The organism is Prochlorococcus marinus str. MIT 1013, from assembly GCF_027359395.1.
GTDB classification, from domain to species: domain Bacteria; phylum Cyanobacteriota; class Cyanobacteriia; order PCC-6307; family Cyanobiaceae; genus Prochlorococcus_B; species Prochlorococcus_B marinus_E.
Window position 1 is genome coordinate 1,634,016 of the sequence record NZ_CP114778.1, and the last position, 115,343, is coordinate 1,749,358.

A 115,343-nucleotide genomic window follows, 5' to 3' on the forward strand; every position below is an offset into this window, starting at 1 on the left:
CTTGTCTTGGCTGCAGTTGTTATGTGATTCGCCTCAGGAAGCCTTGCGGTCTGCGAGATATGCAGTGAAACTTAACGGTCAAGATCCACAGTCCAGAATAAATTTAAGTCTTGCATTGTTAGAGACTAATTCTAAAGGAGTTAGAGATCATATTGATTATGTGAAAAGGGCTATGTTCGTTCTTCCTGAATTAGAAAAAGAATTAAAAGAATCATTTGAAGATGGTCTTTCACGGAAACCTAATTGGAAAACATTACTTAAAATCAAAAATTGGTTAGATCTTTAATTTCTAATTAGATCTCATCAAATGATTTTAAGCTAATATTGCTTTAAAAGCGTCATTAATTGTGGGGAAACTGAATTTAAATTTGAGTTTTTTCAACCTTTGAGGTTTGACATTTTGTCCCTCTAAAACCACACGAGCGCCATCTCCTAAAATTAACTTCAATATTGGCCCAGGAACTGCGAGAAGACTTGGTCTTCCAAGTGCTTGACCAAGTGAATTAGAGAACTCATTCATTCGTACAGGATTTGGTGCAACCCCATTGACGACGCCAGACCAAGCAGAATTTTTCACACTTTCGTTAATAAGATTACAAAGATCTGTTCTGTGTATCCAGCTCATCCATTGCTTTCCATCTCCTATAGGACCTCCAAGACCTGCTCTAAAAATAGGAAGCATTTTTCCTAGTGCTCCGCCATCTTTAGCTAATACGATGCCAATTCTTACAATTAGAAGGCGAGTCGCTCTTGGTTTATTTTTTGCACTAGATTCCCATTCTTTACAGAGATTTGCTAGGAAATCATCACCCTGAATATTTTCTTCAGTGAATTCAGTTTGAGGATGTGAGCCATAAAAACCAATTGCTGATGCATTAATAAGAACTTTTGGGGGTTTTCTTAGATTCCTTAGATTTTCAATCAAATTCTTTGTTGTCTCTATGCGACTATTTGTAATTTCTTTACAGTGATCTGTAGTCCATCTTTTTTCAGCAATAGGTTCGCCAGCGAGATTGATAATCCCTTCGCAGCTTTTTAAAGACTCTTGAATTTCTTTTTTATTCCAAGACGAAGACTCAGCTGGATTCATTGTTATGACATTGATGTTCTGGTCATTAGCTATGGCTTTTAGTTTTCCTTTGGATTGCCTAGATATGATTGTGAGGCTGTGCCCTTCTTTGATTAGCAAAGGAATTAATTCTCTTCCGATAAAACCAGTGCATCCAGTAAGTAGTAATTTCATAATTTCTTTAATTAGATTTGATCAGCTTAGAGAGATTTTGATTAACTTATGGTGTTGATCGGATATGGATATTGAGTTATGGAATTTGCAATTAATTCATGACATGATTTTTACCATTTTGTTTTAACTGCTATTCTTCATTTGAATATTTTAATTAAGTCTTTAGTTTTTTTTATTAATTATTGGAAATGTCTGAACTAACCAGAAAAGTAGATGATTCTCAATTACCTGCAAAGATACAAAAGAAATTTAGAAAAGGAGATCTTGTCAAAGTTGATCGTGAGACATATTCTAATAGCTTAGAATCTAAAGCAAGCGACACTAATTTACCTGAATATATTTTTCAAGGGCCTGGGGAAGTATTACTTATTAAAGGTGATTATTGTCAAGTTAGGTGGAGAAGGCCAGTCCCTGATGTTTGGATAAAAACTGATCATATAGTCTCATATTAATAAATGAATAAAGATTGAAACTATAAGATAAGCCATTCTTTTTTATTACTTTGTAAAAATTTTCTTTTTTTCTTAGCAAAAGCAATCATTGACTTTCCATCATGTAAATAATTATCTACATAGCCCATTGTGTAGCGTTCTAATTCATTAATACCATCCTCAACGTGAGATAAGCAATGATAAAGATCTAAACTGAAGTCTCTTATGATTGAGGGACTTGCATTAGAGGTATAAATTTTTTTAATCTTAGTGATTTTGTATTTACTTTTCTCGAGATATAGACAGAAAGAATCCATTAATACTTGATCATAGGGATCGGCTGATAAATCTCTAATTTTTGAACCTAAAGGATTAATAATTTGACCTAATAATTTATCAATAGGGAGATATATATTTTGAAACCATTTTTTTATATCTTCAGATTCAGAGTAATTATTAGCTTCTCTCTTGTATTCGTTCTGGTTGTAAGCTTTTGTATTGTTAAATTCATTATAATTAAGATTTTTATGTTTTTTCTTTAATATTTCCCATGCTGAGTTTACTTCAAGCATTATTTTTGAATCTCCTCCTTTATCTGGGTGATGTATTTTTACAAGTTTTATATATGCTTGTTTAATATCTTCTAGTGTTGCGCTGGGATGAATTTTCAATATTTGATATGGGTCTTTGCTCATTGTTGAATGACTATTTTTTTTTAGAGGTACTCATTACCTTTTACTGGTTTTGCTGGGATGCAAGTAAACATGCTTGTTGAGAGATATCGTTCACCAAAACTAGGAAGGATAACAACCAAGCGCTTATTCGTAAACTCAGTTTGATTCCCTACCTTTAAAGCAGCTGCTACTGCAGCACCACTGCTGACACCACTTAGCAATCCTTCTTCTTTGGCAAGTCTTCTTCCTATGTCCATTGCTTCATGATCATTGATCCTTATTACTTCATCAATTTGATTCATATCTAATACATTAGGGATGAAACCAGCACCAATACCTTGTATTGCATGTGACCCGGGATTTCCTCCTGAGAGAACTGGGCTTGATGAAGGTTCTACCGCAAAAACCTTGATTTTTGGATTTTTTTGTTTTAAAAATCTGGCACAACCTGTGATTGTCCCTCCTGTCCCTACTCCAGCAATTAATGCATCAAGTTTGCCTTCGCAATCTTTCCAAATTTCTTCAGCGGTAGTTTTTTCATGAATTTCAGGATTGGATAAATTATCGAATTGCTGAAGTAAATATGCATTAGGTATAGAAGCTACTAATTCCTTTGCCAGATGAATAGCGCCCTGGATTCCCTCTTTGCCTGGAGTTAGTTGAAGCTCTGCCCCAAATGCTCTTAACATTGAGCGTCGCTCAGTACTCATTGTGTCAGGCATTGTAAGTATGAGCCGATAACCTTTTGCTGCAGCAACCATGGCCAATGCAATTCCTGTATTTCCACTAGTTGGCTCAATAAGAACAGTATGTCCAGGTTTGATGGTTCCCTCTTTTTCTGCTGATTTGACCATTGCGCCAGCTATACGGTCTTTTACGGATGCTGTCGGGTTGAAACTTTCTAATTTAGCTACAATTTCAGCTCTACAATTAAAGTCATTAGGTAATCGATTCAGTTTGACCAAAGGTGTTTGGCCAACCAAAGCAGTTATGTCATTAGCAATTGGCATGATCTTATTTTAAAAACTTGAATCAGTTTCGAGGGAAAAGTTATTTAATAATTCAATTCATTTTTAATAATGCTTGAAAATTTGTTATTCAAAAGCTTTATTGGCCTTTTAGAGATATAAATAGATGGAATAAGTTTTTGATATTGACCGAGAGCATTTCCCAAAACTATAGGCCTCCAATTTTATGGGTTTTTCTTTTTTGGACCATAGCTTGTGGAATTGCATTTGTCTCTCTGGGGAATTTGCCTTTAAGAGATTTTGATGAAGCAACTGTCGCAAGAGTTGCACTGGAATTAAACCAAAAAAGTGGACTAGAACGATTGCTTCCTTCTATCTGGGATCAGCCCTATTTGAATAAACCGCCTGGATTGCATTGGATAATATCTTTTGCTATCGGAATTAGTAGAAATTTCCAGAATAGTTTTGATTTATTACCCTCTGAGTTTTGTATAAGATTTTTTCCAGCACTTTTTTCTACTTTTGTTGTTCCATTGGGTGGTTTGATTCAGTGGAATTTGCGCCCTAAAGATCGATTAGCGTGTATTGCTACATCAGCAATTTTATTAACTTTATTGCCAATTATTAGATATGGCAGAATGGCAATGTTGGATGGAACGCAGCTTAGTGCTATTGCACTTTTATGGTTTTGCTTATCATCAATAAAAAATAATAGGGTTACTAAATTTAATTTTTTAGGGGCTGGATTTGCTTGTAGTTTTATGCTTTTACTGAAAGCTCCTGTAATGATTCCTGCACTATTTGCATCTTTATTACCTTTAATCTGGGAAAATAAATCTAAAAAATATTTTAATAATCTTTCATGGTCCTGGTTCTTTTGTGGACTAATTCCAGGTTTTGCTTGGCATCTATGGAATATAATTTCAAATGGTTCAGGAGCTTTCTGGTTGTGGTGGGGTGATGGAGCAGGAAGAGTTTTATTTGAAAAAGGCTCAGGGAGTGAGCTAGGAGTTTTGGTGCCAATAATTGAAATATTTGAAGGTGGGTGGCCTTGGATTCTTGTGTGGCCAATTGGTTTGTTGTGGGCATTTTTTAGTCTTAATACTCGTTGGGGTATTTGGGCTTTTAGTACTCAGGTAATTATTGCAGGAAGTATTTTACCTCTAAAAATGCAACTTCCTTGGTATATCCATCCATTTTGGTTGCCTTTTGCTTTAGTATGTGGCCCTCCATTATCTTGGTTAATTCAAAGGAAAGAGAATGAGTATATTTTCGCTAGAAAAATATTAAGTAAAATACCTTATGTATTATTTTTTATTGGAATATGCTTATTTGTTTTTTCTTTATTAGTTAAATTAAATATTATTAACTTTGAAGAAGCCTACTTTAGTGTAATCTTTCCCATTAGTTTGGCTTGGTTTATTGGGGGAGTATTATTATCTAATTCAAGTAAGAATATTAGAAAAGTTGGTTTTGTTGGAATAATTTTTGGAAGTATAATTGGTTTCTTCTTTTTTGTGAGCTCTAAATTCTGGTTATGGGAAATCAATGAGAATTGGGATGTAAGGCCTGTAGCTGAATTTATATCTGATTTCCCTGGCCAAGAAATTTATATTAAAAATAGTTTTGAGCGACCAAGTTTAAATTGGTATGCAAGAAAAAAAATTAAAACTTTTGATGAAAAAAATCAACCTAAATGCAATGCAATTAAGAAAACTAATGATTGGGATCTTTATACATGTAATGATTAAATAAAATATTATTCTTAACATATTTTTCACTTCTTCTGCTTTTATTTGTAAGAATCATCTAGTTATTAAGGTTTTTTTAAAAGTGTATTGTATTGAGCTTACTATTAAATTAAGTCCCATGCCTTTAGTAGTGCAGAGAAAAGAGCATGGAGATGCTCAAAGGCTTTACTCTGAAGTAATAGAATCTATTCAAAAAGGCAATCAAAGGCTTCTAGAATTGACTTGTGAAAAAGTTGAAGATAAAAGAATAACTGTTCTTGTTAGTGAAATTACAGCTGTACAGATTTATGAGAAGACTAGTAGTAGCACTAGTAAACGGCCTGGATTTTCGCTGCAGGATTAAGAAAAAATAGGAGTGATCTAATTTTGGAACCAACTGGGTCTCGCTTTTTGGAATTCGATCAAGTTTCTTTTTCTTGGCCCAATGGAGTCAACGTTCTTGATCAATGCTCTTTTTCAATTTTAAAACCTGGTTTGTGGATGCTGGTAGGTGAAAATGGAAGTGGTAAAAGCACCTTATTTCGCTTAATCAATGGAGTAATTCCTCCTAAAAGCGGAAAAATTTTCTGCTCTCTAAAACCATCAATGGTTTATCAAAATCCAGACCATCAATTGCTTATGCCAACATGTAAAAGTGAGTTGATGCTTAGCATTCCTAAAACCATTCCTCATAGCAATCAATATGATTTGATTCAATCCGCTCTTGAAAAAGTGGACTTAGGCGAAATGTTAGACAGACCTATTCACACCTTAAGTGGTGGTCAAAAGCAGCGTTTAGCTATTGCTGGAGCAATTGTGAGCAATTCAAATTTACTTTTACTTGATGAGCCCACAGCGCTATTGGATCCTAAAAGTCAAAATTCAGTTTTGAAAGTTATAAAAAAACTGACTAGTTCCTCCGCTGATCCAATTACAGCAATATGGGTTACTCATCGTTTGGAAGAATTAAATTTTTGTGATGGTGCAGCAATTGTTAAAAATGGAGGTATTAGCAGGTGGGATTCTGGTTCAAAAGTGTTCCAACAATTAAAATCACTTGCCCTTAGGTAGCTGGCAAGGGTAAGTTCTTAATGGTGTAATCCTCGGTAGCTCAGCGGTAGAGCGATCGGCTGTTAACCGATTGGTCGCAGGTTCGAATCCCGCCCGGGGAGTTTTAAAAGTAAGTGGAAATTTGTTTATCAATCTGAATAGATTGTGCTAACTATTGAGCAGCAAAAAAATTTTGTTTTTCAAGATAAAACCAAATTTTATGAATTTTTTTATTATCGATTTTTATGAAAGTTTTGAGAATTCCTTAACAGTAGAGCCTTGGAATCTGAAGACTTTCTAAAGACAGTTGAGAGGTTTTTTGTCTTTTTCAGGATAAAAAATTAGTGATAGCAACTAATCTTGTCGATTAGGCCATGGAAAACCTAATTTCCCGAATTCTGCAATAAAAACAAAATTTTGAGAGAATCATATGAATCTTTAGTAATCGCAATTGCGGATACTTTTTTAACTTGGGCAATTATTAATGAAGCCTTGCATTTTACTCATTGAAGACGATCAAGACATGAGAGATCTGGTTGCAGGGCATCTTGAGCACACTGGTTTTGATGTCCAGAAAGCTGAGGATGGGATCAAGGGCCAAGCGCTTGCTCTTCAATACGCCCCTGATTTAATTCTTCTTGATTTAATGCTTCCAAAAGTCGATGGCTTAACTCTTTGCCAACGTTTAAGAAGAGACGAGAGAACATCTGGTATACCTATTCTTATGATCACTGCTTTAGGTGGTATCAAGGATAAAGTTACGGGTTTTAATTCTGGTGCAGATGATTACATAACAAAACCATTTGACCTAGAGGAATTACAAGTCAGAATCAAGGCTTTGTTGAGAAGAACTAATCGTGCTCCACTGGGCAGTAATAATCAGCAAGAAATACTTAATTACGGACCCCTTACACTTGTTCCTGAAAGATTTGAAGCTATATGGTTTGAATCGCCAGTGCGTTTGACACATTTGGAGTTTGAATTGCTTCACTGTTTAATGCAAAGACATGGGCAGACAGTTGCGCCCTCATTAATTCTCAAAGAAGTTTGGGGTTATGAACCTGATGATGATATTGAAACAATACGAGTTCATGTAAGACATTTAAGAACCAAGCTTGAACCTGATCCTCGAAAACCAAGATTCATTAAAACTGTTTATGGAGCTGGATATTGCTTGGAATTACCTACTGGGGAAAAAATAAATGAAATTCAACCATTGATTATTGAAGCCAGAGAAGCGAGTTCTTTGAAAAAAAATACTGATGAAAGAGTTATTGCTTAATTAATAAGATTCATTTCTAATAAAGTTACTTCCCAAGCAAGTCTTGGTTGTACATAAGCTAATAATTGTTTTCTTAGTTCTTCGAGTTTTTTAACGATAGACGAATCTTTTTCTTTTTTCCAAACTCTGTGTTGTTGAAAATTAATAAACCAAAGCTGTTGCTCTAAATTAAGTTCATCAGTTATTTCTTTTGCTAATTTTAGTAACTCTATTGGATTAGTTAATTTGATTTCTAGCTTTTGTCTTAAAGGACTTGATATGGCTAACCAATATTGAAGGTTGAGTTGATACCTTCCTGGTGATCCATATGAAAAATCTATCAATTCTTTAATTTCTTCATTAGGAATGTCATCTGCTTTTTGAGTAACTTCTAATGTATTAATAATTTTATTTACTTGATTATGATTTAAGCGAATAAAAGGGACTGTTTGACATCTTGATCTTATAGTTGCTAATAATTTCTCCGGTCTTTGAGTGATAAGAATAAATAATCCTTTATTTGGTTCTTCAAGAGTTTTTAATAATGCATTTGAAGCAGATTCATTTATTCTCTCAATATCTTCAATTATCACTATATTTCTCTCTGATTCTAATGGCTTTTTGCCTAAGAATTCTATTATTTCTTTAATTTGATTTAGTCTTATTTGCGGGGGTGATTTCATATTTATACTTTCTGATCTTGCATTGCTCTGAGAAATACGTTTACCTTGCACTATGTAAGAAGGTTCTATCCATAATAAGTCAGGATGATTATTAGTTTCTATTCTCCTTTTTGTAGTTTCATTATCAAGGCATTTATCAAGAATTGCTTTGATAAATACTTTTGCAGTTTTTATTCTTCCAACTCCTTCTGGTCCAGAGAATAAATAGGCTGGAGGAATATGTTTTTTAGAAATAGCAGACTCTAAAATTTTAATAGCTAAGTCTTGTCCATATATATTTTTAAAATCATCCATTTTATTTATTTTTTAATAACTTTTTTATCTCAGATTGAATCTCGGAAAGGATTTGATCTTTAGAGTTTTTGGCAGATATTTTTTTCCATTTATTGTCCTCAGACAATTCATTAAAGCCTAAGGATACATTCAATAAAAACTCTCTACCTTCTTTTTCCATGCGATCATCTTTTGTACTTCTTCTTCTTTGTATGCTCTCTTCAACAGGTATGTCTAATAGAAATGTAATATCCGGAGAAATACCCTGAGTAGAAATCGTTTCGAGATTTTTAATTAACTTGATATCTAACTTTCTTCCATAGCCCTGATAAGCAAGTGTGGAGCCACAAAATCTATCGCTTATTACCCAATCTCCTTTTTTTAAAGATGGGCGAATAATTTCATTAACATGTTGTGCTCTATCGGCGGCATAAAGTAAAAGCTCAGTAATTGAATCAGGGCTTTTTTCTTTAGAAGTATCTAGTAGAAGTGATCTTAAGGATTTTCCCAATTTCGTCCCTCCTGGTTCTCTAGTGACAACTAATTGATTATTTTCAGGAATAAGATCAGTGCCGATAAGCCATTTTGATACTTGATTAATTTGAGTGGTTTTTCCAGAGCCATCAATACCCTCAAATACAATAAATTTTCCTTTCATTTTGACTTCAAAGATAAAGCATTAAATACAACACTTATTGAGCTCAAAGCCATAAGAAGAGCGGCCAAGGGAGGGGATAGCAATAAGCCAGTCGATGGTAAAAGTAATCCTGCTGCGATCGGTAAAGCAATTAAGTTGTATCCGAATGCCCATGCAAGGTTTTGTTTTATTTTCAGCATTGCTTGTTTTGAAAGTTGTAAAGCATTTGGAAGTGCTTCCAAGTTTTCCCCGAGCAAAACAAGATCAGCAGAATCTTGAGCGATTTGAGTTCCTGTGCCTATCGCTACACCTAAGTCAGCAGCAGCAAGAGCTGGGGCATCATTAATTCCATCACCTATCATTGCAACTAAACCATTATTTTTTAATAAGTTCAATTTATTTAGCTTGTCTGAAGGTAACATTTGCCATTCAATTTGATTTGAACTGAATCCTAATTTTTCTCCTAAAGATAAAACTGCGGAGTCTCTATCTCCACTGAACAAACTCAATGAAAACCCTCTTGATCGTAATTTATTAATTGAAAGGAAGGCATCTTTTCTCAATTGGTCATCAATCAAGAAAAAACCTAATAATTTGTTCTCTAAAGCTACGGCAACGATTGATTGAGCTTTTCCTTTTGAAAGCTGGAAATTTGTTTCAATCCTTTCATTCCATTCAATTCCTTCACTTTTAATCCATTCGGGAGTTCCGACTCTTATTAATCCTTCCAAATTGCAAATTTTGCCAGCTAAGCCTTTACCTGCATACGTAGTTGATGTTGACACTTTTTCTAGTTTAATTTCCTTTTTGTAGGCTTCTTGAATAATTGCTTGGGCAAGAGGATGCCTACTCTCTTGTTCAATACTTGCTGCCAAACTGAGCATGAAATCTTTAGTTGACTCTTTGTATTCCCAGTAGCCAACAACTAAAGGTCTTCCAATTGTGAGTGTCCCTGTTTTATCAAAACAAATTTGACTTATTTTTGATGCCATTTCTATGACATCCCCACCCTTGAAAAGCCAACCTCGTTTAGCAGCTTCACCTGAAGCAACAGTTATTACCGTTGGGGTGGCAAGCCCTAGAGCACATGGACAGGCAACAACTAAAACAGCTATTGATAATTGAAATGAGAGACCAAGTGGAGTTTGAGGTGTATTTATTAAATGTTCATGCAAATGATGGCTTTGCATCAAACCTGAATTAGAGACTTCTAAAACTTCTGGCCATATTCTTGTACCAATTCTCCACCAAAAAAGAAAAGTCATTAAAGCAAGAGTTGTCACCCCATAGCAGAATATTCCTGCGACTTTGTCTGCTAGTCCCTGAATTGGTGCTTTTCTAGCTTGGGCTTCTTCAACTAAACTTATTATTTTAGCTATTGCAGTTTCAGATCCTATTTTTTGAACTTCTAAAATAATTGTTGACTCTAAATTTAGGCTTCCAGAGGGTAGCTCGACGCCTGGTGATGCTTCTAAAGGCAAAGACTCACCAGTTAAACTTGAGACATCTATGGCAGAATTACCCATAATTACCAAACCATCAACTGGGATTCTGTCTCCAGCTAATAGTTGAATTTTTTCACCTGGTCTAAGTGCGCCAATTCTAATTTCACGAATTTCATTGTTTTCTAAAATTAGATTGGCTGTTTCGGGTTGTAAGTTTGCTAATTCTTTTAATGCAGTTCCTGTGTTGACTCGTGCCCTTTCCTCTAAAAAACGACCCAATAATACAAATCCAAGCAGCATGACTGGCTCATTGAAAAAACATGGCCAACCAACTTTTGGCCAAATCAAAGCAATTATGCTTGCTACGTAAGCACTCAATACACCAAGGCTAACTAAGGTATCCATAGTTGGTGTAAAAATGATTGCCGACTTTAGACCTGCATTTAGGATGGATCTACCTGGGCCGAGTAAAGCAAATGTTGCTAGTGAAGCATGAAAAGGTAAAGAACCTATGAGTGGAAAAGATAATTGTTGACCCTCTACTAAATGTCCCATTCCAGAGAGTATTAGCAATGAAGTGGCGATTATTAGTTGTCGCCATTTATTCCATAAATTTTGATTTTCGTTTGTCTCTAATTCGATATTCTTTGAAATTGTTTGATAATCTCTTTCTCTGGAAGGAAACCCCTTAGATGTAAGAGTTTTTATTACATCAGTTAAGGAATTTTTCGGTTCTTTAATTTCTATAAAAGCAGTTTTTGTAACTAAATTAACGCTTGCATTATTTATGTTTGGGTCATTTTTAAGTATTTTTTCAACTGCCTGTACACAACTTCCGCACTTCATTCCATCTACTTCAAGCAGAATTGAATTCTTGCTTTGGGCAATCTTTTTGTTGCTCAAGGGAATATAAATTCTTGATACTTATTCTAAATTTAATAAATAAAAAGCATATTGCATTCATTTAATAATTTATTAATACATAAAAATTAGTTTTATTATTTCTATCCATTTATTTATTTCCAGACAAGATAGAATTATTTCTATTGAGATTGGTTCAATCGTGCCTCGAAGTCAAAACAAAGACAATTTTCTTGATAAGGCCTTCACGAAGATGGCTGAAGGGATAGTTAAAGTGATGCCAATCGCCTCGAAAGAAAAAGAAGCCTATCTCTATTATAGAAAAGGTTTAGCATCTCAAAATGATGGAGATTATTCTGAAGCTCTTGAATATTATGAAGAGAGCTTGAAGCTTGAGGATAATCAAGTTGATAGAGGAGAGACATTGAAAAATATGGCAATTATTTATATGAGTAATGGAGATGAAGAGAGGGCAATAAATACTTATATAAAAGCTTTGGGGCAAAATCCCAAGCAGCCATCTTGCTTAAAAAATATGGGACTAATTTATGAAAAAAGAGGCAGAATTGCTCAAAGAAATGGGAATCAAGATGAAGGTGATATCTGGTTCGATAAGGCTGCTGAGGTCTGGAGTAAAGCTGTTCGTTTATATCCAGGAGGGTATCTAGATATAGAAAATTGGCTCAAGACGACAGGTAGAGGAAATGTTGATGTTTATTTATAAACAATTAAATCGTGTATTAAATATTCTTTAAAGCATAAATTAATGCTTGATTTATATTCGAAGCTTGTATTATTTTAAATTTTGCAGTTGTTTGGAATTCACTTGTATCTATTCCCTCTGGGATAATTAATTTCTTATATCCAAGTCGAATAACTTCATTAATTCTTTGTTGCATCTGTCTGACCAATCTTAATTGACCAGCCAGACCTATTTCTCCTATGAATACAACTCCTTCTTCTAGCTCAATATCTTTAAAGCTCGATACTATTGCAGCAGCTATTCCAAGATCAGCCCCTGGTTCTTCTACTTCTAACCCTCCTGCAACCGCCAGATAGCAATCATATCTAGATAGCGAGAGATTCATATTTTTTTCTAGAACTGCCAAAATCTGATGAAGCCTGTTGATCTCAACACCAGTGGTGGTTCTTCTTGGACTTGCATAACTAGTCGGATTTATTAGTGCTTGTATATCTATGGCTAATGGTCTAGTACCTTCGCAAGTAACAATCGTTGAAATTCCTGGAGCAGAGGTTTTGCTTAAAAATAATTCGCTTGGATTAGATACCTCGGATAATCCATCTGCATGCATTTCGAAAACACCAAGCTCACTAGTAGCACCAAATCGGTTTTTTATCCCTCTAAGCAGTCTGTGAGAAGCAAATCTATCGCCTTCAAAAGTAAGTACGGCATCAACAAGATGCTCAAGAACTTTTGGCCCGGCTAACATTCCATCCTTAGTAACGTGCCCGATGATCAAAAGAGATATATTTTTTCGTTTTGCAATTTGCTGTAACGCAGCTGAGCATTCTCTGACTTGAGCTACTGAGCCAGGAGAACTTGATAGATTTTGATCATGCAATGCTTGAATGCTATCTATAACAGCAACATCAGGTTTCAAAGAATCTAGTTCTTTTAAAATTAGCTCTAGATCTGTTTCTGCGAGTAAATGAAGATTGGACTCACATTCTTCAATTCTATTCCATCTGAGTTTTACTTGTTGAGCCGACTCTTCAGCAGCTACATAAAGGACCGATCTTTGATGAGCCATTTTTGTAGCACTTTGCAAAATAAGAGTGCTTTTCCCAATACCTGGGTCTCCCCCAATTAATACAAGTGATCCAGGAACTAAACCACCTCCAAGTACTCTGTCTAATTCTTCGTATCCACTTGGTATGCGGTCAATTATTTGTTTTTTTGTCTGGCTTATTAACTCTGAACGATAAGGAGATTTCTCTTTTGCAGAATTAATCTTTGTGTAAATAGATTTATCTGATTTTTTATTAATTTTTTCTTCTATTATCGAATTCCATTCTCCACAATTGTTGCAGCGCCCAAAGAATTGCCTGGTTTGAGCACCACAACTTTGACAGACATAAATAGAGACAGAACGAGACACTTAGTTGTAAAAAGGAAGTTGGCTGTAGTTGAATAAAGATAGTGATCTTTAATTGTTGGTGAAACTGCACTTAAGATCTTGTCGCAGCCGCCAAAGCTAAGAAACAAATGACGGCCACAAGTCCCTCAAAGGAAACCATCCTCGTAGCTGATGATGAGGCAAGTATTAGGAGGATCCTAGAAACTCGCCTATCTATGATTGGCTATCAGGTAGTTACTGCTTGTGATGGAAATGAGGCACTGGATCTTTTCAGAAATTGTGAGCCTGATCTTGTTGTACTTGATGTCATGATGCCTAAATTAGATGGATATGGCGTATGCCAGGAACTTAGAAAGGAATCAGATGTTCCAATAGTCATGCTGACAGCATTGGGAGATGTTGCTGACAGAATCACTGGTTTAGAGCTGGGCGCTGATGATTATGTTGTCAAACCATTTAGTCCAAAAGAATTAGAAGCCAGGATCAGATGTGTTTTAAGAAGAGTTGAAAAAGAACAAATCGCTGGACTACCTAATTCAGGTGTGATTGCGGTTATGAACTTAAAGATTGATACAAACAAACGTCAGGTTTATAGAAATGATGAACGAATTAGATTAACAGGTATGGAATTTAGTCTTTTAGAACTGTTGGTAAGTCGTTCAGGAGAACCTTTTAGTCGAGGTGAGATTCTTAAAGAAGTATGGGGATATACACCTGAAAGGCATGTTGATACAAGGGTAGTGGATGTTCATATTTCTAGATTGAGGTCAAAACTTGAGGATGATCCAGCAAATCCAGAACTAATTCTTACTGCCAGAGGAACAGGTTATCTTTTTCAAAGAATTGTTGATTCTATGATTCCTGAAGGATCATAAATTAGTGGAAAAAAATTACCAAAATAATAAAACTAATCGTTCTAAGGCAATTAGACGATTGGTTATTTGGTATCGTCGAAACTCAGCTGTTACAAGCCTTGTTGATACAGCAACCAGCTCAGCTACTGCAGCAAGTAATGTTGCTGGAACAGTAGTTTCTAATGCTGGTTCTGTTGTTACTAGTGCAGGATCAATAGCTAGAAGTACATTAGAACCATTTGTATTTGATCCTCTTAGAAGGCTACAAGGTGGCGAAAGTACAGTGGATAAGCATGAGATTCAAGATTCCGAAAGAATTTGGGTTGCTGTAGATGGAATGGGAGGAGATTTTGCACCTGGAGCTATTCTTGATGGATGTTTAAAATCTTTGTCATTGCTTCCATTGAAAATTAAATTTGTAGGTGAAATTGAGAAAGTAGAAAAAGCAGCCATTGAGTTTGGCTTAGAAGAATCTTTAGAAAAGGCTATAGAAAATGGAAATTTCGAATTAATTCCTAGTGGCCTTTCAGTTGGTATGGATGAAGAAGCGACTTCAGTGCGTAAAAAAAAGGATGCGAGCATAAATATTGCAATGAAATTGGTTAAAGACGGAAAAGCTATGGGTGTTTATTCAGCTGGAAACTCTGGAGCAATGATGGCCTCAGCGATTTTCAAGTTAGGACGTTTAAAAGGGATTGATCGTCCAGCAATTGGAGCCTTATTCCCAACTAAAGACCCTGGACAACCAGTATTGGTTTTAGATGTTGGAGCAAATATGGATTGTAAACCAACCTATTTGCATCAATTTGCTCTTCTAGGCAATATCTATTCTCGTGATGTCTTGCAGGTAGAAAAGCCAAGAATAGGATTATTGAATATCGGAGAAGAATCCTGCAAGGGTAATGATCTTTCTCTAGCAACTTATAAACTTTTAAATGAAGAGGAACGTTTTTGCTTTTCAGGAAACTGTGAAGGAAGAGATGTGTTGTCAGGTGATTTTGATGTTGTGGTTTGTGATGGATTTACAGGAAACGTTTTGCTGAAATTTTTAGAGTCAGTAGGAAGTGTTCTTTTAGGAGTTTTGAGAGCGGAGTTACCAAGAGGAAGAAGAGGCAAAGTTGGTTCTGCTTTTTTGAGAAATAATTTGAAACGAATAAAAAAACGTTTAGATCATGCCGAACATGGTGGAGCCTTACTTCTTGGAATTAATGGGATTTGTGTTATTGGTCACGGAGGAAGTAAAGCTTTATCTGTTTTAAGTGCTTTAAGAGTTGTTCACTCAGCTGCAAGCCATGGAGTGATGGATGATTTAGCTGATTTAAATAAACCAGATGTTTTAAAGGTCTGATTGGAACGGTCCTAACATGTGATTTACTTATGAAATGAGGTCTTTTTTTAGATTTGATTAGTAATTCTCAATGGGACTCAGGAATATCTTTTGTGGGGTGCGGAAGCGCTACTCCTCAACAGATAATCAATAATGATCAACTTGGTCAGAGAGTAGATACTAGTGATGATTGGATTCAAAGTAGAACGGGAATTGGTGAAAGAAGGGTTATTGGAGAAAATGAATCTTTGATTGATTTGGCTACAGATGCTGCTTTGAATGCTTTGAAAATGGCTAATTGGGATGTAAAAACTATCGATTTAATAATTCTTGCAACATCTACCCCAGAAGATTTATTTGGCTCGGCGCCTAAAATTCAAGCAAATATAGGGGCTTCGAATGCAGTTGCTTTTGATTTGACTGCTGCTTGTAGTGGTTTTTTATTTGCCTTGGTAACTGCATCACAATATTTAGCTTCTGGTTCCATGAAAAGAGCTGTTGTGATTGGAGCAGACCAATTATCAAAATGGGTTGACTGGGATGATAGAAAGACCTGTGTTTTGTTTGGAGATGGTGCAGGAGCACTAGCCTTTGAGGCCACTGGTGATAAGAGTGGTTTAATTGGATATGATTTGAAATCTGATGGAAGAAGAGGAGGTTGCTTAAATCTCTCTCAATCAAATGATTTTTTAGATTTAGTTGAAGGAGCTACCCATCAAAAAGGGGAATATTTTCCAATCAAAATGGAGGGAAAGGAGGTTTATAAGTTTGCAGTTAAAGAAGTTCCAATCATTCTTGGAGAACTTTTAGACAAATATCAAATTGAGTCTAAGAGTATAGATTGGTTACTATTACATCAGGCTAATCAAAGAATTCTTGATGCTGTAGCTTCAAGATTTTCAATACCATCAGAAAAGGTGCTTTCAAACTTGAAACACTATGGAAATACCTCTGCAGCAACGATTCCATTGATGCTTGATGAGGCAATTAGAGATCAAAGAATTAAATCAGGGGATTTAATAGCTTGTAGTGGATTTGGTGCTGGCTTGAGTTGGGGAGCTGCTTTGTTTTATTGGCATGGTCCCTATTAGGCTGTTAAAAAATTAATCAAGAAAATCATGACTATTGCCTGGGTCTTTCCTGGACAAGGTTCTCAAAAATTGGGTATGGCAAATTCGTTACTTGATTTGCCTGGCTCTATGGATAGATTTGAATTAGCGTCACAAATTCTTGGAAGAGATCTTTGGAAAATCTGTAACGGTGAAGATATTCCTAATGAACAAATATTTGATTTAAATGATACGAGAAACACTCAACCCGCTCTTTTTGTTGTTGAGTCACTATTAGTTGATGATTTAAAAAGACAAGAAAGGAAGACTAAAATAATTGCAGGTCACAGTCTTGGAGAAATAGTTGGTCTTTATGCAGCAGATGTTCTTGATGCGGAGAAAGCATTGTTGCTATTAAAGAAAAGATCTGAATTGATGGCAGAAGCAGGAGGAGGCTCAATGATTGCAGTATTGGGTTTTGATCGAGGTGAATTAGATGATTTGATTAGGGAAACTGATGACGCTTCAATTGCTAATGACAATAGTGAATCTCAGGTTGTTTTATCTGGTTCCCCTGAAGGAGTTAGGAAAGTAGCTGATAATTTAAAATGTAAAAGAGCAATTCCACTAAAAGTTTCAGGGGCTTTTCACTCAATATTTATGACTGAAGCATCGAAAAGTTTTTCTAAAGAATTGGATAAATTAACTTTTAAAGATGCTCAAGTTCCTGTTCTTAGTAATGTTGATCCAACTCCAACTTTAAAAGGTGACATCTTGAAAGAGCGCCTAAAAAAACAAATGACTACTGGAGTTAGATGGAGAGAGACTATGGATGTGATGAAAAATGAAGGAATAACTACAATGGTTGAAATTGGACCTGGCAACGTACTTAGTGGTCTTGCTAAACGATCAATGAAAGGTGTTCTGACAAGTCAAGTTTCAAATGCAAGTGATTTGGGTTATTGATTTTGGAACCATCCAGGGCAGTTAAGGGAGTTAAAAAAATCAACAAAATTAGGCCTCGACAGAGTTTTGTCTATTTTTGTGTAAGTTATCTATTGGTTTTTCCTGTTTTTCGTTTGTTGTTTAGAGGTAAAACTATAGGAATTACTAAGTTACCAAAGGTTGGTGGAATTGTAGTTGTATCTAATCATGGATCTCATTTGGATCCTCCTATTTTGGGCCATGCTTTAGGAAGACCCGTGGCTTTTATGGCAAAATCTGAACTTTTTAGAATACCTATTTTATCAAAAATAATTTCAGCTTGTGGTGCCTATCCAGTTAAAAGAGGAGCGGGAGACCGAGAGGCATTAAGAACAGCCTCTAATCGATTAATCGACGGTTGGGCTACGGGTGTATTTCTGGATGGTACCAGACAAGAAAATGGAAGAGTTAATGATCCCAAAGCAGGGGCTGCTCTTCTAGCTGCAAGGACAGGTTGCCCTATCCTTCCTGTGGCAATTGTTAATAGTCATAGGGCTTTCCCAAAAGGATCTCTTCTTCCCAGATTTGTATCTATTCACTTAAAAGTTGGTGAATTAATTCAACCACCTCCTACAAGGAAAAGAGAAGATTTAACATCAACAACTAAAGAAATTCAATTGGCCATAAATTCAATGTTGGACAAAGGTCTAATCCAGCAGATCAGAAATTAACCTACTACAATTAGATTAGAAAAATTTGAATTTATAGATTATTATTTTTATTATCTACTGGTGAAGTTGGATAGATGGGTAATGTGGCTCTCCAATGAGAATTGACTTTTAAGTTGTGACAATGTTGAGAAAAATTCATTAGTGAAATAATATCTTTTTCCATATTTTTAGAGACATTGATTGAAGGATATATTTCTTTTTCATTAATTATTAAATGAGGAGAAATAAGTTCACTAAATTCATGAAAATTTGACTCTTGGTGAACTTTAATTAATTTATATTTTCCTGCTACAAATCCTCTACGAGGTAAAATATCTTTTATCCAAAATGGATTATTGATTGAATTTTTATCAAGGTTTTTGTAAAGTCTTGGCGCCATCAAATGAAAGGAACTCATCGAATCTAATGGACAATCAATTTGTTGTGCAATTGTCCTAGCCATTGAAATGGTTAATCTTGTACTTGTAAAACTTCCAGGACCTTTTGCGACTGCAATACGATTTATTTGCTTCCATGATTTTCTCGGTAAAATTTTTTCTATACAATTAAATAATTTGTTGGACAATGAGCGACCGATATTAAATACTTCCCATTTTGCAAGCGATTCTGGATTTTCAATATCCTTAAGGCCAATGCTAAAGGATTCTGAGCAACTGTGTAAGGCTAATAAATATTTTGAATTTAGTGTATAGAAATTTTGCAATGGTTTTACTATAATTATTACTTTGGAATTTCTTCTCCAGGACGCAGTCTGCTCCATTTCCCTTGATCTAGACTAAAACTATCACACCCCCTGACATCCCATTCTATTCCTATTTTGCTATCAGGCGTATCCAAAATATTGATATGTATTTTTGGATTACTGCCTTGAAAATCGGGGTTTTGGGTCAGGTGTTTGACTCCATGATTTTCTTCAACTGTGTAGTAGGTCTTGCATCTATCTACCCAGGCACAATCAACACAGATGCACATAGCTATTAAATTAAAATCTAGGTGTCATTTTGATAATTAATGACAGATTACTATTAAATGATCTTTTTAGAGATTTAAATCCAAAAGATTGGCCAATAGACATAGCTGATCTGCCTGCTGGAAGTGCTTTAGTGGGCGGTTCGATAAGAGATGGACTATTGAACAAATTGAGACATAAACCTGATTTGGATTTTGTTATACAAACAAATGCTATTAAGTTCAGCGAAAATTTATCTAAAAAGATTAATGCAACTTTTATAAAGCTTGATGAAAAAAGAGATATTGCTCGATTAGTTGTGAATGGATGGACTCTAGATTTTGCTCGACAAGCTGGAGAGAATCTCAAAGATGATTTATTAAGACGTGACTTTAGAATTAATGCAATTGCTTTAAGGCTTGAAGAAAGGCCAAAAATTTATGATCCAACTGGAGGAATGGATGATTTAAAACGTAAGAAAATTGTTGCAATAAGTGAGAAGAACTTAATTGATGACCCATTGAGAATTCTTAGAGGTTTTCGATTAATGTGTGAATTGAATTTTGATTTAGAGAAAAAAACCAAAAAATTCCTAAAAAATAATATTGATAAATTAAGTAATGTTGCGCCTGAAAGGATAAAAATGGAAATTTTTAAAATAGTTAATTCAAAATGGAGTTCTTCAGCTTGGCAAACTTATTTAGAGCTTCAATTATTGAAAAATTGGAAAGAAGATAAGCTTCCTTATCACGAATTAAAAAGAAAAGAAATTTTATTAGGAGAACCAATGCATGGAAGCTTTTTAGCAAAACTTATATTTTTACTTAGTGATGATGGTTTGTCGTATTTGACGTTTAGTAAAAATGAAATAAAAAGATGCAAGAACCTGAGGTTTTGGGTTCATAAAATTACCAACTTAGGTTTAGATAATCTTTCAGAGGATGAAAGGTTCCAACTTCATATTGATTTGGAAGAGGATTTGCCATCTTTAATTCTTTTTTTGAAAGAAAAATATATGAATGTTTGGCTAAAGCGCTGGAAAGACGCCTCTGACCCCCTCTTCCACCCTTCTTCTCCTTTGAATGGCTATTTACTTCAAAAAGTCTTAAAAATACCCCCTGGCCCCTTTTTGGGAGAACTTATGAGGCATCTTTCAAAGGAAAAAGCTTATGGACGATTTTTTACAAATGAACAGGCTTTGGAGGTCGCTCGTAAATGGACCCTAGAGAATTCACCCTTTTTGTGATTAACTACACACAAATCAAATTAATCTCGGCCGTATGCCGTCGTCTTTTTATCCCCTTTTTTTTAAATGAGTGTTCGCCTTTACATCGGTAATTTGCCGCAGAATGTCAATGTTAAAGAACTTGAAGCCCTTCTTACTTCAATAGGAGATGGCATCAAATTTAAAGCTGTTTTTGATAGAGAAACCAAGGCTTGTAGGGGATTTGGTTTCGCAAATATAAAAGATGAGAAAGTTGCAAATGAACTAATTGAAAAATTAAACGGCCATGAATTTAGTGGTAATAAATTGAGGGTTGAACGTTCTGAGCGTAAAGATTCAAATTCTGGTAACTCAAGAAGAGGAGCAAGTTCTAACAATGGAAATAAAGGCTCTAATCGTAAAGATGTTAAGAAAGTTGTACATAGTGATGCACCAATGAAAGAAGCTCCAGATCCAAGATGGGCTGGAGAGCTATCAAAACTCAAGGATCTTTTAGCGAATCAAAAAACACCTGTATAAATATAAATACTCAATTAATTAGTGTTCTTAGTTTGTATTTTTCATCATTAATAGTCATTAAATAAGAGATGGGTAGGTTTATAGCTTTAACCCATCCCTTTACATATGCACGATTGTTAAAGACGTCATAATCTAATTTTTCAATTGAATTAAGTATTCCGCTATATAGCCTTAGAGAGGTCCATATAGGCCACCTTGCGTCTATTGAGAGCCATTTGATGCCCTCCTCAGATTTAATAAACCAATCTCTTGCTCTGGCTAATTGAAATGACATAAGTGCTTTCCAGTTTTCATTGATGTTCCCATTCATTAAATCTTCTTCTGAATAATTAAATTTATCTAGATCCTCTAGTGGTAAATATATCCTTCCTCTTCCTCTATCTTCTCCAACATCTCTAAGAATATTGGTTAATTGATTCGCAATGCCTAGGGCAATCGCAGCTTTTGAAGTATCTGGTGAAGGCTTGTTTGGATTCGATGTATATGCAGCATCAATTCCTATTACACCTTGGGTCATTAATCCAACTGTTCCAGCGACTCGATAACAGTAGAGTTCAAGTTCTTCAAATGTTTTGTATCTTGTTTTATCTAGGTCCATTCTCTGTCCTTCAATCATGTCGATATAAGGCTGAATGGATTGAGGGAATTTTTGAAGAGTATCAGCTAAGACTGCATCAAGATCATCTTCAGCATTTCCAGCAAACACTTTTTTTGTTTTGTCTTCCCATTTGTTTAGTCGATCTGATAATTCATTCCTAGATTTTTTTTGTGCTTCATTGCTATCCATTAATTCATCAGTTCTCCTGCACCAAACATAGATAGCCCAGATTGCTTTGCGTTTAGCTGTGGGCAACAACATTGTGCCAAGGTAGAAGGTTTTAGCCCATAGAGCAGTTTCCTTTCTACAAGCCTCGTAGGCATCCTCTAGATTCAAAGAAGGCTTAGCCAAAATTAATAGTTTGTAAGTTTTTGGTTTTCAATTGTCTATTGAATTGAAGTATTTAAAAAAGATTGTTGCTGATACATTAAGACTTGGCAGAAATTATGTCAGTCGAGTTTTGTATCTTTTCTGCGCATAGCTTTCCACTTAACACGGCACCTTCCATGGAAGCTAGATAGCGCTGCATTGTGTAATCACCGGTTAAGAAAAAGTTTCTTATGGGAGTTTTTTGATCAGGTCTTAAATCTTGGCAGCCAGGAACGGCTTTATATACTGATTGAGGAGTTTTAATGACCTTATATTTGCGTAACTTAGCTTGATTTGCCCCTGAAAAATGCATGGGGAAAAGTTTGATCAATTCTTTCATTGTCGCATCAATTATCTCTTCATCTTTGCGACTGATCCAGTCTTTTGCAGGGGCAAAGACTAATTCGAGCATTGATCGATTTGGATCTTCATATTCTTTACAGGTAATACTCATGTCAGCATAAACACTCAAGAGAGGAGATCTACTAAATAATAGGTGGTCAATATTTGTAAGCTTTCGATCGAACCAAAGATGAATGTTGATAACTGGAACTCCTTTAAGTCCCTCAAGTTTCCTGAAAATTTCTTTAGAAGCCCATTCATTAGGCAGTAATGTTTTGAAAATATCTACTGGCATTGCACTGACATATGCATCGGCTTCAATTTCTTTCCCATTGGATTCTTTAGCACTGCCTATCAAGAAATTATCAACACATCCATCTTCTTTTAAATTAATTTTTCTGAGCGGACTATTTAAAAAGACGTCGCCTCCTGAGGCTTTTATATGATCAACAATTGGTTGACAAAGTCTTTCTGGTGGAGCCCCATCAAGGAATGCCATCTTTGATCCATTTTTTTCTTGTAAGAAGCGGTTTAATGCGGTCAACAAGACTGTTGATGATATTTCATCAGGACCTATGAAATTCAGTGCCTTACTCATTGCAATAAAAACTTCATCATTTACTCTTTCAGGAATATTTTGTTTTTTTAGCCACTCAGTCCAAGAGTATTTATCACATTCCTCTACATAATTTTGACCTCGCAGCATAGCTGGTATTAGTCCTAGGCCAAACGAAATCTTTTCTGGCCAGCTAAGCATGTCGTTGTTGCTTAAAATTGCTGCTACTCCATTAACTGGTGCAGGCAGATCAGGGAAATCGAAGCGACTATATGTGCCAGGATCTTGAGGTTGGTTGAAAATCATTGAATGACTTTTCCATTGAAGACGATCTTCAATATTTAATTCTTTAAAAAGCTGAAGCATGTTTGGATATGCTCCAAAAAATATATGTAGTCCAGTCTCATACCAATCTCCATCTTCATCTTTCCAAGCAGCAACTTTTCCGCCTAGTACGTTTCTTGCCTCATAAACTAATGGTGTATGACCTGCATCGGCTAAGTATTTTGCACATGAGAGTCCAGCCAATCCAGCTCCAGCGATTGCTACGCGCATACTTAAATAAAAGAGTATTTAACAACTTTAGTGATTAAGACCGCCCAACAAGGGATAAGGTCGTTAAATTTGCAGTATATATTTTGGTTTGTTGTTTTAAATTCATGAGCGACACTATTCTTAAATGCACCACCCGTCACGTAAGAATATTTACTGCTGTAGTAAAAAATAATGATTTGATTCTGGATAATGGACATTTGACTTTAGATATTGATCCAGATAATGAATTCCGTTGGGCCGATCAATCAATAAAAAAGGTGCAAGATTATTTTCGTGAATTAGTTGACTCTCAAGCTGATAGTGAATTGAGCGATTATAGCTTGAGGAAAATTGGATCTCTGCTAGAAGATTTTATTCGAAAGTTGCTTAAAGATGGAGAGCTTAGTTATAACCCAAATAGTAAGGTGATGAATTATTCCATGGGATTACCTAGAACTAAAAAATTATTATGAATCAAGGCCCTTATAATCGGCGTCCCACATCTCGTAGAAGATCAGATCTGGCGAGAAGACAAGAAGGAAATAAATTTAATTCAAGAAGAGATTCAAATGTAAGAGATCAATATGAACAAAAAGGAAGTCGATTTAATTCTTCAGGTCCATCAGGTGGTGGCGGTGGAATTAAAATAAACTCAAATTCAATTGCTATTTTAGCTGGGGTTTTGGTGATTGGTGTTGGAATTGGTAGCCTAATTACAAGCACAACTTCAGGGGGGCAGGGAAATATTGCAAGTCAGCAACAGTTAGATATGGCGGTTCCAGATCCAGACTTTTGTAGGCAATACGGTGCAAGCGCTTTTGTGATTGATATTGAAATGTATACGACCTTAAATCCCTCTACAAGCTTTGTTACACAACCTGCTCTTCAACCAGGTTGTGTTATTAGAAGAGAAAATTGGACTGTTTTGCAAAAGCAAGGAGCTATAAACAATGAAGATGTTAGAGAGTGTAAACAGAGAATGAATACATTCGCTTATATCGGTTCAATTCGGGACCAGCCAATTGTTCGTTGCGTTTATCAAGCAGATGTTAATGAAAATAAATTTATTATAAAAGGGGCTGAAGAAGATGCTGTTGGTATCAATAAAGAAGCTATTCAGTTCTAAATTTTAGAACTAGATAGAGGTGAGAATGAACTGGCAAATAAAGGTAATATGTCTTTTGTAAATGCTTCAGCAGCTCTTGATGAATATCTGTAAGGATTTGTGATTACTTTTAGTTCTCTTGTAACTTCTAGATCTGCAACAGCGGCTCTGTGTATGCTTCCTCCTGAAAGTTCTCTTTCAATTGACACAACTGGCAGAAAAGCAGCTCCGAGATCAGATTGCACAGCATTCTTAATAGCTTCAAGAGAGTTTAATTCCATTTCAATATGTAATCTCTGCACATCTAATCCGGAAGAAGATAGTAATTGATCTACTACTTTTCTTGTTGTTGATTGGTTATCTAAGGTAATAAATCTAAGACTATATAAGTCTTCTTTTGTGAGTCCTTTTGACTTTGCTAATGGATGATTAGTAGGCAAAACTAGCGCTAACTCATCAGTTGCAAAGGGAATTACTTGTAATGATTCGTTTAATTCTGATGGAAGTTGACCCCCGATGATAGCTATATCTATTTGGCCATTTTCAATACTCCACCCTGTTCTTCTAGTGCTATGAATTTGAAGTTGAACTGAAACTTCTGGAAACTTTTGTCTAAAAAGCCCAATCATTCTTGGCATCAAGTAAGTTCCAGTTGTTTGGCTTGCTCCGATAATTAGAGAGCCACCTTTGAGGTTATTTAAATCTTCAATAGCTTTGCAAGTTTCTTGGCACTCTCCCAAAATTTTTTCACAATAGTTAAGAAGAAGTTTTCCAGCTTTAGTTAATTGAGCTTTTCTACCCCCTCTATCAAATATGGCAATTTCTAGTTGTTTTTCCAGATTTTGCACCTGCAAGCTTACAGCTGGTTGAGTAACAAAAAGACTGTCAGCCGCTTTCTTAAAGCTCCCCTCATCAACAATTGCTTTGAGGATTCTTAGTTGATCAAGAGTGAATGGAATCTCGGCCATAGTGGCAGGCCTTCATGGCACTTATTAAATTAAAATGTAGGAAAAAACTACTCCAACTGTTGATCCGGTATGGATCTAATAATTTTTTAAGAGGATTTTAATGGTAATAATGGCATTCTCAAATACCCATAGTTCCAGTTTTGTGATGATATTACTTTTATTTTGTTTCGCAGTTATTCATAGTGGAGGAGCGGCTTTAAGGGTGAAGGCAGAGAGTCTAATTGGAGCAAGGGCATGGAGATTGATTTTTGCTTTTGCGAGTATCCCTTCCGCAGTTATTTTGATTGGTTATTTTATTTCTCATCGTTACGATGGGATTAGATTTTGGAATTACCAAGGGGTTGGTGAATTAATTCCTGTCATTTGGATTTTGAGTGCAATTAGCTTTCTTTTTTTGTACCCAGCCACTTATAACCTTTTAGAAATTCCTGCTGTCCAAAAGCCCAAAGTTAGAATTTATGCTTCTGGGATAATCAGAGTTACTCGTCATCCTCAGGCAATAGGTCAAATTATTTGGTGCTTTGCACATTTACTTTGGATAGGCACAAGTTTCACTCTTGTTACTTGTATTGGATTAGTAGCACATCATTTATTTGCTATTTGGCATGGTGATAGAAGACTTAGCCTCAAATTCGGAGAAGAATTTGAGGCTTTGAAGAAAAGAACATCAGTCGTTCCATTCTTAGCTGTGTTGGATGGACGACAAAAATTACAAATAAAGGAATTTCTTAGACCCTCTCAAATGGGCATTCTCATTGCAGTGTTTTTTTTCTGGTGGGCCCATAGATTTATTTCTATCGGAGCTGATAAATTTATCTCTTTTGATTTAACTGAATTACTAGCAAGAATTGCCTAAACTTATTTCAATATGATTTATCTGGATGCAATCAGCTGCAGATTTTGCTTGGTTAATTCCACTCCTGCCTCTTTGTGGGGCTGTTTTGATTGGTTTGGGATTAATTAGTTTTAACGATCTTTTTAATCGTTCAAGAAAACCCGTTGCAATAACCCTTTTAACTTCAGTAGGTGCCTCAGCATTTATTAGTTATGCAGTTTTGGCTGAGCAACTCTCAGGCAATCCTCCAGTTGAACACTTGTTTATATGGGCAAGCGCAGGATCTTTTGAGTTGCCAATGGGATATGTGATTGATCCTTTAGCGGCAGTCATGCTTGCTCTTGTTACTACAATTGCTTTCTTGGTGATGATTTATTCCCATGGTTATATGGCACATGATCCTGGGTATGTTCGTTTTTTTACTTATTTAGCTTTATTCAGCAGTTCAATGCTTGGGCTGATTGTTAGTCCAAATTTGCTTGAAATATATGTTTTTTGGGAATTGGTTGGGATGTGCTCATACTTACTCGTTGGCTTTTGGTATGACAGAGATGGTGCTGCACATGCAGCTCAGAAGGCTTTTATCGTAAATAGAGTGGGAGACTTTGGCTTACTGCTTGGTATTTTGGGTCTTTTTTGGGCAACAGGTAGTTTTGATTTTCATGGAATCGCTGAAGGTTTATCTGAGGCAGTTAGCTCTGGGACAGTTCCCATTTGGGCAGCTTTGATTCTTTGCATTCTTGTTTTTATGGGCCCAATGGCAAAGTCTGCACAATTTCCTTTACATGTTTGGTTGCCTGATGCAATGGAAGGTCCAACTCCTATATCTGCCCTTATTCATGCAGCAACAATGGTTGCAGCGGGAGTTTTTTTAGTAGCAAGGCTTGATCCTCTATTTAGCCAGTTCCCTTTTGTTGAATTATTTATTGCAATTATTGGCACAGTAACTTGTTTTCTAGGTGCATCAATCGCTTTGACACAAATGGATTTAAAAAAAGGATTGGCTTACAGCACAGTTTCTCAACTTGGATACATGATGCTTGCAATGGGATGTGGCGCACCAGTTGCAGGAATGTTCCATCTTGTTACACATGCTTGTTTTAAGGCTATGTTGTTCCTTGGCTCAGGTTCAGTTATTCATGCCATGGAGGAGGTGGTTGGTCATGAACCAATTCTTGCTCAAGACATGCGATTAATGGGAGGTCTGCGTAAAAAGATGCCTATCACAGCAATAACTTTTTTTATTGGTTGTATTGCTATCAGTGGGATCCCCCCTCTAGCAGGTTTTTGGAGTAAAGATGAAATTCTTGGTCAAGCCTTTAATAGTTTTCCAATACTTTGGTTTATTGGTTTTTTAACAGCAGGAATGACAGCTTTCTACATGTTTAGACTTTATTTTCTCACTTTTGAGGGAGTTTTCCGAGGTGAAAATAAAGAGATGCAGCTTTCTTTGCTTGCTTTAGCAGGTAAAGAAAAAGATGAAGAACATGAAGAACATGAAGCTGGCAAGATTCATGAATCTGCATGGCCCATGACATTCCCATTGGCAGTTTTGGCAATTCCTTCTGTCTTAATTGGGTTTATAGGAGTTCCTTGGAACAGTATTTTTGCAAACTTGTTAGACCCCCGTGAAGCTATTGAAGCAGCAGAAATGTTTAGTTGGAGAGAATTTCTTCCTCTTGCAACTGCTTCAGTAGCTATCTCATCCGCAGGGATACTATTGGCTGTTTTAACTTATTATTTGAAACGATTTGATCTTGGAGTTTCTCTATCTAAGAAATACCCTCAAATCAATTCATTTCTTCAGAACAAATGGTACTTAGATGATATAAATGAGAAAATTTTTGTAAAGGGTAGTAGAAAGCTCGCAAGAGAAGTACTAGAAGTAGATGCAAAAGTAGTTGATGGAGTAGTTAATCTGACTGGATTATTGACTCTTGGTAGTGGTGAAGGACTCAAATATTTTGAGACAGGAAGAGCTCAGTTTTACGCATTGATTGTGTTTGGAGGAGTGATTGCTCTGGTGGCACTTTTTGGTGTCGTAGGAGCGTAATTTACATAATTTTTTTAGATGTGTGTTTCATCCCCTATCTAGAGGGTGCCAATAACCTCATAATTTCTAAACTCAAAAAGTGGTGATTAATTTCGAGTCTTGGAATTCGCTCTCAATACAAGTATGAACCTAGGAACAATGCTAATTCCTGAGCCAATTCAAGCCGATTTCCCTTGGTTAAGTTTATCCATATTTTTTCCCATTCTTGGTGCATTAATTGTTCCTTTTATTCCAGATAAAGGGGAAGGAAAAGAAGTTCGATGGTATGCCTTAATAATTGCTTTAATTACTTTTTTAATTACTGTCGCTGCTTACTTCAAAGGTTTTGATCCAAGTAAAGAAGGCTTGCAATTATATGAAAAAGTTAGTTGGCTCCCAGATCTAGGATTGACTTGGTCTGTTGGCGCAGATGGCTTATCAATGCCATTGATATTGCTTACAAGTTTTATAACTTCTCTTGCGGTTTTGGCAGCGTGGCCAGTTAGTTATAAACCAAAATTATTTTTCTTTTTAATTCTCGCTATGGATGGCGGCCAGATAGCTGTATTTGCTGTTCAAGATATGTTGCTTTTCTTTCTTGCTTGGGAATTGGAGTTGTTCCCGGTGTATTTATTCCTTGCAATCTGGGGCGGAAAGAAAAGGCAATATGCAGCGACGAAATTTATTATCTATACAGCAGGCAGCTCGTTATTTATTCTCCTTGCTGGTCTTGCAATGGGTTTCTTTCAAGCGGGAGGAATACCAGATTTTGGTTATACCCATTTAGCTCAGCAAGATTTTGGTAAGGGGTTTCAACTGCTTTGTTATGCAGGTTTGCTAATAGCTTTTGGTGTCAAACTTCCTATTGTTCCTCTTCATACTTGGTTGCCAGATGCGCATGGAGAGGCCACTGCCCCCGTTCATATGCTTTTGGCAGGAATATTGTTGAAGATGGGTGGATATGCTCTTCTTAGATTTAATGCTCAATTACTTCCTGATGCTCATGCGCAATTTGCTCCATTGTTAATTGTTCTTGGAGTAGTAAATATTATTTATGCGGCTTTAACTTCCTTTGCTCAAAGAAATTTAAAAAGGAAAATTGCTTATAGCTCAATAAGTCATATGGGTTTTGTTTTGATAGGTATTGGAAGTTTTAGTTCCCTAGGCACTAGTGGAGCAATGTTGCAAATGGTTAGCCACGGTTTAATAGGTGCAAGTTTGTTTTTCCTTGTTGGTGCTACTTATGACAGAACGCACACGCTTCAATTGGATGAGATGGGTGGTATTGGTCAAAATATGAGGATTATGTTTGCTTTGTGGACAGCATGCGCTTTCGCTTCTCTTGCTTTACCTGGAATGAGTGGATTCATATCAGAATTAATGGTTTTTGTTGGGTTTGTAACTGATGAAGTTTATACGCTTCCTTTTAGGATTGTTATTGCATCATTAGCAGCCATTGGAGTAATTTTGACGCCTATATATTTATTGTCTATGCTCCGAGAAATCTTTTTTGGCAAAGAAAATGCGAAGTTAATATCAAAAGCAAAGTTGGTAGATGCAGAACCTAGAGAAATTTATATTATTGCTTGTTTATTAGTTCCAATTATTGGAATTGGACTGTATCCAAAAATCATGACAGATACATATATTTCATCAATTGATGGGTTGGTTAAAAGAGATTTGTTAGCTGTTGAAAGAGTTAGAGCTAAACAATCAACATTGATTAGTAATCCTCATTTGTCAATTGGTACTCTTGAAGCGCCACTTTTAGACTGAAGATCTTTCCCTGGCACTTCATTCATTTAAGAGATAACTTGCTTTTAGATTCCTAGTTATCATTGTCAGTTGATCTTTTAACTCAAACTGCGGATTCTGGGGCAAGGCTTGCAATTCGTTTATTGCAGGATGCTGCTCAAAGAGGTGATATTGATCCATGGGATGTAGATGTTATTCCTGTCGTAGACGGCTTTTTGGACCAACTTAAACAGCGTATTGATATCCCAAAAAAGATTTCAAAACATTTCAGCCAAAATGGAGGAAGTTATGAGGTTGATCTTGCTCAGAGTAGTGAGGCTTTCTTAGCAGCTTCTGTCTTGGTTGGTTTAAAGGCTGAGGTCCTTGAGGCTGAAATGTTTTCTGTTGATATGGATGTTGAAGATGAGTCAGGCTTTGATTTTGAAGAACAGGGCTGGCTTGATGAAAGTTTTCAATTACCTCTTCGCCCCGAGAGACATCTATTGAGAAGGCCTGTTGCTCCACCTCCATTTAGAAGACCAGTTACTCTTGGAGAATTAATAAATCAGCTTGAGACAATTGCAGAATCTTTGAAAAATGATGAGTTGCAAAATCGTAGAAGGTTACGACAAAAAAAATTAAGTGATAGGGAAGTTATTGCTCAAGTTTCATCTCTTGCTCACCGAGAGAAATTACCTGAAACCACTGCTGCATTAGCAATTTTTATCAACGATTGGGAGCAAGCTTTATACTGGGTTGATTTCGAGTTATTAGTTCAGAGATGGAGGGAAAATTCTGCCTCGGAGGATTTGGATACCGATAGAGTAGGAGTCTTTTGGGCTTTATTGTTTTTATGTTCTCAGGGCAAGGTGGAGATTGAGCAAAAAGGTTCTTTGTTCTCTCCTATAAGTCTAAAGAGGCTTTTGGAACCTGGAATGGTTGCTCAACTCCCTATCTCATCTTTAGACGTGACAGATGGCTCGCCGGCTGCTGCTTAGCCCTTTGTGGAGGTAGCATTCTATGTTGTTCATGTATAACTTCGGTTAAACCGCCTATGAAGGCGATGATACTGGCAGCTGGGAAGGGAACCCGAGTTCAGCCAATCACGCATGTGATTCCAAAGCCAATGATTCCTATCCTTCAGAAACCCGTGATGGAGTTTCTGTTGGAACTTCTAAAGGAGCATGGTTTTACGGAGGTTATGGTCAATGTTTCCCACTTGGCAGAAGAAATAGAAAATTATTTTCGAGATGGACAAAGATTTGGAGTTGAAATCGCATATAGCTTTGAAGGCCGAATTGAAGACGGAGAATTAATTGGTGACGCACTTGGTTCGGCTGGAGGACTAAAAAAGATTCAAGATTTTCAAAAGTTTTTTGATGATACTTTTGTTGTCTTGTGTGGAGATGCCCTAATTGATTTAGATTTATCTGAGGCTGTGAAACGACACAAAGAAAAAGGTGCTTTAGCTAGTTTGATTACTAAACGTGTTTCAAAAGATCAAGTAAGTAGTTATGGGGTTGTTGTATCTGACGAAGAAGATCGTGTTCAAGCTTTCCAAGAAAAACCTTCTATAGATAATGCACTAGGAGATACGATTAATACCGGTATTTATCTATTTGAACCCGAAATTTTTGATTATATTCCCTCTGGCCAACCCTTTGATATTGGCTCAGACTTATTTCCAAAACTAGTAGAACAAGGTGCACCTTTTTTTGCTTTGCCGATGGATTTTGAGTGGGTTGATATTGGCAAGGTACCTGATTATTGGAGAGCTATTAGAAATGTATTAAAAGGAGATGTTCGACAGGTTGAAATTCCAGGAAAGCAAGTTAGGCCAGGAATTTATACTGGTTTAAATGTTGCAGCTAATTGGGATAAAATACATGTAAAAGGACCTATATATGTCGGTGGAATGACTAGGATTGAGGACGGTGTTACTATCAACGGTCCTTCTATGATTGGTCCTAGTTGTTGTATTTGTGAAGGAGCAACAATCGATAATTCAATAATTTTTGATTACTCACTAATTGGACCAGGAGTTCAACTTGTTGAGAAGTTAGTTTTCGGTAGATATTGCGTAGGTAAAGAAGGTGATCATTTTGATCTACAGGAAGCTGCTTTAGATTGGTTAATAACTGATGCTCGAAGACAAGATTTAGGTGTACCTTCACCTCAACAAAAAGCAATGGCTGAGTTGCTTGGAACAGATCTTATTGGTTCAACTAATTGATATTTGCTCTATCTAAAATCATTGGTATTTGTTGCTCTGCCTTGACGGCCATCAGGTGAACACCTTGAGCAATGCCTAGAAAATTTTTCACTTGCTCTGCAGCTATGGAGATCCCTTCATCAATAGGGTTTGTTGAGCTTTCAAGTCTAGAAATGATTGATTGAGGAATGCATGCTCCTGGGACTACTCGATTAATAAATTGAGCATTTTTGGCCGACTTTAGGAGAAAAACACCCGCTAAAACTGGAATTTTTATTGGCTCAGTTATTTCCTTGCAAAATCTTTCAAGTACTTTAGGCTCCATAACCATTTGTGTTTGAAGGAAATGAGCACCAGCCTTTTTTTTAAGTTCTATTCTCCTTCTCAGGCCATCAAATCCTCTGCAGTTTGGGTCTGCCGCAGCTCCAGTAAACAAATTAGTTGGGCCGTCAGGCAAAAAACCAGAGACTGGATCAACCCCTTTGTTAAGTGATGTAACTTGACTAATAAGTTCTATTGAATTGAAGTCTTGAACAGATTTGGCTTCGGATTGATCTCCTACGCGAACAGGATCGCCAGTTAAACAAAGGATATTTTTGATTCCTAAAGCATGCGCTCCTAATAACTCAGCTTGTAATGCAATTCGATTTCTATCCCTGCATGATAATTGAAGTACTGGTTCAAGATTTGCCTCTAAAAGCAGCTTGCACAAGGCTAGGCTGCTCATTCTCATGATTGCCCGACTCCCGTCTGTAACATTAAAACCATGCACAAGGTTATTTAATGTGAGGGCTTTTGAGAGAGCTAAAGCTGTATTACCTCCCCTAGGAGGCATTATTTCAGCAGTGATAGCTGATAAGCCAGATTCCAAACGATTTTGAAGTTTAGATTTCACATGTATTTTTTACTAGATAATTACTATCGGTGATTAAAGGCCCTAATCTAAGTAGTATTAATTAAAGAGTTGTGAGTGAGGGGAATGTTTACAGGAGAGATCGCTAATTCGTCCCATATGGGACTGTCTGCTAGGGAAATGGAGATTATAGGATTGGTCGCAGATGGCCTCACTAATCAAGAGATTGCTGAAAAACTGACAATTAGCAAAAGGACTGTAGACAACCATGTGAGCAATATGTTTACAAAAACAGGTTCAAAAAACAGAGTGGCTTTATTAAATTGGGCAATGGATCATGGAAAGATATGCCGAGATGGGTTCAATTGTTGTTCATTGCCAGATGAAACAAATTCGTAAAAGATCTAATTATTGTCATCCTCATTGATATCTGATAGAGGCATTAGAGAAAATTCAATTGACGAAATTTCAAATAACTTTGCATATGCTATACAAGCTTCCTTGTCAGTACAAGTGAAGCGAAGGATACCCTCTGTGTCATAAAGACCATACAAGTTATACCTCTAGCGAAGGATACATAGTTAGATGGTAATTGCTAACGATGATTATAAAGACAATCTAAAGGACGAGTCGCCTTTTTGCTTAGGATTCTTTGGGTCTTATCCGATCTTTTATTGATAACTCAGATATAGGTGTTTTTGCAAGAGAAGCATTACTTAATGATTTGATCCCAGTTATCTCTTGACCACACCATGATGGGACTTGAATTTCTTCGGATTCAGAACTTAATTCAATTTCAGCAATTTTCAAAGAAGAATTTGAACCATCAAAAAGATCAACTACCCAATCTTTTTTATTTATTTTTAGATGATAACGAGTTTTAGTGATTTTATAATTTGATAATTTTATTAATTCAATAGCATCTTTATTAGGGATTGAATATTCAAACTCATAGTTTACCAATCTATTTAGAGAGGACTTTAATGTGATGTATGATTTTGCATTGTCTATTATCCTTACTCGAATGGTCCATTCATCTAAACTTGAGTTTAAATAGGCTTGACTAAAATCTTCACTTAGTATTACCTGAGATTTCCAATCTTCGTTTTTAACTAAGAATCTTCTTTCGATTTCTATTCCCATAATTTAGTATTTATTACTCTCATTAAGGCTGCTAGCCCAATGAAGTTTTTGAGTGATTGTTTTGTAATAAGAAAGATTTTCATCTAAAATTATTATTGAGGTTGAATGATTAGATTTTTTAATTAAGCATGTATCATTAGCTTCAATTAGACAACCACTAGATCCATCTAACCATAACTTTATTTTTTGCTTCTTTTCTCGTATGGGTTTTATAACTAATTGGGATTTAGGAGGGACCACAATAGGTCTACTAGCCAGACTCATTGGACATATGGCGCTTACAATTATCGCATCCATAGATGGGTGTATTATTGGCCCCCCTGCGGCCATAGAGTAAGCAGTTGATCCTGTTGGAGTAGAAAAGATAAGTCCATCCCCTTTGTATTTGTCAACAGCCTCGCCATCTATTGCCAGCTCAAGGCTACAAGTAGGTGCTATTTCGTCTGTACAAGATCGTAAATAAAAATCATTTAGAGCAAAAAATGATCTTTTCACATTACTTAAATTATTATCCTTTTTGCTAAATACTGTTGCTTCAAGCATCATTCTTTTTTGTATAATAAATCTATTATTTGAAATTGTTTCCCAAAAATTTTCTTGCTTTAATATGTGGCGATCATGGGTCAGGAATCCTAAATTTCCTCCAACATTAAAACTTAATATGGGTATATTTTTGGGGGATAAATATCTGGCGGCCTTTAAAACTGTTCCATCCCCTCCTAAAACAATAGCTATCTCTGGTGAAATATCAGAAATAGAAAATAAATCATTAAGATTATTTGTTTCTATACTTATTTTGGAGATTAAAACTTTTTTACCATAACCTTCAATTATTTTCTTACAATTTAAGGTTTCTTTATAAGCAGAATCGCTATCTGATCTATATAAGATCCAGATCAGATTTGAGGTCATTAATAATATCTACCATTTGAGTAGATTGAAGCTTTCCATGTCAATAGTAACCCTATTTCTATATAACGAAAGTAGTATGGCCAGCCCAACAGCTGCCTCTGCTGCTGCGACAGTGATAACAAAAATTGAAAATACTTGTCCTCTAATTATTGATCCATCTATATAGGATGAAAAACTCATGAGATTTATATTTACTGCATTAAGCATTAATTCAATACTCATTAATACACGAACAGCATTTCGACTATTTATTAATCCCCATACACCAGTGCAGAAAAGAAATGCTGCAACTATGAGATAAGCTTGGAGTGGTACTGGACCAATAGTATTTTCTAACATCTCAAAAAAGAAAATTATAAACTAAGTTTGAATTCATTTTAAACTATTTTCAGAAAGAAGAGGAATTTTCTTATCAACTATGGACTTTTTATTATTGAAATCATTTATTACACCTGTTGAAATAGTGACATCTCTTCTTGCTAATACAATTGCTCCAATCATAGCCATTAATAACAAAATAGAAGCGAGTTCAAAAGGTAATAAATAATCTGTGAATAAATGTTCTCCAATTCTCTCAGTTGCTTCTTCACCAATGGAGCTTGGTCCAGGTAAGTTCCATTTCGTGGTAATACTAACCCGCAATAACAAAATTAATAGTCCACCACATACTCCACCTGATATTAATTTTCTAGTTTTCAGTCCTTCAATTGGTTTTAACGTCTCTTTCTTGTTAACCAACATAATTGCAAATAATATCAAAACATTTACAGCTCCAACATAAACAAGAATTTGTGCGGCAGCTACAAAACTAGCATTTAATAAAAGATATAAGCCTGCTACAGCCATAAATACGCCGCCTAATAAAAATGCTGAGTAAACAATATTTTCTAGTAAAACCACTGCTAAACTTCCAGAAACTATGACAGCACTGAGAACTAAAAAACAAATTAATTCTGTTGAGTAAGCGATATTCATTAATTATTAGTTAAGTTTTTTTGGAAGAATATCTTTAGAATTATTATTTCCTTCTTCTTGTAATTTATCTGTTTGGAGTTCTTTAATAATCTGAATTGGAAGTTTACCTGCTCTTTGTTGGTTCGAAGGTAATTCATGGGGGTCCATTACTCCCTCGGGTAAATAAGCTAATTCCCTTAAAGGACGAACCGATGGATCTGAAGTCACACTTGTTGGTAATCTTCCAAGAGCAACATTATCGTAGTTAAGGCTATGTCTATCAAATGCAGCCAGTTCATATTCTTCTGTCATTGATAAACAATTTGTAGGGCAATATTCAACACAATTTCCACAAAAAATACATGCACCAAAGTCAATTGAATAATTTCTCAATTCTTTTTTCTTGGTTTCTTTATTCATTACCCAATCAACAACTGGAAGATTAATTGGGCATACCCTTACGCAAACTTCGCAAGCAATACACTTATCAAATTCATAATGAATCCTTCCTCTATAACGCTCAGAGGGGATTAGCTTCTCATATGGATATTGAACTGTTACAGGTCTTCGACGCATGTGATCAAACGTAACGCCTAATCCATCAACTAAATATTTTCCTGCACTAATTGCTTCTTTAGTGTAGTCGGCAACTTTTTCAAGGAAACCAAGCATATTAAATTTCCTGCTGCTGGCCTGTATTTACATTAGTCATTATACAGTTTTTTTCAAGTAAATGTAGGTAGTTTTACTTAAAAAAATAGCGATTGTGTTGCTTTTCTTTTATCCGCCAAATGCCATAGGAAATGCCAGTTTAAGTGAAGCAGTTACAAGTAAATTGACCAGTGAAATAGGTAAAAGAAATTTCCAACCTAAATCAAGTAGTTGATCAATCCGAACTCTTGGAGTAGTCCATCTTAATAAGATTGCTAAAAAAACAAGTAAATAAGCCTTGAGGATTGTCATAACAATTCCAACAGAAGCAGCAATGATTTGAACCAATGGATTATCAATTGAAAGACCTATCAAAGATGCAAACCAATCAATTGAGATCGGAAAACCCCATCCTCCTAAGTACAGAACGGAAACAAGTAAAGCAGATAAAACAAGATTTATGTATCCAGCTAAATAAAACAGAGCAAATTTCATACCTGCATATTCAGTTTGATAACCAGCTACAAGTTCTTCTTCTGCCTCGGGCAAATCAAAAGGGAGTCTCTCACATTCAGCTAACGCACAGATCCAAAAAATAATAAAACCTATAGGTTGTCGCCATATATTCCAGCTAAGAAAACCAGCAGTATTTTGTTGCTCAACTATATCAACAGTACTTAATGAATTACTCATCATAACTATTGCCAAAACCGAAAGCGCTAGTGGAATTTCATAACTAATTGATTGAGCGGCTGCTCTAAGTCCACCTAGCAAAGAATATTTATTATTGGAGGAATAGCCACTCATTAGTAGACCAATGGGCTGAATACTACTTAGGGCAATCCATAAAAAGATTCCTATTCCTACATTGCTAATTAAAAGATTTTGACCAAAAGGAACAATTAACCAAGATAGAATTACCGGAACTAAAACTAATATCGGACCAACTGTAAATAGAACACTGTCTGCCCTTGCTGGAATAATGTCTTCTTTAACTAAAAGTTTCAAACCGTCTGCCATTGGTTGAAGAATACCAAGTGCACCTGCATATTCAGGCCCAATTCTCTGTTGAGCTGCTGCAGAAATTTTTCGTTCAAGCCATACTGTTACTAATACTCCAATTACAGCTGACACCAATACTAAAAGCATTGGAAGAGGGATCCATAAAAGATGTGCTAATTCATGCGATAAACCAAGGTTTTGAACACCTTGGGTAAAACTCATTTCAAGGTCTATACCTGAATTCACTTCTAATATTTAATCTATTAACTAAGGTTAGTGTAATTTTGAATTAATTTTAAATTAGAAAAAAATAAATTTCAAATTATCTACTCTCAAGAGGCTGCCAATTTCTGATTTTTGCTCCTTCGTAAATTTGTGATGGTCTAAAAATTCTATTTGCTCCAAGTTGCTCTCTCCAGTGAGCCAACCAACCAGCAACTCTGGAAATCGCAAAAACCGGTGTAAACAAATCTCGAGGAATACCAAGTTTTCGATAAACAAGTCCGGAGTAAAAGTCAACATTTGGGAATATACCTTTTGGCCCCAGTTTGGAAATGGCCTCTTCTTCAAGTGCTTTGGCTACTTCATACATTTCATCTTTACCAAATTCCGAGAAAAGTTCCTCTGCGAAGGCTTGTAAAATTGTTGCTCTAGGATCTTTGACACGATACTCCCTGTGCCCAAAGCCCATGACTTTCCTTTTTTTTGCAATTGCATCATTGAGAAATGAAGAGGCCTTCTCAGGTCTTCCAATCTCTTCTAGCATTGCTATCACATCTTCATTGGCCCCTCCATGAAGAGGACCAGCCAATGTCCCAACGGCAGAAGCTACTACAGCATATGGATCAGTTAATGTGCTGGCAGTTACTCTTGCGCTAAACGTACTCGCATTGAGACTGTGCTCGGCATGAAGAATTAAACATCTGTCGAAAACTCTTGCTGCGAGAGGATTTGGCTCCCTCTCGGTGAGCATATACAGGAAATTGGAAGAATATGGTAAATCATCCTGGGGTTGAATTGGATCGTCTCCTTTTCTTATTTGCTCGAAAGCAGCAACCATAGTTGGAATTTTTGCAATCAACCTAACTACTGCGTCGTAAATATATTTTGGATCATCAATTGCTCTTCGAGAATAAAAGAGGCCCAGAGATGCAGCACTTGCTTGCAGAGCATCCATAGGATGCCCAGATTCTGGGAAACACTTAAGCATATCTCTAATTCGAAAGCTCACTCGTCTATGCATTTGAACGTCCTCTTCAAATTTATGAAGCTCATTTTTAGTGGGAAGTTCCCCCCATATCAAGAGAAATGCAGTTTCTAAAAAACTACTTTTTTGGGCTAGCTCTGATATTGGATAACCCCTGTAGTTCAGCTTTCCTTCTGTTCCATTGATTTCGCATATCCCTGAATTGGTTACTGGAACCCCTTCCAAGCCTGGCTTTAGAACCAAATTAGTTGTCTTTTGTTTGTTATCTATGGCTTTAGCTCCTGCAAAATAATTTTTCTGTTCAATTGGAAAAAATAATTTTCAACTTGAACTTTATTGTATAGAATTAAACTATATGTTGAATATAGCACTTTAAACTTTTTATTAACTTGTTTTTAAGTTGATTTTAACTTTAATGAAGTCTGGGTAATTAATTGTAGGGACTGCAATAGTTATATCAATATTTTGAGGGGGATATAGTTTGTTTCCTAGCATTGTATTAAATAAGATATATGGATAGAAATTATTGAAGACTGTCTTAGTTTTTTCTTCTCCTAAATGTATTCTAAGGACATCATCAAAATCATCAAATTTATCTGTATTCTTTTCAGTATCTGAATAATTTATATTATCAAAATTTGAAATAGAAGATAAGTTTTGACTCCATATGTAAGTCTCTTCATCTTCTTCGATAATTGCCTCGATTTTTTCTTTTAGCTCATATTTATCATTTTCATCAGTACTAATTTTTGACCAAATCTCTAGCTTTCTGTTTTTAAAATCCAGATTAGAAATTAAAAAGTTCTCTTTTTTTAGAATATCACTTATCTCTGTTTTACTCGTATCAGATTTTCGAGTCAAAACGAACCAGTCTTTATCTTTTACCCAAATCAAATTTCCTTTAGAACTTTCTAGAATTATTTTGAAAAGGTTAGAATAGTCGGAAGTCGTAGATTCTTTTATTAGATTCGCTATAAGCTTTTGATATGGATGGACAGAATCTTTCCCGAAATACTGTTTGGGATTATCAACTAATATGTAATCTTCAAGTAATTCAGATTCATTTTTTATATCAATTAAATTATATTTAATATCTTTAACCTGCATTTTAGTTTTAATATCGTAAGATATGATTCCTTCTAAATTTAATTTATTTTTATCTAAATTTATAGAAGATATTAACTTATCTATCTTATTGATCTCAAATAATTTTTCTTCTTGACCTAGAAGATTTAGAATTTTCTTTGGAGATATTTCTAATAATAAGAAACCGTCTTTTAGATTATCCTTTAATTGAATATTCTTATAATTTTTTTTGGTATTTAATTGATTACTATATAATTTTTCTATTGACATTTTTATAATTTTCGGATTGGATGCTATTAAAAGATTATCTTTGTCATTTGAAAAGTAAATTGAGTTATTTGAATTAATTTTTTTTGAAATTATTTTTATTTTTGAAGTGCTTAATTCATTGATTTTTCTATTCGCATTATCAATGATTTCTGAGCCTGAAATAGATTCTAATTCTTTTTCAATATTTACATCTTCTTTTATTGCTAAGACCATAATCCAATCATTTAGTGGTTTGTTGCTTGAAGCAAATATAGCAAAACTCCCATAATCTCCTACCCATTTTGAGATGTCTTTTGCAAAATCAAGACTAATCAACTTAAAAGAAGAATCTCTAATAAAACTTATTTGTTTATTTATAGTGTGTTGACTAACTTTATCCTGAAAATTTTCGATATATTTTGGAATTATGGCTGGATTGAGTTTCCAGTGAAAAATGAGATCAGTATTTGTTGGTATATATTTCGAGGAAACTGGAGCATTAAATGATTGTTCATAGATAGGGGTTTGCTTGAGTTGCTTATTGCGCCAGATAAATATCCCTGTGAAAATTGATGAAATTATTGTTACTGATATTAAAAAATAAGATAGACGTGATTTCATTTTTATTATTTGAGCGTTTGTATACTTTTAGAACTTAGATAACAGAAAGTTTGATTTTTACTTAGAATCTAAAATATGAACCAGAAGATTCCTTTAAATATATCTCCAAAAGAGTTAAATAAAATCTTAGAAGATGATTCTTCTGAAAAACCATTTATTGTAGATGTGAGGGAGGACAATGAAATTGCTATTGCTTCATTTTCATTTTCAGTATTACATCTTCCTTTGAGTCAGGCCGCAAACTGGTCAAATAAAATAGGTGAACTGTTACCGCTGAATCAGCCCATTGTCGTTGTCTGCCATGCGGGTGTAAGAAGTATGAATTTTGGTATTTGGCTTTTAGAACAAGGAATAACTAAAAGTGTTTGGAATCTAGTCGGAGGGATAGATGCTTGGAGTACTGATGTTGATCAATCTGTTCCAAGGTACTAATAGACTTTTTACTCTATATTTTTGAACCTATTTTTTCAGCAACTGTATTCACATCTTTATCTCCTCTGCCAGAACAGTTGATGACAATTTCTGAACCATGATTGAGATTTGGGCAAAGTTTTTCCAGATAGGCAAATGCATGAGCGGTCTCTAGCGCAGGAATAATACCTTCTAATTTACTAACTAATTGCAGAGCTTCTATGGCTTCAGTGTCAGTAACAGCTGCATATTCAGCACGTCCAATTTCTTTTAAGTAACTATGCTCCGGTCCAACTCCTGGATAATCAAGACCTGCGCTAATGGAATGCGCCTCCTCAACTTGCCCATCTTTGTCTTGTAGTAAGAGACTCATGGCTCCATGAAGAACTCCTATCCTTCCTTCAGTAATTGTCGCTGCATGTCGACCAGTTTCGACTCCATCTCCAGCAGCTTCAACTCCAATCATTCGCACACTTTTGTCTTCAACGAAAGAATGGAAAAGACCCATCGCATTCGATCCGCCACCAACACAAGCTAAAAGCACATCGGGAGACCTCCCAAAAGCTTGCTTACATTGTTGCTTTGTTTCTTCTCCAATAACTGCGTGAAAATCTCTTACCAACATTGGATATGGATGTGGGCCCGCAACTGAACCGAGAATATAGTGAGTAGTTTCAACATTAGTAACCCAATCTCGAATCGCTTCGCTTGTTGCATCTTTGAGTGTTGCAGTTCCACTTGTTACTGGCCTCACTGAGGCTCCAAGCAACCGCATTCGGAACACGTTTAAGGCTTGTCTTCTCATATCTTCTTTGCCCATATAGATAATGCATTCCAATCCAAAACGAGCGCAGACTGTCGCAGTTGCAACTCCATGCTGTCCAGCTCCAGTTTCAGCAATAATTCTTTTTTTTCTCATCCGTATCGCAAGAAGAGCTTGCCCAAGTGCATTATTAATTTTGTGAGCACCTGTGTGATTTAAATCTTCTCTTTTAAGCCAAATCCGTGGTCCTTTTAATGTATTTTTTCTGTAATGTTGAGTTAATCTTGTGGCTTCATATAGAGGAGTCGATCTGCCTACGTAAGTTTTTAGTAAATGATTCAGTTCTGAATTGAATGAAGAATCTTTCCATGCTTCTTTAGCAGCTTGCTCTAATTCAATAAGGGCAGGTATTAAAGTTTCAGGAACATATTGCCCCCCGTATTTACCAAATCGACCAAGAGCATTTGGCCTTATTAATGGAGATAAATCAGAATCTTTAAATTGTGTTGAGAGTGTATCTGTCACCTTAGATTAAGAAAATAGTTGCCAGCCAAAACACAAGAAAATGTCCAAAGGTGGCTGGAGTGAATTTAATGACCCTCTTAAGACAATAGAGAATGACACTCAAAATAGTGTTACTCCTAAAGGAAAGCGACAAGTTCGTATTGAAAGGACTCGATCTGGAAAGAAAGGAAAACTTGTTACTGTTATTAAAGGACTTGAATTAAAGCAAGTAGAGGCAAAAAAAATTCTTAAGAATTTAAAAATAGCCTGCGGAACAGGTGGAGCTTTGAAAGGCGATTTTTTAGAGTTACAAGGAGATCAAATATCAAAAGCTCAAGAATTTCTTTTTAAGGAAGGTTTTAGGCCAAAACAGAGTGGAGGTTAGGACTAAACTGTGTCGATCAACATGGAGAATAGTAAACAATTAGTCTGAATTCATGGAACAAAAATCCCAAAGTCCTCTATCAAAAGCCACCAATATAGTTTGGCATCAATCTTCAGTTAATAGAGAAGCTAGATCTCAGCAAAGAGGACATAGCAGTGCCATACTTTGGTTTACAGGTCTATCTGGTTCAGGGAAAAGCACGCTAGCTAATGCAGTAAATGTAGCTCTACACAAAAATGGTTATTCAACTTATGTTTTAGATGGTGACAACATCAGACATGGTTTATGCAAAGACTTAGGTTTTTCTGATCTTGATAGAGAAGAAAATATTAGAAGAATTGGCGAAGTCTCTAAATTGTTTCTTGACGCTGGAATAATTGTTTTGACTGCATTCGTATCACCATTTAGAGCCGATCGCGATAATGCAAGATCATTAGTTGGAGAAAATGATTTTATAGAAATATATTGTTCAGCTGATTTAGGGGTTTGTGAAACAAGAGATACCAAAGGACTTTATGCCAAGGCAAGAAATGGAGATATCAAAGATTTCACTGGAATCTCAAGTCCTTATGAAGATCCTCAGTCTCCAGAATTGAAAATTGATACTGGAAATCTAGAGATTGATAAATGTGTAGACATAGTTACTAACTTGCTTGTGAAAAAAAATATTATTTCAAAAATTTCTTAGTAAATTTAGTAATGAATTTCACGTTCATGACATTTTTTCTAGATAAGTTTTAGCTCCAATCTCCTTAAGTCTTTGATCTTTTTTTACGACAAGGTCGTGAAGCTCAGATCTGTAGGTTTTTAATTTATTTGTTAATTCAGTATTGTTAACTGCCAAAATTTGAGTAGCTAAAAGGCCAGCATTTAGGCCTCCTTCAATGGCAACCGTTGCTACTGGTATGCCTGAGGGCATTTGCAATATTGAATACATAGAATCTATTCCTGAAAGCGCCTTGCTTTTGACGGGAACTCCTATCACTGGAAGGGTCGTAAGCGATGCGATCATTCCAGGTAAATGAGCAGCCCCTCCAGCCCCAGCAATTATGACTCCAAAACCATTTGATTCTGCCATTTGAGCAAAATCCATCATTTCTTTTGGAGTTCTATGAGCAGATAAGATCCTTACTTCATTAGATATGCCAAATTGATCTAGAATTGCAACCGCAGGCTGAAGAGTTTTAAGGTCTGAATCACTACCCATTACTACTGCCACTTCCTTAAATGTATTAGCTTCGGTTAAAGACAATTCTCGATTTTATAAATCTCCTTCTTAATAATGCCAATTATTTATGAATCCTGCATTAATTATTTTTAGTTTTTAAGAAATGAGAAAAATTAAAAACATTAAATTACCTCAACCAGATAAAAGCGAAGATGAAAATAGTTTATTCTCACTGGTTTTAGATGAATATGGAATTATTCTCTCGATTGATAAAAGTTCCAATAGAAATTCAATTTATGGCGAAGATTGGTGTGGTGATTGGCTAAGTCCAAGAGCGATTGATCTTCAAATAAATGGAGGTTTAGGAATCTCATTTACAGATTTAACTTTTAATAAAATACCTAAATTATTAACATTGCTTGATCGACTTTGGCTTGATGGAGTGGAAGGAATTTGTCCAACTTTTGTTAGTTGTTCTATAGATCAATTCCAATTAGGAATGAAGGTCTTAAAGGAAGCTAAAAAACATACTTCGAAAAATAGATGTCGACTTCTTGGTGCTCATATGGAAGGACCTTTTTTATGCGAATCATATTCTGGAGCACATGATATAGAAAGTATTTGTAAGCCAAGTATTTCTGCTTTAAATCAGAGAATAAAGGGATTTGAAGACGACATAGCATTAATGACATTGGCTCCAGAATTAATAGGTTCTTTTGATGTCATTTCTCGTCTAAGAGAATTAAATATCTTGGTTTCGCTGGGACATTCTTCAGCTGATTTTGATTCGGCGATGAATGCTTTTAATAATGGAGTGACCATGGTTACACATACTTTTAATGCAATGAAAGGTTTACATCATCGAGCTATTGGACCTATCGGAGCGGCTGCAAGAAGAGACGATGTCTTCCTAGGATTGATTGCTGATGGTGTTCATGTTCATGCAGATATGATTAGGCTTTTAAAGATACTTGCACCAAAGCAAATTGTTTTAGTCAGTGATGCAATATCAGCTTATGGTTTAGGAGATGGATCGTTTGATTGGGACAAACGTTTGATTACAGTAGAAAATGGTTTATGCAGACTTCCAAATGACACAATTGCAGGATCTACTCTGCCTTTACTAGATGCATGCAAAAAAATAGCTAAATGGATTAATGATCCTTCTGCTGCTATTTGGATGGGAACACTTGCTCCACGTATGGTATTAAGTCAGAAGAAAATGACTTTAAAATCTTTTTTTATTGGAAAAAATATTCAGTCTTTACTTCGATGGAAAATCAATTCTTGTAATCAAGAGTTGTCTTGGCATATGGCTGCGTAAGATTGGTAAGAGGTAATTATCTGATTAAATGACAACGCAAATTGAGAACAACGAAAAGGCCGAAGTCACAGAATATTTTAATGGGACTGGGTTTGATAGATGGAATCGAATATATAGCGAAAGTGATGATGTAAATAAAGTGCAAAAAAATATAAGGATAGGTCACCAAAAGACAGTTGATGATGTCATTAGTTGGTTGAAAGCTTATGACAATATCAAGGACAAAAGTTTCTGTGATGCTGGCTGCGGTGTTGGTAGTTTAAGTATTCCATTGGCAAAATTGGGTGCTAAATCGATTCATTTAAGTGATATTTCTGAAGCGATGATAAATGAGACAAAAAACAGGGCAAAGGAAGCAGGTTTGGACTTAAATAAGCTGAATTTTCGAACATCTGATTTAGAAAATTTAAAAGGTTCATTTAATACAGTTATTTGCTTAGATGTTTTCATTCACTACCCTCAAAAGGAGGCTGAGGCAATGGTGAAACATCTCTGTCAATTATCTGATGAGAGATTAATTGTTAGCTTTGCTCCTTATACTCCTTTACTAGCCCTTTTGAAAGGTATTGGTCAACTATTCCCTGGACCAAGTAAAACTACTCGGGCCTATACATTAAGGGAGGCTGGAATTATAGAAGCTGCAAAGCAATCTGGCTTTAAAGTAATCAAAAGCAAGTTGAATCAAGCTCCTTTCTATTTCTCGAAACTAATAGAATTTGTGAAATACTAAAGAACTAAAATTTTTATTTTTCAAAAACACATTTAGGTAACCAAATGATTCTCAAGTGCATATCTAACTAATTCTGTTCTACTAGAAGTGCCGGTTTTAATAAATAATCGACTCACATATTTCTCTACATTGCGGATAGAAGTCTCAAGTTGTCTTGCAATTTCTTTGTTCATTAAACCTTCCGCTACTAGTTGCAAAACGCTTGCCTCTCTTGGGGTGAAATTAGGAATCGAATCATCTTTCCGTGAGTTGTTTTTATCCCCATGGCTAAGCATTGATTTGATTTCTGTAATCTGTTTTGCCATTTGGCCAACATCAGCATTCGCAAATCTGGCTGCTTCAGTTAATAATCGCTCTTGCCTCTGAACTACATTCTTAACTCTTGCAACTAGCTCATCGGGATCAAATGGTTTTGGCATGTAGTCGTCTACACCTGCTTGATACCCTTGAGTTCTATCAGCAGTCATACCCTTAGCAGTAAGGAAAATGACAGGTGTACCTCCAAGTCTTTCATCTTCTCTAATTTTTTTTAAAAGTCCATAACCATCACATCTAGGCATCATGACGTCACTGATAATTACATCAGGAATCATTTTTTGAGCTTTTTCCCATCCCTCTTCTCCATCTATAGCGGTTGTAACTTGAAATCCCTCATCTTCAAGATAAGCCTGGACAGCAGTTCTTAACCCAGGCTCGTCATCGACAAGTAATATCCTTGGAGTCTGAGAAACTTCTTGTGTTGATGGATTTGGGTCACTCATAAAAATTGGACTTATAGAGTTTTTAAAGATGATATTAACCTTTATTCCTCTCTATTATTTAGCTTAACGAATGAATCAATGGATAATAATCATCTGATTTTTGATTTTCAGTCCTCAACACCATGCTCTACGAAGGTCGTTAAGGAGATGGCTCCTTATTGGAATGAGTTGTGGGGTAATCCCTCTAATACTAATAATCGATCAGGTGTTTTTGCTTCAGCTGCCGTAGAAGTATCTCGTGAAAAAATAGCTTCATATTTGAATATCGAGCCTAAAAGATTGATTTTCACGAGTGGGGCAACAGAAGCGAATAATTTGGGTTTAGTTGGACATGCAAGAGCTAAAGCACAACTTATTGGAAAACCTGGACACATAATTACCGTTTCAACTGAACATCATGCAGTCCTTGATCCGCTTAGGCAACTTCAAAAAGAAGGGTTCCGTTTGTCAGAATTACAACCGAATAAAGATGGTTTAATCAATATTCAACAACTTTCTGAAGCTGTTGAAAAAGATACTTTTTTGGTTAGTGTCATGGCTGCAAATAATGAGATAGGGGTTTTGCAACCTATTTCTGAAATTGGGTCTTTTTGTAAGAGAAAAGGAATCGCTTTTCACACTGATGCCGCTCAAGCCTTGGGATACTTAGATTTAGACCCCGATAAATTACGCATTGATTTGATGAGCTTGAGTGCTCACAAAATCTATGGCCCTAAAGGGATTGGGGCTTTGGTGATTAGGGAAGGATTCCCTCTTGAACCGTCTCAATATGGAGGAGGTCAGGAGCTTGGATTAAGATCTGGAACGCTCCCTGTCCCTTTAATTGTTGGCTTTGCAAAGGCAGTCGAAATAACAAAAAATGATCAGGATGAAAGGAATAAGAGACTTTTATTTTTTAGAAACTTATTGTTGAACGGGTTAAAAAAGAATATTTCTGGATTGATTGTTAATGGATCTATCGATCAAAGATTGCCTCATAATCTAAATATCACTTTCCCTGGTGTGCATGGAAGTCAATTGCATGGTCAATTAAGAAGGTTTATTTTTTGTACTAGTGGTTCAGCTTGCAGTAATGGTGAAGCTTCTCATGTTCTAAAGGAGATAGGGCTCTGCAAAAAAGATGCTGAAGCATCAATAAGGATGAGTATTGGGAGAAATACTACTGAGAAAGATATCAAAGAGGCTATTGAGATTATTACAAATATAGTGATTAATCTTAGAAAATAATTTAAGTCTATTTTAAGAATTTCTTTGCAGAAATTCTTAACTTTGCACTTTTACTTCTTGGATTTAATTCTATTTCTTGAGGACTTGCTCTCAAGGGTTTTTTAGAGAGTATTTTTAATCTATTGTCAGTTTTAAAACTCGATTTAACTCTTCTATCTTCTAGTGAATGAAAACTCATTATCATCAATAGTCCATCCTCTAACAACCAGTTTGGAGCTTTTTTTAATAAGCTATCCAGCGATTCCAATTCATTATTAACAGCTATTCTTAAAGCCTGAAAAGTTCTAGTTGAAGGATGAATTCTGCCATGTCTTTGCTTGGGTGGAAAACAACCGGCAATTGCATAAGAAAGAGCTTGAGTTCCATTGTATGCTCCATTTTCTGCAAGATCATTTTTGATTTTTCTTGCAATACGTCTAGAACGTTTTTCTTCTCCTAAGTTATATATTAAATTTGCTAAATCCTGTTCAGATAGAGTGTCAATAAGTTCGGCTGCACTTAGACCTTTCTCAGGATTCATTCTCATGTCTACCGGACCATCTAAACGAAAGCTAAAACCTCGTGAAGGCTCATCAAGTTGATGACTACTAACTCCAAGATCCGCTAAGACGCAAATGGCTTGTTTGTTAAGTGAAAAGTCTGCGAAGTTTGTAGAGATTATTTCTATTCGTGTGCCGAACTTTATTAATCTTTTTGATGCTGCTTCTCTAGCTATTGGATCTTGATCAATCCCAATAATTTTGATTCCTGGGAAATTCTCTAGTATTTGAGCTGAATGCCCCCCTCCTCCAATGGTGGCATCAATAATTAATCCTTGTTTTGTTAATTCACTTGGTAATTCCTTTAGTGATTGAATTATTTCTTTCCCCATTATTGGGACATGATTAAAGTTAGAACTTGAACTAATTGGCCCTTCTTTCATAAGTTTTCACTAGTATTTAGACATTGCTTTGGTTGGGCCCAATGACGCAGCTTGAAACGCGTACGGAGCCAATGGTGGTCAACTTTGGGCCACATCATCCATCAATGCATGGGGTATTGCGATTGGTCGTAACCCTTGATGGAGAGGATGTTGTTGATTGTGAACCAGTTATTGGTTACTTGCACAGAGGGATGGAGAAAATTGCTGAGAATAGAACAAACGTTATGTTTGTTCCTTACGTGAGTCGCATGGATTATGCGGCTGGTATGTTTTACGAAGCCATTGTTGTTAATGCTCCTGAGCGTTTAGCAAATATAAAGGTACCTAAGAGAGCAAGTTATATCAGAGTGATAATGCTTGAGTTGAATAGGATCGCTAATCATTTGTTATGGTTAGGCCCATTTTTGGCTGATGTAGGGGCTCAAACTCCTTTCTTCTATATTTTTAGAGAAAGAGAGATGATTTACGATTTATGGGAGGCTGCAACTGGTCAAAGATTGATTAATAATAATTATTTTCGTATTGGTGGCGTTGCATGTGATTTGCCTTGGGGTTGGTTAGAAAAATGCAAAGATTTTTGTGATTGGTTTGGTCCGAAGATTGATGAGTACGAAAAATTGATAACTAATAACCCTATCTTTCGTAGACGTATAGAAGGTTTAGGTGTGATTGGAAAAGAGCAAGCGATTAACTGGAGTCTTTCTGGTCCAATGCTTCGGGCTGCAGGTGTTCCATGGGATTTGAGAAAGGTAGATCATTATGAATGTTATGACGATTTTGAATGGGATATTGCATGGGAGAAAGAGGGGGATTGTTATGCAAGATATAGAGTTCGTATTGAAGAAATGAGACAGTCTTTAAAAATATTGCGACAAGCTTGTGAGATGATTCCAGGGGGGGCAACAGAAAATCTTGAGGCAAAAAGGACAGTTGAGGAAAAAAAAGGTGATATGTCAGGCTTTGATTATCAATATGTCGCTAAGAAGGTTGCACCTACTTTTAAGATTCCTAATGGTGAATTATATACACGCCTTGAGTCTGGGAAAGGAGAGATAGGAGTATTTATTCAAGGTAATAATGATGTAACTCCTTGGCGGTTTAAAATTAGAGCGGCTGATTCTAATAATTTGCAGATACTTCCTCACATACTGAAGGGAGCTAAGGTCGCTGACATAATGGCTATCTTAGGTTCTATTGATGTGATTATGGGTTCTGTTGATAGATAGGTTCTTTGGAAAAGCGTCATCCTAGAGAATGGTTATGTTTGAAAAGAACCGTTCGTTTTGGTGAGACAGATGCTGCCGGCGTGGTGCATTTTCTTGAATTATTCAGATGGTGTCATGAAACTTGGGAAGCAAGTTTAAAAAAATATGGAGTAGTTTTACAAGAAATTTTTCCCACAAACCAAATCAATACAAGCCAACTGGATGTAGCGTTGCCAGTAGTTCATTGTGAAGCAAATTATTTTCAACCACTTTATGTTGGAGATATTATCAATATCGAACTAAATCCAGAGAAGATAAATGACTCTTCATTTGTACTTCGATTTAAATTAAAAAAAAATGGTGAGAAAATCGGCATGGTAAATATTAAACATGTATCGATAAATCCAATTACTAGAGACATATGTGCATTATCTAAGCAAATAAATTTGTGGCTTCATGAATCTAGTTTGAGTTTTTAGTTAATAGGTCTATTAAAGGCTATCCAATCTTGCCATTTTTTTATTTCCCATTTTTTATTGATATTTCTTGAAAGTTTTGGACAATCGTACCAGTTCAGTGGCTTTTTGGATGGTTGCCAGTCTTCAATGAGATCAGTCAGAAGAGAGATAATTGGATATTTGTTGATTCCTTTTTCTTTGAATTTAGTTAAGGCAACTAAACGTTGTCCCCATTTCTTATCACTAACTCCTACTACAAAAATGTCTTTAATTGGGATTTGATTTTTCGAGATTAATTTCATTAATTCCATTTCGATATCTTCTGGGAAAATAGTTTCACCACCAGAATTTATAGCTGAATCTCTTCTGCCTAGGATTTGTATTGCTTTTCTATTGTCGAGAGTGATGTATTGCGCTAAATCGCCTGCTTCCCACCATCCATTTGCGTCTGTAATTGATTCGAATTTATCATTTTTCCATTTTGAAGTTGCAATCCTACTAGTTTTAATCTTAAGGGAATTTCTTTTGCTGATTTCTATCTCAACATCTTCGAGAGGGAACCCAACACTATTACTTCCTTTTAAAAAATCTTTGGGACTTAGGCAAGTCACCATTGCAACAGTTTCGGTAGCCCCATAGCAAGGAGCTAGATTAATAGACTTTCTTCGCGCTTTGTCAGCAAGATCTGTGGAGATCAAAGCCCCTCCAACCCAGATTATAGCTAGAGATTGAAGCCATTTTAAACCATCAGAATTATCAATCAAAGACGATAATTGAGTTGGAACTAGGGATGTGATCAATGGACGTCTATATTTATGAGTTAATGCTTCACTAAACTGCTTAAGTTGAAGTGGTTTATGCATTAAAGAAGGTGAAATCCAGTGATACTCCGATCGCCACGTGTGATGTCTCCACCAAGGCATGAAACCACTTATATGATGTAAAGGTAGTGAATTGAGAATGATGCACTCATTTGGCTTAAGGCCATGATTCTTTAACCAATTTCCAGTTGCCAAAGCCGAATTAGTTAGATTTTTAATTGATTGTAAACAAAGATTTGGTCCTCCAATGCTCCCCCCACTTGAAATGATTATTCCTTTTCCTTCAGGTACAGTTGACGATGTGGGAATTTTCGTTTGATCTTTTGGAGGTGCTAGATATACCCAGTTGTGCTTTTCAAAATTGTTCAAAATTTCTTTTGAACATTCCAGGTTTTTTTCAGGAATACATTTTACAACTGCAATTTTGCTCATACGGCTTCCCAGACTAATTTTGGATTGTTGTTAAAGAGTGGGCCTTTGGGGCACCATCCAGGTGCAAGTCCAGGTGCACAAGGATTTCCCCCTTTGATTTGCCTGGCAGCGAGGTGATTAATCCATCTTCTCCCAATACCAGTTTCAAAAGCTGTGCTTATAACTGTTTGACTATCTTTTTGTTCTATTTCTTTTAACAGTAATCTAGGATCACCATCTAATGCAGGGCGACGTATTTGCCAACTTTTCCATGTTTTTCGTAAATATGGAAATTCAACCAAAGATTCATCTAGTGCGATTGGAATTTGATTAGCTAATGAAAATAAACCTTCAATATCTTTTGATGGGAGTGGCTGTTCAATCCATTCCAAACGAGGTTCGTTTTTAAGTTCGTTAATCCATTCTTGTGCTTTTTCGCGACTCCATCCTCCATTGGGATCAATTCTAAGTTTAAAATTCTTTGGTAAAATATCTAAGATTTTTTGTAATGTTTTCTCTTCCTTAAAGTTATTTGCTTGGTGAGATACTTTCCATTTTATTGTACAAAAACTTTTCTTGTCATTTGATACCTCTACATATTTAACTATTGACTCTAATGGATCAATATCTGTAGGTAAAAGATAAGCTGATTTTGCGATGTCAAAGCCTTCAAAATTTAACTTGCTTTTAGTGAGATTTTCTAAATCGGCTAAGCAGCTTCCTAATCCGAAAGCAAGTGCTCCTGGTAATTCACATAAATAATTTTCTATTGAATCTTTTGTAGTTTTTCTTCCAATAAAATCAAGACTTTGGATACTTTTTTGTAATTCCTTTTTCTCAATAGGTGATACTTCACCCCATCCGTAATTCCCGTCTGAGTCTTTTATTTGCAACAACAAACCTACCTTGTTATGAATACTTCCTTGCGAGGTTTTTAACTTTCGTGTTAGTTGAAATGAAAATGGCTTGATATTAATTATTAATTTCATGATTCAACAAAATCAAAAATTAATTATAAAGAAATGAGGATATAGCAAAACCTGCACTCAAGCATAAACCATTAATTGTCTGAAAGCGCAAAGCTAAAAACTTACTGTTTTTAATACGCTCAGGTTGGTTGTGATGTCTTTTAATTAATTTGATAAGATCTACACCTGAAGGAAGGCTAATTAAAGATATAAGAGTCGTTATTGGCCATACTCCAATTAGTACTGGTAATAATTCTAATAAAAATATTAGACCAACCAACCACGGTAAAAATTCTGCCGCTCGATGAGTGCCTAAAATAACTAAGGGTGATTTTTTACCGACAGCAGCATCTTGATTGATTTGATGAAAATGCGAACAGAATAGAACCAAAGTGGTCGCCATCGCCGGACCTGCCCCAACCATCACTGCTGTTCCCCAGGGGATGGCATGAAAATTAGATTTTGGAGAAACAACAATTAGTGCTGCAGCTGTAGCAAGCGGGCCAAAGGCTATCCAGCAAAGGGGTTCTCCCAATCCCTTGTACCCCAGCCTAAATGGTGGCCCTTGATATAAATATCCAAGAAAACAACAAATTAAGACCAAAAAAAGTACTGTTATTTTACTTTTTAGAGCAACGATAAATATGATAAATAAACCTAATAAAAGAGAAAAATATGCAACTCGACTTACAGTGGTTTTATTACCCGTTAAAGCGACTACGGAGTGGAATTTGTATTTGTCAACGCCAGTTTCATCGTCAAAAAGATCATTGGTAAGATTCTCCCAAAGCAAAATCAAGATAGAGGCAATTAGAAAACCTATGAATTGTCCTAGACGAATATTGCCGCTATTCCCTAGCTCCCATGCTGCCGACAATATTACAGGCATTATTGCGACTGAATATAATGGCCACTTAATTGCAGCTTGCCAAAGATGTTTCTTTTCAATTGTAGAAGACTTCACTGATAAAATAACCTGTTCTGTTTGTTTCTTGGTTCCTTCCTTAAGACTAGGCAGCAGTTCATGTATTGGTTTATTTATGTCTAAAGGCTCTAATTGGTTATGAATTTAGAACCTGTCTTTAGTGAGCTTTTAGTTGGTTCTCTTCGGAAATGGAGTGAACGAAAAGTTGATGAATGTATCTTGAGCATTTCTGTTCCTGTAAGTCAATCAGACCCATTAACGACATTACCTTTAATTGCTGAAAAAAATCAGTTTAGATTTCTTTGGGATCTATCTCCCAGATTGTGCATTTCTGCCGGAGGACATTGTCAATCTTTGGATTTATCTGGACCAAAGAGGTTTGAAAATGCACAAAGGTTTAGTGATGAGATTTTTACTCGATTAATAGATACTTCTCCAAGTCCAGCATTTTCAGCATCAAGGATTCTATTTTCATTTTCTTTTTTTGATCAAATTAAGAGTAATGAAAAATCAATAGATGATAAATTTTCCCTGCAGGCTGTTTTGCCTAAGTGGCAATTAACTGCAAAAGATGGATTGACATGGTTACGTTTAAATTCAGTTGCCCTAAACCCTTCAGATGTTCGTGAATCTGTAGAAAGATTATGGTCAATTCGAGAAAAGATAAATAGATCACCAGTCCGAAATTTACATGATGTAAAAGAAAATTTCTTAGTCGATAATTTTTCGAATGATTGGAAATCTCAATATCGAGATGCGTTGGCAAAAGGGATCGAATTAATCAATTCAGGTGATTTGGATAAACTTGTATTGGCTACGAGACAACGCCTTTCCCTCAGAAAACCATTAGATCCGCTGAACTTACTTGCTCGCTTAAGAGTTCAGCAAACTAATAGTTGTCGATTCCTATGGCAAAAAAATTATGATGAGTCATTTTTTGGTGCATCACCTGAGAGATTGATAAGTCTAAATCAAAATCAATTATTAATCGATGCTTTGGCTGGTACTGCAAAAAAGGGTGATGATGGACAAGAATTACTTGCATCTTCCAAAGATTTAAGAGAACACCATTTTGTAGTTAACTCTATTGTCGAACAACTTTTAAGAAAAGGTATTAAAGCAAGTCATTCCCCTCAACCAAAATTAATTACTCAAGGCCATTTAATTCATTTGCATACTCTTATTCAAGCATGTGTCAAAGAGAAATCTCCTCTTGACTTAGTTGAAGCTCTTCATCCAACTCCTGCAGTTGCTGGATTGCCTTTGAGTAAATCTTTGAGTTGGTTGAGAGCTTTGGAACCATTTGACCGTCAAACATATGCTTCTCCAATTGGATGGATAGATAAAAATCAAAATTCAGAATTTAGGGTGGCCATTCGTTACGGACATGTGAGAGGGTATGAACTTAAATTGTTTGCTGGTGCTGGCCTAGTAAAAGGCTCAACTGTTGAAGGGGAAATGCAAGAGGTGGCTTTGAAATTTGAAGTTTTAAGAAATCAATTAAACTTAGATAGGGTTAATTGTTCAAATGATCTATAAGATAATTAATTACTTGATCTGCTAATGGAACATTCATTAGGTTTTCTACTTCTCTAATACCAGTTGGACTTGTAACATTAATCTCACTTAGCATTCCTCCTATAACATCTATACCAACAAAAAATAGCCCTTCATCTTGTAAAGCAGGCTTTATTTGATCACATATCTCTATTTCTTTAGCAGTTAATTTAGTTATCTCAGCTTTGCCACCTAAAGCTAGGTTGCTTCTGAAGTCTCCTTTTTTTGGACGTCTATTAATTGCACCTAATGGCTCTCCATTAACCAAAAGGATTCTTTTATCGCCCTTTATTACTTCTGGTAAAAATTGTTGCATCATAACTGGCAAATGTTCTTGTGAAGTAACTAGTTCGAGTAATGCCTCTAAGCCTGGAGCGTCCTTTGCAATTCGTATAACTCCTTGCCCACCTTTCCCTCCAAGTGGCTTTAAAACAACTTCTCCGTACTCTTTTGCAAAAGTAATTAATTGCTCCACTCGACTCGCGACAAGAGTGGGAGCCATTAAATCACTAAACCTTAAAGCTCCTAACTTTTCATTCCAAGCTCTCAGTGATGCTGGCTTATTAATTACATTGACACCATCTCTTTCTGCAACTTCTAATAAATGAGTTGCATATAAAAAAGCCTCATCAACAGGTGGATCTTTGCGCATCCAAATGCATGAGAAATCTCTTAAAGGAAGGCTTTGAGATGAATGGACAGTGATCCATGGTTCACAATTGACCTTATTAGAAACCACCCATGCATCGTCCCCTCGGGCTTGCAGGTCAGAAGGAGTACAGATCCAAACATCTATTTTAGCTCTAGATGCGGCTTGCATAAGTGCTGCTGATGAATCCTTGTTGGGATTAATATTTTCAATTGGATCTAGAACAAATAGTTGCTTCATGAATCAATTTCTAATTCCAATCAATTCATTTAATTCGTTATTGCTCTCTAGTTCGTAGAGCTCGTCGCAACCTCCAATACTTTCTCCATTAATAAAAATTTGTGGAAGAGTTCTTCGACCTCCTGCTCTTTCAGACATTTTTGTTCTTGCATCATTGTCTCCATCAATAGAATATTCTTTGAATTGGACTCCTTTTTCATTTAGTAGTGCTTTTGCACGTAGGCAAAATGGGCAAAACCTCCAAGTGTATATTTCCACTGTAGTGATGCCTGAATCGTGAATTGATCTGTTCATTTATAGTTTTTGGGTTGATATGCTGATAGCTTTTAATGTATTAATTCTATTACTTCGTTTGCAAGACCTGACTGATTTTAAAAGAGACCTTTCTTTATTGACTGCTCGCCTGGGTACAGCCCAGGATTGTCTTTGACGAACCTGCATTGTTAGCTAGAAAAAAGGACTTAGAGCAAATTGCATCGCAACCTGAATTTTGGAACGATCCCAAAAATGCACAAAAACAGATGCGTCAACTTGATGAGGTTAAAGCAGAGTTAGAAAAACTTATTACATGGAGAGGTGCTATTGAGGATGCAAATCTTTCGTTAGAGCTTTATGAGTTAGAACCTGATGAAGAAATGCTTGCGGATGCTCACCATGGACTTGAGAAATTAAAGCAAGAACTTGAACGTTGGGAGATGGAGCGTCTCTTGAGTGGCACCTATGATAAGGAGGGTGCTCTTCTCTCAATTAATGCTGGTGCTGGCGGAACTGATGCCCAAGATTGGGCCCAAATGCTTCTAAGGATGTATACCCGTTGGGCTGAAAATAATGGTATGAAAGTAATTATTAATGAACTTTCTGAGGGAGAGGAAGCGGGAATCAAAAGTGTCACCATCGAAATAGAAGGTGTATACGCATATGGTTTTTTACAAAATGAAAAAGGGACTCATCGTTTAGTCAGAATTTCCCCTTTCAATGCAAATGGAAAGCGACAAACCAGTTTTGCTGGAGTTGAAGTTATGCCTAAACTTGATGAAGAGGTTGAACTTGAAATCCCTGAAAAAGATTTAGAAATCACGACAAGTCGCTCAGGTGGTGCAGGAGGACAAAATGTAAATAAAGTTGAGACTGCAGTTCGGATTCTTCATGTGCCTACAGGTATTGCCGTTCGATGTACACAAGAAAGATCTCAGCTTCAAAATAAAGACAAAGCAATGGCTCTACTAAAATCAAAATTGATGGTAATAGCAGTAGAGCAAAGGGCTGCAGAGATTGCAGATATTCGAGGGGATATTGTTGAGGCTGCGTGGGGCAATCAAATTAGAAATTATGTTTTTCACCCTTACCAAATGGTAAAAGATTTACGTACTGAACAAGAGACAACAGATGTAGATTCAGTAATGAATGGGGAAATAGATATTTTTATTCAGTCTCTTTTAAGGCAAAATATTGAAGAATCATAAATCAATTGGATATGAATAATAAAATTATTTCTGATGACGTCACCAAGAAAGCAACTCCACCTCCAAGCTTTGTTAAACTTGCGATGAAAAATATGGTTAGGAAAGGCAGTCAAAGCCTTTCTCATTTAGGTTTAACCGCTTTGGGTTTCCTTGGATTTATTCTATTGGTTGCTTTTCTTGGAAAACCTCATATCCCTCAATAACTTTATGGAGAATGATTCGACTAGTTCTTCTAAACCAGATGTAGATCTTTCTTTTACCCCCTTCCCGGTTCAAGATTTAGATACTTTTGTGAATAATGAGACTTTGGAGCTGATGAAAAATCCAACTAAATGGATTGAGGATATAGGGAGCTGGATTAGATTCATACAAGTAAATGCAGCATTGAAGTGTCCGGAAATAGTCCTAAATGCATCTCAATTTAGCTTGGGGTTGGAATTAACTAATGATAAGAAAATTCTTGATTTGAATCATACCTGGCTAGGGCAATCAAAAAGTACTGATGTGCTTTCATTTCCCATAATTGATGAGACATTGTTTGGTGTGAGTAATGAGTGTATCGAATTGGGTGACATAGTTATCTCTGTCCCTACCGCAATCAGGCAAGCCAAAGATAATAATGCTGATTTACTTAAAGAACTAAGATGGCTTGCTACTCATGGTCTTTTACATCTTTTGGGTTGGGACCATAGTGATGAAGAGAGCCTTAATAAAATGCTTTTAATTCAAGAGCAACTTCTTGATATAGGAGGTATTCTTTAAAATAAATAGTTGAAGATTCACAAATATGGTTCCTGAGATATCCCATGACTCTGAGAGAGAAGTAAGGGAAATGTCTAAAACTCTTCAAAGATCGAATAAAAGGTCATCGTGGAAGATAGCTAAAGATCTACCAACTAGCTTTTTGTATGCAGCTAAAGGCTTGAAATATGCTTTCTCGACTCAGAGAAATTTTCGAATTCATGTTGGTTTTGCATTGGGTGCGTTTGGGTTAGGCTTTTTTTTAGGCCTTAATAAAAGTGATTTAGCAATAATGGCCCTCACAGCCACTAGTGTGTTAGTAGTTGAATTGCTTAATACAGCGATAGAATCTGTTGTTGATTTGGCCATTGGGAAACGATTTCATCCTCTCGCGCAAATCGCTAAAGATTGTTCAGCTGGGGCAGTTTTAGTAGCTTCAATTAGTTCGGTGCTGATTGCTGTTTTATTATTATTTCCTCCATTACTTAAACAGTTAGGAATTTAATGGCTTAAAAATTATGTTTTTAGTGATCGACAATTATGACAGCTTCACTTATAACCTCGTTCAATATTTGGGCGAATTAGCTTCTCAGCATCCTATTGCATCAGAAGTAAAAGTCGAACGGAATGATGCTCTGACGATCAGTGAGATTAAAGATTTAAATCCTGATGCGATTTTGTTATCTCCTGGTCCAGGAGATCCTAATCAATCTGGAGTTTGTCTGGATATTTTATCTGAGTTATCAATTGAAATACCAACTCTTGGTGTCTGTCTTGGCCATCAAGCTATTACTCAAGCGTTCGGTGGGAAAATAATCAGAGCTAAAGAATTAATGCATGGTAAAACATCTAATGTTTTGCATAGAGGTACTGGAATATTTAAAGATTTGCCTAATCCCTTAGTAGCAACTAGATACCATAGCTTAATTGCGGAGAGAGAGCGGTTTCCAGAATGCTTAGAGGTTATAGCCTGGTTAGAAGATGAAACAATTATGGGAATAACTCATAAAGATTATCCGCACATATACGGGGTACAGTTCCATCCTGAGAGTGTATTGACCGAATCTGGTCATAAGTTACTATCTAATTTCTTGGATATAGCAGGCGCTACATAGATTATCTAACTTTTTGTAGACGTTATAAGTTAATCTACACTACACTTCATCGACAATCTTGAAAGCAGACCAGAATCTTTTCATCTGCTCAATTGTCCCAATGCTTACTCTGATAGAGCCTTTTAAATTTTTCTTCTTGTCCATATTTCTAATTAGAATTCCAGATGACTTTAACTTTTGCTCAACTTGTTTTGGGTTTGATTTTGGCCAAAGTAGGAAATAGTTTCCTCCATCAATATGATGCTTAACGTGATATTCCTCGAATTTATCTTTGATCCAATTACGAGCCTCAAGTACTTCGTTCACATACGAATCAATATAGGATTGATCTTTCAGTGCTGCAAAAGCTGCAATAACAGCAAAGCTATTTACGTCATAAGGACCAGTGACTCTATTAACTATATTAATGACTTTGGAATGACCAATAGCAAACCCAATTCTTAAACTTGCCAAACCAGCAGTTTTAGAAAGTGATCTTAATACAACAAGATTAGGTATATTTTGGAAATTTACAAATGGTAGAACACTATCACCTGTAAACGCTTCGTAAAGCTCATCGACAACAATTAATGTTTTGGATGAAAGTTTGGTGATCTCTATAATTCTTTCTGGGCTTAACCTTGTTCCAGTGGGGTTATTGGGGTTGCAGATGAGTAAAATTTTAGGATTGTTTTGAGTGATGAATTCGCAAATACTATCAAATGGATATTGAAAATTTTTCCCCTCATAAGGTATTGAGTTGATTTTCATTCCTCGCATTTGTGCGCAAGGAGTATAATATCCAAAAGTAGGCGATGTTGTTAGCATTAGATCATTGAAGTCGCCATAGGCATGAAAAATAGCATTTATTGCTGCATCTACTCCATTAAAAATACCAACTTCAGATGAGTTTATATTCACGCTTGAATTTTGTTTAATGAGAGTTTCTACTACTTTTTCTTTTAAGCCTGAATATTCAGGATAAATAGAGATTTCATCTCTACTTATTTCTCTTAGAGATTTAACTACTAGTGGGCTTGGTCCAATAGTGTTTTCATTAAAGTCTAGTCTTAGTAAATTTCGTCTTCCTTCCAGTGGTGCTGAATATGGCTGCAAATCTTCGATATCTTTCCTAGGATTTGGTAGATCAATAGATGAATTTTCTGTTTTTTTCATTACATTCTTTCCAGAGTGGGGATGCCTAACAAACTCATCCCCAGTTTAAGTGTATCTGCAGTGATAGAGCATAATGCAAGTCTACTGGTTCTTGAAGGTTCACTTGCTTTTAAAATAGGAACTTGATCATAGAATCTGTTAAAGATCTGACTGAGTTCAAATAAATACCCACATAGACGATTAGGAAGCAATTCTTTTTCGACTTCATCGATAATACAATCAAGTTGCAATAGCTTGCGAATCAAGGCCCACTCTTGTGGTTCATTGAACTGAATATTCTGACTTGAGACATTTAAATCCCCACCTTTGCGAGATATTCCGGCAATTCGTACCAATGCATAAAGTAAATATGGTGCTGTATTCCCCTGCAAAGAGAGCATCTTATCAAAACTAAATTGGTAATTAGAAACTCTGTTTTGACTTAGATCCGCATACTTAATGGCTGCAATCCCGACAGTAGTAGCAACTTTATCTATAAAACTTTCATTTTCGGATCTGCTTTCAGTTTTGAGACGATCTTTAAGATCTTCTCTTGCACGTTGAATTGCTTCGTCCAGAAGGTCTACTAATCTAATTGTTTCTCCAGAACGAGTTTTTAACTTCTTACCATCTTCTCCTTGTACAAGACCAAAGGGGACATGCTCGATTTGACAATCTGTAGGAATCCAATTTGCAAGCTTTGCAATTTGAAAAACACCAGAGAAATGTGATGCTTGTCCAGCATCTGTGACATAAATCAACCGGAATGCTCCATCTCCATAAGGGGGGGTAGCCAATCTGTATTTAATCGCTGCCAAATCAGTGGTTGAATAATTAAAACCTCCGTCACTTTTTTGAATAATTATTGGTTGAGGTTTGCCGTCTTTTCCAACTACGCCATCAAGAAAAATACATTGAGCTCCTTGATCATTTACTAGTAAATTTTTATTTTTCAAATCATTAACAACATCTACTAAAAACTTGTTATAAAAGGATTCACCTCTTTCAGTAAGTTTGATATCAAGTCGATCGTAGATCTTTTGAAACTCTTTTCTGGATTGATTACAGAGTAATTGCCACGCAATTAGACTTTTTTGATCACATGCTTGTAAACTAACAACCTCACTTCTAGATTTATTTTGAAAGATTTGATCTTCATCAAATCTTTTTTTTGCTTGACGATAAAAATTTACAAGATCGCTTATTTCCACTACGTTTTTTGTATGGAGTGCCTCTGGTACAACCTCTTTAAGATGAGTGATGAGCATGCCAAATTGTGTGCCCCAATCTCCCACATGATTGAGTCGTAAGACTTCATAACCGCAGAATTCAAGAACCCGTGCCAGAGAGTCTCCAATAATTGTTGATCGCAAGTGCCCAACATGCATTTCTTTAGCAATATTTGGACTTGAAAAATCAATAATCACGCGATTATTGTTTTTTCCTTCTACTGTTTTATCAGTATTAAATTTTTTTAGAGGTACTCCCAATCTTTTATCATTTAGACGAAAATGGATTTCAGATATAAGTGTTTTTGAATTTATAGATAGGTTTATGAAACCTGGACCTGCAATGAGTGGTGGATTACATATTTTAACGAAATCATTATCCTTTTGTAGTTGATCAGCTATTTGTTGTGCAATATCACGAGGAGGTTGTTTTATTTCTTTTGCTAGTGATAGAGCACAATTTATTTGAAAATCTCCGAATTCTGGCTTGGATGCGGGAACTAAATTAGAACCTATAAGTATTGAAGAAGTTTTTGAACTTCGGTCCTCTTTTGGGAATATTTTGATGAAAGCTCTGTTGAGGGCTTCTTCTAATTTGGTGGATATCTCAAGCATGATGTTTATGGTTAGGTAGATTCTATTAAGATTTTTTGGTTTTTTGGATGTTGTCAGAAAACTGTCTATTCATCTTTAGTCAAAGCGCATACTGAAATCTATCCATTTGCTTTTAGTGATAGGCGCACTAGTTGAGATTAGATCAATTCCTGTGAAAATATAGTCTGACAAATTATTTGGGTTGATTCCAGAAACCTCAATAACTATATTTTTTGAGACGTATTTAGAATTACTATTTCTTGAAAGTTGACGTAATTCTGGAACTAATTTCTCTATAGTTTGAATAGACATTTCATCAAGTAAAACTCCATCAGCACCTGCCTCTACAGCTTCTTTCGCTTGGGAGGGAGTTTCGGCTTCGACTATTATTTTTTTTGTCCATGGAATAGTATTTTTTAAGATTTTTATACTCTCATTAATCCCTTTAGACCATTCAATATGATTCTCTTTCAACATGGCAGCATCATCTAATCCAAGTCTATGATTAATTCCGCCACCACAATGAAAAGCATATTTTTCAAATATTCTCAGCCCTGGAGTCGTTTTACGGGTGTCTGCTAACTGCACATTGGATCCTGATAGTTTAGTTATTAGTAAAGCCGTTGATGTGGCAATACCAGAAAGATGCATGGCTATGTTCAGAGTTACTCGTTCTCCTGCCACTAAGGAAGAGGATGACCCTTTTAATTCTAGGAGTCTTTGATTCTTTTCAAACTTCTGACCATCCTCTATTAGAAGTTGAATATCAAGTTGGGGATCAATTTTTCTAAATATTAGTTTGACTAGATCTCCACCACAAAAAGTTCCATCCTCTTTTGCAACCCAATGAGCTGAAGCATTTCTGTCGTTGAGGACAAATCTTGTGAGATCTCCATCACCGAGATCTTCCTCAATCCAGGTGTCTAATATTTTATGTAGCTTTGGTGAGCGAAGATCCACAATACAACACATACATTTATTACTATACCAATGCTAAAACCATTTATTTAAAATATCTTTTTCTATTTTTTTAATTTCATCTAATTATCTTTATCTAGAATATTTTTATGCAAACAAAAACTTTTTAATATTTTTTCTTTGTGACATGTCAGCCGTGTGCTTTAATTAAATTATTGTCAACTATTTGGATCAAGTGGACGTTGTTCATAGTGTAAATATCATGGTTGCGCTATTGATTGGAGGAGTTTGCTACTACTTATATTATATTTTCACAATCGACAATAATTAGTAGATAAAATTTGCTTAATTACTTACCAATACAGAATTTTGAAAAAATATTATCAAGTAAGTTTTCTGTTAAATCTTCTCCTGTTAGTTCTCCTAAATCATTAATAGCTTGTCTTAAATCGATCGTCCAGAAATCCCATGGTAGTTTTTCATCAAAAACTTTATTAATATTTTCTAGGGATTTCACAGTTGACTTTGCTAGATCGAGTTGTCTTTCATTTAGAGCAATATGCAATCCATGTGTTTGAGAAGAACCACATATTTTGAGCAGGTAATTAATTAGATCATTTTCTCCATTTCCGCTTTTTGCACTCATAATCACTAGATTTTCTTTTATATATATATTTTTTGGAACTTTTTCACAAGATTGATTATTATTTAAATCAGATTTATTTCCAACAATCAAGAATGGAATATTAATGGGTAATTGTTTTAGTATTGATTCATCCTCGCTAGTCCATCCTTCTGAATAATCAAAGATTAATATGATTAGATCAGCTTGAATTAAAGTTTTTTTAGTTCTAGAAATACCAATTTTTTCGATGATGTTTGTAGTCTTTCTTAGACCTGCTGTATCAATAAAAGTTACTGGGATTCCCTCTAAGACAATCTCACTTTCCAAAAGATCTCTAGTAGTTCCAGGTAGATCAGTCACAATAGCTTTTTCTTGTTTGCAAAGTCTATTTAGTAAAGAGCTTTTCCCTACATTAGGCTTCCCAGTTAATGCAACTTTTAAGCCAGAACGAATCCAAGATCCTCTTTTAGCATTATCAATTAGTTCGTAAAGATCTTTTTTGATTGCGACAATTTCATTTTTTACATGTTTTTCATCTAAGATTGGAAGCTCATCTTCAAAATCTATTCTTGCTTCAATTTCAGTTAGTTGCTCAATCAATCGTTTCCTGATTGATTGAATCGTGTTTTGAATATTTCCTTCTATTCCACTAATCGCGAGTTCTGCTGCTTTTCGACTTCTTGCTGACACCAGCTCACTAATTGATTCTGCTTGAGTCAGGCTAAGACGACCATTAAGGACTGCTCGTTGACTAAACTCACCTGGTTCTGCTCTTCGAACTTTTGGGATATCCAATATTCTTTCAAGGATCTTCTGGACTGCAATGATTCCACCATGGCAATGAATTTCTACAACATCTTCACCTGTAAAGCTTCGTGGCCCTTTCATTATTAGTATTAATACTTCATCTATATATATTGTTTGATTTGCTTCGGTTACATGTCCGTAAAGCACTTTGTGAGTGCTCCAATCGTGAGTTCCAGGAATATGAACAATAGTTTTAGTTATCTCAATTGCTGAGGAGCCAGAGATCCTAATGACAGCTATACTTCCTTGGCCAGGAGAAACTGCAGTCGCAATTGCAGCAATAGTATCTTCAGTAGGGGAAAACGAATTCATTAATCAATAATCACGCAATCTTCACTAAGATCAAATCTAGGTTTCTTTTTTGGACCAAGATTTTTTAAAATATGAAAAAAATCTTCCTCAATCTAATACAAAGAATTCGTAAATTTATCTCTTGGCTCTGGAATCAGGAAGGTTCTCCTTCTCAGAGAGCATTAGGATTGGGCGTGGGGATATTTAGTGGTTGCTTTCCATTCTTTGGTTTGCAAACTTTGATGGGTGTGTTTTTAGCAAAAATCTTCAAGGGAAATAGTATTTTGGCGGCTGTTGGAACCTGGATTAGCAACCCATTTACTTATGTTCCTCTTTATTATTTTAATTATAGACTAGGCTCTTTAATACTCAATAAAGATAAAAATATAGTAGATTTTAGCCATATAACTACCAACGAGTTGTGGTCTCAAGGTTGGTACTTGAGTTCTCGACTGATAATGGGCTCGATATGTATGGGACTTTTGACCGGAATAGTTTGTGGACTTGGTCTATATTTTCTACTAAAAAAACTTTCAAATAAAATTTAAGTTAATACATATTAGATATCATTTATTTGTTTTCAACGACCTTTTGGATTTTTATAATGTTAATTAATTCCTGTTCTGGCGATATCTAAGACATCAACCATTGAACGTATTTGATTGATCGTAATTTCTAATTGATTAACGCTTTCAAGTTCAACTCTTAAGTCTATACATGCAGGTTTACCATGAGATGTCTTCACTCTTGCATCGATCACATTAATACCTCTATCAGATAGTCTCATTAATATGTCTTTCAGTACTCCCACTCTATCAATAACTTCAATTCTCAATTGAATAGGAAATTTTGCTTCTTTGATATGTGTATTGCTATTCCATCTAACCGATAGTCTTCTATTAGTAGGTACTGATTGTATATTTACACAATTAGTTCGATGTATAGTGATCCCATGATTACCAAGCGCAACTGTACCAAGTATTGATTCTCCTGGTAAAGGACTGCAACATCCGCCTAATCGATAGTCAAGTCCTTCCAAACCAACTATGGGCGAATATTTAGTTTGAGATGATTTTGATTTGTTTGAAGCTAGATTTGCTTGTGATCCAATTTGATTGGCTAGCTCACTATCACTTAATTCCATTTCAGGTAGCTGGTTTTGTATCTTTATCTCCTCTCTAAATTTATTAATTACTTGATGTAAGGTTAATGCCCCAAAACCTAGTGCAGCTAATAAATCTTCCGTAGATTTTAAATTACATCTTTCAACAACTTTTGTTATCGCTTCACCTTTGAGTAAATTATCAATTCCTTTACGACCCAATTCTTGTTCTAGTAGTTCCTTCCCTCTTAATATTGTTTCTTGACGATGACTTTTTTTATACCATTGTCTAATACGATTTTTAGCTGTGGGCGTAGCTACATAGTTTAACCAATCTAAGCTTGGATGAGAACTCTTGTGAGTAAGGATCTCAACGAAATCTCCATTTTCAAGAGGTGTTGATAGCACGCAAAGACGATCATTGATTCTAGCACCATTGCAATGATTCCCTACTTCAGAGTGAATACGATAAGCAAAATCGATTGCTGTTGAACCATTTCTTAATCCCAAAACATCTCCTTTTGGAGTAAAAACAAATACTTCTTCATCAAATAAATCCTCTTTAATTGATGCAAGATAGTCATTGTGATCATTAACCCCATCTTCTTGTTGCCATTCGACTAATTGGCGTAACCAATTAAATTTTTCTGAATCAGGATTAGCAGGAGATCCTCCTTCTTTGTACTTCCAGTGAGCTGCAATTCCAAATTCTGAAACCCTATGCATCTCTGGAGTCCTGATTTGTACTTCAATAGGTCTGTGCCTGCCAATTACGGCTGTATGTAGTGACTGGTAGCCGTTTGGTTTTGGGAGGCCTATATAGTCTTTAAAACGACCAGGTATTGGCCTGAATGTGTCATGGACAACAGCAAGAGCTCGATAACATGTCTCGACATCTGAGACAAGAATTCTTAGAGCAGCAACATCAAAAATTTCATGAAATTCTTTTTGTTGTCTTTGCATTTTGCTCCATATTCCATATAAATGTTTTGGCCTTCCGCTAACTTCACATTGACTAAGTCCTGCTGAGTTCAAGCGATCTTTTAGTAATTGAACAGTTATATTTAATCTCTCTTCTCTTTCACTACGTTTACTCGCGATTTGTTGTTGAATTTCTCGGAAAGAATCTGGCTCTAAAAGTTTAAATGCTAAGTCCTCTAGTTCCCATTTGAAGCGTCCTATCCCTAAACGGTTAGCGAGAGGAGCATAAATTTCTCTTGTTTCTTTAGCTATTCGAGTTTGCTTCTCTTTGTCTAAGTAACTAATAGTTCTCATATTGTGAAGCCTATCTGCAAGCTTCACTAAAACAACTCGAATATCGCTAGCCATAGCTAGAAACATTTTACGTAGGTTTTCTGCTTGAGCTTCTGTCCGATTATTAAAATGGATTCCGCCTAATTTAGTTACACCTTCAACTAGATATCTAACTTCTCTGCCAAAATACCCCTCCAGTTGTTCTGGCGTTATGTCTGTATCTTCGACGACGTCATGTAAAAAACCTGCTGCAATTACACTAGCGCTTGCACCTATTTCTCTTAGTAAGTCAGCTACTGCAACTGGATGGGTTATGTAAGGTTCACCACTTTTTCTGTATTGCCCTTTATGCAATTGAAATGCAAGATCAAAAGCGGCAACTAAAAGTGCTTCAGAATCTCTTGGACAACTTACTCCTATCCCCGGCGGAATATTTTCAATGCAATTTCTTAACCACTCTGGCAAAATAATTTCATAATCATCAATATGTTTGATCTGATGAGTTCTAAGTTGCGGTTCGCCATCAAAAAATTCATCACAGACGATATGAGTCTGGTTTAAATTGTGTGCAGAGGTGACTTTAGGCATCAGCACCGAAACTTAATTTATTTTATTCAAACTCAACATTTCTTGCTACGTTTTTTATGGATAATTCATCAAAAGAAGTTTTAAAGATAAATAAACTAAATGCTATTTATCCAAATAATACTACTTACGTGTTAAGAGGTTTAAATCTGAATATGAATCGTGGCGATAGGCTTGCATTGGTTGGTAGTTCAGGTTGTGGTAAAAGTACTGTTGCTAAGGCTGTAATGCAGCTTCTTCCAAATGGATGTGTTTGTGATGGTGAGATCGTTTTAAATGGAAAAAATGTATTGGACAAAGATAGCATTTCTTTGCAAACTATTCGAGGTAAAGAGGTTGGATTAATATTTCAGGATCCAATGTCACGTTTAAATCCTTTAATGACTGTTGGCGAACATTTGGTTGATACTTTTAAAGCTCATGACAGCTCTGAACCAATTTATAAGTTAGTAAAAAAAGCTAAAATCTTATTAGAAAAAGTTGGAATAGATCCTTTAAGATTTACTTCTTTTCCACATGAATTTAGTGGGGGAATGCGGCAACGTGTAGCAATTGCTTTGGCAATTTGTTTAAGACCTCCTTTGATAATTGCTGATGAACCTACAACTAGTTTAGATACAATAGTTGCTGACCAAATCATGAATGAATTGAGTTTGCTTTGTGATGAGATTGGAACTGCTTTACTATTAATTAGTCATGATTTATCAATGGCATATAAATGGTGTAATAAAATCTCAATACTTGATTGTGGGCGTATAGTCGAGTCTGGAAATATTAAAGAGATAGTTTGTAATCCAAAAACTGATATTGCTCAAAGATTAGTTAACTCAGCTAGAATTTTAGAGGGTTCTCAGAGAGAAATAATGAATAAAAGTTCTGTATTATTGAGAGTAAATAGATTACGTTGCTGGCATAATGCAGGCTTTTGGCCTTTTAATTCTTTTTGGTTGAAAGCTGTTAATGAAGTTACCTTTTCTCTGTATGAAGGTGAAACTCTTGGTGTCGTAGGCCCATCAGGATGTGGTAAGAGTACTTTATGTAGAGCGTTGACTGGTCTACTGCCTACAAGAGGTGGAAGTGTTTTTTTTCTTGGAAAGAATATTTCAACTATCAATAAGAAATCTTTAAAACAATTACGTAAATATATTCAGATTATTTTTCAAGATCCTTCTGCATCTTTGAATCCTAAGATGTCAGTAATTGATGCAATTATAGATCCAATTCTTATCCATAAGTTGTTAAGTCGATCTAAATCTAGAGAAAAAGCTCGTAATCTTTTAGAACTAGTTGGTTTAACGCCCACAACAATGTATGAACAACGTTTACCTTCGCAACTTTCAGGAGGACAACAGCAAAGAGTAGTTATTGCAAGAGCACTGGCACTGAGTCCTAAAATACTTATCTGTGATGAAAGTGTAAGTATGTTAGATGCAGAAATTCAAGCTGAAGTTTTGGAGTTACTACGCTCTTTGCAAGAAAAATTAAAACTGTCTATTTTATTCATAACTCATGACTTATCTGTTGCGGCAGGCTTTTGTCATAGAGTATTAGTGTTTGATAAAGGAAAAATTATCGAAGAGAATTCTGGTAAAAATTTGTTAAATCATCCTCAAAAATATCTAACAAAAAAGATGGTGAAGGCTTGTCCTAGACTTCCTAAATAATATTATTTTTAGCTTGTAATACTTTTAATAGGCGTTCAAAATTTTTAGGTAATGGAGCTGTGAATTTCATTTTTTCTAATGTTATTGGGTGTATTAAACCTAATTGAATTGCATGTAAAGCTTGGCCACCAAGTTTAATAGGCAATTTTTTACACCTACTGTAAGTTTGGTCTCCAATAATAGGATGACCTATGTGTGCGCTATGAACCCGAATTTGATGCGTTCTACCTGTATCAAGTTTGAATTTAAGAAGAGAAAAACTTCCTAGATTTTCAATTAATTTCCAATGTGTGCAAGCATATCTACCAGATTCCTCATCAACCACAGCATATTTTTTTCTATCTTTTGGATGTCGACCAATACATCCAACAATCATACCTTCATTGTCTTTAATAGCTCCATGGACAACTGCAATATAATTTCTTGAAGCTACTCTTTTTTGTATTTGAATTTGTAGTTTAACTAAGGCTTCTTGGGTCTTCGCTACGACAATGCATCCAGTTGTGTCTTTATCTAAGCGATGAACTATTCCAGGTCTTAATTTACCTCCTATGCCTGGTAAATCTGGACAATGATTGATTAATCCATTGACTAAAGTTCCTGATTTATTTCCTGGTGCTGGATGCACTGCTATCCCTGCTGTTTTATTAATGACTATCAAATGATTATCTTCATATAAAATATCTAAATCAATTTCTTCTGGTTTTAAGTAAGGAAGAGGCTCAGGTGGTGGAACCCAAAGTTGAATTATGTCACCTGGCCTAACGGGAGTTTTTGCTTTTCCAGTTTTACCGTTCACTCTTGCGAATCCTGCTTCAATGAATTTCTGAATATGAGCCCTACTTTGTTCGACTCGTTGACTTACCAGCCATCTGTCAAGCCGCATAGGCAAAGGTTTTTTATATTCACCCTCAAATAATTCACCTGGGCCCTTCCCAAATGCATGTTTTATTTCTTTATTCATTAGGGAAGTTCAAGAGAGATATTGCCCAACAAATTTTTGCGGAAATCATCAAGTAATCTTTGTGACATTCTTCGAGTATCTCCGGAAGTGTGACGTTCTGCAGCTGAAAGTAGCCATAAAGATTTATCTTTAATGGTTTCATTGACATATATTCCATATCTATTTTGAAGACACATTGACTTTATTCCCGCTTCTTGGGTGTTTTCTAATGTCTCAAGAAGTTTCATAAAGTTAATGGCTACTTGTTCAGTATCGTATGCGGCTTGACCAATGTCATCACAAATAGCTAATTTCAACGCGGCATTTTGATCTTCAAATTTGGGCGGTAGAACTCCAGGAGCATCCAATAGGTCCAGATCTTGTCCCAATCTTACCCATCTCAAACTTCTTGTGACCCCAGGTTTTCTTGAGCTAGATACAACCTTCTTTTTGACTAGTCTGTTAATGAGAGCAGATTTTCCAACATTTGGGAAACCAAGAGTTAGAACTCTAACTGCACGATTTTTCATCCCTCGGTCGAGACGTCTTTGATTTAATTCTTGCCCAGCACGAATAGCGGCTTGTTTTATTTGCAGAACACCTGTTCCAGCTTTTGCATCACACCACCATGGGACTTTCCCTTCTGACCTTAATTTTTTATCCCAAGCTTTATGGGCATCGACATTGATCATGTCTTTTCTATTAATAACTAATATTTGCTTCTTTCCTTTTAACCATTTTTGAAGATATGGATGAGAAGTGGCGAGAGGTATCCTTGCGTCTCGCACTTCTAAAACTAGATCAACTTTATTAAGATGCTCTTTTAATTGTTTTTCTGCTTTAGCAATATGCCCTGGATACCATTGTATAAGCTGCTTGTTCACGGAATTTTAAAAATAAGTTGGTTGAAATTGATTAATCTAAAAATTGTAAAAGTTGATTTTTGATTTATTTTGGGAGTTTAGTTTTCAAAATCCTAAGTTCAACTTATCATCCGAAAAGATTAAATAAGTTGATAATAATAATTGAATTATTCAAAATATACTGATAAGAGTTGAATTTTATTGATGAATCTAGACTGATAGAATTACAATATTTAATAACTTGCCAGTAACAAAAAATCCTTGAATTGTAGGTTCAGAAAAAATTCGAGTTTTAGCATTGCATTACAAGTTTATTTTTTCCTGTCATTGCAGTCATTTGAAGGGTGATTAATTATTTTAACCATAGGCTTTTAATATCTAAAAAGACGTTTTTAGTTTTTCATAGGTTTAGGTAGATTTTTTCTGTGTCTTAGTAATTACCCAATTGGTGCCTTTCAAGAGCTATGGTCACTCAGTTTACTTTCTGAATCCATACATTATGTCTAAGCGTTCCCTGTCAAGTCTCGGCGCTGAAGACTTATGCGGCAAACGTGTTTTAGTGAGAGTTGATTTCAATGTCCCATTAGGAGATGAGGGGCAAATAACCGATGACACAAGAATTCGTGCTGCTTTACCAACTATTCATGACCTTCTAGAGAAGAGTGCAAGAGTTATTCTTTCTGCTCATTTTGGTAGGCCAAAGGGAGAGGTTAATGAAACAATGCGTTTGACTGCCGTTGCTCAAAGACTAAGTGAATTGCTTGGGAAAACAGTTGTAAAAACTGAAAGTTGTGTAGGAGCTGAAGCTAAGTCAAAAGTAGATGCAATGTCCAATGGCGATGTAGTCCTTTTGGAAAATGTTCGTTTTATTGCTGGTGAAGAAAAAAATGATACAGGATTTGCAAAGGAATTAGCTTCTTTGGCCGAAGTCTATGTTAATGATGCTTTTGGGGCTGCCCACCGCGCTCATGCTTCAACTGAGGGAGTTACAAAATTCTTAAGTCCTTGTGTGGCTGGCTATTTAATGGAGAAAGAACTTAAGTATCTTCAAGGAGCTATAGATCAACCTAAAAGACCTTTGGCAGCAATAGTTGGCGGTTCGAAAGTAAGTAGCAAGATCGGTGTTTTGGAGTCTTTGATTGATAAATGCGACAAGATAATTGTTGGTGGAGGGATGATATTTACTTTCTACAAAGCTAGAGGATTATCTGTTGGTAAAAGTCTTGTCGAGGAAGATAAGCTCGAATTAGCAAGTGCTTTGGAGAAGAAAGCGAAAGATAAAGGAGTTGAGTTTCTTTTGCCAAGTGATGTTGTGCTGGCCGATAATTTTTCCCCTAATGCAAATAGTCAATCTTCAAAAGTAGATGCAATTAGCGAAGGTTGGATGGGACTGGATATTGGTTCAGAATCAGTTGAACTTTTTCAGAATGCTCTGAAAGATTGCAAAACTATTATTTGGAATGGACCGATGGGTGTTTTTGAATTTGAGAAATTTGCAAATGGAACAAATGCAATAGCAAATACTTTGGCTGAATTAAGTTCTCAAGGATGCTGCACAATTATTGGAGGTGGAGATTCAGTGGCAGCAGTTGAGAAAGCTGGTTTAGCTAAAAACATGTCTCATATTTCCACTGGAGGTGGTGCTAGTCTTGAACTTTTGGAAGGGAAAGTTCTTCCTGGAGTTTCTGCTCTAGATGATGCTTAATAATTTAAATCTATACATGATTGTTAAAAGTAGGTTTCTATAAACCTACTTTTATTTTTTTTGTAATTGAATAAATCCCTTCAGGATGAGTAATGATTGCTGAAATAGTTTGAGAACCAGGTTCTAAGGGAGCTTGAATATATTTAAATAAACCACCTGATTGATTCGGCTTAATCCCAAATGTATCATTCGATATATTTATATTATCTTCATTTGAAAGTACGATCATCCCACTGGCAGTTAATGAATTGTCTAATGGGTTTTCAATAATTAAATTAATTTCATATTTTTCACCAGTAAGAACTTTTTTTGGAGATACAATTTTTATAATTAGAGGTGACTTTTGGCTATTCAGAATTGACTCTTCATCAATAACTTTATATCCTTTGATTTTATTTTTGTAAGTCTCTATCTGAACAGTCTGTTTGGTATGTAGATTATAAATTTGACCATTAATTTCTCTTGTAGATATGATTGTTATATCTAGTAATGATTGATTTTGATCATTTCTCAATTGTTGAATTGACCATTTTGCATCTTTATATTTTTCCCTAAAATCTTTATAACGTTTATTAAATTGATTGAATGATTTTTGTAGAAATAGATCTTTCAGCACATTATCCTTTTGCAGGTTGAGGATTTCCTCCAATTGATTACTTAGCAACTGATTATCTATATTTTTACTTAAAGCAGAATTGATCATTAGTGGATATAACAATAAAAAAACTATTGATTTCGCTATCAGTGAATGTCGCACGCCTACCTTTTTTACTCAATATAACTTAGTCTCCGTGGATAAGGTTATTTAATTTATGCCTCGCCTTTTAATTGCTGCAAGCGGAACGGGTGGCCATATTTATCCTGCATTGTCTTTTGCTGATTCACTTACAAATTCTTGGGAAATTGAGTGGCTAGGTGTGCCAAATAGGCTTGAGATTGAATTGGTTCCTAGAAAATACAACTTAATAAAGCTAAAGGTTGGAGGTTTACAAGGAAATATTTTTAGAAAATTGTTTGATTTATGTAGATTACTCTTCGCTTCTGTTCGAGTATCAATTCTATTACGTCAAAAAAAAATTAACGTTATTTTTACTACTGGTGGGTATATATCTGCTCCTAGTATTCTCGGCGCAAAAATGACTGGCATCCCTATTCTTTTGCATGAATCTAATGCTATTCCTGGGAAAGTAACTAGGTTATTAGGTAGATTTTGTGACCACATAGCGTTAGGAATTCCATCAGCATCTGAGTATTTGTATGGATGTAGAACAAGTTTTACAGGAACACCAGTAAGGTCAGAATTTTTTTTAGATCAGTCTCTCCCCTCTTGGGTGCCTCTGGGAGAGGGAGTATTGATTGTAGTTATGGGAGGTAGTCAAGGAGCAATAAAAATGAATGAGATGGTGAGGAATATCTTGCCTTGGTTACTTGAGAAGGGTTGTAGAGTTGTTCATCTGACCGGTAAAAACGATTGCTTCTATAAAAATGTAGGTGATGTTAATCCACACGCTAATTTGGTTACAAGACAATTCAGTAATGAAATTCCTGCCTTGCTTCGAAATGCTGATCTTGTAATAAGTAGAGCAGGTTCTGGTGCGATTTGTGAATTAATGGTAACTAAGACCCCTTCAATATTAATACCTTTTCCAGCATCTGCCGATCAACATCAAGAGCTAAATGCTGCTTATATGGCTAGATATGGAGGTGCTGTAATAGTTAATCAACATGATCCAGACAAAAATATTTTGAAAAACACTATATCTAACTTGATAGATTCTAATTCGCTGAGTGAAATGAAATCAAATATGAATAATTACGATTACCTTGATTCTGAAAATAAGATATTTGAGATTATAAATTCGATTAGTTAATGTAATCTTTTAGTGTATTAATAATTTGAATATTCTGTTTTCTTTTTTGAAGACTTATTCTGATCCAATTTTCACCTAGATTTATAAATGATCTACAGTCTCTTAATAATATTCCTCTTTTATTTAAATTATTAATAAGATTTAATAAAGAATTATCACTTTTAATTAATTGAAAGTTTGTTGTTGAGGGTAGAGATTTAATAGTAGAAAAATCTGCCAATTTTTCATGTAACCATTTCCCTTCTTCTTCTACCCATTTATGGATTTTATTTGATCTTTTTTTATACATTTTAGAATCTTTCATGATCAAATTAGTTACATTTATTGCTAACGTATTTACTGGCCATGGATCTCTTATCTCTTGCCATTTTAATAATCTATCTGAGTTTGCAACGGCATATCCAATCCTTAATCCAGCAATACCTAGAAACTTCGTTAAACTCCTTATCACTACAAGGTTTTTATGTTTTTTAGTTAAGTCTATTATTGATTGATTTTCACCTCCGGGTGTAAGTGAAATAAATGCTTCATCGCAAATTACAAGTTTATAATTAGCTAGTAAACTTTCTATTGAAGAACGACTCCATAATTGTCCAGTTGGATTATGGGGATTTGTAATCCATAAGACATTAGTTTTTGGTTTAATTGGAAATGGTTGAGGCTTTATATTTGTCCAATATAAAGGTAAAGGACTATAAATAAAAGGTGCATTCCAGCATTTTAAAGCTCTTTGATAGTCTCCAAAACCAGGAGAGGGTAAAGAACTTATTCCATTTAAACTTGCATCTCTTGCGGCCCAAGTGAATAATTCAGAAGCTCCATTACCAGGTAAAATCATTGCAGGGTCAATATTATGCCAGTTTGAAATAGTATTTTTAACTTCAAAGTAACTTCTATCTGGATAAAATCTAATAGAGCCATTACTTATACTATTACTAAGATAATTATTTAACTTTTTAGGTAATTTAAAAGGGACTATTGATGCACTTGCATCAATTATTTTATCTCTAGATAGTCCTAATTTTCTTGATTCTTTTTCAATATTGCCTCCATGAATATCAAAATCTATTTTCATTATATTTAAGACAATATTATTCTAAGTTAATAAGACAATCATAATCATTTATTAAATTAATTTTTATTTTTATTTCCATGGCTCTTCTGAACCGATTACCTCTTTAATATTTTGGAATCCGTGTTTTTCCATTTGCAAGGTTAATCCATCTAAAATTTCAGGAACTAAATATGGTCCCTCAAATATCCAACTTGTATATACCTGAACTAACGATGCCCCAGCTGCAATTCTCTCCCACGCTGTTTTTGCTGAACTGATTCCACCTACACCAATAAGCGGTAAAGCATTATTAGTACTATTTCTAAGCCTTTTAATAACTTCCAGTCCTCTTTTTTCTAAAGGGAGTCCACTCAGACCTCCATTTTCTTGCTCTAAAGTATTTCCAGTTTTGATTATTAAGTTTTTCAGGTTAAATCTATTTAAACTTGTATTGATTGCAATTATTCCATCAATTCCATTCTCATTTGCAACTCTCGCAATTTCATCAATTTCTTCATTTGATAGGTCTGGAGCAATTTTTACAAGCAAAGGAGGACAATTGGATAAATCTTTTAGCGTGCGTATTAACTTTATTATTTGTTTTGTTCCTTGTAATGAGCGAAGGCCTGGGGTATTAGGCGAACTAACATTGATAACGGCATAGTCTGATAAAGGAGCCAATAGTCTTAAAGATAAAAAATAGTCTTTATGGGCTTCATCGAGAGGTGTGATTTTTGACTTTCCTAAATTTACTCCCAGGACACACGGTCTATTCCCTGGCATAGGGATTTTTTGTTTTTCTATAGTGCTTAAGAATTTTTCTGCGCCTTCATTATTGAATCCCATTCTATTCAGTGCAGCTTTTTCTTTTGCAATTCTGAAAAGTCTGGGTTTTGGATTACCTTTTTGGGCATGCCAAGTGATGGTCCCTAATTCGGCAAAACCAAATCCAAAATAATTCCAAAGACCAGCTCCTACTCCATTTTTATCAAATCCAGCAGCAAGTCCTACAGGATTTTTAAAGTTCGAGCCAAATATAATTTGATTTAAGCTTGAATTGCTTCTTTGAAAATCACTTGATGCTTTTAAAAGGATATTAGAAATTATTGGAAAATTTCTATTTAATGACGCAATTTTAATGGCATTAAGAGCTGAATTAGTAAGTATTTCTGCATCAATCCCCTCGTCTTGAGATAGAAGCTGACCAAGCAGAATATTGTAGAAGTCGTTTTTTTTATTCTTTGACAAAATCTTTTAGTTGTATTTTTCGACCTTTAGAAAAAGCTACAGCAATTTCGTCAACTCTATCATTATCTTTTTCTCCGCTATGTCCCTTGACATATTGAAGTTTGATTTTTGGCAGTTCAGGGTGGTCAAGAGCTTTCCATAAATCTTGATTGAGAACTTGTTTACCAGATGCTGTTTTCCATCCTTTTTTTTTCCAATTCGACATCCATTTTTCCATTCCATCAATTAAATATCTGCTATCAGTTTTTATGGTTAATGAAGGGTGAAATTTTATTTTTTTTAATTTTTCAAGAACAAATAATGCAGCCTGTAATTCCATGCGATTATTTGTTGTCTTAGGGCTGAAACCACCAAATTCAACTTCGCTTCCATCCTGGAATCTAATTAATGCTCCCCAACCTCCTGGACCAGGATTACCGCTACATGCACCATCAGTTGCAGCAGCAATGGCAAATTTTTCTTCTTTAGACATAAAAAAACCGGTCTGAATAGACCGGTTTCATATAAGCAGAAAACAGGTGCTTTTCCAGTAACGATTTTATTTTAAAGTTACTTTTCCACCAACAGCTTCAATTGCTTTCTTTAAAGCTTCAGCATCGTCTTTTGTTACTCCTTCTTTGATTGTTTTTGGAGCAGCTTCCACTAACGCTTTAGCTTCGCCAAGGCCTAGACCTGTGGCATTTCGAACTTCTTTTAAGACTTTAATTTTAGATGAAGCGTCAAAGCTTTCTAAAACCACCTCAAATTCAGTTTTTTCTTCGGCAGCATCAGCACCATCGCCACCACCAGCAGCTCCTGGAGCTGCCATGACAACGCCAGCAGATGCGGCAGCAGATACACCAAAAGCTTCTTCTATTTGCTTAACAAGCTCTGAAGCTTCAAGCAAAGAGAGGCTTTTTAATGAATCTAAGATTTCATCGGTTTTTGCAGACATGGTTTAAATCAGCAACTAAGTAAGTAGAAAACAAATTGTGAAACAAGGAGTATCAGCTCTCGCCGCTCTCAGAATGTTGTTTAAGAGACCTTGCAAGTCCAGATGGAACCTCATTTATACCAATAGCGATTTTGCTTGTTATGGAATTCATTGCACCAGCAATTTGTGCCATAAGTGCTTCCTTGCTCGGAAGTTTTGCAATAGCTTTGATCTCATCTTGAGATAAAAGTTTGCCTTCGAAAAGACCTCCTTTAGTCTCAGACTTTTGAGTTTCCTTCTGAAATGCTTGTACAGCTTTAACAGCACTCCCAACATCTCCTTTGATTAAAACAAAGGCGTTAGTTCCAGTAAGCAATGACTCCAAACCAGTCCAGGAATCTTTTCCTTTTATGGCTTGACGCATCAAGGTGTTTTTAGTGACCTTGCAGACGCCATCGCTTTTTTGCAATCTTGAGCGCAAGTCAGACATCTCTTTTGTGGATAAGCCCTTGTAATCAAGAACTAAAGCCATTTCAGAGTTATCTAGTAAACCCTCTATTGTTTCGACGATCTGTTTTTTGCTTTCCAGCGTGCGGCCCATAATAATTGGATCGAATCGGGGGAAGAACTGGACATACGGCCATATTCCCACTTTGGGAATCGAGGCCGCTAACGATTCAATCCAAAAAGATAAAACCCTGCGTATGCCTCGGCGGGTATTACAAATTCTATTAAACGGAAGGTTTAATAGACTCAGACCTGCTGTCTTTGGCTGGGCGCATGCCCTTGTGGTTATACCACCAGGCTAATTTACAACAACAAGGGTCACTTTTCTTTCTGCAAGTCTTGTAATTCGTTGATATCTACTTCTACTGATGGTCCCATTGTGGATGCAATAAAAAAGCTTCTCCAGAATTTTCCTTTTGCTCCGCTTGGTTTATTTTTTTCAATTGTTGATTGTAATGTCTTCAAATTTTCAAGGAGTGCCTCTTCTGAAAAACTTGCTTTACCAAATCGAACATGAACAATTCCTGCTTTGTCTGCTCTGAATTCAAGTTTTCCTGCTTTAAATTCTTTAATAGCACCTGCCAGATCGGTCGTAACTGTTCCTGCTTTTGGATTAGGCATAAGCCCTCTTGGACCAAGCACTCTTCCAAGTTTGGCTACCTTCGGCATCATATCTGGAGTTGAAATTAGAAGGTCAAAGTTCATTTCTCCTTTGTTGATTGAATCAACTAAATCTTCCTCTCCAGCCAGGTCAGCCCCTGCTTTGGTCGCTTCAGACACTTTTTCACCACGTGTAACGACGGCTATTCGTACTTTTTGACCGGTGCCATTTGGCAAGGCAACTGTTGTTCTCAGTTGTTGATCAGTATATTTTGGGTCAATACCTAGTCTTATATGAGCTTCAATAGTCTCATCGAATTTTGCATTAGCATTTTCCTTTACTAGCTTGATCGCTTCAATTGGAGGATATGAACGTTCTTCCACTTTGGAAAGTAACGTTGTCATTCTTTTAGAAAAATTTTTCATGGTTTAGTTGGGGTGCATTCGACTTTTGGTCTCCCCCTAATAAGAGTACGTTTAATAATTTTACGATTTAACTAGTCCTTTATGGAAACTCCCATATTTTTGGCGGTTCCTTCTATAACTTTCATCGCTGATTCAATGCTACTGCAATTGAGATCTGGAAGTTTTGTTTTAGCAATCTCTTCAAGCTGACTTTTACTTATAGAACCAGCTGTTCCTTTAGCTGACTCTCCAGACCCTTTTGCTATGCCTGCCGCTTTAGTTATCAAAACCGAAGCAGGAGGGGTTTTTGTTATGAAAGTAAAACTTCTATCTTCGAACACTGATATTTCTACTGGAATAACAAAGCCTGCTTTGTCTTGGGTGCGCGAATTGTATTCCTTACAAAACGCCATTATGTTTACCCCGTGTTGACCAAGTGCAGGCCCTACTGGAGGAGCTGGATTGGCTTTGCCAGCCTGTAAGGCCAACTTGATCAGGGCTACTACTTTCTTTGCCATCGGCTGAAAAATTAAACTAAGCGGAGAATCTGAAATCAATCAGATTAAATTATCTAATAAACTTAACTCCTAGACTGACCAGACAGCAAAAGGAAATTAAAAAATCAATTTTGTTTGGTTATTTGAGAAAATTCAAGTTCAACAGGTGTTTCTCTACCAAAAATTGATAAAAGCGCCTTGAGTTTGTTTCTTTCTCCTGAAACTTCAATTACTTCTCCTTGGAAATCTTTAAAAGGACCTGAAGTTACAACAATCTGATCACCTTCTTCTACATCCAATTTGACAACAGTTTTCTTTTCAGCTGCTCGTTTGAAAATCCTATTAACTTCTTGCCTGCTGAGAGGACGAGGTTTGATATGTCCGCGAGCTTTACCAGTAGCTCTTCGATCTTCTGCACCAACAAAATTAATTACATTTGGAGTACTTCTTACAGCCATCATTGTGTCTTCATCTAACACCATACGAACTAACACATATCCAGGAAAAACCTTTTCTTTAGTGGTCTGCCTGCTACCGTCTTTTTTTAACTTAACTGCAGGCGTTTGAGGGATTTCTATCTCTATTATTCTGTCATTAACACCAAGAGTGATGGCCCGTTGTTCAAGTGTGGCTTTTACCTTCTTTTCGCAACTTGAGGCAACTTGAATCGCGTACCAACGTGCAATATTTGTTTGAATTTTCTGGTTTGAAAAATATGATTGATCATCCTGTAGAGCTTCTGATCTATCAATTATTTTTGATTCTTTAGGAGGGGTGGTTTCAATTTCTGACACTGGAAAAAATTGTAAGTGGTTTAAAAATTTGGTTAGTTAATTCAGCGAAATATCTGAGTAGAAGCCCATCCATAAAAACGGCTGACAGCAGCTATTGATACTGCTGATAAAGTGACCATTAAAATCACAGCAATAGATTCGCTGAAAAGTTGTTGGCGTGATGGCCATACAACGAGTTTCATTTCATCAATTGTAGAGGATAAAAAACTTTTTTTTAAGGCTGTCTTTTCCTTTTTTGTAGGAATTACCTTTTCTTGATCCTCATTAGAGGTTGGACTTGTCACTTTAGGAAGATTAAAAGGGTGTTACCTTTTAAAACAATGGCTATAAACCTACACTAACTTATTTTGATCGATTAGTTATCTATAAAAAAAAGAAGTTTTTTAGACTCATCATCTTTAGTAGCAACCCTTATTGATTTTGCATCTTCAAAAGCCTCTTCTAAAAGTTTAGTTGCCAGAGGGTTCTCTAATCTTCTTCTAATCACTCTTCTAAGCGGTCTAGCCCCGTATTCAGGTTCATAGCCTTCATCAGCAAGAAATTTTATTGTGTTTTCGTCAACATAAATGTCTAAACCTTGGTGTTTCAGAAGCTTTTGTAATTCATCAAGTTGAAGGCGTACTATTTGTTCTAAACTTTCTGGCTTGAGTGGACTAAATCTTATTACCTCATCAATACGATTCAAAAACTCTGGTCGAAAATATTTTGTAAGAGCTTCGTTAATTTGTTGATCTAATTCTTGTGCAAGAATATTTTTATTTGAATTTTCACTTTGTACTTGAAGTGAATTCTTTAATATTGCTTTGCTAGCAAGATTACTAGTCATAACAATAACTGTATTTCGAAAATCTACTGTCCGACCTTGTGAATCAGTGAGTCTTCCATCATCTAATACCTGCAAAAGGATGTTAAATACTTCTGGATGAGCTTTCTCAATCTCATCAAGTAGCAAAACTGCATAAGGTCTCTTTCTAACTGCCTCTGTCAATTGTCCGCCTTCTTCGTAGCCTATGTATCCAGGAGGTGCACCTAAGAGTCTTGAAACTGCATTTCTTTCCATATATTCACTCATGTCTAGTCTCAATAAAGCGTCCTCCTCATCGAATAAAGAATTTGCTAATGATTTGGCAAGTTCTGTTTTTCCAACACCTGTAGGACCCAAAAAAAGAAAGGATCCTATCGGCCTTCTTATATCCTGCATCCCAGCTCTTGCTCTACGAATAGCAGCTGCGACTGCTTGAACAGCATTTGATTGGCCAACAACTTTTTTCTCTAAGTCTTTTTCTAAATTTAAAAGTTTTTGTCTTTCACCTGATAAAACTTTTCTAACAGGAATACCTGTCCATCTTGAGACAACATCGGCTATGTCTTCTGGATCAACTTGGTCTGTTAATAAGGAATTACCATACTCGTTATCCTTTTGCATAGAAATTTCTATTTCTTTTATCCTTTCTTGGACTTGATAAAGTTGTTCATATTTGAGTATTTCGCCTTCTTCAAAATCCCCTGAGATTTCAGCATCTCGTATTAAATTGTTTAACTCTTCAACTCTTGTCTTTAGATCATCTAATTCAGCTGATTTATCAAGCTGATCTTGCCATTTTTTCTTGATCTGAACTAGCTCAACTACTAGCAATTCTTTTTCTGCTTCAAGATTATTAATAGTTTCTAGTGTGGTCTGTTTGTTTGCGTTTCGGATTGACGATTCTAAATGATTAATCTGAGACTCTTTCTTTTCGATGATTTTTGGCTTTGATGAAGATTCAATTTTTACTTGAGCTGCAGCCTCATCAATAAGGTCGATAGCTTTATCAGGTAGGCATCTGTCGCTGATATATCTATCAGCTAAGCGATTTGCTGTGATAAGTGATTCATAAGTGATAATAACTCCATGATGAAATTCGTAATTTTCTTTCAGCCCTTTTAAAATTTCTAGACTTAAATCTAAACTGGGCTCTTTGATTAATACTTGTTGAAAACGTCTATCTAATGCAAGATCTTTTTCAATCGTACGTCTATAATTCTCAGGCGTTGTTGCTCCAATACAACGTAAGTCTCCACTAGCTAATAATGGTTTTAATAGACTACCAGCATCAGTGTTTGACCTGTCTTTACTAACGATTGTGTGTAATTCGTCAATGAATAATATTACTCCTTTGTCGTTATTGCTGATTTCACTTAATAAGGATCTAAAGCGCTCTTCAAATTGCCCTCGGAATTTAGTTCCAGCTATTAATGCACCAATATCAAGTGAAATTAATCTTAAGCCTTGCAGAGTTCCAGGAACTTCGTTATCTATAATTTTTTGAGCTAATAATTCTGCGACTGCTGTTTTCCCAACACCTGGCGCACCAATTAGTACTGGATTATTTTTGCCCCTTCGAGATAAAACTTTTGTAATTGCTTTTATTTCAGATTCTCTACCAATCACAGGGTCTAATTTCCCATTTTCAGCTTCTGTTGTCAGGTCTTTGCAGTATAAATCTAATGCACTCGGAGTTTGATTAAGTTTTAAAGGTTCTTGTTTTGATGTGAGCTCTTCTTTAGTGATAGGAGTAAGTGGCTCGGGGTCAGAATTCTTTGAAGTGTTTTTGGTTGATACAGAGGACCTTGAATTTTTGTGTGGTCTATCTTCTCTTTGAGGAGTTGTAATTCTTTTTGATTGTTTAAATGATTTAGGTGCTGGTAGCCGTCTTAATTCAGCTTCAAGAATTTCACTAGGGAGACCTGCTTGATAAAAAAGATCTACTCCTAATCGATTGTCTCTGCCAATTGCGATAAGGATGTGAGAAATCTCTATTTGATTAGATCCCCATCGAGAGCGGAAATCATCAGCTGTTTCAAGAAGAATTTCTAGATCTTCTCCAATAAATAAGTCTGATTGGTTGTTGATTGGAAGTTCAGCGATAAAGTTTTCTAAAATTTCATTTATTTCTTCATGGTTTACAGGTAAGGATTTTGTATATTTCTGAAATTTTTTATTTCTAAAAAGTACTTGAATAATATGTTCAACATCTAAATTCTGATGTCGCCATCTTCTTGCTGTTTGTTCAGCTATTAGTAAAAGACTCCAAGCTTCATCGCTAAAAGAATCGGGTTCTGTAGTTAGACTTCCATTCATTTTCGATTAATTTTGATTCAAAGTGATCATTTGCCTTCTGAATTTTGATTGAGACCTTTTTATCGATACGTGTATTCCTTGTTAAGACGAATTTGATTGATTAGGTCTTGGAAAGCAAGCTAGATTAGCAATTCAGGAACATATGGGAATAATGTAGTTCATAAGATCTAAAAATCATCTTAAATTCGTGGCTGACTCTCTAGAACTAGTAATTGATACCATTATGGCCCGAGAAGTATTGGATTCTCGAGGGAATCCAACCGTAGAGGCTGAAGTCCTTTTGGAAGGAGGCGCTATTGGACGTTCGATTGTTCCAAGTGGCGCAAGTACTGGAGCCCATGAGGCTCATGAATTAAGAGATGGTGGGAAACGTTATTTGGGTAAAGGAGTTATCAAGGCTGTTGGTCATATAGAAGAAACTATTGCTCCTGCTCTATGTGGCCTTTCTGCTTTAGATCAAGCCACAGTTGATTCGGTAATGAAACAACTCGATGATACAAACAACAAATCAAATCTTGGTGCAAATTCAATTCTTGCTGTCAGCATGGCCACAGCAAGAGCAGCGGCTAATGGATTGGGTTTACCTTTGTACAGGTATTTAGGTGGACCAATGTCATCTCTATTGCCAGTGCCATTAATGAACGTCATTAATGGAGGAGAACATGCTGCAAATAATTTAGATTTTCAGGAATTTATGTTGGTTCCTCATGGCGCTGAAAGCTTCAGAGAAGCATTAAGAATGGGAGCTGAGGTTTTTCATACGCTCAAAGATTTATTGAGTCAGAAAGGTTTATCAACTGCTGTTGGTGATGAAGGAGGATTTGCTCCAAATCTTGAAAGCAATAAAGCAGCAGGTGAACTTTTAATGCGAGCAATTGAAAAGGCTGGATTTAAACCAGGGGAGCAAATCTCCTTAGCTTTGGATGTTGCAAGTACGGAGTTTTACAAGGAGGGTCAATATTTTTATGGTGGGAATTCCTATTCCAGCGAGCAAATGGTTGAGGAATTGGCTGAGTTAGTTAATTCATTCCCAATCATTTCTATTGAAGATGGATTGGCTGAAGATGATTGGGATGGTTGGAGCTTGCTTACGAAAAAACTTGGCAAAAGTGTGCAATTGGTTGGAGATGATTTATTTGTCACCAACACACTGCGTTTACAAAGAGGTATTGATGAGAATATTGCAAATTCAATATTAATAAAGGTTAATCAAATAGGTTCTCTGACTGAAACACTTGAAGCTATAGAGCTTGCCTCAAGATCAAGTTATACAACTGTCATAAGTCATAGAAGCGGAGAAACCGAAGATACAACTATTGCTGATTTATCAGTAGCAACTAAATCTGGTCAAATTAAAACAGGCTCATTGAGTCGGAGTGAAAGAGTTGCGAAATATAATCAATTACTTCGTATTGAGGATGAGTTAGGTAGTCAAGCAACATATGCTGGTCTTGTCGGATTGGGACCAAGAGGAAGCTTTCAGGGTTGATTTTGATTATTTAATGCCTTTTCTTGTTTGAAAATTATCTAAACGACTTTCGCTTCTCATTTTAAACTTTAATTTAATCCAGCTGATAGCCAATGGGAATCCAACAATAACTGGTATCAGAAATAAAAAAGGCCTATTAGTTGAAGCTAGTAAAGCTGAGGATATTGCGAGTGAGCCGAGAAGAACAGAATTACCTAATGATTGTTGAGCATTAATCATTCTTCTTAGTTGTCTGTCTGATTCACCCATTCGCACTTGAAGTTGCAAGTCGCCTTGCTCAAGTTTTTCTAAATTTTCATCCAAGCGTTTTGGCAACCCAACAGCTTTACTACCTATTTCAGTAACTTGTCTTCCTAGTTCATTTAATAAGTCATTAGAGTCTGGGTTTTTGGTAGTCATTAGAGGGAGAAGAAAGGGTTTTGCTATCGCTATTAAGTTGAATTCTGGGTCTAAATATCTTCCAACTCCTTCAAAAGTTGATAATGCTCTAAAAACAAAAATCAACTCTATTGGTATTCTAAAGGGTTTCCCATAAGCAAGTTCAGATATATCCCCAGAGAGCTTTTCTATGATTTGAGAATTAAATGGAGGAGTGAGGGCTTCGTTTAACATTATTCTTATTAATCTTCTAACTGGACCTATTTCCACATCTTTCTCTATTAATCCAGCGATTTGAAGTTCTTTAACTAGTCCACTAACATCTCTAAGCGCTGCGGCTTTGATCATTGAATTTAGCCTACTTCTAATACGCTCAGAGACAAAACCCATCATCCCAAAATCATAGTAAATAAGAGAACCATCCTTAGAAACAGCGAGATTGCCGGGATGAGGATCAGCATGGAAAAAACCGTAATCAACCAATTGTTTTAAATAACTTGTAGCTCCCATCTTTGCGATTAAAGAAGTATCAATATCATTACTTTTTAGAGATTTAATATCATTTATTTTGATTCCTGGTAGATACTCCAAACATAAAACTTTACAGGTGCTTAAATCCCAAAATACACTTGGGATTAAAATATTTGAGTCATCTATAAATTGTTGTTTAAATCTTGCAGCATATTGAGCTTCTATTCGAAAATCTAGCTCTCTGAGTAATACTCTTCTAGACTCCTTGGCGATACCTACCCAGTCATTACCTCGACTTAAAGACTTTATTCTTTGGACTACTTTTGCAACTTGATTCATTACATCTAAGTCAAGCCTGAAAAACTTTTCTATGTCTGGTCTTTGAACTTTAAAAATAACATTTTCTTCATTAATTAATCTAGCTTTATGAACTTGAGCAAGCGATGCTGAGCCAATTGGAATTTCATCAATACTTATAATTTTTTTATATGAATTTCCAAGTTGTATGGTTAATATTTCTTGAACTTTTTCAAACGCAAAAGGTGGAACTCTATCTTGTAGAGAGGTAAGCTCATTTACCCATGCAGATGGTATAACATCAGCTCTTGCAGATAAAAGTTGGCCTAATTTTATGAATGCTGATCCAAGATTAACTAGTTCTTCTGTAATCCATTTTGCCCTTAAAGTATTTCTTTTTTCTCTTCTCTTAGCGGTATATCCTTTTAAATAAGTCCATTTTTTAGAATCAAACCATAAATAAAAAAGTAAACCTAATAATATTGTCCAAATCCTAAGGGCTCTACAAAATCTTTGAAGTTGACTAGCTAAAAATATCAATTTTTCCCCTCAATATCTTTATTGATTTCGATAACCTTTGATCTGAGATTATCTATTTGGATTTGAATTAAATCTTCTTTACTTAATTGTTCCTTAGAACTTTTTTCTTTTGATGCATTAGTCTTTTTTTCTATTCTTTCAGATTCTTCAATAACCTCTGCTTTAAAGCTAGACCATTCATTTTGGAGCTTTTGAGGAAATTCTTCAGCAATTTCTGTGAATTCTTGCGCAGAATTGATCACTTTCTCAGTTATCCGTGCTGCTATTCTGTTCATGGCAGCTTTTAGCAGTACTTCTGAATCGCTCAATGATTTAATTAATCAGCTTTCACTTTAGAAGATATAAGGTTTTTTGTGTCTTCGGATTGAAACTATGTATGTGCAGATTTGCTCTTAATCAATCGAATCTATTTAGAAGATTGTTTGTTATCGCCTAAGTTAGTTAATTTTCATTAGAGTTAAAGAATACAAACGTTTGATTTGATTTGGGTTGAAAGTTTAATCTATTAACCCTAGTGATTTCAACCCATTCCTCTCTCTTCTTGAAAGAGAGCAAAACCTACTAAGAGAATTTTCCATTGGAAACCATTGAAACCGATGTTGTCATAGTTGGAGGTGGACCTGCTGGTTGCAGTTGTGCGCTTTACACCTCCAGAGCAGATTTAAGAACAGTAATTCTCGATAAGAACCCTGACGTAGGCGCGCTAGCAATAACACATCAAATTGCCAATTACCCAGGTGTCTCGAGTGAAATGAGTGGAGAGGCTTTGCTAAAACTTATGAGAGATCAGGCCACTCAGTATGGGGCTGATTATCGCAGAGCCCAAGTTTTTGGAATTGATTCCAGTGGTGACTGGAAAACTATTTATACCCCAGAGGGAACTTTTAGGTCAAAAGCACTAGTCGTTGCAAGTGGTGCAATGGGAAGGCCAGCATCATTTAAAGGTGAGGCAGAATTTTTGGGTAGAGGAGTTAGCTATTGTGCGACTTGTGATGGAGCGTTTTATAGAGATCGTGAAGTCGCTGTTGTTGGTATTAATAAAGAGGCAATCGAAGAAGCAAATGTTCTTACAAAATTTGCCTCTAAAGTTCATTGGATAACATCCAATGATCCAAAATCAGATGATCATCATGCGCAAGATCTTTTGTTGAAACCAAATGTCAACCATTGGAGTAAGACGAGGTTAATGCAGATTGAAGGTAATGATTCGGGGGTAACAGGTATTAAGGTTAAGAATCGTTCCATTGATACGCATCAAGATATTGCTCTTGAAGGTGTTTTTGTTTATATGAGTGGTTCTAAGCCTATTACCGACTTTCTAGGTGAACAGGTCGCTTTTAAAGAAGATGGCGGAGTTTTGGTGGATGACTTTATGTCGACAACAGTCGAAGGAGTTTGGGCGATTGGCGACATCAGAAATACTCCATTTAAACAAGCTGTTGTTGCAGCATCGGATGGATGTATAGCTGCTATGGCAATAGATAGATATTTGAATAGTCGTAAATCAATTCGTGTCGATTGGGTTCATGCTTAGATCACTTAATCAATAAGTGTTTTTAAAGAGGAGTTGCTTCAGAAACATATGCAACACCTCCATAGTAATTAAGAACAGTTTTTATATTTTCTCGTATCTTGTCGATTATCTCTTGCTCACAAAAAATAATTACGTGTGCATTAGATCCAAATCCAGTGAATTCCATGTCTTCTGTGACAATTCTTTCTGGACCTCTTCCTGTGGCATGTTTCATGACCGTATAGCCAGGAACTTCAGCTTCCTCTAATGCTGAGAGAACATCATCTAGTTCTCTCTCACTAAAAATCAAGTCAAGTCTTTTCATGAAATTAAGTTACCCAATTGATGGAATCATTGTGTTTACTAAGCCCATATATACTGGTATACCTATGATTATGTTAAAGGGAAAAGTTAACCCAAGAGTGGTTGAAATGTAATAACTAGGTCGAGCTTCAGGAACAGTCATTCTCATGGCTGTTGGAACAGCTAAGTAAGATGCGCTAGCACATAGAACTACAAATAAAAGGGCATTGCCTGGATCTAAATTTAAAAATCTAGCTACTACTGAACCAAGTATTGCATTCACTATTGGCATGAATATTGAAAACATAACGAGAAAGGCACCAGTCTTATTTAGACGAGCGAGACGTTGAGCAGCCACAATTCCCATGTCAAGAAGGAAAAAACATTCTGCGCCGTAGAACAATTCACCTGTGAAAGGTTCCATTTTTTTAATGTCAGATGGATCAATAGCTGATGTTAAAAAACCTATTAGAAGGCTTCCGAGTAATAAATAGACAGAACCATTTAACATCGACTCATGCAGAATTGATCCCCATTTCATTTTCCTTTTTATGGGCCTATCTTTGGAAGCTCCAAATTTGACTAATAGAAGGCCAATTATTATTGCTGGAGATTCCATTAGTGCTAAAGCTGCAACCATGAATCCATCAAAAGGTATATTTTGACTTTCTAGAAAGCTTTCAGCAGTTATAAATGTCACTGCACTTATTGATCCATATGCTGCTGATATTGCTGCTGCATTAAAAACATCGAATTTCAACCTAAGTACTAAAAAGCAAATAAGTGGTATCAATAATGACATGAATATTGCTGCTATCACAGTTGGTAGAACTGGATAACCAAAGCCACTTTTTTGAAGCTCAATTCCGCCTCTGAAGCCTATTGCAAGTAAAAGATATAAAGAAAATAATTTTGGTAGCGGAGCTGGAATCTCAAAATCAGATTTTAATGCGTATGCAATTGCACCCAAAAAGAAAAAAAGTATTGGTGGACTTAAAGCATTTTGGATGAAAAGGTTTTGTCCCATTTCTTGTTAGTTCTTAAAAGCTATCAGTCATATAAGGATATTGATTGTCAACCATTTAGGCTGTCAATTGCAGCTGTGAGTGCTTCTTTTCTTGTACCAATTACATCAACTCCAAATTTAGCAAGTCTGTCTTTTACTCTTCCTGTTGCACCAGCAACATATGCTTTCCTTGAGTTGTTTATCGCTTCCTGAACCATATCTTCTATTGCGAGAGTTGCAGTAACTCCGAGCCTGGGAACATCAGTTATATCAAGAATAAGAACTTTATAATTTCTTACAAGCATCATTCTTTCAGTAATTCCTTTTGCTGCTCCAAAACTAAGTGGCCCTTTTAATCTGAATAGCATTACTTCTCCAGCACAACGATCTAAAAGTGCTTTTTCATCTGAGGGGAGTTGTGCATTTGCTGCATTGCTATTCGATGATGAATCAAATGGGTTGTCAGCTTCCATTCCCTCTAATTGAGTCTCTGTAATGGAATCGATTGTGAGCATATTTGCTATAAATACACCAACTAGTACAGCCCAAATCAAGTCCCAGAAAACTGTCATTAAAAGGACTCCATACATCACACTTGCGGTTTTAAGCGAAAGTCTATGAGCTCTTAATAAAAATCCCCAATCAATAATGCCTAAGCCAACTTTTATTAAAATTCCTGCAAGAAGAGCTGTAGGAATCTGAGCGGCTAGAGGACCAGCACCAACTAGAACGAATAGCAATACAATCGAATGAACCATCCCTGAAATTGGGGTGGAACCTCCAGATTTGACATTTATTACTGTTCGCATAGTTGCCCCAGCTCCAGGCAAACCTGTAAAAATACCAGCTACTGCATTTCCAATTCCTTGTCCAATTAGCTCTCTATCAGAATTGTGCCTGGTTTGAGAAATATTATCTGCTACAAGAGATGTAAGAAGGGAGTCAATAGCACCAAGAACAGCAAGGACTAGTCCAGCTTTAAGAATTATTGGGAAGAAATTATCAAAGCTTGGGTCTGGGAGACTTAAAGAAAGCCCACCCTCTGGTATTGCTCCTATTCTGTCTATGGAACTATCACCAAACAGAACTATTGATAAAGGAGTAACTATCAATAATGCTAAAAGAGGAGAAGGGACCCATTGACTTATTTTGCGGGGGGTCAGAAACACTATCGCAAGTGTCATTACTGCAACTGCTATTGCAGCCCCATTTGGTTCGAAATTGTTAACTAGAGTTGAAAGAGATTCTAATACTCCTCCTCGAGTTGATATCCCAAGTAAAGGTCCTATCTGAAGAGTAATTATGATTACTCCAATTCCAGACATAAAGCCTGAAACTACTGAGTATGGAACAAGTGTTATATATTTACCAAGCCTTAGTAGGCCAAATAATATCTGGAATAATCCTCCAATGACTACCGCGGCCATTACTAAAGGAAGAATTTCGCCAGCAGATAAATCTCTAGGTACTCCTACAGCTGCCAAGCTGGCAACTACACCCGCAACCGTTACGCTCATCGGCCCGGTTGGTCCACTTACTTGTGCAGGCGTTCCTCCAAATAAAGCAGCGAGGAAGCCAACTACTACTGCCCCGTAAAGACCGTAAATAGCGCCTCCAGGGCCAAGTGCAGCATTACCAAACGCTAAAGCTAGTGGCAGTGCAACAACAGCAGCAGTCAAGCCGCCTAATACGTCACCTCTAATATTTTTCAGGTGAAAGCCATTAATTAACGCCAATCGACTCTCCTAACTTGATTTGACTTGAATAAGCCTATCTCTTCAAGGTTCCATTAAGATCTGGAATCTCTACTTTTAAATACTTATATTGAATAGAAATCATTGAAAAGATTGATTTTTACTAAGAAAGAAGCTTGATTTCGATGGCATTAGATGGTTTTAAGGATTATTTCAAAATCCTTGGCATTAGTAGAAATGCTTCAGATGAAGATATCAAAAGTGCTTTCAGGAAACTTGCTAGAAAATTTCATCCTGATTTACATCCACATGATGAGAGGGCTGAGTCGAAATTCAAAGAAATAAATGAAGCTTATGAGATTCTTTCAGATGAGGATAAAAAAAAGTCTTATGAACAATTTCTAAATTATTGGTTTAAAAATATTGATGGAAAATCGAGAGATTTTCATAGGGAAAATGATGATCAGAGCTTTGATGAATATCTAAATTTCGATGATTTTTTGAGTGATTTAATTGGAAGATTTAGTGAGGTTGGTAAAGAAATTTACTCAAATATATCTTCAGATAAGAATCCTCAATCTTTAAATCTTAATGCTGAATTTAATTTGCAGATTAGTTTTTTTGAAGCTTTGAATGGAGCTAAAAAGAATCTTTTAGTAAATGATGAACGTATTGAGGTGGAAATTCCAAAAGGAATTGAGACAGGATCAAAAATCCGTATTAAAAATAAGGGTAATATACAGTCTGGGAAAGGGAAAAGAGGAGATTTATTGATTGAAATCAGCATTAAATCTCATCCGATTTGGAAAGTTAAAGGTTTAGATGTTTATGCAGATTTACCTATCTCTTTAGATGAATTAGCTTTAGGCACAAATACTTGGGTTGCCTCTCCTCGAGGAGATAAATATTTATCAATACCTTCTGGAAGTTTACCTGATCAACAAATCAGATTAAAAGGCCAAGGATTACATAACTTAGATACCCAAGGAGATTTGTTTTTTACTCTAAAATTAAAATTACCTGAAAGCTGGTCAGATGATGAGTTGAGACTCATTGAAAAGCTTAGATCTGTTCGAATAGATGAACCTCGTTCAAGTTGGTTCGATCAGGCTAGGACTTAAAGGAAGTAAAATCTAGTTATCTCTAATGTAGTTATCTCTATTGGTCAATATGGATCTTATTTATCGGCCCCGTCGTCTTCGTAGAACAAATTCTTTAAGAGATATGGTTAGAGAGAATAGTGTCTCTGCCTCTGACTTTATTTATCCTCTTTTTGTTCATGAAGGTTCAGATATTCAAGAAATACCAGCGATGCCAGGTGCATTTCGCTGGTCAATGGATGGATTGGTTGATGAAGTTAAACGTGCTTGGAATCTAGGTATTAGATGTGTCGTTCTATTCCCAAAAGTTCCTGACGAGCTAAAAACAGAAGATGGAGTTGAATGTTTTAATGAAAAAGGTTTAATACCAAGGTCTATTGAAAGATTGAAAATAGAGATACCTGAAATGTGTGTCATGACCGATGTCGCTTTAGATCCTTATTCTTGTGATGGTCATGATGGAATAGTTAGTAATCAAGGAATAATTTTGAATGATGAAACCGTTGATTATTTATGTAAACAAGCTGTGGTTCAAGCACAATCTGGAGCAGATTTAATCGGACCTAGTGACATGATGGATGGAAGAGTAGGAGCTATAAGAGAAGCTTTAGATGATGAAGGTTTTGAACATGTAGGAATAATTAGTTACACCGCAAAGTATTCATCTGCCTATTACGGGCCTTTTAGAGAAGCTTTAGATTCTGCTCCCAGATCATTAGCAAATAAGCCTATCCCGAAAAATAAAAACACCTATCAGATGGACCCAGCGAATGCTAGAGAAGCTATAACAGAAGCTCAACTTGACGAACAAGAGGGATCTGACATCCTAATGGTCAAACCTGGTTTGGCTTATTTAGATATTATTTATCGTTTAAGGGAAGAAGCAGAATTGCCAATCGCTGCTTATAACGTTAGTGGGGAGTATTCAATGGTCAAAGCTGCTGCACAAAGAGGTTGGATAGATGAAAAGGCAATCGTTTTGGAAACTTTATTGAGTTTTAAAAGAGCTGGAGCAAATCTAATTCTTACATATCATGCGTGTGATGCCGCAGGATGGCTAAAAGAACAATAGAGTTAATTAAAAAAATTGTTAAAAATTTCAATTTTCAATCAAAAGTAATGCTAGAAAAAAAGTCTGACTTAAATATTGAAAGTGTTCATCGCCTCGGCCATGTAGCTATAAGAGTGGATAATGTTGACAGGGCTAAAAGTTTTTACTTGCGCTTAGGAATGAAGCTTGTTTGGGATGACCCTGATTGGTGTTATTTAGAGACAGGAGAGAATAAAGATGGCCTTGCTTTGCTTGGCCCGGGCTATAAAGCTGCTGGTCCACATTTTGCATTTCATTTCACTAATAGGGATGAAATAGAGAGAATTCATGATTCTCTAAAAAATCAAGGTGTAAAGGTTGGCGCTTTGCATGATCATCGAGATGGAACTTCTTCTTTTTATTTGAAAGATACAGAAGGTAATTGGTTGGAAATGCTTTATCACCCATCAGCAGGAATTCCAACAAATCAATAGACTTTAGGTAGACGAATGGGATTTAAAATAAATCATGATGATTCTGAAAAAACACAAATAATTATAGAATCTTTGGAGTTGCTTGAATGGCCAACTGTTTGTAGCCATTTGTCTACATTCGCGGTTACCCAACAAGGTCGTAATAGATGTGAAAGCTTTGATTTGCCATTAGATATATCTCTTAGCCAGCAGCTATTGTGCCAAACATTAGAAATTGGATCATTGGACATTTCTCTTGATGGAGGAATATCTTTTGAAGGTGTTCATGATTTGGAAAATATTCTTTTGATATGCTCCAAAGGTGGTGTCGCCATAGGTGAGGATTTATTAAAAGTAGCTGATACTTTAAGAGCTGCTAGAAAATTACGAAAACTAATATTTGATCAATTAATCCGTCCACGACTCTCTGAATTACTAAAAGACATTGCAACTTTGCCTGAATTGCAAAAACTCCTTGAATTTGGGCTGGATGAAGGTGGGCGAATTGCAGATCGTGCTAGTCCAAAACTCTCTGAATTACGACGCTATAGGAATTCGGTACGTCTTCAAAGAAAAGATATTCTTCAGGATATCATCCGGAAATATAGTGGATTACTTCAAGATAATATTATCTCAGAGAGGTATGGAAGACCTGTCTTAGCATTTAAAGCTGGTACTTCTGACCAGATTAAAGGAATGGTTCATGATAGTTCAGCTTCAGGAAATACGATCTATGTCGAGCCACAAGTTGTCATATCAATAGGGAATCGTTTGGCTAAAATCGATTCTGAAATCTCAAATGAAGAGAGGAGACTTTTAGCTAATTGGAGTAAAGAGGTTGGTTTTAATGCTGATGTAATAGCTCATTTAGGAGAGATTCTTTTGCAGATTGAGTTTGCATTGTCACGAGCACGTTACTCTAAATGGCTTAATGGGGTACCCGCAATTCTTGATGAACAAGAAAATACATTATTTGAGATTAAAGATTTTCGTCATCCTTTATTAGTTTGGAATGATTTTCATGAGAAAAAAAATACGGTAGTTCCAACTAGTTTTGATGTTCCATCTGATTTGAAAGTTGTTGCAATTACAGGTCCTAATACTGGTGGCAAAACAGTTGCTTTGAAAAGTATTGGTCTAGCAGTTTTAATGGCAAAGGCAGGTTTACTTTTACCATGTACAGGTTCACCAAGATTGCCTTGGTGTAAAAATATTTTAGCTGATATTGGTGATGAACAGTCATTGCAGCAGAATTTATCTACATTTAGTGGACATATCCTTCGTATAAGTCGAATACTCGATGCCATAGCTTCTTTCCCTGGTACGACTCTCGTTCTATTAGATGAAGTTGGAGCAGGAACTGATCCCTCTGAGGGTACAGCTTTAGCCATGGCTTTGTTAAAGATCATGGCGGATAGAGCACGATTAACTATTGCTACTACTCATTTTGGCGAATTAAAAGCTCTGAAATATAGTGATTCAAGATTTGAAAATGCTTCAGTTTCTTTTGATAGTGAAACAATAAAACCAACCTTTCATTTGCAATGGGGAATTCCTGGCCGAAGTAATGCAATTGAGATTTCAAAAAGACTTGGTCTTGATTTGGATGTGATAAAACGTGCTCAAGAGTTTATCAATCCTGCAAGTGTTGATAATGTTAATCAAGTTATTAAAGGCCTAGAAAAACAACGAGAGCGGCAACAATCAGCAGCTGAAGATGCCGCGGCTTTATTAGCAAAAACTGAATTATTACATGAAGAATTACTTGATAGTTGGCAGAAACAACGTCAACAAACGGAAAAGTTTAATGAACAAGGAAGGTTCAAATTGGAGTCATCAATTCGAGAAGGTCAAAAAGAAGTTAGACATTTGATTAAACGATTGCGTGATCAAAATGCTAGTGGTGAAACAGCAAGAAAGGTTGGTAAACGATTACGACAAATGGAGAAGGGATATCGAAGCCATAGGCAGATTCCGCATAAGCCGGGCTGGGTTCCCAAGATTGGAGACAAAGTCAGATTGTCTTCTATAGGTAAAGCAGGTGAAATAATTTCTTTCTCAGATGATGGAATGCAATTAACAGTATTATGCGGAGTTTTTCGAAGCACAGTTAGCTTATCTGCAGTAGAAAGTCTTGATGGTCAAAAAGCGGAAGTAAATACAACTGTGAAAGTAAAAACTTCGCAAGTAAGAAAGAATTTTTCTTTGGTTCGCACTAAAAAAAATACTCTAGATGTAAGAGGTTTACGAGTACATGAAGCCGAGGGGGTAATTGAAGAAAGGTTGAGGAATTGTTCTGGTGCATTGTGGGTTATTCATGGAATTGGTTCTGGGAAACTTAAAAAAGGTTTGAGGAAATGGTTAGATTCGCTTTCTTATATTGAGAAAGTAGCCGATGCAGAACCTCATGACGGCGGTCCAGGATGTAGTGTTATATGGATGCTTGAATAATTTTGAGGTGAAAAATTATCAAAAGTCACTTCAAATTCTTTAATTTAGCAAGTATGAATTTAAGAATTATTATTTAGTTTATTGGTCATATATATTTCTAAATGCAATTTATTGATCAGGCCATTATTGATGTCAGGGCAGGTTCAGGTGGTGATGGCATCTCTGCTTTTAGAAGAGAAAAGTATGTTCCAGCAGGTGGACCTGCGGGTGGAGATGGAGGACAAGGAGGAAATGTTGTTTTAGAGGCTGATGATAATTTACAAACTCTTCTGGATTTCAAATTTCAGAAATTAATTTCTGCTGAGAATGGTCATAGAGGTGGTCCTAATAGATGCACTGGAGCATCAGGAAAAGATACCGTACTTAAAGTTCCATGCGGAACAGAGGTCAGACATCTTTCTACAAATATCATTTTTGGTGACTTAACTCACAAAGGACAGCAACTGATTGTCGCGTTTGGTGGGAAAGGAGGTTTCGGTAATGCTCGCTATCTATCAAACAGTAATAGAGCTCCAGAAAAATTTACTGAAGGGAAAGTTGGTGAAGAATGGTCATTGCAATTGGAATTAAAACTTCTAGCAGAAGTTGGAATTATTGGTTTGCCGAATGCAGGTAAAAGCACGCTGATTTCTGTACTCTCCTCTGCAAGACCAAAAATTGCTGATTATCCTTTTACAACTTTAATACCTAATCTCGGAGTAGTAAGAAGACCCTCAGGAGACGGAACAGTTTTTGCAGATATTCCTGGTTTAATTTCTGGCGCCTCAAAAGGTATTGGACTAGGGCATGATTTTCTCCGACATATTGAAAGAACAAAGGTTTTGCTTCATCTAATTGACTCAGCATCAACCGATCCGATAAATGATTTCAAAACTATTAATGAGGAATTAACTTCTTATGGTCATGGTTTAATTTCTAGGCCTAGAATTTTTGTTTTAAATAAGAAAGAACTATTAAGTGAGAACGAAATTAAAAAACTTCTAAATAAAATTGAGAAATTAACTGGGAAAAAGGTACATATAATTTCTGCAGTAACGAAATTTGGTCTTGATGATTTGCTTAGTTCTATTTGGAAAGAACTTGGATATTAATTAATTGTTATGAGTGAATCATACCTACTTGTCTTACAGTTAATTTTTGGTCATAACTGAGAAGAGTTTTTAAAATTATGGATTTCTACAGTTGTTTCGATGGACAAGGAGAAATTATTGCTCGTTGCCAGACTGATCAAGATATTAATGTTCTAAGAAAAATGGGTAGACCTATCGCCAAGGTAAGTCAAATGAAAAGCGAGGAGGCAGTTGTATGCTCTTTAACTGGCAGCCCTTCAGATTTTAATATGGATTATTAATTGATTTAAAGAAAACAAAAAGGGGGCAATTCAAATTCCCCCTTTTTTTCTTTTTTTTTCAAGATATTAATCGTCGTATACTAAGCACTCTGGTTCATCAGGGTTAGCGTCGCAGAAAAGTTCAAGCGCATTTGGATCATGCTTGTCTTCAGGATGATGTTCTTTATATTCCTTAAGTGAATTAAGTTCGTCTTCTAAGTGATGGAGCTTAGATTCGTTTCCCTGAGCTTTGGCTTGTTGGATCTCAGATTCATCCTTTTTAATATGCTCGTCAATGGTTTTCATGGCTTCTTGTAAGAGCAGGATAATTTGATTTATACAATAATTATGATGGAGCAATAATGCACGTGGTTTGTGAATTTGGTTGGATTTCCTCACCATTTCCTGACTTGAAACCTCCAAAAGGGATCTTTTGTAAGTTCCTTACTTGAATTTAGAATTGATAATTTATTTATTTATTTATTCAACGATCAGATGCTTCTAGCTTCCTTTGGCTTTCTAAAAAATCAAAAACGCTCTTATCGCCTATATCTGCCTCTGCAGGCAGGTTGAATTTCCTTATTCCCATTATTAGCAATAGCAAGGACGAGACCATTAGCAGTGCCAAAGTAAAACTTTCATTAGCTAATTCAGTTAAATATCCAATTAAAGCAATTGGAATAAAAATCGTTATCCCTATCGCTTCAATTCTTCTAAAACAAAAAAACTCTTTGAAACCAATCCCCGTTAAAGAAGCAAAAAGTGGACCGATAAGTAATATCGATTTTGGATCTTCTCTAAGGCCATAGATGAGATTTGTTACTCCAAAATGATATGAAAGTATTAAAAATCCAATACAACCGAGTATCCAGAAAATTATTAGTGTTTGATGTAAAGGTCTTAAATATATATGGATCCACTTAAGACTTAGACCCATACTTATTGACATGCCAAGTAGACAAATCCATGTTTGATCAGATCCATTGGTAAACCATTGGGCTATTCCTATTGAAAAGAATAAGCCGCAGAAAAGAATTGATAAGCGGTAAAATAAAACTTCTTTTTTATCATTAGAAGTTACTATAAAATCTCCATAAACTCCTTTAATTGAATTTGATGATTGAAAGTAGGAATCTGCTTGTTTCATTTTTGATCATTACTGATTTACGAGTTTGCTTATACTTTCACCTTGCGGAATAATACTACTTGGATTTAATGGAAATAAAGCTCCAAAATAATCTTTTCTCCAAGTATCTGCATTACATGTTTTTTTAATATTATATAAATTAAAAATAGTTTTTCTCCATTTTATTATATTTGGAAATGATTCAATTGGCTTCATGCTGCACTTAAACAGTGGTTGATAAACAGACTCCCATCTGATTAGAGTAGGAAATAGCCTTATATCAGCAATGGTTAAATCTTCTCCGCATAGCCAAGGCCCGTTTAGCTTAAGACTTTCTTCGATAATATTTAGAGTTGAAAACAAATCTTTAGATGCTTTTTCATAAGCTTTTTGGTTTCTAGCAAATCCACATTTATAAACACCATTATTAATATTTTCTTGAATTAGATTCTGCCAATTGAATATATTTTTATGATGATTTTTGGGATTGAGGTCTATATTATTAGTTTTTACAGGCCATTTGTTTAGGATCTCTAATAAGTCAGCGCTTTCATTATTTATTAATCTGAATTTTGATTTAGCCTCTTTGCCTGGATCAAATAACATAGGTACAGTAGCTCTTTTGGTTTGTTTTATATTACATTTTTCATATAGATCTTGAAGTGTTTTGCATCCTTTTAGTGTGGGTTTAAATGTCCATCTACCACTCGATGTATTCACTTGAGCGATATTTAGATTAATTGTGGCTTTTAAACCTTTTATTTCATACATTATCCATACTCTGTGAGCCCAAGGACAACTTTTGCCAACAATCAAATATGGCATTTGATCCATATCTCTATCTGCTAAATCATCTTTGGTGGGGATTTGAACTTCCGGTTGGAGGTTCTTAGGCCTTTTGTAGTTGCCTTCTGAATCTGAAGGTGCAAGCCCATTCATTAAAACCTTCCATTCACAATTCCAAATTTCTTTAGCCGCTTTTACAAGTATTGGTGGTGTAGCCATGAATTTCTTTTAAACTTATAAGTACAATAAGTACAAATTAATTTGTTTATTGATGATGCAGCTACAGGTGCTTCTAGTGGCTGGTACACACGGTAATGAGATAAATGGTATTTTTCTTTTCGATCAATGGCAAAAATCACCTCTTTTAATAAATACTCACGGGATAAAAACTTGTAAGGTAATTGGAAATCCAGAAGCGCAAAAGGCTGGGAAAAGATACATTCACCAAGATTTAAATAGGAGTTTCCAAGAAGAATCATTTTTATCTATTAGCTCTTCAAATTTTGAGGGAAGCAGAGCAAATGAATTGGTGAATCTTTACGGAGAGGTCGGAGAAAAACCATGTCAAATAGCATTAGACTTTCATACAACTACAGCTTCCATGGGAAGTTGTTTGGTTGTTTATGGAAGGAGAAATGCAGATTTAGCTCTGGCTTCTTTAATACAAAATCAATTAGGTTTACCAATATATCTTCATGAATCTGATCAAAAACAAACAGGATTTTTAGTTGAATCTTGGCCTTGTGGACTTGTTATAGAAATTGGCCCGATAGGTCAGGGCCTCTTGAATTCAAGAATTATTTCACAAACAAAATTGATTCTTGAGACTTTGATGGAGCAAATTCATCAAGTTCATAACTTAACTTTCTATCCCCCTGATAAGTTGATAATTCACAGGCACATTAAAAGCATCGATTTCCCAAGAGATGAACAAGGCAATATTGATGGATATGTGCATTCTCTAAGGCAATCAAAGGATTGGCAGGAATTGAAGAAAAATGATGAATTGTTTTTCAAATCTAATGGAGAAATAATTAGATTTGAAGAAGAAGAACCTTACGTACCAGTTTTTATAAATGAAGCAGCGTATGTAGAAAAAAATATCGCTATGAGCTTTACCAAAAGAGAATTATGGGATTTTAAAAAAGAATGGAAACAATCGCTTATTGATCTGGTGCATCAGAAGTAAGTTCTCTCGCTCCAGTAAACAATCGCCCCTTGAGCCTCTAATTCATATTTTCTGTGACGTGCATCACACAAAGGAACCCTCTCTTCACCCCTATGTCCGTTAATCAGCCACTTTATTAGAACCAAACCCGCAACCTCAGAGGCTAAATCTTAAAAGAATCTTAAGACCTCTTGGGCGCTCGTTGAAGCCAACTTACTGATTCTCTTCATAAATTGTCCTACATATTGGCCACAGAAAGGATCATTCTCCTTTAATATCACGTCTGGCAGTCTAATTAGCTGCCCTTATTTAATCGTCCCGTTAGGGACATACACATTCGTCCTCATGACCACCATTCAGCAGCAACGTTCTTCGTTGCTCAAAGGTTGGCCACAATTCTGCGAGTGGGTTACTTCCACCAACAACCGTATCTATGTCGGTTGGTTCGGTGTATTGATGATCCCTTGCCTTCTTGCGGCAACAACTTGTTTCATCGTTGCATTTATCGCTGCTCCTCCAGTTGATATCGACGGTATCCGTGAGCCAGTAGCTGGTTCATTTATGTATGGAAACAACATCATTTCTGGTGCTGTTGTTCCTTCAAGTAACGCTATCGGCCTTCACTTCTACCCAATCTGGGAAGCAGCAACTCTTGATGAGTGGCTATATAACGGCGGCCCTTACCAGCTTGTAATCTTCCACTTCCTTATTGGTATCTCTGCATACATGGGACGTCAGTGGGAGCTTTCATACCGTTTAGGTATGCGCCCATGGATCTGTGTTGCTTACTCAGCTCCTGTATCAGCAGCTTTCGCTGTATTCCTTGTTTACCCATTCGGTCAGGGTTCATTCTCTGATGGTATGCCTCTAGGAATCTCTGGAACATTCAACTTCATGTTCGTTTTCCAGGCTGAGCACAACATCTTGATGCACCCATTCCATATGGCTGGTGTAGCAGGTATGTTCGGTGGTGCTTTGTTCTCTGCAATGCACGGTTCTTTGGTTACTTCATCACTTATCCGTGAGACAACAGGACTTGATTCACAGAACTACGGTTACAAGTTTGGACAAGAAGAAGAGACATACAACATCGTTGCAGCTCATGGCTACTTCGGTCGTTTGATCTTCCAATATGCAAGCTTCAACAACAGCCGTAGCCTTCACTTCTTCTTGGCTTCATGGCCAGTGATTTGTGTTTGGTTGACATCTATGGGCATCTGCACCATGGCGTTCAACTTGAACGGTTTCAACTTCAACCAGTCTGTAGTTGATACTTCAGGCAAGGTTGTACCAACCTGGGGTGACGTACTTAACCGTGCAAACCTTGGTATGGAAGTAATGCACGAGCGTAATGCTCACAACTTCCCACTTGACCTAGCAGCTGCTGAGTCTACTTCTGTAGCTCTTGTTGCACCTGCAATCGGTTAAGTCTTTAACTTGATATTTCTAAAGCCCTCTTTGCGAGGGCTTTTTTTTTTGCTTTTTTTATTTTCTAGGCATTGTTGGTTTATTTTTTAGTAAGTATTGATTAACATTTTGTAGATAGGTTTATTCATGGGAAGTAGTTTCGGAAAACTTTTTAATATCAGCACCTTTGGCGAATCACATGGCGGAGGCGTTGGTGTAATTATTGATGGATGTCCACCAAGGTTGGTGCTTGATATAAATCAAATACAGAATGATCTCAATCGAAGGAGGCCCGGACAAAGCAAAATCACTACTCCAAGAAACGAAAGTGATGAAGTAGAAATTCTTAGTGGTCTTTTAGGGAACAAAACCTTAGGAACACCAATTGCCATGGTTGTAAGAAATAAAGATCATCGGCCTAAGGATTATTCTGAAATTAAAAAAACTTTTAGACCATCTCACGCTGATGCTACATATCAGAAAAAATATGGAATTCAGGCTTTAAGTGGAGGTGGGCGAGCATCGGCAAGAGAGACGATAGGTAGGGTTGCCGCAGGCTCTATTGCAAAGCAACTCCTCACTCAGGCTGCAAATACGGAAATACTTGCATGGGTAAAGAGAATTCACAATATTGAAGCTGAGATTCTTCCGAGTGAAGTGACTTATGACGAGATTGAGAAAAATATTGTTCGATGTCCAAATCAATCAGCTGCAGATTTAATGATTCAGAGAGTTGAGGCGTTTGGTAAAGAAGGAGACTCCTGTGGAGGAGTAATAGAATGTGTGGTTCGAAATCCGCCAGTAGGTCTTGGCATGCCTGTTTTTGATAAGTTAGAGGCTGACTTAGCAAAGGCATTAATGTCTTTGCCTGCTACTAAAGCTTTTGAAGTAGGGTCAGGTTTTAGAGGTACTTATTTGAAAGGTAGTGAACATAATGATCCTTTTTTACCATCGGATTCTGATCAATTGAAAACTGCTACTAATAATTCAGGGGGAATTCAAGGAGGTATAACTAATGGTGAGAATATAGTTCTGAGAGTTGGCTTTAAACCAACAGCAACTATTAGGAAAAGTCAAAAGACAATTGATGAGGATGGTAATGCAACAACTCTCAAGGCAACAGGAAGACATGACCCTTGTGTCTTGCCAAGGGCAGTTCCAATGGTTGAAGCAATGGTTGCGCTAGTTTTAGCTGATCATTTACTTAGGCAAAAAGGCCAATGTACTGATTATTTCTAAATAATAAATTATTGGTTTTTAGAATAGATTCTCAACAATTTTTTAGCCATATCTTTAGATCTTTATCAGGTTTTTGATTTCGTAATTCTTTACCGATCACTAATGCATCGTATCCAAGTTTTAGTAAACTTTTTAAATTTTTACTTTTAATTCCACCTGCACCAATAAAAAACATATCCTTTTTTTTAAAGCCCTGTAGTTCGTTTATAAATTTAACTCCTAATTTTGATGCAGGATAGATTTTTACAATTTTATATCCCAGATTGATTGCTTCTTTGAAATTTTCAATATTAGATATTCCTGGAATGACTAATTGATTATATTTTATAGCTTTTAGATGAATTTCTTTATTAAAGTATGGACTCATGGAATAATTTATATCTAATGAGCGAATTGAGTCTAAAGATTGTCTCGATGTAATTGATGCAACTCCTATGTTAATTGATTTGAATTTCTTTTTTATTTGTAAGATCAAATTTACCCATTCAGGATTTGAATCCCATCCTATTTCTATATTTTTTATACCACAATTTGAGAGTTTCTCAATTTTTAAAAGTAAATTTTCTCTTTTGTCTGAGATATTAAAAAAATTATTCTCGAGTCTAATTACAACTATAAGTGGCTGTATTCTAAGGGATTTTATTAAATTATTTTGCTTAACTTCCAAAAATTATATTTTTAGACTAAGCATACTCTGCAACTTTAACTTCATGGCGAATTAACAAATCCTGGAACTCTAAAGAATCAACGGTTTCAGTTTCCATAAGCATTGCTGTCAACTCTTCAAGTACTTGACGGTTATCATTTAGAGCTTTTTTAGCTCTTTCATATGCAATTTCAACAAGAACTGAAACTTCTGAATCAATAGTTGCAGCTGTATCTTCCGAAAAATCTCGTTCGGCAGAGATGTCACGACCAAGGAACATACCACCTTGTGATCGACCAAGAGCTACAGGACCTAATTTATCACTCATGCCAAATTTAGTGATCATTTGCCTGGCAACTGAAGCTACTTGCTTAAGATCATTTGAGGCTCCAGTAGTTACTTCGTCTTCTCCGTAAATAATTTCCTCTGCAACTCTTCCTCCAAGAGCAACAGCCATTTGATTTTGTAGGTAAGACCTTGAATAAAGACCAGATTCCATTCTTTCTTCACTGGGCGTGAAAAAAGTCAAACCACCAGCCTGACCTCTAGGAATGATTGAGATTTTTTGTACAGGGTCGTAATCTGGCATTACAGCACCAACTACGGCGTGGCCAGCTTCATGATAAGCAACTAGTCTTTTACGCTTTTCACTAATAACTGTGTCTTTCTTCTCGGGGCCAACCATAATTCTTTCAATTGCAGCACCTATTTCTTCATTGCTGACCTCTGTTAATTCTTTTCTAGCAGCTAGTATCGCAGCTTCATTCAATAGATTTGCTAAATCTGCCCCAGTAAAACCAGGTGTTCTTCTTGCTACTTGATCAAGGTCAACTCCCTTTGAAAGAGTTTTGCTCCTTGCATGAACTTTCAGTATTTGCAATCTCCCGGAGTAATCAGGTCTATCTACTGTCACTTGCCTGTCAAATCTTCCTGGTCGCATTAGTGCTGAGTCAAGCACGTCAGGTCTGTTAGTTGCGGCAACAATTATTATTCCTGAATTTCCTTCAAAGCCATCCATTTCTGTTAACAGCTGGTTGAGTGTTTGTTCTCTTTCATCATTACCTCCTCCAAGGCCTGCTCCACGCTGGCGACCTACAGCATCAATTTCATCAATAAAAACTATACAGGGGGCATTCTTTTTAGCTTGTTCAAAAAGATCCCTTACTCTGCTAGCACCAACTCCAACAAACATTTCTACAAATTCAGAACCGGATATGGAAAAGAAGGGAACTGAAGCTTCACCTGCTACGGCCTTTGCAAGCAAAGTTTTACCAGTACCTGGAGGGCCAACTAATAAAACACCTTTAGGGATTTTCGCCCCGACAGCTGTAAAGCGATCAGGATTTTTTAAGAAATCAACTACTTCTGTAAGTTCAAGTTTTGCTCCTTCAATACCGGCTACGTCTCCAAAAGTAATCTTCGTTTCTGGCTCCATTTGAAGCCTTGCTTTACTTTTTCCAAAACTCATTGCTGGATTTCCACCACCACCAGAACCAGCTCTTCTGAATAGAAAAAACAGACCTCCTAGTAAAAGTATTGGGAAAATAAGGCTACTAGCAGCTTGTTGAAGAGGATTTGCTTGAGTAGTTGGTTGTACAGCAATATCCACGTCATTGTCGGTTAATAGTTGTAGTAATTCTTGATCGGGAGCCAAATTAACCAAAGCTCTGTTTCCATCACTTTCAACAATTTGAGCTGTACCTTTGTCTGGAGATATAAGTACTCTGCTGACCTGTCTCTCTTGAACAGCTTCTATGAAGTCGCTATATCTAAGTGTCCTAGATGCTTTTGTCGAACTTGGCTTATCGAAAAAAGCACTTCCAACAAAAATCACAACTACGACAATTAGGACATAAAGACCAATGTTTCTCCAGCGTTTGTTCAATGTTCTTCTATATCTGTAAAGAGTTTAATAGGATTAGGTCCAACTATGCGGCTCTTAGTACATCAACGACGCTTTTAAATGCAAACCATTCAGGAATTTCTTCTCCACTTCTAAGCATTTTCCTGAATTGAGTGCCGCTCAATTTTTTTATGTGTAATCCTTTTTCTTTGGCATAATCAGCGGTTACGTAGCCTTGCTCCTCTGTAAATACAAGATTTAAAGATGGAACTGTTTGCATGCCTAATTCTTCGCAGCACTCGTTTGCAAAATTTTGAGCATCATATGGACCATAAAAATCTTCTCCGCTTAGAGATGACTTACAGCCAGCCATATCTCTTCCGATTATGAAGTGGGTACATCCATAATTCCTTCTAATAATCATGTGCTGCAGAGCCTCTCTTGGCCCAGCCATATGCATCGAATAAGGTAGATATGACCACCTAATTTTTGGATTATTTACTTCAGAGGCAAGTTTTTCATAGGTTTGAAATCTTACTGATCCAGGGATGTCATCTTCTTGAGTTGGTCCACAAGTTGGGTGAACAAGAACAACACCATTTTTACTGACATTCTTAGCTTCTAAGGCTCTTGTGAAAAGCTCATAATGGGCTCTATGAATTGGATTCCTGCACTGAAATGCAACTACATCTTCTCCAGAGGGAAGGTTATCCCTAACTTGAGCAGGAGTTTGACAAGTAAAAACTCTTTCAGGTAATTCTAGACCTTTTATTGATCCTCCTAGATAATATTTTTTCCTCTCCATAGAAATCATTCTTACAGCTGGATGCTCCAAAGAAGTTGTTCCATAGCAAAATTTGGCCTCAATAACCTTGTCAGGTGTCCATTTTTCTTGAACTTCTAAAATTGCTAGTTCTTGACTTTTATAGTTGAGTAAAACTGAATCTCCTGGATTTATATCTTCTCTATCTGTATCCATCACAATTGGTAAACCAAAAAGAAAACCTGATTCGAGTCGATTTTGTTTAACAACTGAGTTGTAATTTTTCTCACTCATGAAACCATTCAAAGGAGAAAAAGCACCTATCAAAAGAAGTTCAATATCACAAGCATTTCTATCTGAACAATTTAAAGTTTTAATAGAATTTTTTTTTAACTCTTTTGCTTCTTGATCAGCTGCCATAAGGTTTATAAGTTTTCCACCGTACGGTTTGATCAAACCTTCGAGATTTTTATTAGAACTTTGCTTGCTAGTCATTTTCCCTTGAAGTAACCGGCAAATTCTCCCAGATTAAGGGCCCATATTTGCGAAATTGTTTTCATTAAATTCAACCCAAAAAAAAAGAGGGTTTTACCCCCCTTTTAAAATTGACTAAGATGCTTATTTTAGGCTTTGCGACCATAGAAAATACCTTTAATTTTGATATCAACAGGATCTTTTGATCCAAGGTCATTGTCTGAAGGTTGGATAGCAACAAATTGGCCACCAAATTCATCAGTGTCTGCATCAACACTATCGACAGTAAGTGTTATTTCACCTTTACCGCCTAGATCATCTTTAACATTTTCTCTTGCAAGATCCTCATCATCACCACCACGAGCAATGAGAGCTTGAGCATATTCAACACCTGTTGATTTAGCGCGACTCTTTGGATCAAGAAAGTCTGCAGATCTATAACTTGGAGTTGTTGTTGGACCTGAGAATTCAGCTCCTGGTTCAATTGATTTTCCTTTTTTTGATTCAGCAACCATCTCCTTAACAGAGAAAGCAAAAGGAAATTCCTCTCCATTAGGAGCTAGAACTGTAATGAGAGAGAAGTCAATACCACCTTTTTCAGTGAATTTCCCTCCAGAAAGATCTCCATAAACTTCATCAAGACTTGTATTGAAGCGAGGACTGATAATTTTTGCTATTGCAAAATCAGATTTGTTTCGCTTGTTACCTGGAAGTTTTACTGAAACTTCTGTTGGTTGAAGGCATAAGCTTTTAAATTGGCCATCAGCATTAATAGAACCTGATGAACCCGCTGGCAAAACAGTGCAAGCATCGGCTTGGCCAGTATTAACAACATTGCCAAAACGAGCGTTACCTTGCTCGCGCCCTTTTAAAGCTGCAGAAGCGCTTGATGGGAGAGTTGTAAAGGTGAGACAAAAAGCCAGCATCAAAGCCAGCAGAGGACGAAATCGCATGAGAGGGCTAGATGACTGCGGTCGAAACCGCCCAATTAATTCAGTTGGGATATTACAGGTGTCAAATACTTCTTATCACAAGCATTTGATAGCTCTATACAACCCGTAGCTTTTGCTTTAGTGAATTTAGTACTACGATTTCATTCAAAACCCTTTTGCGGCAGTCTTTTTTGGCATTCAGGCTCTGATTTTTGAAAAAAAACAAATTTGAAAAATTTCAATAAATTTTCGATTTTATATTTCGAATTTCATCTAAAAGTTGATGGGATATTGAAAGTTTTGTTGAAAAAGATAAGTTTTTGACGATGTTTTTTGGACCTAACAAAAAGCCACTATTGAAGTTTTTATCAAATCCTTGCCCAGCTTTGTCAATGGGGTTGGCCATGAGAAGGTCACAACCTTTAATAACCCTTTTATTTTCTCCCTTTTCAATAATTTCTTTATCACTTCCTGTTTCGGCAGCAAAACCCAAAAAAATTTGATTTTCTAATTTCTTTTTGGTTTGATTTTTGATCAGGTCCGGTGTTAACACTAATTCTTCAAAAATAGACTCTAAAAAAATTTCTTTTGAGACTTTTTTCTCACTTGGATTATTTTTTTTGAAATCTGATACTGCTGCAGCCATAACAATGACTTGAGCTAAAGGTTGTAAATCATCAATTTTTTCTCCCATTTCAGTTGAGCTCCTAACTGGATAAGTATTTAGTCCCTCAAGAAGTTCTTTTTGAATACTTATTGGCCCATGCACTAAATCGACCTTTGCGCCTCTTAATTTTGCAGCTTGAGCTATTAAAACCCCCATCCGACCACTGCTTCGATTTGTTAATTGTCTTGCGGCATCAAGGGTTTCTACAGTAGGCCCAGCTGATACAAGAAACCTTGTTCCTTTTAGATCTTTGGTAAGTAGTTTATTTTGTGCACGAAAAATAAATGCACTTTCAGAGGCTAATTCGATAATATCTAAATTAACCATCTTCCCTTCACCAATTCTATCGCAAGCTAATAGTCCCTCACTAGGTTCAAGGCTAATGACTTGGGCTAGAGATTTTGCATAATTCCAATTCTTTTGTACTGATTGATTTGACCACATTGAAGTGTTCATTGCAGCAGCAATAACTATTTGTGATTGAGCAGCTAAGAGAATGCTCGCTAGAAGTCCTTCAGCATTTCCACTAGTAAATTTGGATAAAGATGTTGCGCTCATAGGTGCAACAATAATTAGTTCTGCCCATTCAGCTAAAGCAATGTGCAAAGGCTTTGTTTGATTGTCTTCCCATTGATCCTTATCTTGGTAACACTTATTTCTGCTTAAAGTAGATAAAGACAATGGGCTAACTAATTTTGCTGCGCTTTGCGTTATGACGCACCTAACTTCTACCCCAGCTTGAATTAGGCGACTTACCAGAATAGGAGCTTTTACAGCTGCAATACTTCCTGTAACAGCAACTAATATTTTTTTTCCTGATAAAGGAGTAGAGTTATTCATGATAAAAAGACTTTATATCAAATAGACCTTTAAAAAGATAATTATCTAATTTTATATATTATTAATTTTGAATATTTTTAAAGGAAATTTGATGTTTTTATTTGTTTTGTATTTTGATTGAAGATATTTTATTTGCTTTATATGATCTTTCATTTATTATTTTTATGTTGATTTGTTTACTGAAGTCTAAAGTAATTTATTTGTTTTTATCTTATGCCTCCAAGAATGCAGACAACAATTTTATATAAATCATCTGCAAAGATTATTAGCAGGTTGGCAACTTGGGCTAAAAATCCTTGGAGAAGGTATTCATTATTATTAATAATATTTTTGATAGGGTTTTTTATAGGAAGTTCTTTAGGTATGATTAATGGTGTATTAGCATTGATGGATCCAGTTGGAGCCTTTATTACATTAATTTTTTTAGAGATATTAATTAAGGCCAGATTTATTTTCCTCCAATCTGGAAAACCGATAATACTTGTAAGAGTTTTTGATATGTTTAGAATTGGAATAGTTTATGGCCTTTTTTCAGAGGGACTGAAACTCTTATAAATATAACTAATTATTTTTATTTAACCCTAGTAAATATAATAGTGCCATTCTTGTTGGGATTCCATTTTCTACTTGTTTACTTATAAGATTGATTGAATTGTCTTCAACTAATTGACTGCTTATTTCGATTCCTCTATTGACTGGTCCAGGGTGTAGAACAGGAACGTTCTTTTCACACCATTTTAAACTTTCATGTGTTATTCCATATTGTGCATAATAACTATCAATATCTGTAATCAAATTTTGCTTCATTCTTTCTTTCTGTAAGCGAAGTGTCATAACAGCATCACAAGCTTTTAATGCATCTTTTAGTGATCTTTCGATATAAACAGAACCTCTTTTATAAATTGGATCAAATTTTTGTCCAGGCGGAGGGTTTAAAACAAAATCATTAAATTCGTCTGGAAGAAGACTTGGAGGACCACATAACGTTACGTTAGCCCCACATGCAGTCAGAGCCCAAAGGTTTGACCGTGCAACTCTAGAATGAAGAATATCTCCAACTATCGTGATCTTTTTATTTAAAAGACTATTAGTGGATGGTTCATTTGGATTAAAGAAAGTAGCAAGTGTAAATAAATCCAAAAGGCCTTGACTTGGATGACTATGAAACCCATCACCTGCATTAAGAATGGATGTATTAATGTTATTTTTGTCTACGTAATTAGCTAACTCAGCGGGAACGTTAGTTGACTCATGCCTAATTACTAAAATATCAGCTCCCATTGAGATATATGTGAGAATAGTGTCTAAAGGCGTCTCTCCTTTGCTTAAAGAACTTGTAGATACGGAAAAATTTTGAACATCAGCAGATAGCCTTTTCGCTGCAAGCTCAAAGCTTGTTCGAGTTCTGGTACTTGGCTCGAAAAACAAGTTAGAGATTAATCGTCCTTGAAGTGCAGGAAGTTTTCTAGAACTTGATGTATGGACATCTTTAAATCTTGTTGTTAATTCTAAAACTGTGTCGTAATCCTCTAAAGAAAACGAAGAGAGATCAAGTATGTGATTATGTTTCCAATTATTCATAATCCCTCAAATGAGGATGGGGCCCAACATTTATTTTTTGGAGGAATTCGATCTCCTTTTTCCCTTTTGCTAACACTTCTACTACTTTTGAGGTACCAACGCCAAGGTATATCTTTAGCTTGAGATATGCCAATTCTTGTGGTTTGAACAATATTTCCCATCTGTGTCAAATTTTCTCCATCTGTTAACCAAAAATCATTTTCAGGTAACAAGGTTAAATTGTTATAATTCCTATCTAATCCAAACCTCTTTGCCAATAACCCTGGTCCAGAAGCAATTCTTTCGTTTTCTCCTCTTATTGCTATCGATCGCAGAAGTACGCCATTTGCCCAATCTTTCTTCCCTGTAACAATATTTACACAACTATTAATTCCATAAGATAGGTATATGTAAAAGTTACCAGGTTCACCAAAAAGGGTTTCGTTTCTTCGAGTTCTACCTGAGAAACCATGACATGAAGGTTCTTCTTGTGAATAAGCCTCAGTTTCAACAATTACACCAGCAAGATAGCTTTTTTTTGATATGCGCTTAATTAAAAAACAACCAATTAAGTTAGGTGCGACCAAATGAGATGGCCTGGAGAAGAATTCTTTTGTGAGAAGTGAGATTTGCTTTTTATTTCTTTCAATCCATATTAATTACTAAAAAATAGATTTCTCTATTTTTCTGAGCAATTTACTAACACTAAGGATTTCGTAAAAGGCATTAAGATGGCAGAATGATAAGTAAACCTATTTGTCTAAACGAAAGCAGCAAGATCTTTTACTAATTTGGTCTCCTCTTATTTATCTAAAGATCTTGAGATTTTCCTAAGCATAACTATGACTAAAATTTCTTTATCTGATGTTCGTAAGGTTGCAAAGTTAGCTCGTTTAGAACTTCCCGAAGATCAAATAGAAACTTATACAGAGCAACTAGAAGAAATCCTTTCTTATGTTGATCAACTGCAAGAAATAGATACTGAAAATATCCCTCCTACTACTAGAGCTGTAGAGGTAGTTAATGTCATAAGGGAGGATTTGGTTGAAGTTAATTGTTCAAGAGAAGATCTTCTCAATCAAGCACCTCATCGGGAAGGTGATTTTTTTAGAGTTCCCAAAATACTTTAAATTTAGGAATCATCTTTTACTTTCTGTTCTGATTCTTGTTTTATGAATTAATTTTATATATCTTCTCCTCCAATTATTTTTTGGTAATATTCTTGCTATTGGTCTCATTTTACTTCTTCTTTCTTTGTGACTTCTGATTCCAAGTAAAACATCATATAGAAAATTTAGACTATCTTTTTTGGTTTCAAAAATTCCCATTCTTTGAGGTGAACCTTTTTGATCTAAAAGTGGTTTTGTGGCTTCGTAAGCTGGTTTATATTCAAACCATGGAATTGAGGGCCATAAATGATGAACTAAATGATAATTTTGCCCCATTATTAGCAAGTTCATAAGCTTACTTGGATAAACTCTTGCATTTTTCCATCTATTTCTAGACTGGAATGGTCTATGTGGTAGGTAATCAAAAAATATTCCTAAAGTGACTCCAACCATTAATGCTGGTCCAAACCATAAATTATAAATAACATTCATAAAATTATATTTAATTCCAGCAATGACTATGCAAATAAATATTCCTCTTTCAATTCCCCATTGCATTAGTTCAAACTTTCTCCAAAGTTTTCGCTCAAAGAAAAAATATTCATGATAAAAAAATCTTGGAGCAATTAACCAAATAGGACCAAAGGTGCTAACTATGTGATCTGGGTCGTTGTTGGGGTCATTAACGTATTTGTGATGCTCTAGATGAACTCTTGTGAAAACTGGGAAACTAAAACCTAGTAATATTGCTGACCCATGCCCCATGAATTGATTGATCCATTTATTTGGATGGGCAGCATTATGACAGGCGTCATGAATGACGGTGCCTTCCATATGAAGAGCCAAAAAAGCTAATGCAACCAAAATAGGTAACGGCCAGTTCCCCTGATACCACTGCCAAACACTGACTATTGCAAGAAAATATCCACCAAAGAAAAGACCTAAAGTTACGTTTAAAGGCTTGGGCGGATCAAGATATTCTTGGATCTCATTTTGCCAGTCGCGTAATGACTTCAGTTTTTTCGTTGCCTTATTTTTGTCAGACCTCGATAAGCACTGGGCCATTGCTTGATGTGATTGAGATTAATTTAGCCTGTACAGCTTAATTCAAAAATGCCCACCGGGAGACTTGAACTCCCACGACATAAAGTCACTGGTACCTAAAACCAGCGCGTCTACCAATTCCGCCAGGTGGGCCAAAGGTTTTCACCGATTGTGAGTTGATTCTAGCAGCTCATTGATGGCTATTTAAAGACTATTTTTGATTCGTGATCGTAAAAAGATTAATGTGATTTTCGTATTTGTAATTTAGACATTTGAAATTCTCTTTTTCTGACGCATGATTTTTAGTTGTTCAATAAGCTGCCCTCACTACAAAATAAACTCATATTGAAAAAATATGGTTGTTTCTATTTCTGGATACTTATTTCTTTTTGTTGGGCTTGTAATATTAGCTTTACCTTTAATGCTTGTCGAATTAAGTAGGCCAAGAGATTGGTTAATGGCAGGACTTTTTTTATTTTTAGGATTATTTCTTTTAGTGGAGAATGATCTTTTAAGAGGTTCAATAAATTTACTTGTTATTTCTATGGCAATTTTGTATGGGAAAATGAGTTTAGAAATTATTCAAACTAGGTGGTATCAACTAAGTTCTGAAGAAAAAAAGCGGATTGGATCTTTCCAAAGATGGTTTGAATCTTTTAAGCAGCTCGGTCAAAGTTTTGCTTTACTTGGTAATGGCTTTTTAAATTTTTTTAAAGGCTTAACTACTAAATCTGAAAAACCGTTAAAAGAAAAAAAATGGGTTCATCCAGAATTGCAAGAAGAAGTCAAGAAGAAAGTAGTTGATCGCTCTGGTTCAATTGATTCCAATACGATCAGAAATAAAGAATTCCCTGAAAATGAAGAAACTTCTTGATAAGGTTAAAAGGCCTCAGGTAACCATGATGACTAATGAATATTTATCAAAGTGAATAATGTCAATAAAGATTCTCAAAAGGATCTTCCAACTTACAAAGACACTCTCAACCTTTTGCAGACTAATTTTGGGATGAGGGCAAATGCAACTCAAAGAGAACCTGAGTTGCAAGCTTTTTGGAGCGATAAAAAGATAGATTTCGAATTAGGCTTAAACAATTCTGGAGAGACTTTTACTTTGCATGATGGCCCTCCATATGCGAATGGGACTCTTCATATGGGGCATGCTCTCAACAAAGTATTGAAGGACATAATCAATAAATATCAAACAATGAAAGGGAAAAAAGTTTGTTATGTCCCTGGATGGGATTGCCATGGATTGCCTATTGAATTGAAAGTTCTTCAAGCTATGGATAAAACTCA

At 35.9% G+C, this 115,343-nt stretch carries 119 protein-coding genes and 2 tRNA genes (2 of these 121 cut by a window edge); 56 read left to right on the plus strand and 65 right to left on the minus strand.

Annotation, left to right across the window (positions count from 1 at the left end; all coding sequences use genetic code 11):
• A protein-coding gene (locus O5633_RS09310) for a tetratricopeptide repeat protein (RefSeq protein WP_269609404.1) crosses the window boundary here: on the plus strand, window positions 1-286 show its 3' portion. The gene continues 134 nt to the left of window position 1, outside the view; only the last 286 of its 420 coding nucleotides appear in the window; its start codon lies off the left edge, out of view; the stop codon is at window positions 284-286.
• A gap of 27 nt (window positions 287-313) precedes the next feature.
• Here O5633_RS09310 and O5633_RS09315 read toward each other — a convergent pair whose 3' ends face one another.
• Window positions 314-1,243 carry a TIGR01777 family oxidoreductase gene (locus O5633_RS09315; protein WP_269609405.1) on the minus strand — a complete coding sequence of 310 codons (930 nt, stop codon included), beginning with the start codon at window positions 1,241-1,243 and terminating at the stop codon, window positions 314-316.
• 188 nt (window positions 1,244-1,431) lie between these two features.
• Here O5633_RS09315 and O5633_RS09320 point away from each other — a divergent pair, with 188 nt between their 5' ends.
• Window positions 1,432-1,695: an NAD(P)H-quinone oxidoreductase subunit O gene (locus O5633_RS09320; protein WP_269609406.1), complete on the plus strand. Its 264-nt coding sequence runs from the start codon at window positions 1,432-1,434 to the stop codon at window positions 1,693-1,695.
• Between the two features lie 20 nt (window positions 1,696-1,715).
• Here the strand turns inward: O5633_RS09320 and O5633_RS09325 are convergent, their stop codons facing one another.
• Window positions 1,716-2,369 carry a J domain-containing protein gene (locus O5633_RS09325; RefSeq protein ID WP_269609408.1) on the minus strand — a complete coding sequence of 218 codons (654 nt, stop codon included), beginning with the start codon at window positions 2,367-2,369 and terminating at the stop codon, window positions 1,716-1,718.
• A gap of 20 nt (window positions 2,370-2,389) precedes the next feature.
• Window positions 2,390-3,358, minus strand: coding sequence for a cysteine synthase A (cysK, locus tag O5633_RS09330; protein WP_269609409.1), 969 nt, complete (start codon window positions 3,356-3,358; stop codon window positions 2,390-2,392).
• Between the two features lie 143 nt (window positions 3,359-3,501).
• On the opposite strand from cysK, the gene O5633_RS09335 reads away from it, so the two are divergent.
• The 5 genes from O5633_RS09335 (at window position 3,502) to O5633_RS09355 (ending at window position 7,378) form a co-directional block, all read left to right on the plus strand.
• Window positions 3,502-5,067, plus strand: coding sequence for an ArnT family glycosyltransferase (locus tag O5633_RS09335; protein WP_269609410.1), 1,566 nt, complete (start codon window positions 3,502-3,504; stop codon window positions 5,065-5,067).
• Window positions 5,068-5,149: 82 nt separating this feature from the next.
• Window positions 5,150-5,410, plus strand: a complete 261-nt coding sequence (locus O5633_RS09340) for a hypothetical protein (protein WP_269609412.1) — start codon at window positions 5,150-5,152, stop codon at window positions 5,408-5,410.
• Window positions 5,411-5,433: 23 nt separating this feature from the next.
• Window positions 5,434-6,117: an ABC transporter ATP-binding protein gene (locus O5633_RS09345; RefSeq protein ID WP_269609413.1), complete on the plus strand. Its 684-nt coding sequence runs from the start codon at window positions 5,434-5,436 to the stop codon at window positions 6,115-6,117.
• A 29-nt stretch (window positions 6,118-6,146) separates the two neighbouring features.
• Window positions 6,147-6,218: transfer RNA gene (locus O5633_RS09350), tRNA-Asn, on the plus strand.
• A gap of 362 nt (window positions 6,219-6,580) precedes the next feature.
• Entirely contained in the window at window positions 6,581-7,378 is a 798-nt protein-coding gene (locus tag O5633_RS09355) for a response regulator transcription factor (RefSeq protein ID WP_269609414.1), read from the plus strand.
• Here the strand turns inward: O5633_RS09355 and O5633_RS09360 are convergent.
• The 3 genes from O5633_RS09360 to O5633_RS09370 are packed head-to-tail and all read right to left on the minus strand — an operon-like array spanning window position 7,375 to window position 11,298.
• The gene (locus O5633_RS09360) at window positions 7,375-8,334 is read right to left on the minus strand and encodes a DNA polymerase III subunit delta' (protein WP_269609415.1); all 960 of its coding nucleotides are present in this window, start codon (window positions 8,332-8,334) and stop codon (window positions 7,375-7,377) included. The two genes, O5633_RS09355 and O5633_RS09360, sit on opposite strands and share 4 nt — an antisense overlap.
• A gap of 1 nt (window position 8,335) precedes the next feature.
• Window positions 8,336-8,971, minus strand: coding sequence for a dTMP kinase (tmk, locus tag O5633_RS09365; protein ID WP_269609416.1), 636 nt, complete (start codon window positions 8,969-8,971; stop codon window positions 8,336-8,338).
• The gene (locus O5633_RS09370) at window positions 8,968-11,298 is read right to left on the minus strand and encodes a heavy metal translocating P-type ATPase (RefSeq protein WP_269609417.1); all 2,331 of its coding nucleotides are present in this window, start codon (window positions 11,296-11,298) and stop codon (window positions 8,968-8,970) included. Before O5633_RS09370 ends, tmk begins: the two co-directional genes overlap by 4 nt.
• A 160-nt stretch (window positions 11,299-11,458) precedes the next feature.
• Here O5633_RS09370 and O5633_RS09375 point away from each other — a divergent pair, with 160 nt between their 5' ends.
• The gene (locus O5633_RS09375) at window positions 11,459-11,980 is read left to right on the plus strand and encodes a photosystem I assembly protein Ycf3 (protein ID WP_269609418.1); all 522 of its coding nucleotides are present in this window, start codon (window positions 11,459-11,461) and stop codon (window positions 11,978-11,980) included.
• A gap of 16 nt (window positions 11,981-11,996) precedes the next feature.
• Here the strand turns inward: O5633_RS09375 and radA are convergent, their stop codons facing one another.
• Window positions 11,997-13,376: a DNA repair protein RadA gene (gene radA / locus O5633_RS09380; RefSeq protein ID WP_269609419.1), complete on the minus strand. Its 1,380-nt coding sequence runs from the start codon at window positions 13,374-13,376 to the stop codon at window positions 11,997-11,999.
• A gap of 107 nt (window positions 13,377-13,483) precedes the next feature.
• Here radA and rpaB point away from each other — a divergent pair, with 107 nt between their 5' ends.
• The 5 genes from rpaB to O5633_RS09405 are packed head-to-tail and all read left to right on the plus strand — an operon-like array spanning window position 13,484 to window position 18,240.
• Complete coding sequence (rpaB, locus tag O5633_RS09385) at window positions 13,484-14,230, plus strand: response regulator transcription factor RpaB (protein ID WP_011294133.1); 747 nt, start codon at window positions 13,484-13,486, stop codon at window positions 14,228-14,230.
• Between the two features lie 4 nt (window positions 14,231-14,234).
• Window positions 14,235-15,557: a phosphate acyltransferase PlsX gene (gene plsX, locus O5633_RS09390; RefSeq protein ID WP_269609420.1), complete on the plus strand. Its 1,323-nt coding sequence runs from the start codon at window positions 14,235-14,237 to the stop codon at window positions 15,555-15,557.
• Window positions 15,558-15,610: 53 nt separating this feature from the next.
• Window positions 15,611-16,627 (plus strand): beta-ketoacyl-ACP synthase III, encoded by a 1,017-nt coding sequence (locus O5633_RS09395; RefSeq protein WP_269609421.1) that lies wholly within the window; start codon window positions 15,611-15,613, stop codon window positions 16,625-16,627.
• A gap of 27 nt (window positions 16,628-16,654) precedes the next feature.
• The gene (gene fabD / locus O5633_RS09400; protein WP_269609422.1) at window positions 16,655-17,551 is read left to right on the plus strand and encodes an ACP S-malonyltransferase; all 897 of its coding nucleotides are present in this window, start codon (window positions 16,655-16,657) and stop codon (window positions 17,549-17,551) included.
• A gap of 2 nt (window positions 17,552-17,553) precedes the next feature.
• On the plus strand, window positions 17,554-18,240 hold the full coding sequence (locus O5633_RS09405; protein ID WP_269609423.1) for a lysophospholipid acyltransferase family protein: 687 nt from the start codon (window positions 17,554-17,556) through the stop codon (window positions 18,238-18,240).
• Window positions 18,241-18,271: 31 nt separating this feature from the next.
• Here the strand turns inward: O5633_RS09405 and tsaB are convergent, their stop codons facing one another.
• Together tsaB and O5633_RS09415 are read right to left on the minus strand one after the other, a co-directional pair.
• On the minus strand, window positions 18,272-19,000 hold the full coding sequence (gene tsaB, locus O5633_RS09410) for a tRNA (adenosine(37)-N6)-threonylcarbamoyltransferase complex dimerization subunit type 1 TsaB (protein WP_269609424.1): 729 nt from the start codon (window positions 18,998-19,000) through the stop codon (window positions 18,272-18,274).
• A complete protein-coding gene (locus tag O5633_RS09415) occupies window positions 18,961-19,212 on the minus strand; it encodes a Ycf34 family protein (protein WP_269609425.1) in 252 nt (83 codons plus the stop codon). Before O5633_RS09415 ends, tsaB begins: the two co-directional genes overlap by 40 nt.
• Window positions 19,213-19,241: 29 nt before the next feature.
• On the opposite strand from O5633_RS09415, the gene O5633_RS09420 reads away from it, so the two are divergent.
• Entirely contained in the window at window positions 19,242-20,435 is a 1,194-nt protein-coding gene (locus tag O5633_RS09420; RefSeq protein ID WP_269609427.1) for a CCA tRNA nucleotidyltransferase, read from the plus strand.
• A gap of 66 nt (window positions 20,436-20,501) precedes the next feature.
• Window positions 20,502-20,933 (plus strand): RNA recognition motif domain-containing protein, encoded by a 432-nt coding sequence (locus O5633_RS09425; RefSeq protein ID WP_269609428.1) that lies wholly within the window; start codon window positions 20,502-20,504, stop codon window positions 20,931-20,933.
• A 10-nt stretch (window positions 20,934-20,943) separates the two neighbouring features.
• Here the strand turns inward: O5633_RS09425 and O5633_RS09430 are convergent, their stop codons facing one another.
• Together O5633_RS09430 and pds are read right to left on the minus strand one after the other, a co-directional pair.
• Window positions 20,944-21,882: a phytoene synthase gene (locus O5633_RS09430; protein WP_269609429.1), complete on the minus strand. Its 939-nt coding sequence runs from the start codon at window positions 21,880-21,882 to the stop codon at window positions 20,944-20,946.
• A 76-nt stretch (window positions 21,883-21,958) separates the two neighbouring features.
• Complete coding sequence (gene pds / locus O5633_RS09435) at window positions 21,959-23,353, minus strand: 15-cis-phytoene desaturase (RefSeq protein ID WP_269609430.1); 1,395 nt, start codon at window positions 23,351-23,353, stop codon at window positions 21,959-21,961.
• A 104-nt stretch (window positions 23,354-23,457) separates the two neighbouring features.
• Here pds and O5633_RS09440 point away from each other — a divergent pair, with 104 nt between their 5' ends.
• Together O5633_RS09440 and O5633_RS09445 are read left to right on the plus strand one after the other, a co-directional pair.
• Window positions 23,458-23,805 (plus strand): NAD(P)H-quinone oxidoreductase subunit M, encoded by a 348-nt coding sequence (locus tag O5633_RS09440; RefSeq protein WP_269609431.1) that lies wholly within the window; start codon window positions 23,458-23,460, stop codon window positions 23,803-23,805.
• Entirely contained in the window at window positions 23,802-24,458 is a 657-nt protein-coding gene (locus tag O5633_RS09445) for a DUF3172 domain-containing protein (protein ID WP_269609432.1), read from the plus strand. Before O5633_RS09440 ends, O5633_RS09445 begins: the two co-directional genes overlap by 4 nt.
• On the opposite strand, the gene O5633_RS09450 is transcribed toward O5633_RS09445, so the two are convergent.
• Window positions 24,455-25,405, minus strand: a complete 951-nt coding sequence (locus tag O5633_RS09450; RefSeq protein ID WP_269609433.1) for a LysR family transcriptional regulator — start codon at window positions 25,403-25,405, stop codon at window positions 24,455-24,457. The two genes, O5633_RS09445 and O5633_RS09450, sit on opposite strands and share 4 nt — an antisense overlap.
• A 109-nt stretch (window positions 25,406-25,514) precedes the next feature.
• On the opposite strand from O5633_RS09450, the gene O5633_RS09455 reads away from it, so the two are divergent.
• The 5 genes from O5633_RS09455 to O5633_RS09475 all read left to right on the plus strand — a co-directional run bounded on the left by O5633_RS09455 (window position 25,515) and on the right by O5633_RS09475 (window position 32,239).
• Entirely contained in the window at window positions 25,515-26,261 is a 747-nt protein-coding gene (locus O5633_RS09455) for an NnrU family protein (protein WP_269609434.1), read from the plus strand.
• A 25-nt stretch (window positions 26,262-26,286) separates the two neighbouring features.
• Window positions 26,287-28,293, plus strand: a complete 2,007-nt coding sequence (locus O5633_RS09460; protein WP_269609435.1) for an NAD(P)H-quinone oxidoreductase subunit 5 — start codon at window positions 26,287-26,289, stop codon at window positions 28,291-28,293.
• A gap of 138 nt (window positions 28,294-28,431) precedes the next feature.
• Window positions 28,432-30,048 (plus strand): NAD(P)H-quinone oxidoreductase subunit 4, encoded by a 1,617-nt coding sequence (locus tag O5633_RS09465; protein WP_269611346.1) that lies wholly within the window; start codon window positions 28,432-28,434, stop codon window positions 30,046-30,048.
• 62 nt (window positions 30,049-30,110) lie between these two features.
• Window positions 30,111-31,004: a segregation/condensation protein A gene (locus O5633_RS09470; protein ID WP_269609436.1), complete on the plus strand. Its 894-nt coding sequence runs from the start codon at window positions 30,111-30,113 to the stop codon at window positions 31,002-31,004.
• Between the two features lie 56 nt (window positions 31,005-31,060).
• Complete coding sequence (locus O5633_RS09475) at window positions 31,061-32,239, plus strand: nucleotidyltransferase family protein (RefSeq protein WP_269609437.1); 1,179 nt, start codon at window positions 31,061-31,063, stop codon at window positions 32,237-32,239.
• On the opposite strand, the gene O5633_RS09480 is transcribed toward O5633_RS09475, so the two are convergent.
• Window positions 32,232-33,113: a methylenetetrahydrofolate reductase gene (locus tag O5633_RS09480; protein WP_269609439.1), complete on the minus strand. Its 882-nt coding sequence runs from the start codon at window positions 33,111-33,113 to the stop codon at window positions 32,232-32,234. The genes O5633_RS09475 and O5633_RS09480 overlap by 8 nt on opposite strands.
• Window positions 33,114-33,197: 84 nt before the next feature.
• Between O5633_RS09480 and O5633_RS09485 the strand changes: the two genes are divergently transcribed.
• Window positions 33,198-33,470: a helix-turn-helix domain-containing protein gene (locus tag O5633_RS09485; RefSeq protein ID WP_269609440.1), complete on the plus strand. Its 273-nt coding sequence runs from the start codon at window positions 33,198-33,200 to the stop codon at window positions 33,468-33,470.
• A 243-nt stretch (window positions 33,471-33,713) separates the two neighbouring features.
• Here the strand turns inward: O5633_RS09485 and O5633_RS09490 are convergent, their stop codons facing one another.
• From O5633_RS09490 to O5633_RS09525, 8 genes are all read right to left on the minus strand, one after another.
• Window positions 33,714-34,214 (minus strand): CYTH domain-containing protein, encoded by a 501-nt coding sequence (locus tag O5633_RS09490; protein WP_269609442.1) that lies wholly within the window; start codon window positions 34,212-34,214, stop codon window positions 33,714-33,716.
• Window positions 34,215-34,217: 3 nt separating this feature from the next.
• On the minus strand, window positions 34,218-35,126 hold the full coding sequence (locus O5633_RS09495) for an NAD(+) kinase (RefSeq protein WP_269609444.1): 909 nt from the start codon (window positions 35,124-35,126) through the stop codon (window positions 34,218-34,220).
• A gap of 9 nt (window positions 35,127-35,135) precedes the next feature.
• The gene (nuoK, locus tag O5633_RS09500) at window positions 35,136-35,465 is read right to left on the minus strand and encodes an NADH-quinone oxidoreductase subunit NuoK (RefSeq protein WP_269609445.1); all 330 of its coding nucleotides are present in this window, start codon (window positions 35,463-35,465) and stop codon (window positions 35,136-35,138) included.
• Between the two features lie 33 nt (window positions 35,466-35,498).
• Entirely contained in the window at window positions 35,499-36,101 is a 603-nt protein-coding gene (locus tag O5633_RS09505) for an NADH-quinone oxidoreductase subunit J (RefSeq protein WP_269609446.1), read from the minus strand.
• 6 nt (window positions 36,102-36,107) lie between these two features.
• Window positions 36,108-36,752 carry an NAD(P)H-quinone oxidoreductase subunit I gene (ndhI, locus tag O5633_RS09510; RefSeq protein ID WP_269609447.1) on the minus strand — a complete coding sequence of 215 codons (645 nt, stop codon included), beginning with the start codon at window positions 36,750-36,752 and terminating at the stop codon, window positions 36,108-36,110.
• Window positions 36,753-36,860: 108 nt separating this feature from the next.
• Entirely contained in the window at window positions 36,861-37,979 is a 1,119-nt protein-coding gene (gene nuoH / locus O5633_RS09515; RefSeq protein WP_269609448.1) for an NADH-quinone oxidoreductase subunit NuoH, read from the minus strand.
• Window positions 37,980-38,055: 76 nt separating this feature from the next.
• A complete protein-coding gene (locus O5633_RS09520) occupies window positions 38,056-39,183 on the minus strand; it encodes a citrate synthase (RefSeq protein WP_269609450.1) in 1,128 nt (375 codons plus the stop codon).
• Between the two features lie 141 nt (window positions 39,184-39,324).
• A complete protein-coding gene (locus O5633_RS09525; RefSeq protein ID WP_269609451.1) occupies window positions 39,325-40,896 on the minus strand; it encodes a DUF3352 domain-containing protein in 1,572 nt (523 codons plus the stop codon).
• Between the two features lie 75 nt (window positions 40,897-40,971).
• Here O5633_RS09525 and O5633_RS09530 point away from each other — a divergent pair, with 75 nt between their 5' ends.
• Window positions 40,972-41,328 (plus strand): rhodanese-like domain-containing protein, encoded by a 357-nt coding sequence (locus tag O5633_RS09530; RefSeq protein ID WP_269609453.1) that lies wholly within the window; start codon window positions 40,972-40,974, stop codon window positions 41,326-41,328.
• 13 nt (window positions 41,329-41,341) lie between these two features.
• Here the strand turns inward: O5633_RS09530 and trpB are convergent, their stop codons facing one another.
• Entirely contained in the window at window positions 41,342-42,595 is a 1,254-nt protein-coding gene (trpB, locus tag O5633_RS09535) for a tryptophan synthase subunit beta (protein WP_269609454.1), read from the minus strand.
• 40 nt (window positions 42,596-42,635) lie between these two features.
• Between trpB and O5633_RS09540 the strand changes: the two genes are divergently transcribed.
• Both O5633_RS09540 and cysC read left to right on the plus strand, forming a co-directional pair.
• Entirely contained in the window at window positions 42,636-42,959 is a 324-nt protein-coding gene (locus O5633_RS09540) for a translation initiation factor (protein WP_269609456.1), read from the plus strand.
• Window positions 42,960-43,011: 52 nt separating this feature from the next.
• Window positions 43,012-43,647, plus strand: coding sequence for an adenylyl-sulfate kinase (gene cysC / locus O5633_RS09545; RefSeq protein ID WP_269609457.1), 636 nt, complete (start codon window positions 43,012-43,014; stop codon window positions 43,645-43,647).
• Between the two features lie 24 nt (window positions 43,648-43,671).
• Here the strand turns inward: cysC and purE are convergent, their stop codons facing one another.
• Window positions 43,672-44,211 carry a 5-(carboxyamino)imidazole ribonucleotide mutase gene (purE, locus tag O5633_RS09550; RefSeq protein WP_269609458.1) on the minus strand — a complete coding sequence of 180 codons (540 nt, stop codon included), beginning with the start codon at window positions 44,209-44,211 and terminating at the stop codon, window positions 43,672-43,674.
• A gap of 79 nt (window positions 44,212-44,290) precedes the next feature.
• Between purE and O5633_RS09555 the strand changes: the two genes are divergently transcribed.
• Entirely contained in the window at window positions 44,291-45,451 is a 1,161-nt protein-coding gene (locus O5633_RS09555; protein WP_269609459.1) for an N-acetylglucosamine-6-phosphate deacetylase, read from the plus strand.
• Between the two features lie 28 nt (window positions 45,452-45,479).
• On the plus strand, window positions 45,480-46,181 hold the full coding sequence (bchM, locus tag O5633_RS09560) for a magnesium protoporphyrin IX methyltransferase (RefSeq protein ID WP_269609460.1): 702 nt from the start codon (window positions 45,480-45,482) through the stop codon (window positions 46,179-46,181).
• Window positions 46,182-46,213: 32 nt separating this feature from the next.
• Here bchM and O5633_RS09565 read toward each other — a convergent pair whose 3' ends face one another.
• Entirely contained in the window at window positions 46,214-46,942 is a 729-nt protein-coding gene (locus tag O5633_RS09565) for a response regulator transcription factor (RefSeq protein ID WP_269609461.1), read from the minus strand.
• Window positions 46,943-47,020: 78 nt separating this feature from the next.
• On the opposite strand from O5633_RS09565, the gene O5633_RS09570 reads away from it, so the two are divergent.
• Complete coding sequence (locus O5633_RS09570) at window positions 47,021-48,169, plus strand: cysteine desulfurase family protein (protein ID WP_269609462.1); 1,149 nt, start codon at window positions 47,021-47,023, stop codon at window positions 48,167-48,169.
• Window positions 48,170-48,176: 7 nt separating this feature from the next.
• On the opposite strand, the gene rsmH is transcribed toward O5633_RS09570, so the two are convergent.
• Window positions 48,177-49,091, minus strand: a complete 915-nt coding sequence (gene rsmH, locus O5633_RS09575; RefSeq protein ID WP_269609463.1) for a 16S rRNA (cytosine(1402)-N(4))-methyltransferase RsmH — start codon at window positions 49,089-49,091, stop codon at window positions 48,177-48,179.
• A 41-nt stretch (window positions 49,092-49,132) separates the two neighbouring features.
• Here rsmH and O5633_RS09580 point away from each other — a divergent pair, with 41 nt between their 5' ends.
• Together O5633_RS09580 and O5633_RS09585 are read left to right on the plus strand one after the other, a co-directional pair.
• A complete protein-coding gene (locus O5633_RS09580; protein WP_269609464.1) occupies window positions 49,133-50,317 on the plus strand; it encodes an NAD(P)H-quinone oxidoreductase subunit H in 1,185 nt (394 codons plus the stop codon).
• A gap of 5 nt (window positions 50,318-50,322) precedes the next feature.
• Complete coding sequence (locus O5633_RS09585; RefSeq protein ID WP_269609465.1) at window positions 50,323-50,775, plus strand: acyl-CoA thioesterase; 453 nt, start codon at window positions 50,323-50,325, stop codon at window positions 50,773-50,775.
• On the opposite strand, the gene O5633_RS09590 is transcribed toward O5633_RS09585, so the two are convergent.
• Genes O5633_RS09590 through menA form a run of 3 tightly spaced genes read right to left on the minus strand, consistent with a single transcriptional unit; the run spans window position 50,772 to window position 53,918 of the window.
• Window positions 50,772-52,007, minus strand: coding sequence for an AMP-binding protein (locus O5633_RS09590; protein WP_269609467.1), 1,236 nt, complete (start codon window positions 52,005-52,007; stop codon window positions 50,772-50,774). The genes O5633_RS09585 and O5633_RS09590 overlap by 4 nt on opposite strands.
• Window positions 52,004-52,975 (minus strand): o-succinylbenzoate synthase, encoded by a 972-nt coding sequence (locus O5633_RS09595; protein WP_269609468.1) that lies wholly within the window; start codon window positions 52,973-52,975, stop codon window positions 52,004-52,006. The genes O5633_RS09590 and O5633_RS09595 overlap by 4 nt, the downstream gene beginning before the upstream one ends.
• Before the next feature lie 19 nt (window positions 52,976-52,994).
• Entirely contained in the window at window positions 52,995-53,918 is a 924-nt protein-coding gene (gene menA / locus O5633_RS09600) for a 2-carboxy-1,4-naphthoquinone phytyltransferase (RefSeq protein WP_269609469.1), read from the minus strand.
• A 99-nt stretch (window positions 53,919-54,017) separates the two neighbouring features.
• On the opposite strand from menA, the gene O5633_RS09605 reads away from it, so the two are divergent.
• Entirely contained in the window at window positions 54,018-55,418 is a 1,401-nt protein-coding gene (locus tag O5633_RS09605; RefSeq protein ID WP_269609470.1) for an isochorismate synthase, read from the plus strand.
• Here O5633_RS09605 and gshB read toward each other — a convergent pair.
• Together gshB and grxC are read right to left on the minus strand one after the other, a co-directional pair.
• Window positions 55,396-56,325 (minus strand): glutathione synthase, encoded by a 930-nt coding sequence (gshB, locus tag O5633_RS09610; protein ID WP_269609472.1) that lies wholly within the window; start codon window positions 56,323-56,325, stop codon window positions 55,396-55,398. The two genes, O5633_RS09605 and gshB, sit on opposite strands and share 23 nt — an antisense overlap.
• Window positions 56,326-56,328: 3 nt before the next feature.
• The gene (grxC, locus tag O5633_RS09615) at window positions 56,329-56,592 is read right to left on the minus strand and encodes a glutaredoxin 3 (protein WP_269611347.1); all 264 of its coding nucleotides are present in this window, start codon (window positions 56,590-56,592) and stop codon (window positions 56,329-56,331) included.
• Between the two features lie 85 nt (window positions 56,593-56,677).
• Between grxC and prfB the strand changes: the two genes are divergently transcribed.
• The 5 genes from prfB (at window position 56,678) to O5633_RS09640 (ending at window position 59,644) form a co-directional block, all read left to right on the plus strand.
• Window positions 56,678-57,788, plus strand: a protein-coding gene (prfB, locus tag O5633_RS09620) for a peptide chain release factor 2 (protein ID WP_269611349.1) whose coding sequence is annotated in 2 segments (ribosomal slippage) — window positions 56,678-56,752 and window positions 56,754-57,788 — 1,110 coding nt in all. Because the reading frame shifts where the segments join, the coding sequence is not laid out codon by codon here.
• 11 nt (window positions 57,789-57,799) lie between these two features.
• Window positions 57,800-57,991: a DUF3285 domain-containing protein gene (locus O5633_RS09625; protein WP_269609473.1), complete on the plus strand. Its 192-nt coding sequence runs from the start codon at window positions 57,800-57,802 to the stop codon at window positions 57,989-57,991.
• 4 nt (window positions 57,992-57,995) lie between these two features.
• Window positions 57,996-58,550 carry an rRNA maturation RNase YbeY gene (ybeY, locus tag O5633_RS09630; protein ID WP_269609474.1) on the plus strand — a complete coding sequence of 185 codons (555 nt, stop codon included), beginning with the start codon at window positions 57,996-57,998 and terminating at the stop codon, window positions 58,548-58,550.
• A 25-nt stretch (window positions 58,551-58,575) separates the two neighbouring features.
• Entirely contained in the window at window positions 58,576-59,034 is a 459-nt protein-coding gene (locus tag O5633_RS09635; protein WP_269609476.1) for a diacylglycerol kinase family protein, read from the plus strand.
• Window positions 59,035-59,047: 13 nt separating this feature from the next.
• Window positions 59,048-59,644, plus strand: coding sequence for an anthranilate synthase component II (locus tag O5633_RS09640; RefSeq protein ID WP_269609477.1), 597 nt, complete (start codon window positions 59,048-59,050; stop codon window positions 59,642-59,644).
• 39 nt (window positions 59,645-59,683) lie between these two features.
• Here the strand turns inward: O5633_RS09640 and O5633_RS09645 are convergent, their stop codons facing one another.
• The 4 genes from O5633_RS09645 to mnmE form a co-directional block, all read right to left on the minus strand.
• Entirely contained in the window at window positions 59,684-60,799 is a 1,116-nt protein-coding gene (locus O5633_RS09645; RefSeq protein ID WP_269609479.1) for a pyridoxal phosphate-dependent aminotransferase, read from the minus strand.
• The gene (gene argS / locus O5633_RS09650; RefSeq protein WP_269609481.1) at window positions 60,799-62,622 is read right to left on the minus strand and encodes an arginine--tRNA ligase; all 1,824 of its coding nucleotides are present in this window, start codon (window positions 62,620-62,622) and stop codon (window positions 60,799-60,801) included. Before argS ends, O5633_RS09645 begins: the two co-directional genes overlap by 1 nt.
• A gap of 75 nt (window positions 62,623-62,697) precedes the next feature.
• Window positions 62,698-63,561, minus strand: a complete 864-nt coding sequence (gene nadC, locus O5633_RS09655) for a carboxylating nicotinate-nucleotide diphosphorylase (RefSeq protein ID WP_269609482.1) — start codon at window positions 63,559-63,561, stop codon at window positions 62,698-62,700.
• Window positions 63,562-63,868: 307 nt separating this feature from the next.
• Window positions 63,869-65,263 carry a tRNA uridine-5-carboxymethylaminomethyl(34) synthesis GTPase MnmE gene (gene mnmE, locus O5633_RS09660; protein WP_269609484.1) on the minus strand — a complete coding sequence of 465 codons (1,395 nt, stop codon included), beginning with the start codon at window positions 65,261-65,263 and terminating at the stop codon, window positions 63,869-63,871.
• 71 nt (window positions 65,264-65,334) lie between these two features.
• On the opposite strand from mnmE, the gene O5633_RS09665 reads away from it, so the two are divergent.
• Entirely contained in the window at window positions 65,335-65,790 is a 456-nt protein-coding gene (locus tag O5633_RS09665; RefSeq protein WP_269609486.1) for a DUF2062 domain-containing protein, read from the plus strand.
• A gap of 59 nt (window positions 65,791-65,849) precedes the next feature.
• Here O5633_RS09665 and O5633_RS09670 read toward each other — a convergent pair whose 3' ends face one another.
• The gene (locus tag O5633_RS09670) at window positions 65,850-68,186 is read right to left on the minus strand and encodes a RelA/SpoT family protein (protein ID WP_269609487.1); all 2,337 of its coding nucleotides are present in this window, start codon (window positions 68,184-68,186) and stop codon (window positions 65,850-65,852) included.
• A gap of 56 nt (window positions 68,187-68,242) precedes the next feature.
• Here O5633_RS09670 and O5633_RS09675 point away from each other — a divergent pair, with 56 nt between their 5' ends.
• A complete protein-coding gene (locus O5633_RS09675; protein ID WP_269609488.1) occupies window positions 68,243-69,847 on the plus strand; it encodes an ABC transporter ATP-binding protein in 1,605 nt (534 codons plus the stop codon).
• Here the strand turns inward: O5633_RS09675 and O5633_RS09680 are convergent.
• Both O5633_RS09680 and ylqF read right to left on the minus strand, forming a co-directional pair.
• Complete coding sequence (locus O5633_RS09680) at window positions 69,840-70,811, minus strand: RluA family pseudouridine synthase (protein ID WP_269609489.1); 972 nt, start codon at window positions 70,809-70,811, stop codon at window positions 69,840-69,842. The genes O5633_RS09675 and O5633_RS09680 overlap by 8 nt on opposite strands.
• A complete protein-coding gene (gene ylqF / locus O5633_RS09685) occupies window positions 70,811-71,674 on the minus strand; it encodes a ribosome biogenesis GTPase YlqF (RefSeq protein WP_269609490.1) in 864 nt (287 codons plus the stop codon). The genes O5633_RS09680 and ylqF overlap by 1 nt, the downstream gene beginning before the upstream one ends.
• 478 nt (window positions 71,675-72,152) lie before the next feature.
• On the opposite strand from ylqF, the gene O5633_RS09690 reads away from it, so the two are divergent.
• Window positions 72,153-73,358 (plus strand): phosphoglycerate kinase, encoded by a 1,206-nt coding sequence (locus O5633_RS09690; RefSeq protein WP_269609492.1) that lies wholly within the window; start codon window positions 72,153-72,155, stop codon window positions 73,356-73,358.
• A gap of 37 nt (window positions 73,359-73,395) precedes the next feature.
• On the opposite strand, the gene O5633_RS09695 is transcribed toward O5633_RS09690, so the two are convergent.
• Window positions 73,396-74,061 carry a hypothetical protein gene (locus O5633_RS09695; RefSeq protein WP_269609493.1) on the minus strand — a complete coding sequence of 222 codons (666 nt, stop codon included), beginning with the start codon at window positions 74,059-74,061 and terminating at the stop codon, window positions 73,396-73,398.
• 109 nt (window positions 74,062-74,170) lie between these two features.
• Between O5633_RS09695 and O5633_RS09700 the strand changes: the two genes are divergently transcribed.
• Window positions 74,171-75,229, plus strand: a complete 1,059-nt coding sequence (locus O5633_RS09700; RefSeq protein ID WP_269609495.1) for a UDP-N-acetylglucosamine--N-acetylmuramyl-(pentapeptide) pyrophosphoryl-undecaprenol N-acetylglucosamine transferase — start codon at window positions 74,171-74,173, stop codon at window positions 75,227-75,229.
• Here O5633_RS09700 and O5633_RS09705 read toward each other — a convergent pair.
• The 10 genes from O5633_RS09705 to O5633_RS09750 all read right to left on the minus strand — a co-directional run bounded on the left by O5633_RS09705 (window position 75,222) and on the right by O5633_RS09750 (window position 84,368).
• Window positions 75,222-76,304: a pyridoxal phosphate-dependent aminotransferase gene (locus O5633_RS09705; RefSeq protein ID WP_269609496.1), complete on the minus strand. Its 1,083-nt coding sequence runs from the start codon at window positions 76,302-76,304 to the stop codon at window positions 75,222-75,224. The genes O5633_RS09700 and O5633_RS09705 overlap by 8 nt on opposite strands.
• A gap of 69 nt (window positions 76,305-76,373) precedes the next feature.
• A complete protein-coding gene (locus tag O5633_RS09710) occupies window positions 76,374-77,531 on the minus strand; it encodes a quinone-dependent dihydroorotate dehydrogenase (RefSeq protein ID WP_269609497.1) in 1,158 nt (385 codons plus the stop codon).
• Window positions 77,518-78,003, minus strand: coding sequence for a ribonuclease HI (rnhA, locus tag O5633_RS09715; protein ID WP_269609498.1), 486 nt, complete (start codon window positions 78,001-78,003; stop codon window positions 77,518-77,520). The genes O5633_RS09710 and rnhA overlap by 14 nt, the downstream gene beginning before the upstream one ends.
• 66 nt (window positions 78,004-78,069) lie before the next feature.
• Complete coding sequence (gene rplL, locus O5633_RS09720) at window positions 78,070-78,465, minus strand: 50S ribosomal protein L7/L12 (protein ID WP_269609499.1); 396 nt, start codon at window positions 78,463-78,465, stop codon at window positions 78,070-78,072.
• Window positions 78,466-78,517: 52 nt separating this feature from the next.
• On the minus strand, window positions 78,518-79,045 hold the full coding sequence (rplJ, locus tag O5633_RS09725; RefSeq protein ID WP_269609500.1) for a 50S ribosomal protein L10: 528 nt from the start codon (window positions 79,043-79,045) through the stop codon (window positions 78,518-78,520).
• Window positions 79,046-79,269: 224 nt separating this feature from the next.
• Window positions 79,270-79,977, minus strand: a complete 708-nt coding sequence (gene rplA / locus O5633_RS09730; protein ID WP_269609501.1) for a 50S ribosomal protein L1 — start codon at window positions 79,975-79,977, stop codon at window positions 79,270-79,272.
• A gap of 71 nt (window positions 79,978-80,048) precedes the next feature.
• Entirely contained in the window at window positions 80,049-80,474 is a 426-nt protein-coding gene (rplK, locus tag O5633_RS09735; RefSeq protein ID WP_269604350.1) for a 50S ribosomal protein L11, read from the minus strand.
• A 104-nt stretch (window positions 80,475-80,578) separates the two neighbouring features.
• Window positions 80,579-81,205, minus strand: a complete 627-nt coding sequence (gene nusG, locus O5633_RS09740) for a transcription termination/antitermination protein NusG (RefSeq protein ID WP_420063638.1) — start codon at window positions 81,203-81,205, stop codon at window positions 80,579-80,581.
• 83 nt (window positions 81,206-81,288) lie between these two features.
• Window positions 81,289-81,531, minus strand: coding sequence for a preprotein translocase subunit SecE (gene secE, locus O5633_RS09745; RefSeq protein ID WP_269609502.1), 243 nt, complete (start codon window positions 81,529-81,531; stop codon window positions 81,289-81,291).
• Between the two features lie 71 nt (window positions 81,532-81,602).
• The gene (locus O5633_RS09750) at window positions 81,603-84,368 is read right to left on the minus strand and encodes an ATP-dependent Clp protease ATP-binding subunit (RefSeq protein ID WP_269609503.1); all 2,766 of its coding nucleotides are present in this window, start codon (window positions 84,366-84,368) and stop codon (window positions 81,603-81,605) included.
• A gap of 187 nt (window positions 84,369-84,555) precedes the next feature.
• On the opposite strand from O5633_RS09750, the gene eno reads away from it, so the two are divergent.
• Window positions 84,556-85,857 (plus strand): phosphopyruvate hydratase, encoded by a 1,302-nt coding sequence (gene eno, locus O5633_RS09755; RefSeq protein ID WP_269609504.1) that lies wholly within the window; start codon window positions 84,556-84,558, stop codon window positions 85,855-85,857.
• A 6-nt stretch (window positions 85,858-85,863) separates the two neighbouring features.
• Here eno and O5633_RS09760 read toward each other — a convergent pair whose 3' ends face one another.
• Entirely contained in the window at window positions 85,864-87,543 is a 1,680-nt protein-coding gene (locus O5633_RS09760) for an ABC1 kinase family protein (RefSeq protein ID WP_269609505.1), read from the minus strand.
• Window positions 87,540-87,851 carry a hypothetical protein gene (locus O5633_RS09765; RefSeq protein ID WP_269609506.1) on the minus strand — a complete coding sequence of 104 codons (312 nt, stop codon included), beginning with the start codon at window positions 87,849-87,851 and terminating at the stop codon, window positions 87,540-87,542. Before O5633_RS09765 ends, O5633_RS09760 begins: the two co-directional genes overlap by 4 nt.
• A gap of 269 nt (window positions 87,852-88,120) precedes the next feature.
• Between O5633_RS09765 and O5633_RS09770 the strand changes: the two genes are divergently transcribed.
• A complete protein-coding gene (locus O5633_RS09770; protein WP_269609507.1) occupies window positions 88,121-89,077 on the plus strand; it encodes an NAD(P)/FAD-dependent oxidoreductase in 957 nt (318 codons plus the stop codon).
• A gap of 22 nt (window positions 89,078-89,099) precedes the next feature.
• Here O5633_RS09770 and O5633_RS09775 read toward each other — a convergent pair whose 3' ends face one another.
• From O5633_RS09775 to O5633_RS09785, 3 genes are read right to left on the minus strand one after another with little or no spacing between them, the layout of a single operon-like run.
• Window positions 89,100-89,381 (minus strand): P-II family nitrogen regulator, encoded by a 282-nt coding sequence (locus tag O5633_RS09775; RefSeq protein ID WP_269609508.1) that lies wholly within the window; start codon window positions 89,379-89,381, stop codon window positions 89,100-89,102.
• 9 nt (window positions 89,382-89,390) lie between these two features.
• Entirely contained in the window at window positions 89,391-90,386 is a 996-nt protein-coding gene (locus tag O5633_RS09780) for a sodium-dependent bicarbonate transport family permease (protein WP_269609509.1), read from the minus strand.
• A gap of 47 nt (window positions 90,387-90,433) precedes the next feature.
• The gene (locus O5633_RS09785; RefSeq protein ID WP_269609510.1) at window positions 90,434-92,101 is read right to left on the minus strand and encodes a SulP family inorganic anion transporter; all 1,668 of its coding nucleotides are present in this window, start codon (window positions 92,099-92,101) and stop codon (window positions 90,434-90,436) included.
• 143 nt (window positions 92,102-92,244) lie between these two features.
• Between O5633_RS09785 and O5633_RS09790 the strand changes: the two genes are divergently transcribed.
• From O5633_RS09790 to O5633_RS09815, 6 genes are all read left to right on the plus strand, one after another.
• Window positions 92,245-93,180: a DnaJ C-terminal domain-containing protein gene (locus O5633_RS09790; RefSeq protein ID WP_269609511.1), complete on the plus strand. Its 936-nt coding sequence runs from the start codon at window positions 92,245-92,247 to the stop codon at window positions 93,178-93,180.
• A gap of 49 nt (window positions 93,181-93,229) precedes the next feature.
• Complete coding sequence (gene hemB / locus O5633_RS09795; RefSeq protein ID WP_269609512.1) at window positions 93,230-94,231, plus strand: porphobilinogen synthase; 1,002 nt, start codon at window positions 93,230-93,232, stop codon at window positions 94,229-94,231.
• Between the two features lie 47 nt (window positions 94,232-94,278).
• Complete coding sequence (locus O5633_RS09800; RefSeq protein WP_269611351.1) at window positions 94,279-94,683, plus strand: VOC family protein; 405 nt, start codon at window positions 94,279-94,281, stop codon at window positions 94,681-94,683.
• Between the two features lie 15 nt (window positions 94,684-94,698).
• Window positions 94,699-97,113: an endonuclease MutS2 gene (locus tag O5633_RS09805; protein WP_269609513.1), complete on the plus strand. Its 2,415-nt coding sequence runs from the start codon at window positions 94,699-94,701 to the stop codon at window positions 97,111-97,113.
• Between the two features lie 101 nt (window positions 97,114-97,214).
• Window positions 97,215-98,204, plus strand: a complete 990-nt coding sequence (gene cgtA / locus O5633_RS09810; protein ID WP_269609514.1) for an Obg family GTPase CgtA — start codon at window positions 97,215-97,217, stop codon at window positions 98,202-98,204.
• 77 nt (window positions 98,205-98,281) lie between these two features.
• Window positions 98,282-98,464, plus strand: coding sequence for a hypothetical protein (locus tag O5633_RS09815; RefSeq protein ID WP_269609515.1), 183 nt, complete (start codon window positions 98,282-98,284; stop codon window positions 98,462-98,464).
• Window positions 98,465-98,530: 66 nt separating this feature from the next.
• Here the strand turns inward: O5633_RS09815 and O5633_RS09820 are convergent, their stop codons facing one another.
• The 3 genes from O5633_RS09820 to O5633_RS09830 all read right to left on the minus strand — a co-directional run bounded on the left by O5633_RS09820 (window position 98,531) and on the right by O5633_RS09830 (window position 100,574).
• On the minus strand, window positions 98,531-98,749 hold the full coding sequence (locus O5633_RS09820) for a CP12 domain-containing protein (RefSeq protein WP_269609516.1): 219 nt from the start codon (window positions 98,747-98,749) through the stop codon (window positions 98,531-98,533).
• Between the two features lie 178 nt (window positions 98,750-98,927).
• Window positions 98,928-99,590 carry a DUF2301 domain-containing membrane protein gene (locus tag O5633_RS09825; RefSeq protein ID WP_269609517.1) on the minus strand — a complete coding sequence of 221 codons (663 nt, stop codon included), beginning with the start codon at window positions 99,588-99,590 and terminating at the stop codon, window positions 98,928-98,930.
• A gap of 9 nt (window positions 99,591-99,599) precedes the next feature.
• Window positions 99,600-100,574 (minus strand): glutathione S-transferase family protein, encoded by a 975-nt coding sequence (locus O5633_RS09830; RefSeq protein WP_269609519.1) that lies wholly within the window; start codon window positions 100,572-100,574, stop codon window positions 99,600-99,602.
• 52 nt (window positions 100,575-100,626) lie between these two features.
• Here O5633_RS09830 and O5633_RS09835 point away from each other — a divergent pair, with 52 nt between their 5' ends.
• From O5633_RS09835 to aroC, 3 genes are all read left to right on the plus strand, one after another.
• Window positions 100,627-101,544: an aspartoacylase gene (locus tag O5633_RS09835; protein ID WP_269609520.1), complete on the plus strand. Its 918-nt coding sequence runs from the start codon at window positions 100,627-100,629 to the stop codon at window positions 101,542-101,544.
• Between the two features lie 324 nt (window positions 101,545-101,868).
• Entirely contained in the window at window positions 101,869-102,951 is a 1,083-nt protein-coding gene (gene psbA / locus O5633_RS09840; protein ID WP_011294225.1) for a photosystem II q(b) protein, read from the plus strand.
• Between the two features lie 126 nt (window positions 102,952-103,077).
• The gene (gene aroC / locus O5633_RS09845; RefSeq protein WP_269609521.1) at window positions 103,078-104,169 is read left to right on the plus strand and encodes a chorismate synthase; all 1,092 of its coding nucleotides are present in this window, start codon (window positions 103,078-103,080) and stop codon (window positions 104,167-104,169) included.
• Window positions 104,170-104,200: 31 nt separating this feature from the next.
• Here aroC and O5633_RS09850 read toward each other — a convergent pair whose 3' ends face one another.
• The 5 genes from O5633_RS09850 to coaBC form a co-directional block, all read right to left on the minus strand.
• Window positions 104,201-104,836 carry a bifunctional 4-hydroxy-2-oxoglutarate aldolase/2-dehydro-3-deoxy-phosphogluconate aldolase gene (locus O5633_RS09850; RefSeq protein ID WP_269609523.1) on the minus strand — a complete coding sequence of 212 codons (636 nt, stop codon included), beginning with the start codon at window positions 104,834-104,836 and terminating at the stop codon, window positions 104,201-104,203.
• Window positions 104,837-104,852: 16 nt separating this feature from the next.
• Window positions 104,853-106,700, minus strand: coding sequence for an ATP-dependent zinc metalloprotease FtsH (ftsH, locus tag O5633_RS09855; protein WP_269609524.1), 1,848 nt, complete (start codon window positions 106,698-106,700; stop codon window positions 104,853-104,855).
• A gap of 43 nt (window positions 106,701-106,743) precedes the next feature.
• On the minus strand, window positions 106,744-107,916 hold the full coding sequence (gene sat / locus O5633_RS09860) for a sulfate adenylyltransferase (RefSeq protein WP_269609525.1): 1,173 nt from the start codon (window positions 107,914-107,916) through the stop codon (window positions 106,744-106,746).
• Window positions 107,917-108,044: 128 nt separating this feature from the next.
• Window positions 108,045-108,848 carry a photosystem II manganese-stabilizing polypeptide gene (locus O5633_RS09865; protein WP_038651072.1) on the minus strand — a complete coding sequence of 268 codons (804 nt, stop codon included), beginning with the start codon at window positions 108,846-108,848 and terminating at the stop codon, window positions 108,045-108,047.
• 217 nt (window positions 108,849-109,065) lie between these two features.
• The gene (coaBC, locus tag O5633_RS09870; protein WP_269609527.1) at window positions 109,066-110,334 is read right to left on the minus strand and encodes a bifunctional phosphopantothenoylcysteine decarboxylase/phosphopantothenate--cysteine ligase CoaBC; all 1,269 of its coding nucleotides are present in this window, start codon (window positions 110,332-110,334) and stop codon (window positions 109,066-109,068) included.
• Window positions 110,335-110,559: 225 nt separating this feature from the next.
• On the opposite strand from coaBC, the gene O5633_RS09875 reads away from it, so the two are divergent.
• Window positions 110,560-110,889, plus strand: coding sequence for a DUF565 domain-containing protein (locus O5633_RS09875; protein WP_420063614.1), 330 nt, complete (start codon window positions 110,560-110,562; stop codon window positions 110,887-110,889).
• A 6-nt stretch (window positions 110,890-110,895) separates the two neighbouring features.
• On the opposite strand, the gene O5633_RS09880 is transcribed toward O5633_RS09875, so the two are convergent.
• Window positions 110,896-111,915 (minus strand): aspartate carbamoyltransferase catalytic subunit, encoded by a 1,020-nt coding sequence (locus O5633_RS09880; RefSeq protein WP_269609539.1) that lies wholly within the window; start codon window positions 111,913-111,915, stop codon window positions 110,896-110,898.
• Window positions 111,912-112,481, minus strand: a complete 570-nt coding sequence (locus O5633_RS09885) for a DNA-3-methyladenine glycosylase (RefSeq protein ID WP_269609540.1) — start codon at window positions 112,479-112,481, stop codon at window positions 111,912-111,914. The genes O5633_RS09880 and O5633_RS09885 overlap by 4 nt, the downstream gene beginning before the upstream one ends.
• 255 nt (window positions 112,482-112,736) lie before the next feature.
• Here O5633_RS09885 and gatC point away from each other — a divergent pair, with 255 nt between their 5' ends.
• Complete coding sequence (gene gatC / locus O5633_RS09890) at window positions 112,737-113,024, plus strand: Asp-tRNA(Asn)/Glu-tRNA(Gln) amidotransferase subunit GatC (RefSeq protein WP_269609541.1); 288 nt, start codon at window positions 112,737-112,739, stop codon at window positions 113,022-113,024.
• Window positions 113,025-113,033: 9 nt separating this feature from the next.
• Here gatC and crtR read toward each other — a convergent pair whose 3' ends face one another.
• Together crtR and O5633_RS09900 are read right to left on the minus strand one after the other, a co-directional pair.
• Window positions 113,034-114,068: a beta-carotene hydroxylase gene (crtR, locus tag O5633_RS09895; protein WP_269609543.1), complete on the minus strand. Its 1,035-nt coding sequence runs from the start codon at window positions 114,066-114,068 to the stop codon at window positions 113,034-113,036.
• A gap of 49 nt (window positions 114,069-114,117) precedes the next feature.
• Window positions 114,118-114,200 (minus strand) — tRNA-Leu (locus tag O5633_RS09900).
• Between the two features lie 202 nt (window positions 114,201-114,402).
• Between O5633_RS09900 and O5633_RS09905 the strand changes: the two genes are divergently transcribed.
• Window positions 114,403-114,921 (plus strand): hypothetical protein, encoded by a 519-nt coding sequence (locus O5633_RS09905; RefSeq protein ID WP_269609544.1) that lies wholly within the window; start codon window positions 114,403-114,405, stop codon window positions 114,919-114,921.
• Window positions 114,922-114,972: 51 nt separating this feature from the next.
• Window positions 114,973-115,343, plus strand: partial view of an isoleucine--tRNA ligase gene (gene ileS / locus O5633_RS09910; RefSeq protein ID WP_269609545.1) — the start only. It continues 2,533 nt past the right edge of the window; the window shows 371 of its 2,904 coding nt (coding positions 1-371); it begins with the start codon at window positions 114,973-114,975; its stop codon lies off the right edge, out of view.

What these genes read in the sequence shown, in the direction of transcription:
- O5633_RS09315 (WP_269609405.1), bottom strand. Translation starts at nt 1,243, where the DNA reads ATGAAATTACTACTTACTGGATGCACTGGTTTTATCGGAAGAGAATTA.
- O5633_RS09320 (WP_269609406.1), top strand. Translation starts at nt 1,432, where the DNA reads ATGTCTGAACTAACCAGAAAAGTAGATGATTCTCAATTACCTGCAAAG.
- O5633_RS09325 (WP_269609408.1), bottom strand. Translation starts at nt 2,369, where the DNA reads ATGAGCAAAGACCCATATCAAATATTGAAAATTCATCCCAGCGCAACA.
- cysK (WP_269609409.1), bottom strand. Translation starts at nt 3,358, where the DNA reads ATGCCAATTGCTAATGACATAACTGCTTTGGTTGGCCAAACACCTTTG.
- O5633_RS09355 (WP_269609414.1), top strand. Translation starts at nt 6,581, where the DNA reads ATGAAGCCTTGCATTTTACTCATTGAAGACGATCAAGACATGAGAGAT.
- O5633_RS09360 (WP_269609415.1), bottom strand. Translation starts at nt 8,334, where the DNA reads ATGGATGATTTTAAAAATATATATGGACAAGACTTAGCTATTAAAATT.
- tmk (WP_269609416.1), bottom strand. Translation starts at nt 8,971, where the DNA reads ATGAAAGGAAAATTTATTGTATTTGAGGGTATTGATGGCTCTGGAAAA.
- rpaB (WP_011294133.1), top strand. Translation starts at nt 13,484, where the DNA reads ATGACGGCCACAAGTCCCTCAAAGGAAACCATCCTCGTAGCTGATGAT.
- fabD (WP_269609422.1), top strand. Translation starts at nt 16,655, where the DNA reads ATGACTATTGCCTGGGTCTTTCCTGGACAAGGTTCTCAAAAATTGGGT.
- tsaB (WP_269609424.1), bottom strand. Translation starts at nt 19,000, where the DNA reads ATGGAGCAGACTGCGTCCTGGAGAAGAAATTCCAAAGTAATAATTATA.
- O5633_RS09415 (WP_269609425.1), bottom strand. Translation starts at nt 19,212, where the DNA reads ATGTGCATCTGTGTTGATTGTGCCTGGGTAGATAGATGCAAGACCTAC.
- O5633_RS09425 (WP_269609428.1), top strand. Translation starts at nt 20,502, where the DNA reads ATGAGTGTTCGCCTTTACATCGGTAATTTGCCGCAGAATGTCAATGTT.
- pds (WP_269609430.1), bottom strand. Translation starts at nt 23,353, where the DNA reads ATGCGCGTAGCAATCGCTGGAGCTGGATTGGCTGGACTCTCATGTGCA.
- O5633_RS09440 (WP_269609431.1), top strand. Translation starts at nt 23,458, where the DNA reads ATGAGCGACACTATTCTTAAATGCACCACCCGTCACGTAAGAATATTT.
- O5633_RS09445 (WP_269609432.1), top strand. Translation starts at nt 23,802, where the DNA reads ATGAATCAAGGCCCTTATAATCGGCGTCCCACATCTCGTAGAAGATCA.
- O5633_RS09450 (WP_269609433.1), bottom strand. Translation starts at nt 25,405, where the DNA reads ATGGCCGAGATTCCATTCACTCTTGATCAACTAAGAATCCTCAAAGCA.
- O5633_RS09455 (WP_269609434.1), top strand. Translation starts at nt 25,515, where the DNA reads ATGGCATTCTCAAATACCCATAGTTCCAGTTTTGTGATGATATTACTT.
- O5633_RS09460 (WP_269609435.1), top strand. Translation starts at nt 26,287, where the DNA reads ATGCAATCAGCTGCAGATTTTGCTTGGTTAATTCCACTCCTGCCTCTT.
- O5633_RS09465 (WP_269611346.1), top strand. Translation starts at nt 28,432, where the DNA reads ATGCTAATTCCTGAGCCAATTCAAGCCGATTTCCCTTGGTTAAGTTTA.
- O5633_RS09475 (WP_269609437.1), top strand. Translation starts at nt 31,061, where the DNA reads ATGAAGGCGATGATACTGGCAGCTGGGAAGGGAACCCGAGTTCAGCCA.
- O5633_RS09485 (WP_269609440.1), top strand. Translation starts at nt 33,198, where the DNA reads ATGTTTACAGGAGAGATCGCTAATTCGTCCCATATGGGACTGTCTGCT.
- O5633_RS09490 (WP_269609442.1), bottom strand. Translation starts at nt 34,214, where the DNA reads ATGGGAATAGAAATCGAAAGAAGATTCTTAGTTAAAAACGAAGATTGG.
- O5633_RS09495 (WP_269609444.1), bottom strand. Translation starts at nt 35,126, where the DNA reads ATGACCTCAAATCTGATCTGGATCTTATATAGATCAGATAGCGATTCT.
- nuoK (WP_269609445.1), bottom strand. Translation starts at nt 35,465, where the DNA reads ATGTTAGAAAATACTATTGGTCCAGTACCACTCCAAGCTTATCTCATA.
- O5633_RS09505 (WP_269609446.1), bottom strand. Translation starts at nt 36,101, where the DNA reads ATGAATATCGCTTACTCAACAGAATTAATTTGTTTTTTAGTTCTCAGT.
- ndhI (WP_269609447.1), bottom strand. Translation starts at nt 36,752, where the DNA reads ATGCTTGGTTTCCTTGAAAAAGTTGCCGACTACACTAAAGAAGCAATT.
- O5633_RS09525 (WP_269609451.1), bottom strand. Translation starts at nt 40,896, where the DNA reads ATGAAATCACGTCTATCTTATTTTTTAATATCAGTAACAATAATTTCA.
- O5633_RS09530 (WP_269609453.1), top strand. Translation starts at nt 40,972, where the DNA reads ATGAACCAGAAGATTCCTTTAAATATATCTCCAAAAGAGTTAAATAAA.
- O5633_RS09540 (WP_269609456.1), top strand. Translation starts at nt 42,636, where the DNA reads ATGTCCAAAGGTGGCTGGAGTGAATTTAATGACCCTCTTAAGACAATA.
- cysC (WP_269609457.1), top strand. Translation starts at nt 43,012, where the DNA reads ATGGAACAAAAATCCCAAAGTCCTCTATCAAAAGCCACCAATATAGTT.
- O5633_RS09555 (WP_269609459.1), top strand. Translation starts at nt 44,291, where the DNA reads ATGAGAAAAATTAAAAACATTAAATTACCTCAACCAGATAAAAGCGAA.
- bchM (WP_269609460.1), top strand. Translation starts at nt 45,480, where the DNA reads ATGACAACGCAAATTGAGAACAACGAAAAGGCCGAAGTCACAGAATAT.
- O5633_RS09565 (WP_269609461.1), bottom strand. Translation starts at nt 46,942, where the DNA reads ATGAGTGACCCAAATCCATCAACACAAGAAGTTTCTCAGACTCCAAGG.
- O5633_RS09570 (WP_269609462.1), top strand. Translation starts at nt 47,021, where the DNA reads ATGGATAATAATCATCTGATTTTTGATTTTCAGTCCTCAACACCATGC.
- rsmH (WP_269609463.1), bottom strand. Translation starts at nt 49,091, where the DNA reads ATGAAAGAAGGGCCAATTAGTTCAAGTTCTAACTTTAATCATGTCCCA.
- O5633_RS09580 (WP_269609464.1), top strand. Translation starts at nt 49,133, where the DNA reads ATGACGCAGCTTGAAACGCGTACGGAGCCAATGGTGGTCAACTTTGGG.
- O5633_RS09590 (WP_269609467.1), bottom strand. Translation starts at nt 52,007, where the DNA reads ATGAGCAAAATTGCAGTTGTAAAATGTATTCCTGAAAAAAACCTGGAA.
- O5633_RS09595 (WP_269609468.1), bottom strand. Translation starts at nt 52,975, where the DNA reads ATGAAATTAATAATTAATATCAAGCCATTTTCATTTCAACTAACACGA.
- O5633_RS09605 (WP_269609470.1), top strand. Translation starts at nt 54,018, where the DNA reads ATGAATTTAGAACCTGTCTTTAGTGAGCTTTTAGTTGGTTCTCTTCGG.
- gshB (WP_269609472.1), bottom strand. Translation starts at nt 56,325, where the DNA reads ATGAAGCAACTATTTGTTCTAGATCCAATTGAAAATATTAATCCCAAC.
- O5633_RS09625 (WP_269609473.1), top strand. Translation starts at nt 57,800, where the DNA reads ATGAATAATAAAATTATTTCTGATGACGTCACCAAGAAAGCAACTCCA.
- ybeY (WP_269609474.1), top strand. Translation starts at nt 57,996, where the DNA reads ATGGAGAATGATTCGACTAGTTCTTCTAAACCAGATGTAGATCTTTCT.
- O5633_RS09635 (WP_269609476.1), top strand. Translation starts at nt 58,576, where the DNA reads ATGGTTCCTGAGATATCCCATGACTCTGAGAGAGAAGTAAGGGAAATG.
- O5633_RS09640 (WP_269609477.1), top strand. Translation starts at nt 59,048, where the DNA reads ATGTTTTTAGTGATCGACAATTATGACAGCTTCACTTATAACCTCGTT.
- O5633_RS09645 (WP_269609479.1), bottom strand. Translation starts at nt 60,799, where the DNA reads ATGAAAAAAACAGAAAATTCATCTATTGATCTACCAAATCCTAGGAAA.
- argS (WP_269609481.1), bottom strand. Translation starts at nt 62,622, where the DNA reads ATGCTTGAGATATCCACCAAATTAGAAGAAGCCCTCAACAGAGCTTTC.
- mnmE (WP_269609484.1), bottom strand. Translation starts at nt 65,263, where the DNA reads ATGAATTCGTTTTCCCCTACTGAAGATACTATTGCTGCAATTGCGACT.
- O5633_RS09665 (WP_269609486.1), top strand. Translation starts at nt 65,335, where the DNA reads ATGAAAAAAATCTTCCTCAATCTAATACAAAGAATTCGTAAATTTATC.
- O5633_RS09670 (WP_269609487.1), bottom strand. Translation starts at nt 68,186, where the DNA reads ATGCCTAAAGTCACCTCTGCACACAATTTAAACCAGACTCATATCGTC.
- O5633_RS09675 (WP_269609488.1), top strand. Translation starts at nt 68,243, where the DNA reads ATGGATAATTCATCAAAAGAAGTTTTAAAGATAAATAAACTAAATGCT.
- O5633_RS09680 (WP_269609489.1), bottom strand. Translation starts at nt 70,811, where the DNA reads ATGAATAAAGAAATAAAACATGCATTTGGGAAGGGCCCAGGTGAATTA.
- O5633_RS09690 (WP_269609492.1), top strand. Translation starts at nt 72,153, where the DNA reads ATGTCTAAGCGTTCCCTGTCAAGTCTCGGCGCTGAAGACTTATGCGGC.
- O5633_RS09695 (WP_269609493.1), bottom strand. Translation starts at nt 74,061, where the DNA reads ATGATCAATTCTGCTTTAAGTAAAAATATAGATAATCAGTTGCTAAGT.
- O5633_RS09700 (WP_269609495.1), top strand. Translation starts at nt 74,171, where the DNA reads ATGCCTCGCCTTTTAATTGCTGCAAGCGGAACGGGTGGCCATATTTAT.
- O5633_RS09705 (WP_269609496.1), bottom strand. Translation starts at nt 76,304, where the DNA reads ATGAAAATAGATTTTGATATTCATGGAGGCAATATTGAAAAAGAATCA.
- rnhA (WP_269609498.1), bottom strand. Translation starts at nt 78,003, where the DNA reads ATGTCTAAAGAAGAAAAATTTGCCATTGCTGCTGCAACTGATGGTGCA.
- rplL (WP_269609499.1), bottom strand. Translation starts at nt 78,465, where the DNA reads ATGTCTGCAAAAACCGATGAAATCTTAGATTCATTAAAAAGCCTCTCT.
- rplJ (WP_269609500.1), bottom strand. Translation starts at nt 79,045, where the DNA reads ATGGGCCGCACGCTGGAAAGCAAAAAACAGATCGTCGAAACAATAGAG.
- rplA (WP_269609501.1), bottom strand. Translation starts at nt 79,977, where the DNA reads ATGAAAAATTTTTCTAAAAGAATGACAACGTTACTTTCCAAAGTGGAA.
- rplK (WP_269604350.1), bottom strand. Translation starts at nt 80,474, where the DNA reads ATGGCAAAGAAAGTAGTAGCCCTGATCAAGTTGGCCTTACAGGCTGGC.
- O5633_RS09750 (WP_269609503.1), bottom strand. Translation starts at nt 84,368, where the DNA reads ATGAATGGAAGTCTAACTACAGAACCCGATTCTTTTAGCGATGAAGCT.
- O5633_RS09775 (WP_269609508.1), bottom strand. Translation starts at nt 89,381, where the DNA reads ATGAAAAGACTTGACTTGATTTTTAGTGAGAGAGAACTAGATGATGTT.
- O5633_RS09780 (WP_269609509.1), bottom strand. Translation starts at nt 90,386, where the DNA reads ATGGGACAAAACCTTTTCATCCAAAATGCTTTAAGTCCACCAATACTT.
- O5633_RS09790 (WP_269609511.1), top strand. Translation starts at nt 92,245, where the DNA reads ATGGCATTAGATGGTTTTAAGGATTATTTCAAAATCCTTGGCATTAGT.
- hemB (WP_269609512.1), top strand. Translation starts at nt 93,230, where the DNA reads ATGGATCTTATTTATCGGCCCCGTCGTCTTCGTAGAACAAATTCTTTA.
- O5633_RS09800 (WP_269611351.1), top strand. Translation starts at nt 94,279, where the DNA reads ATGCTAGAAAAAAAGTCTGACTTAAATATTGAAAGTGTTCATCGCCTC.
- O5633_RS09805 (WP_269609513.1), top strand. Translation starts at nt 94,699, where the DNA reads ATGGGATTTAAAATAAATCATGATGATTCTGAAAAAACACAAATAATT.
- cgtA (WP_269609514.1), top strand. Translation starts at nt 97,215, where the DNA reads ATGCAATTTATTGATCAGGCCATTATTGATGTCAGGGCAGGTTCAGGT.
- O5633_RS09815 (WP_269609515.1), top strand. Translation starts at nt 98,282, where the DNA reads ATGGATTTCTACAGTTGTTTCGATGGACAAGGAGAAATTATTGCTCGT.
- O5633_RS09820 (WP_269609516.1), bottom strand. Translation starts at nt 98,749, where the DNA reads ATGAAAACCATTGACGAGCATATTAAAAAGGATGAATCTGAGATCCAA.
- O5633_RS09825 (WP_269609517.1), bottom strand. Translation starts at nt 99,590, where the DNA reads ATGAAACAAGCAGATTCCTACTTTCAATCATCAAATTCAATTAAAGGA.
- O5633_RS09830 (WP_269609519.1), bottom strand. Translation starts at nt 100,574, where the DNA reads ATGGCTACACCACCAATACTTGTAAAAGCGGCTAAAGAAATTTGGAAT.
- O5633_RS09835 (WP_269609520.1), top strand. Translation starts at nt 100,627, where the DNA reads ATGATGCAGCTACAGGTGCTTCTAGTGGCTGGTACACACGGTAATGAG.
- psbA (WP_011294225.1), top strand. Translation starts at nt 101,869, where the DNA reads ATGACCACCATTCAGCAGCAACGTTCTTCGTTGCTCAAAGGTTGGCCA.
- aroC (WP_269609521.1), top strand. Translation starts at nt 103,078, where the DNA reads ATGGGAAGTAGTTTCGGAAAACTTTTTAATATCAGCACCTTTGGCGAA.
- sat (WP_269609525.1), bottom strand. Translation starts at nt 107,916, where the DNA reads ATGACTAGCAAGCAAAGTTCTAATAAAAATCTCGAAGGTTTGATCAAA.
- O5633_RS09865 (WP_038651072.1), bottom strand. Translation starts at nt 108,848, where the DNA reads ATGCGATTTCGTCCTCTGCTGGCTTTGATGCTGGCTTTTTGTCTCACC.
- coaBC (WP_269609527.1), bottom strand. Translation starts at nt 110,334, where the DNA reads ATGAATAACTCTACTCCTTTATCAGGAAAAAAAATATTAGTTGCTGTT.
- O5633_RS09875 (WP_420063614.1), top strand. Translation starts at nt 110,560, where the DNA reads ATGCAGACAACAATTTTATATAAATCATCTGCAAAGATTATTAGCAGG.
- O5633_RS09880 (WP_269609539.1), bottom strand. Translation starts at nt 111,915, where the DNA reads ATGAATAATTGGAAACATAATCACATACTTGATCTCTCTTCGTTTTCT.
- gatC (WP_269609541.1), top strand. Translation starts at nt 112,737, where the DNA reads ATGACTAAAATTTCTTTATCTGATGTTCGTAAGGTTGCAAAGTTAGCT.
- crtR (WP_269609543.1), bottom strand. Translation starts at nt 114,068, where the DNA reads ATGGCCCAGTGCTTATCGAGGTCTGACAAAAATAAGGCAACGAAAAAA.
- O5633_RS09905 (WP_269609544.1), top strand. Translation starts at nt 114,403, where the DNA reads ATGGTTGTTTCTATTTCTGGATACTTATTTCTTTTTGTTGGGCTTGTA.